Source organism: Spelaeicoccus albus (genome assembly GCF_013409065.1).
GTDB lineage: Bacteria > Actinomycetota > Actinomycetes > Actinomycetales > Brevibacteriaceae > Spelaeicoccus > Spelaeicoccus albus.
The window spans coordinates 1,666,252-1,780,354 of record NZ_JACBZP010000001.1 but is presented as its reverse complement, the minus strand read 5'-3'; the positions used below and the strand labels follow the sequence as shown (position 1 = coordinate 1,780,354).

The following is a 114,103-nucleotide window of genomic DNA, read 5'->3' as shown; positions in this document are numbered from 1 at the left end:
GGTCGACGAAGAGATTCTGGGCGGCGTCGTCATCGGGCAAACGATTCTCGAATGCGAGGCCGGCGAAATTGTCGGACGCGTCGCGGTGAATGACCGCCTCAGCGTCGTCGGCGTCTTGCTCGTGCCGACGGACCACGGCCCTCTGCCCTTTTAAAGCGCCGGCGATTGAACCACGCGTAGCGCCACCGCGAGCGCCGGGGCGCAGTTGTGCGCCGGGCCGGGCAGCGAGCTACGCCGCAAGCTGCTCACGTAGCCGAGCTACGTGACCATTGGCATCGACGCGGTATTCCGCCCGGGCCACCCTGCCGTCCGAGCCGATGACGAACGTCGAGCGAAGGACGCCATTGAACGTCTTGTCGCCGAACGTCATCTCGCCGTACGCACCATAGGCCTTGGCCACCGATGCATCGGGATCGGCGAGCAGCGGGAACGTCAGGTGCTCGTTCCGGGCGAATTCGGCGATCGACGCCCGGTCGTCCGGTGAGATGCCGACGACGTCGTAGCCGATCGCGGACAGCGAGGCCAGATTGTCACGGAAGTCACAGGCTTCGGTCGTACATCCGGGAGTACCGGCTTTTGGATAAAAGTAGACGACGACGTTCCGTCCGGCATAGTCGGCCGGCGATACCGTCTCGCCGTCCGCATTCTCCAGCGAAAATGCCGGCGCCTTGTCCCCAACTGCCAACTGCTGTGTCATCCGTTTCTCCTTCATCGAGCTGTCGTCGTACTCTTACGGGAATCACCCGCGTGCCCGGAACGGCATCCCGGTGGCGGTGATCGTCAATTCGTGGATTGTCGCCGCGCGCGGCAGCGAGGCCATCATGGCCACGGTGCGAGCCGCGTCGGCCACGTCGAACGTCGGCTCAAGCCGCCGCCCTCCATCCGGCTGCAACGCCCCGGCCCCGGATCCGATTCCCGCCATCATGTCGGTTGCCGCATTGCCGATATCGATTTGGCCCGCTTGGATCCCCAAGGCCCGCCCGTCCAGATCGATCGATTTGGTCAGCCCCGTGACGGCGTGCTTGGTGGCGGTGTACGCGGCCGAGAGCGGTCTGGGCGCATGTGCCGAGACCGAGCCGTTGTTGATGATCCGTCCCCCGGAAGGATCCTGGGCGGCCATCGCGGCGAAGGCGTATTTCGAGCACAACATCGTGCCGGTGAGGTTCACTTCGACGGTTCGACGCCAGTCCGTCGCATCGATTCCGTCGATGCGGGCGGCCTCGCCGAATCCGCCGGCGTTGTTGAACAGCAGGCCGAGCACGCCCCACGCGTCCGCGACGGCTCCGAACAGCGCGGCAACAGATGCCTCGTCGGTGATGTCCGTCGGCACCGTGATGGCATCGCGGTTCGAGGCGGCCGCCTCGTCCAGCGGCTCGGCCCTGCGCCCGGCCAACGCCACTTTCCAGCCACCGGCCAAGAGTTCCCGGGCGACGGCTCGGCCTATTCCCGTACCGGCCCCCGTGACGACTGCGACTTTCGGATAGTAGGCGTCCGGTGACGCGTCGGGCTGGCTCATGGGACTCCTCTTCGTGCGGACTGCTCATTCCAACCCTAGCCGGAGGGGCACGCTGAATTCGATTGCCTCATCGGGGCGAGGTGAAAGCCCGCAGGACGCGTCGCCAGGTTCGCGACTCTTCTCGAACCGGCACACTTAAATCCGGATCGGCATTGACCGAGCCATAAATCTCGGAGACAAAGATTTCGGATTCCTCCAGCTCCGGCGAGTCTTCGTTGCAACCGGTTACCGTCATGTCGGACCTCCTTGCCGTTCAGCCGATCTCCAGCTTGATATTTCGTATTGTGATAATTAATTTTCTTCGGTTGAAATTAGGTTAAACGCGACACTCGCTGCGGTCAACCACCGGTCGACGGAAAAATTTTTTGCAATGTGACGTGCGCCACGGAGAAATGTGGGCTAGTGTGATCACCACGTTCGCGGTTCGCCGCGACCCTGGGAGCAGCGGGCAGGGAAAAAATGAGCTGACATCACACCGATGTCGGCTCTTTTTTATTGGGCCGGCACGGGTCCATCCACAAACGTCCCGGGTTGGAGGCTTCATGCAAGTCGACGAGTTCAACGCGATGCCCCGCAGCGAGGTGATTTCACTTTTATTGCCGTGCGTCGACATCGAACGCTGGGCGGCCGAGGTCGCCGACCGGCGACCCTATACCGGTCCGGACGACGTCTCCCGGGCCGGCCGCACGGCCGCCCAACCGTGGACCGACGCCGAACTCGACAAGGCGCTCACCCACCACCCTCCGATCGGACGGCGCGCCGACGGCGACAGTGCCGAAGCAGCACTCTCCCGGGCCGAACAGGGGTCTCTCGGCGATACCGATGCCGACCTGGCTGCCCGACTCGACGCGGGTAACGCCGCCTACGAGGACAAATTCGGGCACGTGTTCTTGATTCGCGCTGCCGGCCGGACGCGGGCGGAGATTCTCGCCAATCTGAGTGAACGCATGACCAACGATCCGGCAACCGAGCGCGAGGTCATGGCCGAGCAACTCCGCCAGATCGCCGTGCTCCGACTGGGAGGACTGTTTCAATGAGTCAGATCACCACCCATGTGCTCGACACGGCGTCCGGCACGCCTGCCCGAGGAGTACCCGTCACGCTGCTGACGACGGACGGCAGGGTCCTGGCCGAGGCGATCACGAACGACGATGGCCGCGTGCCGGATCTCGGTCCGGACGCGGTGCCGCCCGGCACCTACCGGATCGCCTTCGACACCGCCTCCTATTTTCGCGCATGCGGTGTCGATTCCTTCTTTCCCAGCGTCACCATCGATTTCCTGCTCACGGATTCGAGCCAGCACTACCACGTGCCGTTGCTGCTGAGTCCATTTGCCTATTCCACCTACCGAGGGAGCTGAATCACCATGAATTCCAAGATCGTTCTGGGCCCGAACCAGTACGGAAAAGCCGAGGTCCGCCTCGTCAAAGTCACCCGCGATACCGCTCGCCACACGATCGAGGACCTGTCCGTCACCTCCGAGTTACGCGGCGACTTCGAAGCTGCGCATTTGGACGGCGACAACGCCCACGTGATTGCCACGGACACGCAAAAGAACACCATCTACTCGTTTGCACGCGACGGCGTGGGCTCTCCCGAGGAGTTTTTGCGCCGGCTTGCCGATCACTTCACCGGAGATTTCGACTGGGTACGCGGCGGTCGCTGGTCGGCCGAGTCGTACGCCTGGGACCGGATCGACGCCCACGGCGCATCGCACGACCACTCGTTCGTGCGGAATGGTCGCTGCGTGCGTACCGCCACTCTGACCCGGGACGGCGACAGGGACTGGCTGCTCGGCGGGGTGAAGGGTCTCACGGTGCTGAAATCCACCGAATCCGGATTCGTCGGGTACCCGAAGGACAAATACACGACGCTTCCGGAAACGACGGACCGGATCCTTGCCACCGATGTGGCAGCAAAATGGCGGTACCGCAACGCCGGCGCGGACGTCGACTTCAACAAGACGTTCGACAGCGTGACGGCCCTCTTGCTCGAAGGCTTCTCGGACGGCTACTCGTCGGCGTTGCAGAACACCCTGTATCAAATGGGCAGCAAGGTGCTCGAAGCGCACGATTCGATCGACGAGATCAAGTTCTCGATGCCGAACAAGCACCATTTCCTCGTGGATCTGTCGCCGTTCGGCCAGGACAACCCGAATGAGGTGTTCTTTGCCGCCGACCGACCCTACGGGCTGATTGAAGGCACAGTGCAACGCGAAGGTATGCCACCCCAGCCCGAGGCCTGGGAAGGCATTGCCGGATTCTGCTGAGTCGATCGCCACAGCAAAGCGAGGACACTGATGAAACTGTCAAATGCACACGGCCGTCCGCCACCGCACCGCCCCGAGGATGAGCGATTGGGGATCGGCGCGAGTTTCGCCTACGGCTTCCAACACGTCCTGACCATGTACGGCGGCATCATTGCGGTGCCGCTCATCATCGGTCAGGCGGCCGGGCTGAGCGGCGCCGACACCGGCATTCTGATTGCGGCAGCACTGTTCATGTGCGGTCTGGCCACGCTGCTGCAATCGCTGGGCGTGCCGTTCCTCGGTGCCAAGCTGCCGCTGGTGCAGGGAGTCACGTTCGCATCGGTGGCGACGATGCTGGCGATCGTGACGAAGGGCGGCGGCCTGCCGTCGGTCTTCGGCGCCATCCTCGTCTCGGCCGCGTTCGGCTTCGTGATCGCCCCATACTTTTCCAAGGTCGTCCGATTCTTCCCTCCCGTGGTCACGGGCAGCGTCATCGCCACTATCGGACTGTCGCTGCTGCCGACGGCCGGAAACTGGGCGATGGGCGGCGACGCGGACGCCACGGGTTACGGCAGCATGGGCAACATCGGCTTGGCCGGGCTGACACTCGCCATCGTGTTGGCGCTCAGCAAGGTCAAGAGCGCCGCCATCTCGCGCCTGTCGATCTTGCTGGCGATGGTGCTGGGCACGCTCATTGCCGTGGCGTTCGGGATGACGGATTTCTCGGACGTCGGGGAAGGCGCGATCTTTGCGTTCCCGACGCCGTTCCACTTCGGGGCGCCGACATTCCACGTCTCGGCCATCATCTCCATGGTCATAGTGGTCATCGTCACGCTGACGGAGACCACTGCCGATCTTCTCGCTATCGGCGAGATCGTCGGCACCAAGGTCGACTCGCGCCGCATTGCCAACGGCCTGCGCGCCGATATGCTCTCCAGCACGATCTCCCCGATCTTCGGCTCGTTCACGCAGACGGCGTTTGCGCAAAACGTCGGACTCGTGGCCGTCACCAAGATCAAGAGCCGCTTCGTCGTAGCGGCCGGCGGCCTCATCATGATCGCCATCGGTCTCTTCCCGGTTCTCGGGCGTGTGGTGGCCGACGTGCCGATGCCGGTTCTTGGTGGGGCGGGGCTCGTGTTGTTCGGTACCGTCGCAGCAAGCGGCATCCGCACGCTGAGCACCGTGAAGTACGACAACACCATGAACTTGATAATCGTGGCGTCGTCGATCGGATTCGGCATGATCCCGATCGCCAACCCCGATTTCTACGACAAGTTCCCCGACTGGTTCGCCACCATCTTCGACTCGGGAATCAGTTCGGCAGCGATCATGGCAATCGTGCTCAATCTGCTGTTCAACCACCTCAGGGCCGGCAACACCGACGACCAATCGGTATTCGTGGCGGCCGGAAGCGCACGCACAGTCTGCCCGGCCGACGTCGCAAACCTGGTCGACGGCGACCACGTCAAGGACGGCAAGCTCATCGATGCGGACGGCGAAGAGGTACCGGTGGTCGATGACGTTTGAGCGCCGAATGGTCGGCAAGCACGGTGGGGCTCAGATGGGCTGAGCCCTACCGTGCTTGCCGCGGCCGGTAGACGGCGAGGCCGAGCCCCGCAAGCGCCGCCAGGAGACCGGTCGCCACTATCACCGTGAAGAAGCCGGCCCGTGCGTCGTAGGTTTGGACGATGGTCCCGGTCACGGTCGAGGCAATGGCCTGCCCGATGACGACTCCGGTGGAGAGCATTGTCATCACCGTCGTCGACTTGCCGACCGGCGCGACCTTGGAGCCGATCGAGAACAGGGTGACGAGGCTGGGGCCGATGCCGACCCCGGCCAACACGAGCGCCGGAATCATCGCTCCGATCGATCCGATCCACGGGTAGATCAACGAAGCAACGAACGGCAGTGCTGCTGCGGCGATCCAGCGCTGACGCAATTCGAAGCGTTCCGGAAGAGCAGCGACCGCCAGGGCGCATATCGCAGAGCCGACGCCCATGGCGCCGTACAGGATTCCGGTCTTCGGCTCTTGCCCGAAATCCCCCATGAAGGCCGTCAATGCGGTCAGCGTCGACCCGAAGAACAACCCGATCGCCGTCATGCCGAACGCAGGAAGCAGCACCCGGATCGTCAAGAGTTTGCCGCTCCTGGCGGGGCCGGCCGCACGATGGTTTTCGATGTGCGCTTCGTTGGCGGTGCGGTGCAGCGCCAACCAGCCAACGAAGACGAACACGACGCCGGCCGCCACAATGACGGGGGTGCCCGGCGACACCGCCCATGCGAGCACCCCGACCAGGACCGGACCCAATACGAAGACGAGCTCATCGGCCATCGATTCATAGCTCATGGCGGCACTGAGCGGTTTAGCGGCCCGATGACCCGGCAGATGCTTCGGGATCAGGGCCAGCCATCGGGCTCTCGCCAGCGGTCCGACCTGCGGGGCGCTGGCACCGGTCAGGAATGCCGCAACCAGCAACATGATCACGCCGTCACCCGCATAAGCCAACCACACGATCGCCAACAGAAAAGCGGTGTTGGCAATCGCGCATGCGCTCATCACGATCCGCTGTCCCCATTTGTCGGCTGCGGCGCCGACGAATGGTCCGAATACCGCCGATCCAAAACCGACGACTCCGGACGTCAGACCGGCAAGCGAATACGATTCACGCACGCCGGCCACGAGCGTCAACACGCCGACGACGGTCATGGCCAGCGGCAGCCTGCCGAGGAATGCGACGGGGAAAAAGAGCGCGCCGGAAATGTCGACGAGCGATTTGAAGGGGTTGCGCGGCGGGGATTTCAGGTCGGTTTCGGGCACGTCTGCTCACTTGCTCTGCGCCCGTCCCACCCCCGAAGCGCCGACCCTGGATGACTGCGTCCCAGTGTACCGGCTCGAAGGCGCCGTGCCCGCGACCGGTTAGTCTTCACACATGCAGTCCCTGGTGCAGAAGTATCTCGAGCAGATCTATTCCTCGGTGCTTCCCGATTCGTCCGGCTGGCTCGCCGATTACATTCCGGAACTCGCAGTGGTCAACCCGGAGAAATTCGGCATTTGCATCGCCACCATCGACGGCACCGTGTACGAGGTCGGCGACGCGGAATGGCCGTTCACCATCCAGTCGGTGTCGAAACCGTTCACTTACGGAATGGCGCTTGCCGACAACGGGGAACAGGCCGTGGACGCCAAGATCGACGTCGAACCGTCGGGGGACGCGTACAACGAGATCAGTCTGGAGCGCGGCACCGGCCGTCCGCTCAATCCCATGATCAACGCCGGTGCCATCCTGGCGGCGTCGCTGGTGAACGGTGCCGAGCCGGAAGAGCAGTTCGAACGGCTGCGGGATTTCTACTCCCGGTTCGCCGGCCGCGAGCTGCCGCTGGATTACAACGTATTCACCTCCGAGCACGACGCCGGCGACCGCAACCGTGCCATCGCGTACATGCTGCGCACGGTCGGCGTCCTCGACCAGCTGCCGGAGGACGCGCTCGACGTGTACTTCCGGCAATGCTCGGTGCAGGTCACGGCGCGGGATCTCGCACTGATGGCCGCAACGCTCGCCAATACCGGAATGCAGCCGCTCACCGGCGAGCAAGTGCTTTCTCCGCAGCTGGTGCGGCGCGTGCTGTCCGTCATGACGACGTGCGGCATGTACGACGCCGCCGGCGACTGGGTGAGCGCCGTCGGTCTTCCGGCGAAGAGCGGCGTGGGCGGCGGCATCCTGGCCGTGTTGCCCGGCCAGATCGGCATTGCGGCGTACTCGCCGCGGATCGACAGACACAGCCACAGCGTCCGCGGCGTGAAGGCGTGCCGCGCGCTCTCGGACACTTTCGACCTTCACTTCCTCAACGTCACGCGCGGATCGCGGTCGATAGTGCGCGCCCGCTACGACTTGAAACGCCGGACGTCGACTGCTGCCCGTACGCCGGCCCAGCGCGGCATCTTGGCAGCACACGGCGATCGCGTCCAATTTTTCGAGCTGCACGGCGACCTGCTCTTTGGCGGCGCCGAGGCGGTCGCGCGCGGCCTTGCCGACGAGGCCGGCTCCTTCGATATCGTCGTCATCGAGATCGGCGGCGTCGACCAAATCTCGGACGTCGCGCGGCGGCTCCTGCTCGACGCCCGAGGCGCCCTTGCCGTCGAAGGAAAGACCGGCATCCTCGTCGACCCGGAAAACCGGCTCGTCGATGAGGAGGACATCGACGATTCCAATGCCTTCACCGAACTCGCCGACGCCGTCACGTGGTGCGAAGAAGAACTACTCAAGCGCTACGGCACCTAAGAAGAGTTGAGACATCCACGAGGAGAAGCTCATGTCCCGCTACCCCAGCCCGTCCATCGACGAGGTCCCCGCCGATATCCGGGATCGCATCCTGCACGTGCAGGAAAAGACCGGGTTCATTCCGAACGTCTTCCTGGCACTGGCGCGTCGTCCTGCCGAATGGCGTGCGTTCTTCGCTTATTACGACGCGTTGATGGAGTCCGAGACCGGATCGCTGACGAAGGCCGATCGCGAAATGATCGTGACGGCCACGTCGGCCCGCAACAAATGCCTGTACTGCGTGGTCGCCCACGGCGCGGTGTTGCGAATCCGAGAAAAGAACCCGCTGGTGGCCGACCAGGTCGCCGTCAATTACCGCACGGCCGATATCACGGGTCGCCAGCGCGCCATGCTGGATTTCGCCTTCAAGGTGCAGGCCGAATCGGACGCCGTGACGGATGACGACTTCGCGCAGCTCGCCCAGCACGGCTTTGACGACGAGGACGCTTGGGACATCGCCTCGATCACCGCATTCTTCGGATTGTCGAACCGTATCTCCAGCGTCTTCGGCATCGCACCGAACCCAGAGTTCTACCTGATGGGCCGCGTTCCGCGGGAGAAGAAATGATCGAACGGCTCACCGTCGCACACGTCGGCCGGTACAAGGCGATCCGGCTGCGCGCGCTCACCAGCGACCCGGACCCGTTTTGGCGCACCGCCGCCGAAGAAGAAGCATTCTCGCCGGAGCAGTGGACGTCGCGCCTGGCCAATGAGGGGCGTGCAACTTTCGTGGCGACGTCCGGCGGTGGCGCGGACGTGGGGCTGGTCAGCATCGGCCCGCCGTCCTGGAACGTCTCTGCGGACCCACTCGACTACGACCTGTCGAGCATGTGGGTGGCGGCCGAGGCAAGGGGATCCGCGGCCGCCCGCGAGCTTGTGACTGCGGCTGTCGACTTCGCCCGTGGAGCGGGCGCCCGGCGGGTCACGTTGTGGGTCCTCGACGGCAACGCACGGGCAAACGCCTTTTACGACAAGTGCGGCTTCACGCCGACCGGCCGCACCGGCATGTTTCCCCCGCCCCGAAACCTTGCCGAACACGAACGGGAACTCTCGCTGTAAACAAAAGATTCTTTAAATAACTCTTGTTTTATATAACTCAATGTGTAAATAATGAGTCATGGACGCGCTCGAAGCCATTGGAGACCCGGTTCGCCGGCGTATCGTCGAACTGCTGACCGACGGTGAACGAACCGCCGGCGATCTGGCCCGCGCCGTCGGCGACGAATACGGCATCAGCCAGCCGGCAACGTCCCGGCATCTTCGCATCTTGCGCGAAAGCGGAGTTGTCGCCAGCGCGGTCAACGGCCAGCAACGGCAGTATTCGCTGCAGCGCGAGCCGCTCGACGAGATCGCCGATTGGCTGAGCGACGTCCGCGCGTTTTGGAATCAACGTCTCGATGCCCTGGACACCGAGCTTCGCCGCGGCCGCAGAAACTCGGCAGCGCGCGACCATCACAACCCGGAATCCACCCCGGGTTCCACTCCCGCTCTCCCGGAGATTCGATCATGACCAACACCCTTTACGGCGTCGTCACCCGCAAGACCACGAGCGCCGACGTCCGTATTGAACGCATTTACAACTATTCGGCCGCCGAGCTCTGGTCGGCGTTGACGGACCCGCGCCGATTGGCCGGATGGCTCGGCGACCTCTCCGGCGATCTTCGCGTCGGCGGTACGTATCGCGCCGAGCTCGGCACCGAGGTAGGCACATCGACCGGGCGGATTCTCATTTGCGAGCCGGAATCGCGCCTGCTCGCGTCATGGCAGTTCGTCGGCGGCCAGGAGACCGAACTCGAAGCGCTGCTGGAAGATGCCGGCCCCGGCAAGACACGGCTCACGCTGGAAAACCGGGGAATCGCCATGGCCGACGCTCCAGCCGGCTACTCGGCCGGCTGGCACGTGTTCTTCGACAGGCTGGGCGAGATGCTCGACACCGGTTCGGCAGTGTCGTTCCTCGACGCGTATTCGGCCGCTTACTGCGTGTACGACGATCAGCTGAACGCACTCGGCGTCCTTGACGCCGGTCTGGATGACGACCCGAGCGGCGGGCAGCACGGATCGGTCCGATTCGAGCGCACATACGAAGCCCCGCCCGAGGACGTCTGGTCGGCCCTGACCGAGTCGAACCGGCTCGCCCGGTGGCTCGGTACCGTGACCGGCGACCTCCGGACGGGCGGACGCTACCGGCTCGATTTCGGCGACGGCGACGAGGCGGCCGGGCGGGTTGTCGCCTGCGAAAAACCCTCGCGACTCGAAGTCACATGGGAATTCCCGGGCGAAGGCACGACGAGACTCGAAGCGACACTGACTGCCATGGACGACGGCACGCTCGTGACGCTCAGCCACACGCGACTGCGCCGGGCGGATTTGTCGCAGTACGGTGCCGGGTGGCACACATTTCTCGACCACCTGGATGTCGTGCTCGCGGGTCGGGAGCCCTCCGGGTGGCAAACCCGGTACGAAGAGCTTCATCCTCGGTATCTGGCACAAATCCCCGAGCCGCACTAGCCCATTCCCTGTTGCCCCCGCGCCGAGTGGTGGGACGGAAGCGGGACGGAAACAGGGACGGGAGCGGGACGGGAACAGGAACGCGGCGGGGCGCGAAACGAGAAGAGCCCGGCGACGACGCGGGAATTCATTGCACTTTCATCTCAACTATTGACCGGGCGGTCAATCAAGAGTAAACCGGGACTTGTCAGCAAAAGGAACCTTCACGAGGAGGTTGGGAAAGATGAAGAAATGGGCACGCTGGCAAGACTGGGTAGCCGTAGTCGTCGGGCTCTATGCGGCGCTATCGCCGATCTGGACGGCTACTGACACAACAGCGACAACCGTACTGATAGTGCTGGGCGTCCTGACCATACTCGCGGCGCTGTCGAATCTGTCGCAGCCGGGAGTTCGTACTACCGAATGGGTCGAAGTGGCCTTCGGCATCTTGATGTTCATCTCGCCGTGGGTGATGGGATTCTCCGGGATGACGGGCGTCGCCACCACCGCATGGGTCGTCGGAGCGATTACGATCATTGTGGGTGCTTGGGCGGTACCGAGCGCGATGAAATTGCACGGAAGCCATCACCGTCCGGTTTCGGCCTGACGGTGATCGGACGCATCATGGAGGCGGGGCGTCGTTCGGCGCCCCGCTAGGAGGCCGACATGAGACATTCGCATCGCCGATCGGCAAAGGCCGACGGCGAGGCTCGCGAATTGATTTTGGACGCCGCCGAGGATTTGATTGCTCGAGGCGGCTTCGACGCCACGTCGACGTCGGCCATCGCCAAATCAGCCGATGTGCCCAAGGGCCTGCTTTTCTACTATTTCCCCAGCAAGCCGGAGATCCTCACGGCTCTCATCACCGAGAGACTTCCGGCAGAACGCCTTGACGCCAATGAACTCGCGGTCCCGGGAGATCCGGCCGCCAGCCTGCTTGCCACGTACACGCGTCTCAACCTCAGCGATCACGACTCCGGGGTGTTGCGCGTCATTCTGTGGCGCGAGGCCGAGACCCACCCGCACGTGCGTAGCCGATTGCGCAAAGTTCAAGCCAACGTGGAGCACGATATCGCCGCCGTCCTGACCGCATGCCTGGGCGGCAAAGCGAACCGCAAGGCCATTGCAGCGTGCGCATCCGCGTGGGCCGCCGCCGTATACGCCTTCGCCAGCGCAGACCGGCTGGCCGATCTGGACGGTCTTCCCAGGCAGAGTTCGGCGCGTCTGCGTGATGTCGCCCGCATGCTCGCTGCCGGACTCGGCACTCCCCTCGCGTTCGCTTAAACGAAGTCGTTCGAATACGCGTCCGACGCTTTCACGGGATGCTTGACGAGACCGGCTTTGTGCATGAACGCGGCCATGTCACGCCACTCCGACGGATCGTTGTGCCCGGTGGTGCCGCGCACTAGCGGGATCGTCGCTCTCAGTGTGGCCAGCGCGTCGGACTTCGCCTTCTCGTCCGTCATGGTCGGGACGAACTTGGCGCTCAAGTCCACGGTTTTGGTCGGATGACGCGTCATGAAGTCGACACCCTTCAGCGTCGCCAGGACGAACCGGCGTGCTTGCCGCGGCCGCTGCTTCAACGTTTTTTCCATGGCGCCGATGCCGAGTCCGACCAGTGGCAACTGCCCCGAGCCGTCCGGACCTATCGAACGCGTCCGGATTCCGGCCAGTTTGAATTGGACGGCGTCATTGTTGACAAATCCCATCACGCCGTCGACCTTGTGCCCGGCCAGCGCAGCTTGCTGCGTGAATCCGATGTATTTGACGGTGACGTCTTTTTTTGACAACCCGGCCTGACGCAGCATCGCCAGCAGCGCAAAATACGTCTCCCCATACGGGCCGGGCGTGCCAATCGTGCGTCCTTTCATATCGGCGGCCTTCTTGATGGGCGAATCGGCCGGCACGATCAGGGCGACGGGATATTTGGCGTACAGAGTGGCGATGTCCACCACCGGGGTGCCGGCGGCTCGGGCTTGCATGATTTCGTCGCCGCCCGCGTTGATGAAGTCCTCGGCGCCCGAACTCAATGCCCCGAATTCGCTTTCCGAGGCACCATGGTGGCGTAGCGTCACGTCGAGGCCCGCGTCGGAATAGTAGCCGAGAGATTTGGCTGCGTAGAACGGCGCGAATTGGATGTTGGGCGTGTAGGTCAGCCCGACCGTGACGGAGGAGTGCCCGCCCGTTGTGCCGCCGGTCGGCGAGTTCTCCTTCCGTCCTGCCGGAGAATTCGAGCATGCGGCTAATGTGAACGGCCCTGTCGCAGCGGCCAGCAGCATCAGGCGCCTGGATATCGTGTTCATCTCGTCCTATTCCTCGGTCAGTCCCACAAGTGCCCGCACACGCCGTTCGAACAGTCGCACGAGCAGATACATCGCTATCGCCAGCGCCGAGAGCATCACGAGCGTGGCGAACAAGCCCACCGTGTCGACGCTGTCCCGCTGTGCGTTGAGCAGTAAGCCGAGCCCATCGCCGCCCATCACGAATTCGCCGACGACCGCGCCCGTGACCGACAACGTCAGGCCGTTACGGACGCCGGCAAGCACACTGGGCATGGCCAGCGGGAACTCGATGTACCACAACATCGAGGCGGCGCTCACGCCGTCCATACGGGCGGCGTCGAGCACTTCCCGGTCAAGTGTTTGCAGACCGAGCACGGTCGTGACATAGATCGGGAAGAAGACGAGCAGCGCACACAAGATCGCAATCGGGAAGAGGCCGTATCCGAGCCACAACACGAGCAACGGCGCCAGCGCGACCGCCGGGATCGCCTGGGAAGCGGCGAAATACGGTTCGACGGCTGCGGAGAACAACGGCTTGCGCGCCACGAGATATCCCAGCGGCAAGGCGACGATTATTCCCAGTGCGCTGCCGGCCAAGCTTTCGACCAGTGTGCGGCCGGTGAACGTCAAGAGCGAGCTGTGCGCCACTTGCCCGACGAATTCCCCCGCGATGGCCACCGGCGACGGGAGGAAATAAGCCGAGACGACGCCGCTGCCGGTCACTGCTTGCCAGACCGCAAGCACGACGATTCCCAGGACGACCGGTGCCAGGACCCTGGCTGCCCGGGTCGTCCGGGTGGTCTTGCCCGAGGCTCGAATGGTGGCCACCTCGTCCTTCCCCTTCACAATTTCCGGGGCGACGGCAGCCAATGCGAGGCGGCGCGTCAATGGACGAGCCGTACTCGCCGTGCTTCCTCCCATCCGGACTATTACCGTCGGTCCCGGAATTCCACCGAGTCAACCGCCATGGGGCGGGTCGCGGACTATCACCGCCGGTTCGGATTCTCACCGACCCCGGAGCACGTATTTGCGTCCCTATTCTACCCCCACCCGTGCCACCGCTCCGCGCCGAGTGGCGGCGAATGGTGCCCGCCCAGCGCCGAGTGACGGGAGGACGGGCAGGGCGTCAGCCGGCCGCAGGGAGGCATTCCACCCGGCCATCGGGCACGAACGACGTCATGACCCGGCTGGTGACGGCCTGACGGAAGAACGGCGGCGACGTACGCACCCGGTACGTGTATCTGGTGCCGGTGGGGTACAAGATCTCCGTGATGCCGTTCCCGGACGAGCCGCACACCGCGGAGACGTCGACCTGTCCGGGCAGCTCGATGCCGAGTTTTGCGGCAACCACGTCTTCGGGCACGTCGTCCGGCGTCTCGATCTGCGGCAGCAAGCGCACGAACACCCCCGGGCAGCCGCCGTCCGCCGTTGACGGCCTGCAGGTGCCCACACCCGAGTGATAGTTGACGACATGCCTGGTCTGCACATTGTCCAGGCGCACCCGAACGGTGGTGGCAGCGCGGACGAACGTGATGGCACCGACCGCTGCCGCGACGATCAGGCACGCCACGACGACCTGGCGGGCAGTGCTCTGCCGGGCAGTATCGGACCGCAACGGTGCGGCAGCGTGGTTCTGCGCTTCCACGGTGTCAAGATTACGCGTTTTCCGGGTTGTCCGCGCCTTCCCTCTGTCGCGGTCCGAGGTGCCCCGGGCAGAATGGTCGTATGCCTAATACCGATGCGCCCAATACCGATGCCATGCCGACTTTCAGCCCCAACGACTCCCCTGCTCACGCCCACGCCATCGACTTGGGCGACTTCGTTTCATCGTCGCCTTCGTCGTTCCATGCCGCGGCCGAAGCGGCCCGGCGGCTTTCGGCTGCCGGGTTCGTACGGGTGTCCGAGACGGACGAGTGGCCGCGATCCGGGCGCTTTTATTGTGTGCGGGACGGCGCGATCATCGCCTGGGCAGTGCCGGACGCCGCGAGCGCGCGGACCGGGTTCCGCGTGCTGGGCTCGCACACCGATTCCCCCACGTTCAAGCTCAAACCGCGACCGACCACCGGCAAATACGGGTGGCTGCAAGCAGGCGTCGAGGTCTACGGCGGCCCGCTGCTCAATTCATGGCTGGATCGCGAGCTGGCGTTGGCCGGCAGCATCGTCACGCGCGCCGGCGTACGGCATTTGACCCGCACCGGGCCGCTGCTGCGTTTCCCGCAGCTGGCGATCCATTTGGATCGCGGCGCGAACGATGGTCTGAAACTCGACAAACAACAGCATATGAACCCGGTGTGGGGGCTCGGCGATCCGTCCGAGGCCGACCTGGTCGGGGTGCTTGCCGAGCACGCCGACGTCGACCCGAGCGATGTGGCCGGCTACGACGTGGTTCTCGCGGATACGCAGGCTCCCAGGCTGTTCGGCGGCGAGAACGAATTCCTGGCCTCCAGCCGGTTGGACAATCTTTCATCGGTGCATGCCGGCGTGCGGGCCCTGGAAGCGCTGGACGTCGAGAGCGCCGACCGGATCGCCGTGCTCGCCGCATTCGATCACGAGGAAGTCGGAAGCTCGTCCCGGTCGGGCGCGTGCGGGCCGTTCCTCGACGACGTCCTGAGCCGCATCTCCGGCGGGCTCGGCGCCACCGACGCGCAGTACCGGCAAGCGCTGGCGTCGTCGGTCTGCGTATCGGCAGACGCCGGGCATTCGGTGCACCCGAACTACCCGGGGCATCATGATCCGGCAAACCTGCCGATAGCCGGCGGCGGCCCCCTGCTGAAGATCAACGCCAATCAGCGTTACGCCACCGATGGGCCCGGCGCCGCCATCTGGCAGCGGGTGTGTGCGGCAGCCGGCGTTCCGACTCAAGAGTTCGTGTCGAACAACCAGGTTCCGTGCGGGTCGACCATCGGACCGTTGACGGCCACCCGCATCGGCATCCGCACCATCGATGTCGGGGTGCCGCTATTGTCCATGCATTCGGCGCGCGAACTCACGGCCGTCACGGATCCCTACTTCCTCGGGCTTGCCGCGGCCGAGTTCTTGAGGTCGGCTAACACTCCACCACGTTGACGGCGAGGCCGCCCATCGCGGTTTCCTTGTATTTCGACGACATATCGGCGCCGGTCTGCCGCATCGTCTCGATCACCTGATCAAGCGACACGCGGTGCACGCCGTCGCCCCGCAGCGCCATTGTCGCCGCGTTGATCGCCTTGCCGGCGCCTATCGCATTGCGTTCGATGCACGGGATCTGCACGAGTCCCCCAATGGGGTCGCACGTCAGTCCGAGGTTGTGCTCCATGGCGATCTCGGCCGCGTTCTCGACTTGCGCCGGGTTGCCGCCCAGCAGTTCGGCAAGTCCGGCGGCGGCCATGCTGGACGCCGATCCGACCTCGCCCTGGCAGCCGACTTCGGCTCCCGAAATGGACGCCTGCTCGCGGTAGAGCACGCCGATGGCACCCGCCGTCAGCAGAAACCGGACGACGCCGTCCATCCGGGTGTCCATATCGCTGCCGCGCAGGCCGCGCACGTACCGGGTGGCGTAGAACAGCACTGCCGGCACGATACCTGCCGCGCCGTTCGTCGGGGCCGTGACGACCCTGCCGCCCGAGGCGTTCTCTTCGTTGACGGCCAGCGCGGCAAGGTTGACCCAGTCCAGGTAAAGGCTCGGATCGCGGTCGGGGTCTTCGGCTTTCAGCTTGTCGTACCAGCCCTTGGCCCGCCGCCGCACCGTCAGGCCGCCGGGCAGATCGCCGGTGCGCGTGACGGAGATGTTCATGCATTCCTCCATCACGTGCCAGATCTCGATCAAACCCGCCCGGACGTCGTCCTCGGACCGGGCGGCCAACTCGTTCGCCAACATGATCTGCGAGATCGGCAGGCCCGTGTCGGCGCAGTGGCCGAGCAGTTCGGACGCCGTGCGGAACGGGTACGGAGGTTCGGGCAGCGACCCGACGCCGACGCTTTCCTGCGGCCCCGGCGCGGAAGTGAATTCGCCGTCGCGTTCGACGAAGCCGCCGCCGACCGAGAAGTAGGTTGCCGCATGCAGCTCGGTACCCGCGGCGTCCGCCACGGTGAAGGTGACCCCGTTGGTGTGCCGTTCGAGCACAGTGCGCGGGTGCAGCTCAATGGCGTCTTCGCCGGCTGCGATCGTGCGGGAACCGGCGAATTCGATCTTTCCGGTGTCGCGGATTGCAGCCAGCCGCGACTCGACCTGGTCCGGGAGGATCGTCTCCGGGTGCCGCCCCTCCAGGCCCAGCAACACCGCGGTCAACGTACCGTGGCCGCGACCGGTCGCCGCCAATGAGCCGTACAGGTCGATGCGGATCGATGCCGCGTCGCCGACGACGCCGAGGCTCGTGACCTCATCGGCAAATGTCGCGGCCGCGCGCATGGGACCGACCGTGTGTGAACTCGACGGTCCGATCCCGATGGAGAACAGGTCGAAGACGCCTACTGCCATGGTTATTGGGCCTCGCTCAATGGTTCGATAGTGGAATACAGCGGGTGGTCGGCGGCCAGCTTCGCCACGCGACCGGACAGCGCTTCGATGTCGTCGCCCAGCAAGCACTGCGCAATGATGTCGGCGACTTCTTTGAACGCGTCGGTGTCGAATCCGCGGGTGGCCAGTGCCGGCGTGCCAATCCGCAGGCCCGACGTGACCATGGGCGGGCGCGGGTCGAACGGGACGGCGTTGCGGTTGACGGTGATGCCGATCCGGGCAAGCCGATCCTCGGCCTGTTGCCCGTCCAGTTCGGAGTCGCGCAAGTCCACCAGCACGAGGTGCACGTCGGTGCCGCCCGTCAGCACGGTGATGCCGGCGTCCGTCACATCATCGGCCGTCAAACGCTCGGCAAGGATGCCGGCGCCGTCCAGACACCGGCGTTGCCGGTCGGCGAAACCGGGCTCGGAAGCGATCTTGAACGCCGTGGCCTTCGCAGCGATCACATGTTCGAGGGGCCCGCCCTGCTGGCCCGGGAACACCGCCGAGTTGATCTTCTTGGCCAGATCCGCCTCGTTCGTCAGGATGAACCCGCCGCGCGGCCCGCCAAGCGTCTTATGCGTCGTCGACGTCGTCACATGCGCATGCGGCACCGGGTTCGGATGCAGCCCGGCCGCCACCAGCCCGGCGAAATGGGCCATGTCCACCATCAGATAAGCCCCGACCTTGTCGGCGATCCGCCGGAACTCGGCAAAGTCCAACTGCCGCGGATACGCCGACCAGCCCGCGATGATCAACTTCGGCTCATTCTCCACCGCCAGCCGCTCGACCTCGGCCATGTCCACCCGGTAGTCCGAATCAGCCACGTGATACGCCACCACGTTGTAGAGCTTGCCGGAGAAATTGATCCGCATGCCGTGCGTCAAATGCCCGCCATGAGCCAAATCAAGGCCCAGGATCGTATCCCCCGGCTTCAGCAATGCGGCCATGGCCGCAGCATTGGCCTGCGCACCCGAATGCGGCTGCACATTAGCGAACCCCGCTCCGAACAGGTCCTTGATCCGCTGAATGGCCAACCGTTCAATCACGTCAACGTGCTCGCACCCGCCGTAATACCGGCGACCCGGATATCCTTCCGCGTACTTATTCGTCAGTACCGACCCCTGCGCCGCCATCACGGCGGCCGCCGCATGGTTTTCCGAGGCGATCATCTCCAGGCCGTCTCGTTGACGTGCAAGCTCGGCATCGATCTCGCGGGCAACTTCGGGATCGATCTCCGACAACGGCGAATTCAGATCGGTCATGCTCAGTCCTTCTTTCTGGAATAGAACGGCAGTGCTGTGACTTCGAACGGTTGGGGTTTGCCGCGCAAGTCGACGTTGACGGCCGTGCCGGGCTCGCTGTGCGCAACGTCGACGTACGCAAGTGCTATCGGGTACCCCAGAGTCGGCGACGGCGCACCGGACGTGACTTCGCCGATCCTGTTGCCGTCGGTGGCCGACTGTACCGCGTACCCTGCGCGTCCGGCCCGTCGCCCCGCGCTTTTCAGGCCGACGAGCACCCGGGCCGGCACGTCGTCCTTGAGCTTTTCAAGCGCGGATCGTCCGACGAAGTCGCTGGGCTTGGCCATACTGACGACCTTGCCGAGTCCGGCGGCGAACGGCGTCAGGTCGACTGTCAGTTCATGGCCGTAGAGCGGCATCCCGGCCTCGAGGCGCAGCGAGTCGCGACTGGCCAGACCGGCGGGGGCGGCCCCGACGTCCGCGCCGGCTTCCAACGCCTTCCGCCATAGATCGCCGGCGTCCGCATTCGGCACGTAGATCTCGAAGCCGTCCTCGCCGGTGTATCCGGTGCGCGCCAGCAATGCGTCATGGCCGGCGACCTGCAGGCGGATGCCCGCGTAATAGCGAAGCCCGGTCACGGCGTCGGCGTCGGTGTCATTGGTGAGACGCAGCAGGATCTTTTCGGCCTCGGGGCCTTGGATCGCCACCAGCGCGGTGTCTTCGGATTCGTTGACGACTTGCACATCGAAGTTCGCGGCACGCTCGGTCAAAGCCGCCGTGACGGCGTCGACGTTCGACGCGTTCGGCACTATCAGGAACTCGTCGTCGGCCAGCCGGTACGTGATGAGGTCGTCGACGATGCCGCCGCCCGGCGTCAGGACGAACGAATATTTGGCACGGCCGACCTTCATCGCCGACATCTTGCCGGCAAGCGCGTAGTCCAGGTATTCGGCTGCGGCCGGTCCACTCACGCGCACTTCGCCCATGTGGCTGAGGTCGAAGACGCCGGCGGCCGTGCGGACGGCACGGTGCTCGGCAAGTTCGCTGTCGTATTTCAGCGGCATCTCCCAGCCGCCGAAATCGGTGAACGATGCGCCGAGCTTTTCGTGCTCGGCATGCAGCGGCGTGTGCTTACTCATTTCGGCTCTCAAACTGTCGGGGCTATCGGATCAGACTAACGCGCGTGACTGATTCCTCCCCCCTCTGTATCGAACCTGAGAGATTTGCGTCATATTGCACTGGCGCTTGCACCGTCGGTGAGCCGGCGAAGCCGGCTGCTCTTCAGAGTTGCCTGGTCGAAACGGTACGTGTGCCTGAGAGATTCCCGGGGAGGAGTTGCTCCTACGGCGTCCGTCACCTGGCTGGCACGGACTCTCCCGCTTCGATTTGTCGGCTATGAAATTGGATTCTTCAAGTGAACCACATCACGGCAGACAAACGATAGTCGTACGGGCGGTCGCCGGCAGAAAGCCACCGTCAGGTCAGCACGATGCTCGCCATCGCCACGAGCGCGGCCCCGACCACCATGAGCGATATTGCGGCATGCGGCAGCGGGTTTCCGGCCGCCCGGCTCTCGGAATGTTCGGACGGCGCTTCCCGGAAGTGGTTGCGTCGGTGCGAGGAGTATAAGGTGACGCCGGCCGCCAGAAGTCCGAGCGCCAGGGCTGCCGTCGTGATGAACCCGTTGTGGCCGGTGATGCCGCTGCGCAGCAACAGCGCACTGTTCACGCCGATGGCCAATGCCGTCCGATTCCAGGCAAGCGCAGTCCGTTCGGGTTGCAGGCCCGGATCACGGTTTTTGCTCATTGCCGCATTACCCCTGCATCAGCACGGGCCGTAACAAGATGACCGCCACAAACACGACGCCGATGGCAAGTGCGGCACCGGCCAGGATGGACAGGACGGGACTGTGCGGCATCGCCCGCCGCCGGCGCATGGCGATCTCGTTGGCCTTCCATCGGACGTAGGCAACGGCGCTGAGCAAGATGGCCAGCAGCCCGAGGCCCACGGCCAGCGCGACGATGATCCATCGGGGAGCGAGCCCGCCGGCGAACTGGTCGATGGCGACGGCGCCGGCCAACAGCGCCAGGGCCGTGCGGATCCACGACAGAAAGGTGCGCTCGTTGGCCAAGGTGAACCGGTAGTCCGGATCGTCTCCTTGCTCACGCCACCGCGGGGTCACCTGCTGATTCCACATCCTTCTTCAGTCGCTGCCGGTTCAAGATTACCGGCCGATCGACTTCCGGCCACCGGCCGCCCGGCCCGGTACTGTTGTCCGGTGGAGTTTCTTCGCACGCCCGTTGCGCTCGCCGAGGCCGAGATCGAGGTCAAACGATCCCGGTTCATCGCGGTGGTCGGCCCGGCGCAGGACGAGGACGCCGCCGGGCGCCGGATCGCCGAGCAACGGCTGGCGCATCCGCGGGCCCGTCATCATTGTTCGGCTTTCCGAGTCGCGGACGGAAGCGTCGAACGTTCGGACGACGACGGCGAACCCGCCGGCACTGCCGGCGGCCCGATGCTCGGCGCGCTGGACGGCGCACACGTCGTCAATGCCGTAGCGGTCGTGACGCGGTATTTCGGCGGTGTCCTGCTGGGAACCGGCGGGCTGGTCCGGGCGTACAGCGGCGCCGTGCGGGAGGCGCTGGCAGCGGCGTCCCTCCGTGACTTGACTCGCTTGCAGACGCTCACCGTGGTCGTGGACTACGCGATAGCGGCACGGGTGGAAGCCGCCGGGAATCCGTGGCGCGTTCTCGGCGCACAGTACGGCGCGAGTGTGACGATGCGCCTCGGCGTGCCCGGAGATCCGGACGCCGCACGCGCCCGGTTGCGCGATCTGTCTGCCGGAACCGCGTCGATCGAGCTCGGCGGCGTCACGTACGCCTGACGCGCGCGCCGATGACCTGCCGAAATGGGCCGGTCCGATCTCTACCCTTTCCCGGGCGATTGTGGTTGAGTTTGGGAATGGGAGAGGAAATCGCCGCCGAATCGTTCAGCCGCGAAGACCGGCGGCGCTACCGTGAGCGGTTGTTGCAAAACCTCGACACGTTCGACGAATACCTGTCGAACGCGCATTTCGCCGATGACCGGTCAATAGGGCTGGAAGTCGAACTGAACCTCACCGACGAGCACTTCGACCCGGCGCTGCGCAATGCCGACGTGTTGGCCAGCGTGGCCGATCCGTCATTCCAAACCGAGATCGGCGCCTACAATATCGAGCTGAACTACCCGGCGTTGGCGATCGAATGCGATGGGTTGCGCCGGCTGGAAGACGGCCTGCGGAGCAGGCTCGATGCCGCCGACGAGCGGGCCCGTGCCGTCGGCGCCCATCTCCTGATGACCGGAATCCTGCCGACCATCGACGAGAACCTGCTCGCCGACGACGCGTGGATGAGCCCGGAGACCCGGTATGCCGCGCTGAACGAATCGGTATTGCAGGCCCGCGGCGAAGACGTACTGCTCGACATCGAAGGACACGAGTCGTTGCACCTGTACGTGCAGAGCCTGGCACCGGAAGCCGCCTGCACAAGCGTCCAGCTGCACGTGCAGGTCTCCCCGGGCGGGTTCGCTTCGGCGTGGAACGCGGCGCAGATCATTGCGGGGCCGCAAATCGCGCTTGCCGCGAATTCGCCCACATTCATCGGCAAGAAACTGTGGCACGAGACGCGCATTGAATTGTTCGGTCAAGCCGTCGACTCCCGTCCGCCCGAAATGCGCAATCAGGGCGTCCGGCCGCGAGCGTGGTTCGGCGAGCGCTGGATCACGTCCATCTTCGATCTGTTCGAAGAAAACGTACGATACTTCCCGGCGCTGATTCCGGAAATGGCCGAGGCCGGCAAACACCAGCCCGGCCGGCTGGACGGCCCGCCGAGCCTGTACGAGTTGCGGTTGCACAACGGCACGGTGTGGCGATGGAACCGACCGATCTACGACCCGCACGGCAAACTTCCGCATTTGCGCGTGGAGAATCGCCTACTGCCGGCCGGCCCGACGGTCATCGACACGGTGGCGAACGCCGCCTTCTACTACGGACTGGTCGAAATCCTGCAGGCGGCCGACCGTCCGTTGTGGTCGCGCATGGCGTTCTCCACCGCCGCCGACAACTTCTATGCATGCGCCAAGCACGGCTTGGAGGCGCAAGTATATTGGCCGGGCGCCGGCGACGTGCCCGTCGACGAGTTGATAGTGCGCCGGCTACTGCCGTTGGCGGCCGAGGGGCTCGACAGGCTACACGTCGACAGCGGTACCCGCGACAGGTACATGGATGTACTGCGCGAACGCGCCACCAGCAACCAGAACGGCGCGGGATGGCAGCTGGAAACCATAGCCGCGTATGAACGCGAGGGCCACAACCGCGACAGCGCCGTGCACTCGATGGTCGCCGATTACGCGCGCGGCATGCATTCGAACGAGCCCGTCCACGCCTGGAAGATTCCGGGAACACATTCGGTCTCCCACACGTTGTAAGGGCATGTCCACACGCCAGCAGTCAACAAAGTCTCAGACACAGGCGCCTGCAGCCCGACCGGCCGAGGCGGAGCAATCGCGCACGCGGCTCAAATCGGCCCGCGCCGATGTCGAGGCACGGATCACCGCGTTGCAGCGCAGCCACGACGACCTGGTCGCCTCGGCAGCCGATGCCCCGAATGACGATGAGCACGACCCCGAGGGAGTGACCGTCGCTTTCGAACGCGCGCAAATCGATTCGCTGTTGCACGAATCCCAGCGCGAACTGTTGGAAATCGACGACGCGTTGACTGCTTTGGATGCCGGCGGCTACGGCATATGCCGCGAATGCGGCGACACGATCCCGCAGGCGCGTCTCGAAGCGCTCCCCGGCGTTGCGCTGTGCATGACGTGTGCGGCAAAGCGGTACCGCGAGGCGTCTTAGGCGACGCGCACGCCGTCCTGATACACGCCGTCGATGTGCTCCCGTAACGTGGCCAGCTGATCGTTGCCGATCAGCTTCGTGTCGACAACTACCACGTCGCCGCGGAAGCCCTCGGCCAGGCGGCCGACCCGCAGCTGCTCGCCGAGGAGTTCTCCGGCCACCGACGTGGTCGCGGCAAGCACCTGTTCGAGGTCCATGCCCCCGTCGGCCATCAGCTGCAGCTCTTCGAGGTTTTGTCCGTGCGGTCCGACGCCGGAGTCGGTGCCCATCGCGATCTTGACGCCGGACGCCGCGGCCTTGGCGAACGAGTTCTTGTGATCGCCCGCTACGCGCACGGCCTTTTCCAGCATGGCCGGCGGAATCGAGTTGCCGGCTTCGGCAGCCCGCATGACGGCGAGCGGCGCGACAAGAGTGGGCACCAGATACGAGTCGTTTTGGATCATCATCTCGATCGCTTCGTCGTCAAGGTAGATCCCGTGCTCAATGGACCGCACCCCCGATACGAGGGCATTTTTAATTCCCGCATTCCCTTGTGCGTGCGCCATCACGTACGTGCCCTGCGTGGCGGCCTCTTCGACTATCACTTCGATCTCCGCCCGCGTGAACTGCGAATGCCGTGGATCGTCGGACGGCGAGAGCACACCACCGGTCGAACAGATCTTGATCTGATCGGCGCCGGCCCGCAACAGGGTTCGCGCCGTGCGGCGGGCCTCGTCCGGGCCGTCGGCAATGCCGGACGGCCGACCCGGATGTGAAGGTAGCAGCGGCACTTCGGTGCCCGACGGCAGGTGCCCGTCGCCGTGCCCGCCGGTCTGACTCATGATGGTGACGGCGATCTGCAGCCGCGGCCCGGCGATGAGCCCCTGCTCAAGAGCCGTTTTCACACCCAGATCGGCGCCGCCGGCGTCCCGCGCGGTCGTGATGCCGCAGGCCAGCGTGTCCTTCAAACGACCGATGGCGTCGTAGTACGGCAGCGAAAACGGCTTGACGGCGTTTTCGAACGGACCGGCGATGCCGACGAGGCTGTGAATATGGCAGTCGATGAATCCCGGCAGTACCGTCTTCCCGGTGCAATCGACTACCTCGTCGGATTCGCCCGCGTCGGCGGTGCCGCCGGGGTACACCCCCGTCACGGTTCCGTCCGTGACGACCACATCGCATGGGTCGAGGCGGAAGACCTCACCATCGAACACGGTGCCGTTCCGGAAGATCACTGTTTGGGCTGCTGCTTCATGGTCGACGCTCATGACGGCACGCTATCACCGCGGCACCGGTAGCGCTCCGGTCACCAGCCGGCCGGCTTGATGACGTTCGGCGGTGTACCGGCGAACAGCGGAGCGACTTCCTCTTCGGTGTACCCGGCGATGCCGCAGCCGACCTTCGTCAGGTAGAACGTCAGTTCCGGGTGCCGACCGGCGAAGTCGACGAACGCCGCCGCTTCTCGCTGGAGCTCGCTCCGCCCGCCCATCGTCGGCAACGCGTAGGTCCGCCCCGTCAGCCCGGCGCCCACTCCCCATTCGGCGCCGAACTTCTCGTACGCCACGAGCGCCGCCCCGGCCCCGTGCGTGCCTGCCGCATTCGAGCCGAAAACGAAGATCTCGCCCGGCGCCAGTTCGCTGATCCGGTCCGGCGTGACCCGGGGACGGTCGGGAGTCATACTGCGCGCTTTTCCAATCGGCCGGCCAGGCCGTCGAGGACGATGTCGAATCGTTCGTGCATCCAGGTGCGTGCCTTGGCATGCAGCAGTTGCTGCATGTCCTCGCGCAGTTCGTGGTTCGCTTGGCTTTCCCATTTCCGCTGTTGCGCGGCGATCATTTTGCCTTGGCCATCCGGCATGGGCTGCTCGTTCTTGTCGAGCCTGTCGACGGTATCGAGACAGATCACGGAAATCAGGTTGACCGCGACGTTTGCCTCGCGCGGCGACAAGCCCTGCTTGACGACGTATTCGGCGGTGATCGTGGCGATGTTCACCAGCGCGGTCGGCGACGGGTTCAGTTCGAGCAGCGCCCGGCACGATCCCGGGTACTGGGTGAGGAAATCCAAGAACGCATCGGCGGTGCGCTCCAGAAAGTCCCGCCACGCGCCTTCCTTCGCCGGCCATTGATGGGCGTCGAGCGCCTTGTCCACTGCCAGTCGCGCAAGATCGTCGCTGCGGGTGATGTGCCGGTACAGGGAGCTTTGGCCGACTCCGAGCCGTTCAGCCACCTTCGTCGACGTGATGCCGTCCAGCTCGAGTATCGCCGCATCGGCGATCTGATCAAGCGTGATCATCGCCGGCCGGCCGACCTTGCGCTTTTCGTGCACAGGCCCACCCTGGTTTCCGAAAGTCATAGTGCCATTCTGCCCATCGAACCTGAGAACTTTGCGAACGCTTTACGCCTGCCGTCTGAATGTCGTGACGTACGGCGCATGCTCGACCGGATCGTCCGGCCGTTCCGCGGACCGCTCGGCAAGTGCCGCGGCGCCATCGAGTGCCGATCCCGCCGCGTCGACGACGTCGGCGTCCGGGCGTCGTTCGGAGAGTTCCCCGGCCAGCGCGTCGGCGTACAAGTCGCTCGAGCCGGTGATGCCGCCGGTGAACGCGACGATGGGAGCGACGCCGCCGTTCAATGCCGCCGCCGCGCACCGGGCCAGCCGGACCCCGGCCTCCGCCCAGATCCGCCGAGCCGCGTCGTCGCCGGCCCGGGCGGCATCCGCCGTGTCGGTGGCAAACGCGGCAAGCATGCCGGCCCGGTCCGTCGCCGAGTACAAGGCGGACGTGAGTGCGTCCGGCGGGCCGAACCGTTCAAGCATGCAACGGCGCAACTCGGGCGATCCGTCCGGCCGGCCGTCGTGAGCGCGAAGTGCTGCTTGCAGGCCCTTTTTGCCGATCCAGCTACCGCCGCCTTCGTCACCCAGCACATGGCCCCATCCGTCGACGCGGTTCCATACGCTTGCCAGGTCGGTGCCGAAGCCGATACATCCGGTACCGGCCGCCACGACGGCGCCGGGCCGGTAGCCGACGGCCCCCACCAGCGAAGTCAGCGCGTCCGAGGCCACGACCGTCACCCGGGCTCCCGTGATCCGGGCCAGCCCGGCATGCACGTCCGGGCTGCGCCGGCCCAACATGAGCAGGCCGCTTTGTCCGACCGCCGCAGCGTCGACGGCGCGCAGCGCCAGTCGATCCAGAGCGTCGCGGACAGGCTGCCGCAACGCGGCAACCAGGCCGGCTATATCGGGGCCGCCGGCAGCGACGTGAATGCCCGGCCCGGCGAATTCGATCCGACGACCCGCACCGCCGTCGATGCGGATGCGGCTGCCGGTGCCGCCGACGTCGATGGCACAAATGCTCATGTGATTCCTTTCCCGTGGCCACGACTCTATCGGCAGGCCGGATTGACTGCCCCGGTGCTCGGTGATGTTCTTTGACCGTGACTCCAGCCGATAACGACGCCCTCCGTTCCCAACTCTTCAGCTTCTCGACCGAACGCATTGATGCCGACCTGGCCGACGTGGACACGTGGCCGACAATCGACATGGTGCGGGCCATGAACGAACGGGACTCCGCTGTGCCGGCGGCCGTCGCGGTCGCGGCCGACCGGATTGCGGACGCCGTCGACGGCATCACCGCGCGAATGCGACGCGGTGGCCGGCTCATCTATGTGGGCGCCGGAACTCCCGGGCGTCTTGGGATCCTCGACGCCAGCGAGTGCCCGCCGACTTTCGGCACCGATCCGGAGCTGGTGGTCGGCGTCATTGCGGGCGGCGATCGGGCCGTCCGAACCGCCGTCGAGAATTCCGAAGACGACACGGCTGCCGGCGCCGACGATCTACGTGCTTTGGGGCTGACCGAGCGTGACGCCGTTGTCGGTCTGTCGGCGTCCGGTCGCACCCCGTACGTGACGGCGGCGCTCGAATTCGCCCGGTCGGTCGGTGCGTTGACGGTCGGCGTGGCATCGAATCCGGGCGCCGTGCTGTCGGCGAACGCCGATATCGGCATCGAAGTCGTCGTGGGACCCGAGTTCGTGGCAGGCTCGACGAGGCTCAAGGCCGGCACCGCGCAAAAACTCGTGTTGAACATGCTCAGCACCCTCACCATGGTCAAGCTGGGAAAAACGTACGGCACCGTCATGGTCGACTTGCAGGCGACGAACGCCAAGTTGCGCGCCCGGTCGGAACGCACCGTCATGGAGGTCACGGGGGTGGACGCCGCTTCGGCGTCCGAGGTGCTCGGACGGGCCGGCGGTTCGGTCAAGCTCGCTATTGCCATGACGCTGGGCGGGCTCGATGCTCCCGCTGCCCGGGCCGCTCTCGACAGGGCCGGCGGGAATCTCCGAACGGCTCTTGAACGCGGTTGACGGCAAGAGCCCGGGTACCGCGACGATTCAGCCCTCGAACAGCCCGCGCACGTCGTCCGCAGTTAGCTTGTTCGACAGGAACTCGCCGTCGTCGAGCACGCCGGCGAACAGCTTGGCCTTGCGTTCCTTGAGCTCCATCACCTTGTCTTCGATGGTGTCGGAGGCGACGAGACGGTAGACCATGACGTTCTTGGTCTGGCCGATCCGGTGCGTGCGGTCGACGGCTTGCGCTTCGGTGGCCGGATTCCACCAGGGATCCATGATGAAGCAGTAATCGGCTTCGGTGAGGTTGAGGCCGACGCCGCCGGCCTTGAGGCTGATGAGGAAGACGGGGTTATCGCCGTTCTTGAACCCGTCGATGACGGTCTTTCGGTTCCGGGTGCTGCCGGACAGGTAGCTGTACGCAATGCCTTCGGCTTCGAGACGAGACTTGATGAGCCCGAGAAACCCGGTGAACTGGCTGAACACGAGGGCGCGATGCCCTTCGGCGGCGAGATCGCCCAATTGCTCGAGCAGGGCGTCGATCTTGGCGGACGGCACCCCGGCGTGGTCGTCGTCGATCAGGACGGGCGCCAGGCTCAGCTGCCGCAGTAACGTCAGCGACCGGAAGATGGCTACCCGGTTCTTGTCCATATCGGCGATCAGGCCGAGCACCTTTTTGCGTTCGCGCTGCAGGTGCGTTTGATAAAGGCGCCGATGGGCCGTGTCGAGGTCGAGTTCAATGACCTGTTCTTGCTTTTCGGGAAGGTCCGTGACGACTTGCTGCTTCCGGCGGCGCATGATGAACGGCCGGATCCGCCTGCGCAACCGGGCCAGCCGCTCGGCGTCGCCGTTCTTCTCGATTGCCCTGCGGTAGTAGTGGGCGAAGTCCTTGTTTCCCGGGAGTAGGCCGGGGGCGACGATGGAAAAGATCGACCACAACTCCATCAAGTTGTTCTCCATGGGGGTGCCGGTGATCGCAATTTTGAACCGGGTATCGAGGCGGCGCGCGCATTGATAAAGACGCGCTTGATGATTCTTGGCCGCTTGCGCTTCATCGAGGATGAGGCCCGCCCAGTCTTCGGCACGGTATTCATCGAAGTCGAGCCGAAAGAGCGTGTACGACGTGACGACTACATCGGCGCCGCGAATCAGGTCCGCCAGAGACGAGCCACGCTTCGTCGACGTCTCCCCGATTGCGACGACGCGAAGGCCGGGGGTGAATTTCTCCGCTTCCGATGCCCAGCCGGACACCACCGAAGTGGGTGCGGCCACGAGGAACGGTCGGGCTTCGGCGGACGTGGATTTGGCATGTTGGATAAGCGCGAGCGCTTGGAGCGTTTTACCGAGACCCATATCATCGGCCAGCACGCCTCCGAGCCGGTAGCGCCACAGCATGGCAAGCCAACGGAATCCCTCGAGCTGATAGGGACGCAGCGTGGCGTCCAGACCGTCCGGAACCGCCGCCTCGGGCATGTCCGTCATGCCGGCCAGCTGTTTCAGCGAATCACGCCATACGGAAGTCTGCTGTTCGATGATGCCCAGTTTTTCAAATTCTTCCCAGAGCCCGGCCTGGAATTTGCTGATCCGCATGCCGTCCGGTGGTTGGTCTTCCAACGTGGCGGCTTCGTCGATTAGTTCGCGCAGCCGCGCAAGTTCGGGGACGTTCAGCGGGAAGTATTTACCGCTGGGCAAGATGAAATTATGGCGTCTGGCCGACAGGGCTTCGAAGAGCGAGGCGAAGGCAACGATCTCGCCGTCAATGGACACCGTGACGGTCAGATCGAGCCAGTCTCCGTCTTCCGCTTCGGTCTTTTGCTCGACGTGCACGAGCGGGGCACTTTCGGCCGGGTGGTAGTCGGGCCGCTCGCCGGTGATCTCGACGCGCACGTGCTCGAGGTCGATGAGCTTGTCCAGGACGTCGCGGGTGAAGTCGATGGCGTGGGTGCCGGTGAGCGTTTGTTCGGGGACGAGCTTCTCGGACGGGATCGGCAGCGATCCGAGGACGGATTGTTCGAAGTCGGTCATCCGGAATTCGCCCGGCCTCGGCCGCAGTGATTTCTTCACGTCGCCCGAGTAGATCCAGCTCCAGTTCAGCTCGAGTTTCCGGCTGTCGACGTAAGCCGCTTCAAGCAGGAGCACCGGAAGGACGACGTCCGGAGCCTGATACGAATCGTCGCTGCTGATGACGTCGAGCCGCTGCGACAAGACGGGGTAATAACGGGTCGCGAAATCCGGCTCATCGTCGGGCGGGACGCGGAGTGCTGCCCCGGTGAGCAAGAGCGACATGACGTCGGACGAGATGGGATTGCTCAGCGGAGCAACTTCGATTTGCGCGGCGTTGTCCGGCTGCCACGTATAGATTCCGTGCGCCGTACCGCCGATGAATCCGAGCCGGTCGGGCGCCACCGGCGCACCGGCCATCATGACTGTCGGCGACACCGTCAGCTCGGCGCCGCGTCTGATATCGAAGGTCGGGGCGGTGGGCTCGTGGACCGTCACGGACCCCCTGGACTTTGTGCTGATGAGTTCGACGCCGATCTCGGCTGCTTCGGCGAGCATCTGCCACAGTTTGGGGTTGGCGAAGTCGTCAAGGAACAAGCGTTGTTCGTTGGGGTAGTAGACGCTGGCTTGCGATTTGAACAAGGCGTAGAACTCGGTGAACCAGCGGAAGTGGTCCGGCCGGTAATTCGCCGAGCCTCCGTAATAGTTCAGCTCGCGCCACGACACTCCGCCGACGACCCACCGGCCGGCGTCGCCCTTCCGGGCCGGACGCACACCGAGCCGCCACCGCGGCACCGGTTCGCTGCTGCGCCGCCACCGGTTGCCCGGACGTTCGACAAGCTCGAACTGCAGTGCCAACGGCACGGTGGTGGCCGTGCTCGGGGCGAGCAGGCTGTCGAGCGCCTGCCGCCACGAGATTGCCTTTTCGGGCTGGGCCGACTCGGGCTGGGCTGCTTCGTGTCGGGCTGCTTCGCGCCGGGCGGCTTCGGGACGGCGTTCCCACGGGGCGGGGTCGGCCGAGGCCGGCGAGGATTGCGCATGCAACTCCGCAGGCATGCCGTTGTACCCGGCTTCGTAGTAGTCACTCGTGTCGAAGAGCATGGCTGCCACGTGCTTGCAGTTGATAGTGACGGGACAGCTGCAATGACCGAAGTTGTATTCGAGCGGGCCGCCGGCGCGAGCGTTGAATTTGGCCATGGCCCGATACGGCTTTGCCTCCGTACCCTTCACCAGCGAGCGCAACACGAGACGGTCGTCGTCCCATTTCACTTCGGTCACGCGATTTTGTTCCGCATACCGCAGACCGCGCTCGGCCGTCTCGCGGCCCAGCAGCCGAGCGATCATTCCGAAGTCCATTGCACCCCCACCCACGATCGCCGTTTCCTCGGGCAACGATATCGCCGCGGACCGACAGCCGCCGAAATCAGTGCACGGGAATAGCACCGACAGCCCCGTGGTTACAACTGGCATCAGATTACTTGAGTGTGTTAAACTCAAGATTATTCAGCAGTACGAACTCTAAGGAGTGAACGACATGACTTTTGATCCGTTCCGCGAACTGGACCGTTTGGCCGGCACAGTGCTGGATACCCGTAGCGGGCCACGGCAAATGCCGATGGACCTCTACCGGGACGGCGACCACTACGTCCTGAACGCCGAACTTCCCGGAATCGATCCGGGTTCGGTGGACATCGACGTCGATGGTCAGTTGCTGAGCATCCGCGCCGAGCGAACCGTCGGCAATCCGGAAGGCGCCAAGTGGATAGTGCGCGAGCGCCAGAACCGGTCGTTCCTGCGCCAGCTCAATCTCGGACAGGGAGTCGACACCGAGAAGATCACCGCGCACTATGAAAACGGTGTGCTGGGCGTCATCATCCCGGTCAGCGAGAAGGCCAAGCCGCGCAAGATCGCCGTCTCGGAGGGTTCGGCACGCGGCATCGAGACGCCGGTCGCGAGCGTCGAGCACGCCGACGCCGACGCGTAAAGTTCAATTCCTCCAGCGGGAGGTCCGCCCACCAGGCGGGCCTCCCGCTTTTTTCCTATTACGCACTTCACAGATAGCTTTCAGCCGTCAATAATGAACACGGCTGCCTACCCCAAGCAGTCACCCGAACCGGCCGGGCAGCATCGCTCTGTCGGCATCAACGATGAATTGAGGGCAATCATGGGAGTGAAGGCTAAACTCGCCGCCGCGGTCGTCGGCGCGTTCGTCGTCTCGACAATGGGGCCCACGATGGCAGCTGCCGCATCTGACGACGGATACGTTCCGCTCGCCGGCACCGCGCCATCGTGGGCTGCACCGAGTCAAAACGGCACTGTGTCCCCGCGTGATTTACGCGCCGGCCAGCAGACGAAAGCCACAATGCGTGTTCAAGTGTGGTTGCCGCAGCGTCACCGGGCAAAGTTAGCGAAGCTCGCTTCAGCGTTCGCCGATCCGGACAGTCCGCAATACGGCCGTTCAGTGTCGCTGTCGACGTACCAAAAGGAGTTCGCCCCCACAAAGTCCAGTGTCGCCAAGGTCGAGAAGTACCTGGCCAAACAGGGGCTCAAGAACGCCACGGTGTTGCCGCACCGCGCCGCTATCCAAGTCACGGCACCGAGCACGCGCGTGGCCAAGGCGTTCCGCACACCCATCAAGCGCGTATCGAACCACGGCAAGAAGATCGTGACCGCCACGAAGAACGCACGCGTGAAGTCGTCGATTGCGCCGTTGATCTCCACCATCACCGGCTTGACTCAGAATCCGGTGCACACCATGCGCGTCTCGAAGCATGTTGACCGCAACGGCAAGTCGCAGCCGTCGGCCGCCAAGCCCCCCAAGCAGGGTACGCAGTATTGGAAGCAGGCCAAGCCGAAGGGCAAAAAGGCCAAATTCGACCATCAGAGCCGGATCTTGTCGGGCTACCGTCCGGCCGACATCAAGAAGATCTACGGCATTCCGACGAAGCTGCAAAAGAAGTCGCCAACCCTGGGCATCGTCGATGCCTATGACGGCATCAACACCGTTCCCCAGACGAAGGACGGCGTAAAGGGCGACAAGAAGCAGACCATGAAGGACACGCGCAAGTACTTCAAGGGCCTGGGTCTCAAACCGCCGAAGTGGGATCAGTACGTCGATCACACGCCTGCCAAGGTCAAGGCGAACAGTGGCTGGTACGGCGAGCAGATTCTTGACGTGCAGTCGTCGTTCGCCGTCGCACCGAACGCGACGATTCACTACTGGGGCGCACCTGCCGCATACAACGCCGATCTGGACACGGCCTTGTACCAGGCCATCGTGTCCGGCGAAGTCACGACCGTCAGCAATTCCTACGGCGATATCGAAGCCAACGAGAGCAAAGCCGAAAATCGCACGTTCAACATGATCGGTCAGACCGCGTCGGTGCTCGGCGTCAGCATTTTCGCCTCCTCCGGCGATGACGGCGATTACTCGGCATTGGGCTACAAGCCGATGGCGTCGTCGGCCCCGGCAAACAGCCCGTGGGTCACCTCGGTCGGCGGTACGTCGGTCGGCTTGAACAAGCACGGCAAGACCGTTGTGCGGACCGGTTGGGAAGACGATCAGAGCTCGAACGGCAAGAAGAAGAACGCAACGTTCGTCTTCGGCGCCGGCGGCGGCTTGTCGACGCTGAACAAGGCGCCGGGCTACCAGTACATGGTCACCGACGTAAAGCAGCTCGCCATCCCGACTGCCGCCGCCTTGGCCGATCCGTACACGGGCTTCTTGGACTACCAAACCGGGAACTACAAGAAGCAGACCGGCAAATACGAAAGTTGGGGCGGCACCAGCCTCGCCTCGCCGTTGCTGGCCGCCATGGTCGGCCTGGCAAAGGTCAAGCACCATTCGCACTGGGGCCTGGCCAATCCGCGCCTGTTCCAGCTGTACAAGACGAAGGCTCTGAGCGATCCGCGTCAGTACAACGCCGCCGAATGGGGCCACGCGGCCGATGGCAGTCTCGCATACATCGCCTTTGACCGCGGACTGCAAACGCTGCAATCAACTGTCGGCTTCGACAACGTGACGGGGGTCGGCGCTCCGCACGGCAGGAAGTTCTTCAAGTTGATGAGCTGAACCGCCGGTTTCAATTGACAGGGGCCGGGCCCGCTCCAGCGGACCCGGCCCCTGCGCGTGTTTTCAGCGCGGCATGTGCACAATCAGATCCGCTCGACGGGCAGCGGCCTCGATCAGCACGGCATTTGCCTCGTCGCTGCCATTTGTCCATTCGCGAGCTGCCGCCGGAGATTTACCGAACCGGATGTGACGTGCCTCGAGCCGGCGACGCCGCTCCACGCCGTCCAGCTCCAAATGCCAGACGGTATCGATTGCGGACCTGGCCGCCCGCCACTCCCCCTCGCCCTCGCCCTCGAGCAAGAGGTAATTTCCCTCCGTGACGACGAGCGGGATTTCGGCGGGCACGTAGCGGGCGGCCGCGAGAGGTTCATCGATGTCGCGCCGAAACTCCGGAACGACGACCGGATCGCCGCGGCGAATGCGGCCGAGCATCACTGCATATCCGGCCGCGTCGAACGTGTCGGGTGCCCCTTTCCGCTCGGCCCGGCCGAACTCGGCAAGCAGGCTGTCGGCCAGGTGAAATCCGTCCATGGCCACCAGTCGGGCCGAGTCCGGCCCAAGTCGCCCCACTAGGTCGGCAGCAAGTGTCGACTTGCCCGATCCCGGCGCCCCGGTGATTCCCAGGATGTTCCGGGCGCCCGGAACGATCATGGCCTTTGCGCGCCGCACGAGCTCGTCGATGTCGTAGTTCAATTGCTCGGGCTCGGCCATGCTGCCCGCCTTCCTGATCGGCGCTCGACGCTACAGTTTCCTTCAAGGAGACTATCTGTGGACACCAACTGGGGCGGCACCGTGAAGTACGCAGCCGCCCGGCGCGACTATCCGGAAACGCCCGATGCGCTGCGTGAACTGGTGCGCGGCGCCCGACACGTCAAGGCGCTGGGGTCGCGGCATTCGTTCAATGGAATCGCGGACACGTCCGGAGTGCAGATTTCGTTGGAGCGGATGCGCACCAAGATCGAGATCGACGAGGTCGGCCGGGCCGTGAGCGTCTCGGGCGGGGTGCGCTACGGCGAACTGGCGGCAGCGCTGCACGAGCGCGGACTCGCGCTTGCCAACTTGGCGTCACTGCCGCACGTCACCGTGGCGGGAGCCTGCGCAACCGGCACGCACGGGTCCGGGAGCACGCAGCCACCGTTGTCGGACGCCGTCCGCAGCATCGACTTGGTGACGGCGGACGGCGATCTGGTGCGCATTGGCGCGGATGATCCGGAGTTGGCTGGAGCGGTGGTGAATCTGGGCTTGCTCGGCGTTGTCACACGGTTGACGCTGGACGTCGTGCCGGCGTTCGACGTGTGCCAGCATGTTTTCCTGGATTTGCCCCGGAAAATTGCCTGCGAGTCGTTCGACGGCGTGATGGCATCGGGGTACAGCGTGAGCCTCATGACCGATTGGTCCGGCGACGCATTCAGCCGGCTCTGGGTGAAATCAGTGAGTTCTACCGCCGTGGAATCGTTCGGTGCCCGCGCGGCCTCCATCCCGGTGCATCCGGTGGCCGGTGCGCCCGCAGAAGGGTGTACCGAACAGCTCGGCGTGCCCGGCGCGTGGCATTACCGACTTCCGCATTTCCGGCCGGACTTCACTCCCAGCAGTGGCCGGGAGATCCAGACCGAATACCTGCTGCCCCGGCGATACGCGCCGGACGCGATATCGGCACTTGAACGGCTCGGCCCTCGCCTGGCGAACGTGCTCTTCGTCAGCGAGGTGCGCACGGTAGCGGCCGACCGGCAATGGATGAGCCCGGCGCATGGCCGCGACAGCGCTGCATTTCACTTCACGTGGAGACCGGACGCCGACGCGGTAGCCGCCGTCCTTCCGGCGCTGGACGACGTGCTTCGGCCATTCGGTGCGCGGCCGCACCTGGGCAAGGCCTTTCACGTCCGCCCAGGGCAAATCGCCGATCTCTACCCCCGATTCGCGGACTTCCTGGCACTGCGAGAACAGCTCGACCCCAGGGGCAAGTTCGACAACCAGTTCGCGCGGGCGCTGTTCGGCTAAGCCACGGCGACCGGCTGGCCGGATTGCACGGAGAGATAGGCGGCCTCAACGATTTGAGTCGTACGAATGCCGGACCCGAAGCCCGGTTCGGCGACACGGCCTTCTCGGACGGCACTCACGAATTCGGCGAGCATCAAAGAATTGACGTCGGTGCCGAACGGAAGCCAGACCGGCCGGCGTCCGGATTCGGTGAATCCTTCGACGCGCGCGGCGAACGCGTCAAGTGCGGCGAGACCGCCGGTTCCCGTGACGTGCATGGTCAAGCCGCCCCACGTTGGGTAGTGGCGGGGCCGCGACCAGCTGCAATCGATGGTGGCGATCAGCCCGTCCTCGTAGTCAATAGTGACCACACCGCCGGTCTCGACTTCGTGCTCGCCGAACAGGTGATTGGCAACAGCGTGCACGCGTACCGGGGCCAGTCCGAACAGCGCATCGACCAGATCGGCGATATGCACGGTGTGGTCGATGATCGCTCCCCCGCCGGCGAGTTCTTTGTCGATGAACCAACGCCGCGTGTCGATGGGGATCCGGCCGTTGTTGGTGCCCGACACGGCAACAATGTCCCCCAACCGGCCGGCGTCGACAGCAGAGCGCAGGTCGCTGAAGTCCGGATTGAAACGCACCGGAAACGCGACCATCAGGTTGACGCCTGCCCCGTTGCAGATTTCCCGGGCGGCTCTCGCATCATGCACCGTCGTGGCAAGTGGTTTTTCGCACAAGATCTGAGCGCCCGCTCCGGCCGCCAAGCGGATCGCGTCGAGGTGCCTGGAGTTTTCGGTTGCGATGATGACGCCGTCCGGCTTCCATGCCAGCAGCTCGCCGTACGTCTCCGCGTAGTCGATGCCCAGGTCGGCTGCGAGTTCGCGGCCGCGCTTCTCGCCCCCGGCCGCGTCGGCTTCGTCAGTGGACGGGTCCGCCGCACGCACTTCGACGCCGGTCATCTCGCGCAGCACCGCCGCGTACCCGGCCGCATGGTGATGGGCGAACGACATGATGCCGATCTTGGTGTTGGGAATGCCGGTCATGTCGCTACCTCCTGCTCTGCGAGCTCGATGCGTTGCCCGGTTTCCAGCGACTTCATTCCGGCGAGAGCCAAATCGACGGCCGCGATTCCATCGGCGGCAGTGACCGACACCGCCGCCCCCGTCGTGATCGCCGTAGCGAATTCCCTGATCTCGGCCGCGTACGGAGTCTCGGCACTCGTCATCGGCGGCAGATATGCCGTCTCCGGCCGCTCGGAGGATCGCGCGCCGTCGAACTCCAGTCCGGGATGGGCCGTCGAATCGTACGACAGAATCCCGTCCGAGCCCGCGAGGTCGAACGTCGTCCTGAACGTCGTGCCCGGCGGCGACCACACGCTTGCACAATGACTGATGGCACCGGAGGCGTGAGTGACAACGGCATGCGCGGCGCCGACTATCCGATCGCCGGCCCCGCGCTGACGGCGAACGGCATAGATCGAGGCGGCGGGCCCCGCAAGACGGCGCGCCTGATCAAGGTCGTGGATCATCAGGTCCATGAGGATGCCTCCGGACTGTGCCTCGTCGGCGTACCAGCCCGAGCGGCCCGGAAACTCCGCAATGCGGCTGAAACGTAGAACTCCCGGAGCACCGATATCGCCGCGCTGAACTGCCTCGTTCGCTGCGCGGTAAGCGGGAAAGAACCGGACGACGTGGGCGGGGAATAGCAGGACGCCGGCCTCGGCACACGCTGCTACCGCGGCCCGGGCATCCGCCGACGTCCGAGCCAGCGGCTTTTCACACATGACGTGTACGCCGGCCGCCGCCGCTTGTTCGACTATCGCGCGATGGGTGGGCGTCGGCGTGCAGACATCGGCGGCGTCGCACCACGCCAGCACGTCATCGAACGAGTCTGCGACGGTTCCGCCAAAACGCCCGACGAGGTCGGCGGCTTTACCATCCGCCGTGTAGACCCGCACGTCGTGCCCTTGCTCCACCCACGCGGGCAGGTGGGCAGTCGCGATTCCGCCGGCACCAATCAGGCCAATCTTCATGTGCTTTCTTCTCTCAGGTAGCCGGCGCCTCGACTTTTGGCTCGTAGTTTGTTGCGGCGACGTAGTTCATTGCGGCGTTTGGCGTGGTGGCGGCGGGCGTGGTCTTGTTTGGCGATGGTTTTGTCGGCTTGGGTTGCGACGAAGTCGAGGTAGGCGAGTTCTTCGGCGGTGGCGTCGGGGTCGGTGTCTTCGTAGGTGTCGTATTGGTGTCCGGTGGGCAGGGTCCAGCGGATGATTCGTGGTCCGCCGGGGGTGTCCGGCGGGAGGGGTATCGAGTGGAATCGGCGTGTTGTTTTGGCTTGGTGATGTGATTTGCAGACCGGTTGAAGGTTGTCCGGGTCCGAGTCGCCTTCGGGCCAGGGTTTCAGATGGTCGAGTTCGCATTGTTCGGCGGGTTTGCTGCAGGCCGGGAGGGTGCAGGTGGTGTTGCGGGCGCGGATGTATTGTTGCGCGCCGGTCGTGAGTCGGTAGTGGCCGCGTTCGGCGTCGATGGGCCTGCTGGTGATCGGGTCGGTGAGGATGCGTTCGATCCATCCGGCTCCGGCGGCCAGGCGGCGGGCCATGGCCGCGGGGATCGGCCCGTACCCGTTCATGTGCCCGGGTAGCGTGCCGCCGAGGAGCGTGGTGACCGGGATGGTCACGCCGATCCGCCACCGCGACCCGTCCGCGACCGAGTTATCGTCGCTCGTACTCTCGTCGGCGCCGGTATCCTCGTCGGCGCTGGGGCGGGTGCCGGCGAGGAGGTCGAAGCGTTTTTGCGGGCTCGTGCGCGTGTCGGCGCCGTCGGTGGCGTGCGCGGCCTTGTCGAGGCGCCGGTAGAGCAGGGCGAGACGGTCGGCCGGCCCGTACGCCATCAACCAGGCCGCGCCGGCAGCGTCGGGCATGAACTCCACGCGCCGGTCGGTGATTACGCGCGCGTGATCCTCTTCAGTCCGGTCGGGCTGGTGGGCCATGATCCACCGTTTGAGCCGCCGAGAAAACGCGTCGAAACTAATTCCGTCATCCCACCCGTCGACCGTGTCGTCCAGCTGCCGGGCCAAGGCCGCGGGAAGGTGCCCGGCCTGGTCGAGGATCTTCCGGTACCGGCGCGCCGAGATCCGCCCGGCCTTGAACGCTGCCAGCGTGCGCGGCAGACACATCACGGCCAATTCCGACTCGATGAGCCGAGACGCTCCGGTCCGCCCGGCAATATCGAGCTCACACCCGACCTCGTCCCCAGCCCACCGGACCAGACTCTCGGCAAAAATGTCACGAGCAGTGATTCCCGCACAGTCGGCCGGGCCGACAGCGTTCGCCGCAGCGATCGGATCAGCCACGCCGGCATTCGCCACGCCGGCGTTCGCCGCACGGGCCCTGGAAGTGTCGGCGTCTGCCGCGCCGGCGTTCGTCGTTTCGGGACTGCTCGCAGCGGGTTTGTCATCGTCCGTGCCTGGGACGCCCGACGCCTCAGTGAACGCCCCGTCCGCGTCAAACGCCTTATCCGGATCCGTACGATACGAGCCGAACGCGGCAAGAAACTCCGTCTGCCGCGCCTGGACGAACGCCGCCAACTGTGCACACCGACCCGCATATTCCAGGCACTCCCCGGCATCCAGGGTTGCAACGTTGACATCCGCAACCCCGGCGAACATGCTCGCATCGGGCATATCGGCCGAGTGCTCGGGGCCGGGAACACCGCCTGCCTTCTTCATACTGCACACGATACGGGCCCGCACTGACAGTCACCCCGACGAAAACAGCCGATTTACCCAACCCAACATCACAAAACAATAACGGTTCCAATTTTCGGAAAAACCGCGGAAAAATATCGGATATATCCCCACGACCGAGCCGGGCGTGGCAGGATGGGATCCGGAATCCCCGAATCCCAACTGCACGTCATGATCGACAGCACGGCTGCTCGACGGCAAAAAACTCATACCAGCCCAAAGCCCGCACGCATCCATAGAAGGAGAACCTTTTGGGTACTCTCGGCCGCGTCAACGCGGCGGCGTCCTACCTGGCCGCCGACGACAACACAGTCAAGCAACTGCACCAGCCTTGGGCTTCGCACGACACCCAAGTCCTGATCATCGCAGCCCTTGGCATCGCCATCGTCGTCTTGCTGATCGTGTGGCTGAAGATGCACGCATTCTTGGCGCTGACTATCGGCTCGCTGTTCGTCGGCATCGGGTCTGGCATCGGATTGACGGACGTCGCAACCTCCTATGAAACGGGAGTCGGGGCGGTACTCGGCAATGTTGGCGTCCTGATCGTGCTGGGAGCAATTCTCGGCAAGCTCCTTGCCGATTCCGGCGGCGCCGACGAGATAGTCGACACGCTGCTCAAGGGCGGCGGGAGATCCCTACCGTGGAAGATGGCGCTTGTCGCGTTCATCATCGGCATTCCCATGTTCTTCGAGATCGGCTTGGTTCTGCTGATTCCCGTCATCATGCTGGCCGTCAAGCGTGCCAAGCGCCCGGCCATGCTGCTGGCCATTCCGGCGCTGGCCGGCCTATCCGTGCTGCACGGGTTCATCCCGCCACACCCGGGGCCCCTCGCCGCGATCGCCAATTTGCACGCGGATCTCGGCATCACCCTTGCCATCGGACTGGCCATCGCAGTTCCCACCGTCATCATCGCGGGACCGCTGTTTTCACTCGTGGCAGCGAAATGGGTGCCCATCGGCGCCGCGGGAGCCGGCGGAGCCCTGGTCGGCGCGACAGCCGGCAACGGCGGCGGAACCGGCAGCCAACGCGACGATACCGACACCACAGAAGTTCAATCCACCCGCGGCAGCCGCGACCCGGAGGCCAAGCGCAGCCCCACGTTCACGTGGACGCTGATCACTATCCTCTCCCCCGTCTTCTTGATGCTCGTGCGTGCGGCCGCTGAAGTCTGGATGAGCGACAAGGCATGGATCTATCCGCTGATCGAGTTCGTCGGCGAGCCGGTCGTTGCGCTTCTCATCGCCGTCCTCCTTGCCATGATCACGTTCGGCACGTCGGTCGGCTTCAGTGGATCGTCGATTGCCGACAGGATGAGCAAAAGCCTGATGCCGATCGTGTCGGCCACATTCATCGTCGGCGCCGGCGGCGGCTTCAAACAGGTGCTGGTGGACGGCGGCACCGGCGTGGCCATCGGCAAGATCGCCATCGCCGCGAGCCTTTCGGTAATCCTGTTGGGCTGGCTGGTTGCCGTCATGATCCGCTTGGCGACCGGTTCGGCCACCGTGGCAACCGTCACGGCATCCGGAATCGTTGCCCCGCTCGCCTCGACGCTGCCGCCCACGCACTTGGCTCTCGTCGTCCTCGCGGTCGGCGCCGGATCGCTGTTCTTCTCGCACGTGAACGACGCGGGCTTCTGGCTGGTGAAGGAGTACTTCGGCATGACTGTCGGCCAGACCATCAAGACCTGGTCGGTCATGGAAACGCTGATCTCGGTGGTCGGGCTCGGGCTCGTCTCGCTGATCGCGCTCTTCTTGTAGCGGGACCGTCAGCAGACAGGACAGTAGTCCCTCAGTCCCCGGACACCGCACTAGTTCGATTCCGTGCCTCGTCGAGGTACGCGTACGCGGTAACGCGTGAGATTCCAAGCCGGGCGCCGATGCGCTCAACCGATTTCTTCATCTGCAGCGCGCCTTGCTTATCGAGTCGCATCAGCACGTTCATGCGGTCGTCCCGGTTCATCTGCTCGACGGGCTTGCCGACGAGACGGATCGCCTCGGCGATCATGGCGTCCATGACGGATACCAAATCGCTCTCGATGAACTCATGCGGCCGGTCACCCGCACCGGGCGGATCCGACGGGGCCAGGCCGTCGAGCAGCGCCTTCGCCTGTTGTATCGGGCTGAGATCGACATTGATGCACAGCGCCGCAATGACGGCGCCCGACGTGTTGCGGAAGTAGATCGACGAACAGCGCAGCTCCCGCCCGTCCCGGGCAACTCCACGGTAACCGAAAGCGTCGTGATCGGCCGATTGATCGTGAAGTACTCCTACGCCGAGGTTTGTGGAGGGCCCGCCCACGTCACGACCGGTGACCTGCCCGTTCTCGATCGCGATGATCGTATGCCCCAGGTCGACATCTGCACCTGACAAATCATGCAACACGACCTCGCAAGACGGCCCGCCGGCCGCCGCGATGGCGCGCATAACCGGACGGAACACCTCGATCACCTCGTCCGTGGACTCGTAGGTGCGGGCATACGGCGAATGAGCGGACGGCGTCACTTCGGATCCGGTGGACATGCAACCTTCCTTTAACGCACGACTCGAACTTTTTGTATTAGACATAGACATTATGTCTATAGAACGTCTAGTCTAACAGTGCTCCACCCCGAACATCCTGGGCCGCCGACGCCGTCCAGCGAATGCACTGCAGCATTCCGCAGATACGCACCAAGAGTAAGGAGGCTCTGATGGGCCAGGTAGAAAAATCGGCTTCATTGAGGTCGGCAATACCGCCACGACGGCGCCGCGCGGTTGTCGGCGGCGCGATCGGCACACTGATGGAGTACTACGACTATTACCTCTACGGGCTCGCCTCGGCCACAGTATTCCCCGCCGTGTTTTTCCCGAGCGAGAGCGCCGTGACCGGAACTCTTGAATCATTCGCCAGTTTTGCCTTCGGCTTTCTACTACGACCAATCGGCGGCCTCGTCTTCGGCGATATCGGCGACCGGCTGGGACGTAAGGCCTCTCTGATGATCACCGTCATCGGCATGGGATTGTCGACGGCAGCCATCGGGTTGATTCCGTCCGCGTCGTCCATCGGGATTGCCGCGCCGATACTTCTTTTAACGTTCCGAATGCTGCAGGGATTGTTCGTGGGCGGTGAGATGGGCAGCGCGGCGGCTCTCGTCGTCGAACACGCACCCGTCGGACGGCGCGGCCTGTTCGGCGCACTGCTGATCAGCGGCGCCGGCATCGCCAACGTCGCATCCGCCGGATTCATGGCCGCGCTCGGCACAGGCTCACACTCCTTCTTCATGACCTGGGGATGGCGCATACCGTTTGTCTTTGCGCTGGTGCTTGCCGTGATCGCCGTTATCCTGCGATCGAAGCTGGAAGAATCCGACGAGTTCAAGGAGTTCTCGGCCAAGAGCAAAACCAAGCAGACACGCCGCAAGTTCCCGTTGCGGGAAGTATTCCGGCACCCGAAGAACACGATCCTCGGCATTCTGATCGGCCTGCCGCAAAGCATCGCCGGCTACGTCGTTCTGACGTTCGGGCTGGCATACATGGTCTCCAAGGGCACCGAGGCGCAAGTCGGATTCATCGGCACGATGATTGTCGGCGTCTTGCAAATCTTCGCGGCGCCGCTCTGGGGCAGCCTGTCCGACAAGATCGGGCGACGAAAGCTCTACATCGGCGCCTGTGCGACATTCGCGCTCTTGATATATCCGGTGCTTGCGCTCTACAGCACGGAAGTCGCTGTACTCATCTGGCTCGGCATGGTCATCGGTTTCGTCATCCCGGGCGTCTGCATGCAAGGAACGCTGCAAACGATGCTCAGCGAGATGTTCGACGTCGAAGCCCGCACCACCGGCGTCAACATCGGCTACCAGATCTCCAATACGCTTGGCGGCGGCTTCGCTCCGCTGATCTGCGTTGCGCTGGCCACCGCGGCAGGCAGCATCTGGCCGGTAGTGGTCTACGTGGCGGTGATCGCCCTCATCGGCGTGGTTGCCACAGCTTATGCCTCGTTCCGACCGGACATCGCCGGCGCGGCTCGGTTGCACGAGGTCGCCTGACTCACCGGGCGAGTGCTCCGGCTTCCGTCAGCCTCTTAAGAAGCCGACGGAAGCCGGGGCACCATGATGAACGGAAGTCTCGACGTCGGGTAATTACCGTCCGTCGGGGATTGCGGCAACCGCGTCGATTTCCACGAGGATGTTCGCCAATTGCGACCCCACGGTCGTGCGAACCGGATACGGCTCGGAAAAGAACTCCTTGTACGCTTCGTTGAACTCCGCGAAGTTCGCCAGGTCCGACAAGTGCACCGTCATTTTGACGCAGTCGTCCAGGCTGAGTCCGCGCTCGACCAGGACTGCTTTCACGTTGTTCAATACCTGCCGCGTCTGGTCGCCGACCGAATCGGCGACCTCACCGGTGCTCGGCACCTGGGGCCCGAATCCGGCAGTATAGAAGAATCCGTTCGCCTCGATGCCCTGGCTGTACGGGCCGGCCGGCTGCGGGGCGTTTGCTGTGTGCGTTGCTGATTTAGCCATGGGTTTTCCTTTCCTGGTGGCTTGTCATTTTCTCCGGGTCTCGATGCCGCTGGGGGCGGCGAGCGAGTTTATCCCAACTCACGCGAGATGCGCGCGGCGGTTTGTTGCATCAGCGGGATGCGGGTTTTGAGTTGGTCGAGGTCTTCGCGCATCCGGATCGCGGTCAACGACAGCGCGCCGACGACGCCGACCGAGCTGTGAATCGGGACGGCGACGCAATTGACGAAGTCTTCGAACTCGCCGTCGTCGGCCGCCCACCCTTGACGCGCCACGTCGACGAGCGCGGCGTCCAGTTCCGCACGCGTCGTGATCGTCGAGTCCGTGTATTTCGTCCATGTCGCCGTTTGCAGGACGGCGTCGCGCTGCCGGTCGTCGAGGCCGGCCAAGATGGCCTTGCCGGCGCCGCTGCAATTCGGGTGGACCCGGGCGCCCACGCTCGAATACATGCGGGTGCCGCCGGCGTCCTCGATCTTGACGGCGTAAATGATGGCGCTCTCCATCAGCGCGGCAATATGCACTGTGTTGCCGACGGCCTGTTGCAGTCGACGCGCGTGTTCCGTACCGGCCTCGCGCAGATCGATGCTGTCGAGGGAGGCCTGCGCCAGGGCGGCAAGGTGCAGGCCGAGGCTGTACGTGCCGTCGTGGCGGCGTCGAACGTAGCCGACCTCTTCGAGCGACTGCAGTTCACGGAACATCGTCGACCGGTGCAGGTCGAATTCAGTGGCGAGTTGCACGACCGTTTTCGGCTCGGCCGCGATTGAATCGACGATTCGGGCCGCTCGCCGCACGCTTTGGGACATCAGCGGCCCTTTCCCGGCGCCCGGGCGTCGTCCCGCCTCAGCCCGGCTCCCGGCGTGCAGTCGGTCATCACACCGGAGCGCAGCACGGGGCGGCCGGCGACGAGCACGTCGTCGATTCCGACCGCTTCGCCGAGCGGAGCGTCGTACGTGGCGGTATCGGCGACGGATGCCGGATCGACGACTATCAAGTCGGCGACCCACCCTTGCCGAACTTTGCCGCGTCGTCCGAGTCCGAACCGTTCGGCCGGCGCCGTCGCCAAGTGCGCGGCGGCTTGTCCCCAGGTCCACGTCGATCGCTCGCGCACGAATTCGCGCAAGTAGCGGGCAAAAGTGCCGCGAGCACGCGGGTGTGGATGATCGCCGATGAAGATGCCGTCGGATCCGCCCATATGGCCGGGGTGGGCGAAAATGCGCGCCAAGTCGTCGGCCGATCGGTCGTGCCGAACGGCCATGACGGCGTTGACCTCCAGCCGGGACGCGGCCAGCACGTCGAGGACGAAGTCGATCGCATCGAGCCCGGCCCGGTCCGCAGCTTGCTCGACGCTCAGGCCGCAAGCCCAGGTGAACTCGACGGCCGCGATATGGGAGAGCGTGACCATGGCGGGCCATTCCGGCCCGAGGCTGGCATTGCGTTCGACGGCCGGGAACCAATCGCGTCGCAGCGTTGCCCGTTCGATCGGATCGCTGAGCGTGTCAACGACCGTGTCGACCGGCTGTGCGGACAGCCCCGGCGGCAGGAGCGGCATGCCGAGGAGCGTGCACCCGCGCATATAGGGATAGGCATCGAACGTCGCGTCGACGCCGGCCCGGTCGAGCGTGCTCATCCCGGCCAGGACGACGTCCGGATCGGCATGGAAGTGCGAGACGTGGGCGCGGACGCCGGCGGCCTGCGCAATGGACCTGATCTCGTCGATGCCGGAGTCCGAGTTGGCTTCGTATCCGCCGCGCATATGGGAGACGTATACGCCGCCGGCTGCGGCGACCGGGGCGCACAATGCGGCGATCTCGGACGACGGGGCAAAGATGCCGGGAACGTAGTCGAGTCCCGTCGACAAGCCGACAGCGCCGTCTTGCATGCCGGCGTCGACAAGTGCGGCCATCGCCTCGACTTGGGAGCCGTCTGCCGGCGCGGTGGAGCGGCCGCACACTTCCCACCGCACGGTGCCGGCCGGCACGAGATAGGCGACATTGAGCCGCGACTCACGGTCCGCCGCGGCGAGATAGCCGGCCACGCCGCCGCCGGAATAGGTCCGATGCGGGCCGTTGATGGCGGCAAAGTATTCGCCGGCGTATTGTCCGTCACCCGGGGCGTAGGACACGCCGTCCTGCCCGGCGATCACACTGGTGACTCCCTGTGTGAGCAAAGCGCGTTGAACGCCACCGTCGCGCAGCAGTCCGTCGGCATGCGAATGGACATCGATGAAGCCGGGCAACACCATCCGGCCGCGGCAGTCGATGATCGCATCGGCCTCGTTGACGACGCCCCGGTCGCTCTCCGAGTCCGCGACGATTTCCGCAATGATCCCGTCATCCACCACGACGTTCGCGTAGCGCGCGGCGTCGCCGTCGACGACGGTTCCGCCCTGCAACACGATTCGCATGCGGCGTCCTTTCCGTGCGGGGAGCGCTCCTTCTATGCATTATATGCACACATTGTTGCACGAACGGCACAGATTCGACATAGTTGACTCATGACGCCCGCACGCATGCCCCGGCTGATCTCCATCGGTGAGACGATGGCGCTCGTCACGCCGGCGACCACGATGCCGCTGGCCGCCGCCGTCGATTTCCACCTCGATGCGGGAGGTGCCGAATCCAATGTCGCCGCTCACGCCGCGCAGCTCGGAGTGCCGTCGGCTTGGGTGAGCGCGCTCGGCGATGACGCGCTCGGGCAGCGCATCCGCTCGACGCTCGAACGCCGGGGCGTGGACGTCCGCTGGGTCGCGATCGACCCCGACGCCCCAACCGGCGTGTATTTCAAAGACCCCGGTCACGGCGTCCTTTATTACCGCCGCGGCTCCGCAGCCTCGAAGATGAGCCCGGCCGGCATCGCCGACATTCGGCTCGAGGATGCCGACGTCGTGTACATTTCCGGCATCACGCCGGCGCTGTCCGCGTCGTGCCGCGCACTCACCGATTCGGTGTTCGAACGCGCTGCGGCAGCCGGTACTACGCTCAGCTTCGACATCAACCATCGTCCCGCCTTGTGGAAGAACGGCGACGCAGGTACCACGCTGCTCGAATTCGCCCGCCGCGCCGATATCGTCTTCGTCGGGCTCGATGAGGCGGCCGCCCTGTGGGAGTGCGTCACTCCGGACGACGTCCACGCCCTGCTACCCGAGCCCGGGCACTTGATCGTGAAGGACGGCGACGTTGGTGCCACCGAGTTCCGCCGGACCGGGGGAAATTCCATTTTCGTCCCGGCCATTCCGACTCGCGTTGTCGAAGCGGTGGGCGCCGGTGACGCATTTGCCGCCGGATATCTGGCCGCCGCGCTCGAAGGACTGCCGCCGGCGGAAAGGCTTCAGGCCGGCCACGAACGAGCTCGACAGGTCTTGACGTCCACCAGCGACTTCATTGTCGAACCGCCGGCGCCGATCGCCGAACCAAGCGAACCAGTCTCCGAACCAACACCGTGAAAGGGCCGTCCATGGTCGACAACTCTGCATTTGAAACGATCTTCGGCGCGGTACCGCTGATGGCAATCATGCGCGGCATGGGAGCGGATCGCAGCCTTGCCCTCGCAACATCCGCATGGGATCTCGGCATCGATGTCGTCGAACTGCCGATCCAGTCGCCCGAAGATATCGAGGCGCTGCGCATCGTTGCCACCGAAGGGCGCAGCCGCGGCAAACACGTCGGTGCCGGCACCGTCGTCACCACCGACCATGTGGAGCAGGCCGCCGAAGCCGGTGCGACGTTCACGGTGAGCCCGGGCCTCGATTTGGACGTTGTCCGGGCCTCGGCGGACGCCGGGTTGCCGCCGATGCCCGGCGTCGCCACCGCCTCGGAAGTGCAGCTGGCCATGCGCGAAGGTCTCACGTGGCTCAAGGCGTTCCCGGCGTCCCTGTTGGGCCGCTCCTGGTTCGGCGCAATGCACGGACCGTTCCCGACTGCCACGTTCGTGGCGACCGGCGGCATGAATGCGGCAAATGCCGGCGAATTTCTCGACGCCGGCGTAGCGGTCGTCGCAGTCGGATCGGCGCTCGAGGACGAGACGCAGCTGCCCAAACTCGCCGCCTTGTTGGAAAGGAAAGCGTGAACGTGGCCTACGCCGGGCCGAAACGACAACCACCAACCCACGAGGAGTCAACCGTGAGCGCACAGCAAGAAAATTCCTATGACGCCGGCCGGATCGCGGCCTTGGGCGATGAAGTCCTCGCCGCGGACGAGAAGTCGATCCCGGTGGCGGCGGACGGGGTGAGCGTGCGCGATTTCCTGGCCTCCGGCCCGCATCTGTCGGACTTCTCGACTCCGCTGCTGACACTCGACAGGCAAACACTCACCGACAACACCGAGCATTTGGCCCGTTGGTGCGCAGCGGCCGGCGTCGAACTCGAACCGCACGGCAAGACGACAATGGCACCGGCACTGTGGGCCGAACAAGCGGACGCCGGGGCACGCGGCATCACGCTCGCCAACTTCCCGCAGCTGCGGGTCGGCCGCGAATTCGGGTTCCGGCGGCTCCAGCTGGCCAACGAACTGACCGATCCGCATGCCATCGAATGGGTGGTCGCGGCGCGAACAGTCGACCCGGAATTCGAGTTCGCCTGCTGGGTTGACTCCGATCAAGGCGTGAACCTGTTACAGGCCGCCCTCGACCGCCTCGACACCGATCAGACGATCGATCTCATCATCGACTTCGGCAGGACCGGCGGACGATCGGGTGCCCGCACGCCGGACGAAGCACTTGCCGTGGCCCGTGCCGTGCGTGCCGCCCCGAGCCTGCGACTTGTCGGAATCGGCGGATACGAAGGCGCGTTGGCGCATCACGCCGACGATGCCGGGCTCTCGGCCGTCACCGACTATCTCCGCGTCATGCGCGGCGTACACGAGCAGATCGAGTCGGAAGATCTCTATGCCGAGGGCGCGGAGCGGATCCTCACTGCCGGCGGCAGCGCCTTCTTCGACCTGGTGGTGGCCGAGTTGGGCCCGTGCATCAAACCGGCGACCGGCAGCGATCCCGGCACCGCCGTCGTCCTGCGTTCGGGAGCGTACATCGTGCACGACGACGGTTTCTACCGCGGTATCTCGCCGTTCTCGCGCGGCGTTGACAATCCGTTCCGGTCGGCCATGCACGCATGGGTGCGTGTCGTGTCGCAGCCGGAAGAAGGACTTGCTCTGCTCGACGCCGGCAAACGCGACGTGCCCTACGACGAAGGACTGCCGGAGCCGCACGCCATCGCGTCCGGTTTGGGCCGTCCGGCCACCGCTTTGCACGATACGAGCATTTCGGCGGTCAACGACCAGCACGCGTTCTTCCGGTTCGATCCGGCCACGACGAACGTGCGCGTCGGCGACGTCGTGAAGCTCGGCCTGTCTCATCCGTGCACGGCCATGCAGACGTGGCGGTACATTCCGGTACTCGACGGCAGCGGGGACGATCCGCGCGTGACGGACCTGGTCCGCACGTTCTTCTAGGACTATCAAGTAGACGGAACACACAATCAAATGTTCCGAGATTGTCGAAATCTATAATCCCGCCATGGGTGAATCCAGCTATCTTTACAAGTAAAGAGATAGTCACCGGAACCTAAGGGATGGGGCCAATGACGGCGTCAACAATCGATACCGAACTGGGCGAGAAGGCAGTCGCACTTGTCGAGAAATGGCTGGCGGCCGGCGACGGCGCCGAGGCCACCGGATCGGCTGCCCTGTTGGCCGAGGTCCTCAAGGACAAGGACGGGCTCGACTTCACGCTGGGCTTCGTCGATCGCGTCATCAGGCCCGAAGACGACAAGGTCGCTGCCGACAGTTTGAAGCACCTGGCACGCCACACGCCCGGGTTCCTGCCCTGGTACATGCGCTCGGCCGTCAAGCTCGGCGGGGCCATGGGCCAAGTGCTGCCGTCGGTCGTGATCCCCATCGCCCGGCGGGCAATGCGCGATATGGTCGGCCACCTCATCATCGACTCCCGGCCGGGCAAACTCGGCAAGGCGATCGCAAAGTTGAAGACGCCCGGAATCAGGCTCAATTTGAACCTCTTGGGCGAAGCGGTGCTGGGAAATGACGAATCGGATAGCCGGCTCGAGGGCACCCGGAAGATGTTGGCCCGCGACGACGTCGACTACGTCTCGATCAAGGTCTCCTCCATCGTCAACGAGGTGTCGTTGTGGGGATTTGACGAAACCGTCGAGCGGGTGACCCGGCGCCTGACTCCGCTGTACGAACTCGCCGCGAACTCGCCGCTGCCCAAATTCATCAATTTGGACATGGAGGAATACCACGATCTCGATCTGACGATCGCCGTGTTCGAACGGATCCTCGATCAGCCGCAGTTGCTTCATCTCGAGGCCGGCATCGTGCTGCAGGCGTATCTGCCCGATGCGCTGGGCGCCCTGCAGGGCCTCACCGAATGGTCGAAGGCGCGCCGGGCCCGCGGCGGCGCCGCGATCAAGGTCCGCCTGGTCAAGGGCGCCAATCTGGCCATGGAACACGTCGAAGCAGCAGTGCGCGGTTGGCCGCTGGCGCCGTACGGCCGCAAGCAGGACACCGACACCAACTACAAGCGCGTGCTGCAGTGGGCGCTGACCCCCGAGGTCGCGGACGCCGTCCGGCTCGGCGTGGCGGGGCACAATTTGTTCGACATTGCGTATGCCCGGCTGCTCTCGGTCGAACGGGGCGTCACCGACCAAATCGAGTTCGAGATGCTGCTCGGCATGGCCGAAGGACAGGCGGCCGCGATCTCGGACGAAGTCGGCGGACTGCTGCTCTACACGCCCGTCGTCCACCCGGATCACTTCGATGCGGCAATCAGCTATCTGGTTCGCCGGCTCGAAGAAAACTCCAGCACCGAGAACTTCATGTCGGCAGTCTTCGAGCTGACGACGCACCGCGAGCTGTTCGAACGTGAACGCGACAGATTCCTTGCGTCGCTGGCGGAGGTCGATACCGAAGCTCCGGCCCGCAACCGGCAGCAAAACCGACTCGAGACGCCGAACGAGCCGCCGGCGACCACGTTCGCCAACGAACCGGACACCGACCCGTCGCTACCCGACAACCGCGCGTGGGGCCGGCAGATCTTGTCTCGAGCCAAGTCGTCAACACTCGGCAATGCCACTATCGAGGCTGCCGCCGTCACCGATGCGAAGACGCTGGACGACATACTGGCCGGCCTCGTGGCCGCCCAGCCCAAGTGGGCCGCACTGGGCGGATCCGGGCGCGCCGACGTGCTGCACCGGGCTGCCCGGGGGCTTGCCGCCGCCCGCGGCGACCTCATTGAAGTGGCGGCCGTCGAAACCGGCAAGACCATCGACCAGTCCGATCCGGAAGTGTCCGAAGCCACCGACTTCGCAAGCTTCTACGCCGAATGCGCACGCGAGCTGGACAGCGTCGACGGCGCCGAGTTCGTGCCGTCGAAGCTGACGGTCGTCACGCCGCCGTGGAATTTTCCCATCGCCATCCCGACCGGGTCGATGCTCTCGGCACTGGCGGCCGGCAGCGCCGTCGTCGTCAAACCGGCGCCGCAGGCCCGCCGGTGCGCCGCAGTCATCGTCGACACGCTACACGCCGCCGGCATCCCCCGCGACGTCCTGCGCCTTGTCGACGTCGACGAGGGCGAACTCGGCAAACAACTCGTTTCCGACAGCCGTGTCGACCGAGTCATCCTGACGGGCGGCTACGAGACGGCCAAACTGTTCCGATCCTGGCGGCCCGACCTGCCGCTGCTTGCCGAGACGAGCGGGAAGAACTCGATAATCGTCACGCCGAGCGCCGACCTCGACCTGGCCGTCGCCGACGTCGTCCATTCGGCGTTCGGGCATGCCGGCCAGAAGTGCTCGGCGGCCAGCACCGTGATCCTGGTCGGCTCGGTCGCGACATCGACGCGGTTCCGCAATCAGCTGGTGGACGCCGTGTCGAGCCTGCGCGTGGACTATCCGACGAACCCGGTCAGCCAAATGGGCCCGGTGGTCGAGCCGGTCTCCGGCAAATTGAAGGAGGTGCTGACCACACTGGACGACGGTGAGACGTGGGCAGTGGAGCCCCGGCAGCTCGACGACACCGGACGGCTGTGGTCCCCCGGCGTCAAGGCCGGTGTGAAACCGGGCAGCGCCTACCACTTGACCGAGTACTTCGGTCCGGTGCTCGGCGTGATGACTGCCGAGACGCTGAAGGAGGCTATCGAGCTGCAAAATGCGCCGGTCTACGGGCTCACCGCCGGCCTGCACACTCTCGACCCGGACGACCTGGCCTATTGGCTGCCGCGGGTCCAGGCCGGCAACCTGTACGTCAATCGCGGCATCACCGGCGCGATAGTACGGCGGCAGCCGTTCGGCGGCTGGAAGAGGTCGTCCGTGGGCGCCGGCGCCAAGGCGGGCGGGCCGAATTACGTGGTCCACCTCGGTTCGTGGCACCCGGCCGAGCGGCGGTCGACGCCCGCGGCGCGGCCGGAGGGGCGAGCGGCGGCCTTGCTCGCGGCGTCCGGCACTCCCCAATCGGACGGCTATCTGGCGGTCTCGGCGGCCGACGATCAAGCCGAATGGGAACGCGAATTCGGCGTGGCTTCGGATGTGTCGGCACTCGGGCTGGAGCGAAACGTGTTCCGGTACCTGCCGATGGAGATCACCGTGCGTCTTGGCGAGAACGGGTCGCCGACCGAGTTGACTCGCGTCCTGCTGGCCGGCGCCCGCGCCGGAAGCACGGTGCACGTGAGTACCGGCGTGCCGCTGCCGGACGGATTCGTCAAGACCTTGACCGCGTCCGGCGCGTCCTACGTCGAAATGTCCGACCGAAAATGGTTGGACTCGCTGGCCGCGACGGGTCCGGGCACCGGGCGCATCCGCCTGATCGGCATGTCGGCCGCGGACGTGGCCGATGCACTGGGCGGCGATCCCGACGTCGCGGTATTCGCCGACCCCGTGACGACTGCCGGGCGGCTCGAACTGTTGCCGTTCATGCACGAACAAGCAGTGACCATCGCGGCGCACCGATTCGGTAACCCCGATGCCTGGTCGGATGGCATCATCTGACGTATGCCTACTTCGCCAACCCCAGCAATTACCGCCAGGATCGATGCGGCCCGCGCCGACATGGCCCGCGCCGGCCTGGACGCCATGCTCATCACGCCGGGCAGCGACCTGTTCTATCTGACCGGATATGCGGCATTGCCGCTCGAACGGTTGACGTGCCTGGTGCTGACGGACGGCGCCGCCGCCCTTGTGGTCCCGACCCTCGAGCGTCCGGCGGCCGAAGAAGCCGTCGACGACGCGTTGGGGCTCGACATCGTCGACCTGGGTGAGACCGACGACGTGGCGTCCCGGATCCGTTCACTGCTCGACGGCCGGATGAGCCGGGTCGCCGTCGACGACCACATGTGGGCGTCGCGCGTGTTGTGGCTGCAAGACGACGTCGGCGTCGGGCGGGTCCGTTTGGCCGGCGAGGTGCTTGCTCCGCTGCGCGAGATCAAGGACGATTACGAACTCGGCGAATTGCGCCGGGCCGGCGAGGCCATCGACCGCGTGCACGCGCGGGTGCCGGAAATGCTCACAGCCGGGCGCACCGAGGTCGAGGTGTCGGCGGCCATCAGCGCGGCGATCGTGGACGCCGGGCACGCGCGCACCGACTTCGCAATTGTGGCGGCAGGACCGAACGGCGCCAGCCCGCACCATGAACCCGGTAGCCGGGTCCTCCGGGACGGGGACGCGGTAGTCGTCGACATCGGCGGCACCCTGCCCTCCGGATATGCCTCGGATTGCACCCGCACCTATGTGGTCGGCCATGCCGATCCGGAACTTCAACGCATGTACGACGTGCTGTACCGGTCGCAGGCCGCAGCACGCGATCATGCCCGGCCCGGCGTCACGTGCGCGTCGGTGGACGCAGCGGCGCGGGACGTCATCGAACAGGCGGGATACGGCGAGTTCTTCACCCATCGCACCGGCCACGGCATCGGCTTGGAAACGCACGAGGACCCGTACATCGTGGACGGTAACGAACGCCGGGTCGAGCCCGGCATGGCGTTTTCGATCGAGCCGGGGATTTACCTGCCCGGCCTGTTCGGGGCCCGGATCGAAGACATCATGATCACGCTGCCAAGCGGTTGTCAGCCGGTGAACAATCAGCCGCGCACGCTTCGCTAACCCGCAAAACGCCCCGCGGCGTACAGAGCGCGTGGTTATGACGGGGCGGGCTATACGCGCCGGGGCGTTTTGCGGAGGACGGGTGGGTCAGCCCCGCAGGTCGGCGAGCACGGCATCGGTGAACGGCGGCCATACGTCGGCCGCCCACGGCCCGAAATCCCTGTCCGTCAATGCAACTGCTGCGGCGCCGGTATCCGGATCGACCCACAGGAAAGTGCCCGACTGGCCGAAGTGGCCGAATGTGGACGGCGAACTGTTCGCTCCGGTCCAGTGGGGATCCTTGTGATCGCGCAATTCGAATCCGAGTCCCCAATCGTTGGGCCGCTGCCTGCCGAAACCGGGTAGGACGCCGTCCAGTCCTTCGAAGGCCACGCGGGTGGCGGATGCGACAATGCCGGGGTCCAACAGCGTCGGCGCCTGCAGCTCGGCCGCGAACAGCGAGAGGTCTCGTGCCGACGAGACGGCCCCGGCGGCCGGCGATCCGGTGAACTCGGTGTCGGTCATGCCGAGCGGCTCCAACACGCCCTCGGCGACGTAATCGGCAAATGCGATGTCGGTGCTGTCGGCCACGAAGTCGGCGAGCACTTCGATACCGGCGTTCGAGTAGATCCGCCGGGTGCCGGCCGGCGCCCGCACCTTCCGTTCGGTCATGTCGAGGCCGGAGGCGTGAGAAAGCAGGTGGCGCACCGTCGACCCTTCCGGTCCCGCCGCATCGTCGAGCTCGAACGCTCCCTCCCGGCACGCCATCAGCGTTGCGTATGCCGACAGCAGCTTGGTCACCGACGCCAGCGGGTACGCTCGTCGTTGGTCCCCGGCCGTGCCGAGAACCTCGCCGCCGGCCGATACGACGGCCGCGCTGACGTGTTCGACGGGCCATTCGGATACCAGGGTCAAGGATTGCATGCCACGATACTAGGGCACCTGTTCGGACTCCGGATGCATGCCGCCGGCCGTCCGGCGCATGCGATGATGAACTCGAGAAGTGAATTTCCGTCAAGGGAGTACGTAATGTCCAATGACGAGTCCATTGAAATCAATGAGACCGCTTTGCCCGGGATCGGGCTACGGCACGATTTCATGACCGCGAAGGGCCAGCGCATCGGTGTCGTGTCGCATCGGAGCGGACGTCGCGACATCCTTGTCTATGACCGGGACGACCCCGATGCGTGCTCCAATACGATGACGCTGTCGCCCGAGGAGGCCGACACGGTGGCGGAATTCCTCGGCACCCACCGAGTGACCGAGCGATTGGCAACCTTGTCCGACCAGGTCTCGAGCCTGCGCACGCACAAGGTCAAGGTGGCGCACGGATCACCCTATGACGGTCACCCGCTGGGAGACGCCAAGGTACGCACCCGCACCGGCGCGTCGATTGTGGCTGTGCTGCGCGAGCAAGAGGCGATTGCCTCACCCACCCCGGATTTCTCCCTTGAAGGCGGCGACGTGCTGATTGTGGTCGGAACCGACGACGCCTTGTCCAGCGTTGACCAGATCATTGCCGGTTAGGGCCGCGTATGGGCTCCCCCATTCTCATTCTCGAGCTGGGCGCGATAATCCTCGGACTCGGTATCCTCGGCAGGCTCGCCGCACTGATCCAACTGTCGCCGATCCCGCTGTATCTGCTTGCCGGGCTGATGTTCGGCGTCGGCGGTGCCGCCCCGCTCGAAACAAGCGAGGAGTTCATCTCGGTCGGCGCCGAGATCGGCGTCATCCTGCTGCTGCTCCTTCTCGGACTTGAATATTCCGCCGACGAGCTGATCACGAATCTCCGCCGCAACTATCCGGGCGGCATCGTCGACTTCGTCGTCAACGCCGCCCCCGGAGCCATCGTCGGCATCATCCTGGGCTGGCCGATCCCCGGAATCCTGGCCATGGCCGGCGTCACGTACGCGACGTCGTCCGGCATCGCCGCAAAGCTGCTGACCGACTTGGGTCGTCTCGGTAACCGCGAAACGCCCATCGTGCTGTCCTTACTGGTCTTCGAAGACCTCACGATGGCAATTTATCTGCCGATCCTGACGGCGCTGCTGGCCGGCGTCGGCTTCTTGGGCGGATCGCTGACCGTGTTGATCGCCGTGGCAGCCGTCTCGGTCGCGCTCATCGTCGCGTTGAAGTTCGGCCGCGCAATCAACAAGATCATCTTCACCAACAGCGACGAACTGTTGCTCTTGGGCGTCTTCGGCATCGTCTTGATCATTGCCGGTATCGCGCAGCAGTTGCAGGTGTCGGACGCCGTCGGCGCGTTCCTCGTCGGCATCGCCCTGTCCGGCAAGGTCGCCGAAAGCGCGCGTGCCGTGCTGACGCCGCTGCGTGACCTGTTCGCCGCCGTTTTCTTCGTCTTCTTCGGCCTGCGGACCGATCCGCGCGACATCCCGTCGGTTCTGCTGATTGCCTTGGTACTCGTCCTCGTCACGGCCGCCACCAAGATCGGCGTCGGTGCCTGGTCGGCAGGGCGAGCCGGCATTGCTTTGCCCGGCCGTGTTCGTGCCGGCATGATGCTTGTACCGCGCGGTGAATTCAATATCGTCATCGCGGGTCTGGCCACCACTGCCGGACTGAACCAAATCGGCCCCCTGGCAGCCACCTACGTCATGATGATGGCAGTCCTGGGGCCGTTGCTGGCCCGATTCGCCGCCCCCTTGTTCCGGGCATTCGGCAAGATCCGAGATAGCGTGCGCGGCCCGGCAGGCAGTCCCGACTGACCGCTTCCTTGTCCAATAGCACAACACTTTGCTACCGGGATCGTGCGGGCGCACCATGGCTGCGGATGTCGCCGACCGTAAAGTGGCAGTCATGGCCTTGGATGTATTGCTGACCGGCGGACGTGTCATCGACCCCGAATCGGGGTTGGACGGCGTCCGGAACGTTGGAATCCGCGGCGGCACCGTCGCGTACATCGGCGACGACCGCGCGGACGCCGCACGCACCATCGACGTCTCCGGCCACGTCGTCGCCCCGGGGTTCATCGATATGCACAGTCACGCTCAAACCATTTCGGGGCATCGGTTACAAGCGCTGGACGGCGTCACCACCTCCCTCGAACTCGAAGGCGGCGCGCTGCCGGTGGCCGACCATTACGAATGGGCCGAAAGCGAGGGCCGCCCACTCAATTTCGGCTTTTCGGCCGGATGGGTCTACTCCAGGATGCACGTGCTGGACGGCGCGCCGGCGGTGCGGCCGCAGGACGACCGCGAATTCCGCATCCCCCTGGGCATGTTCGAACAGTTCCAGGACGGCGCCCGCTGGCGCGGACCGGCGGACGGCCGGGATATCGGGCGAATCCTCGACCTCGTCGAGAGGCAACTGCGCCACGGCGCCATCGGCATCGGCATGCTCGCCGGATACGCTCCCGACTTCACCGCGGAGGAATTCGGACGGTTGGCCGATTTGGCCGCCGAGACGACCCAGCCGATGTTCATCCATGCCCGATCCATGTCGGCGGAGCCGCCCGGCAGCGCTCTCGATGCCGCGCAGGAGATCATTGCCGAGGCCGAAGCCCATTCCGCGCCAATGCACCTGTGTCATATGAACTCGACCTCGGGGCACTTGGCGGACTCCGTCGCCGAGTCGCTGGCGGCCGCCAGGGCGCGCGGCGTACCGGTGACCACCGAGGCGTATCCCTATGCGGCAGGATCGACGGTGATCGGCGCGTCGTTCCTCGCCCCCGACGAGTTGCGCCGCAACCGGATGACCCCGTCGTCGATCACGTACCTGCCGACCGGCGAACGCGTGGCCAGCGAAGAACGTCTCGTCGAAATCCGTGCCAATGATCCGGGCGGTCTGTGCGTCTTGGAGTCGTTCGACCTGTGCGACCCTGCCGATAAAGCGATGCTGCTGCGTGCTCAAACGGTCCCGGACGCCGCTATCGCATCGGATGCGATGCCGCTGACGTTCTTCGGCACCGAATCACAGCGCCACGCCGCCGAGTGCGCCGCCACCGGCGACGTATGGCCGCTGCCGCCCGGACTCATCGCCCATCCGCGCAGCACCGGGTGCTTTGCTCGTGCGCTGAGCTGGCTGGTGCGCGACACCGGCGTGCTGACGCTCCCCGAGGCAATCCGTCGCTGCACGCTCATTCCCGCGCAGATCCTCGAAGAGGCGGCGCCGGCCATGCGCGCCAAGGGCCGTCTCCGAGTGGGAGCGGACGCCGATCTCACGGTATTCGACCCGGCGACCGTGGCAGCGCGCGGGGACTACACCTCCTTGCGCCCATCAACCGGGTTCCGGCACGTGTTCGTGGGCGGGACGCCGGTCGTGGCGGACGGCGAATTGGACGCCGCCGCGTTCCCCGGCAAGGCCGTTCGCGGGGCCGGAGCGCGGGCGGCATAGGACCATGGCCGGATCGGCGACTCTCGGCAGCCTGCTCGACCGAATCGGGCTGACCCTGCTGACGCCCGTTGCCGGCCCCGGCGACATGTCGACGGCCGTGTCATCGGTCACCGTCTACGATCCGCTCGATCCGGCCCCGCCCGGCGATGATTCCCTGGTGCTGGGCGTCGGAGTCGCCGACTCGGCCACCGCCGTCAAGCTGATCGACACGGTCGCCGGCACGCGGGCCGCCGGCATCGTCTTACGCGACCGGCTGACCGATGACGCCGATGTCGCTGCGGCAGCAGACAGGGCCGGCGTGGCATTGCTGGAATTGATTCGCGGCGCCTCCTGGATGCAGGTCACCTCGATCCTGTCGTCGATGTTGGACGTCGCCGACGTCTCGCCGACGGCGCCCGAGTCGCCCGAGGACCTGTTCGCCCTTGCCAATTCGGTCGCGGCGATAGTGGGAGGGCCCGTCACGATCGAAGACACGTCGTCGCACATCGTGGCCTTCTCGCCCGACCAGGGCCAATCCGATCCGGCACGCAAGGCGAGCGTGTTGAGCCACGAAGTGCCCGACGACCTCAAGGCGCGAATGCGCGACGACGGCACATTCCGGCGCGTGTACGCCTCCCCCGAGCCGGTCTTCGTCGACGCCATCGGGAACAACATCCGTGCCCGGGTGGTCATGCGATTGCAGGCGGGCGGCGAAATCCTCGGATCGATCTGGGTGGTCGCCGATGCGCCGCTGCCGTCCGTGCGCGCCAGGGCGCTGGCCGAGGCGGCCGGCGTCGTGGCCATGACCATGCTGCGGGCCCGCGTCACCCGTGATTCGGCGGCGCGTCTGCAAACGTCGCTGGTCTCGGGGTTGTTGGCGGGAGGCGCCGATGCTCGCGCCGCTGCCGCACAGGCCGGCGTCACCGGCGGACCGGTGTGCGTCATGGCCGTCGGCCAGGGCGATACGGATCCGGACGACACGGCGTCCGAGCAGAACTTGCAACACTTGTTCGGCGTCTTCACCATGCACTTGAAAACGGCGCACGCCCGCGCGCAGGCAGCATTGCTCGGCCGGACCATCTATGCGGTGCTGCCGGCCGCGGACGTCGGCCAGGTACGGGACGGCGCTCGGGATTTCGTCCGGCGCATCCGCTCCTCGCCGCGAGTATTCATCGGTATCGGCAGGCCCGTCGACGACGTCGCCCGGCTGCAAGCGTCGCGGCGCGAGGCCGATTGGACGCTCCGGGTATTGCGCGGCCGGCCGGGCGGCTCGGCCGTCGCGGCGTCCGACGACGTCCAGGTCGACATGCTGCTGCTGAAGATGTCGGATTTCCTTGGCGAATTCGGCCAGGAGCTCACCGGCCCGCTCGTGACATTAAACGGATACGACGGCGCCCACGGGACCGAATTGGTCGCCACGCTGCGCGCGTGGCTCGATTACTTCGGCGACGTCGGCTGTGCGGCCGATTCGATGCACATTCACAAGAACACGTTCCGCTACCGCATGCGCCGAATCGAGGAGGTCGCCGCGATCGACCTCGGCGACGTCGACCAGCGGTTCGCGTTGATGCTGCAACTCCGATTGTTCCCGGCCAGTAAGGATTCCCCATGACGTATGAAACCGACGGCTCGCTACTCGACAAGGCCCGCGCGGCCCTGCCGGACATGCTGGCCGATCTTCGGCAATTGGTTCTCTGCGAGTCGCCGACGTCCGATTTCGAGGCCGGACGCCGCAGCGCGGACCTGGTGGCGCAAGTCGGCTCGGAGCATCTCGGCACGGTTCCGGAGCGCGTCGAGAACGGCGGACGCGTCCACCTGCGCTGGCGGCTGGGCACGGGGCCGCGGCGCGTCGTCATCCTGACTCATCACGACACGGTGTGGCCGATCGGCTCGCTTGAAACGCATCCGTGGGTCTGCGCCGACGGCATTGTCCGCGGCCCCGGCTGCTTCGATATGAAGACCGGGCTCGTGCAAGCGTTCTACGCGCTGGGCGGGCTCATGGCCGATGGGGCCCCGCTGGACGGCGTCACGCTGCTGGTCACGGGCGACGAGGAGATCGGCTCGCCGACGTCGCGCGAGTTGATCGAAGCCGAGGCGGCCGACGCGGACGCCGTCTTCGTCCTCGAAGCCTCGGGGCCGGGCGGGGCCATCAAGACCCAGCGCAAGGGCACCTCCAATTACACAGTCACCGCGACGGGCCTTGCTGCGCATGCCGGTCTCGAGCCGGAGAACGGGGTGAACGCCGGCCTCGAGCTGGCCGCGCACATGCTCGCGATCGCCGAGTTCGGCGATGCGGACGCCGGAACGACGGTGACCCCGACAATGCTGGGTGGCGGCACGACGTCCAACACGGTTCCGGATTCCGCCTGGGTCGCCGTCGACGTGCGGGCCGCAACCATCGCCGAGCAAGACCGCGTGGATGAGCAAATGCACGGACTCGTCGCGCAGCTTCCCGGCGCCCGGGTGAGCGTGGACGGCGGGCCGAATCGTCCGCCGCTGGAAGCGGCCAGCTCCGGCGACTTGTTCACGCGGGCGTGCGGCCTTGCCGACCGGATCGGCGCCGGCCCGCTGTCCCGGGTGGCTGTCGGCGGCGCTTCCGACGGCAACTTCACCGCCGGGATGGGGGTGCCGACGCTTGACGGGCTCGGTGCCGTCGGCGGCGGCGCGCACGCCGATGACGAGCACGTCGTCATCGATCCGATCCCGGGGCGCACGGCACTGCTGGCCGCGCTCGTCGCCGATGTCCTGGATGGGGCGGGTGCCCGATGATGCACGCGCCCGGGGACGATGCTGCAGCGGAAGCGCGCGAGGCTGCCGACTCCGCAGGCGTCGTCGTCCGCGCGCTCGACACTGCGACGCCGATGGCGCCGGTGTCCCGCATGTTGTCGGCCGTGTGGAATCTCGGCCCGAACGAGACCCATGTGCCGGCCGAGCTGATGACCGCGATGGCGCACACCGGCAATTATCTGTCCGCCGCCTATCGCGACGGCGAGCCGGTCGGCGGGTGTATCGGTTTCTTTGCCGAGCCGCTCGGACGTCGCCTGCATTCGCATATTGCCGGCGTCGTGCCGCGTCTGGCCGGTCGCGGCATCGGGCGCGCGCTCAAGCTGCATCAGCGGGCCTGGTGTCTGGCGCGCGGCATCGACGAAGTCTCCTGGACGTTTGACCCGCTCGTTGCCCGCAACGCCTATTTCGACATTGCCCGTCTCGGAGCCCGGCCGGCCGAGTATTTGACCGATTTCTACGGGTCGCTGGACGACGTGTTCAATGCCGGGCAGCCGACCGACAGGCTGTTGCTGGTGTGGGATCTGCATGCGGCGTCCGCCACTGCCGCGGCGGCTCGCCCCGCCCCCGCCGACGCGCCCGCCGTCCTGAGAATTTCCGACGGCGAACCGGACGTGCGGCTCGAGTGCGGCGAGGGGGCCGACGTCGTGACCGCGGCAATCCCGCCGGATATCGATGCAGTGCGCGCGGCGGACCCGGCGCGGGCGGGCCGGTGGCGGCTGGCGCTGCGCCACGTGCTCACGTCGTTGCTCGAGTCGGGGCGGCACGTGCAGGGATTCGACAAATCCGGGTTTTATCTAGTGGGAGAGGGCTGACCATGCACATCGAGGAAATACGTCTGCACACGGTTCGGCTGCCGCTGGTGGCGCCGTTCACGACGTCGTTCAGCACGCAGACCGAGCGCAATGCGCTGCTTGTCGAGGTGCGCGGGACGTTCCGCACGGCCGACGGCGTGCGCGACGTCCTGGGCTGGGGTGAGTGCGTGTCCGGCTCCGATCCGTTCTACTCCAGCGAGTACGTCGACGGGTCGCGGCACGTCATCGAACACTATTTGGCGCCGGCGTTGCTGGAGCGGCAATCGCACACCGAAGTCACTGCCGAGACGGTCTCGGAGATCCTCGGGCACGTCGTGGGACACCCGATGGCCAAGGCGGCGTTGGAAATCGCGATTTTGGACGCGGAGCTGCACGGACGGGGTGAATCATTGGCGCGGTATCTGGGCGCGACTCGTACGTCCGTCCCGTCGGCCGTCTCCGTCGGCATCCAAGATTCGATTCCCGAACTGCTCGACCGGGTCGGCGGCTATCTCGACGAGGGTTATGCGCGTATCAAGATCAAGATCAAGCCGGGCTGGGACATCGAGCCGGTGCGCGCCATCCGTGAGCGATTCGGCTACCGGTTGCCGCTGCAGGTGGATGCGAATGCCGCGTTCACGCTGGTGGATGCGCCGCTGCTCCGCAGGCTCGACGAGTTCAACCTGCTCTTGATCGAGCAGCCCCTCGGCGAAGCGGATATTCGCCAGCACGCCAAGCTGGCCGCGGAAATGTCGACGCCCATGTGTTTGGACGAGTCGATAGTGTCGGCCGAGTCGGCGGCGGATGCCATCAGCCTCGGCGCAGCAGCGGTCATCAACATCAAGGCCGGGCGAGTCGGCGGCTACCTGGAAGCACGCAAGATCCACGATCTGGCCCGTGCGCTCGGAGTGGCCGTGTGGTGCGGCGGCATGCTCGAGACGGGCATCGGGCGCGCCGCCAATATCGCTCTGGCCGCATTGCCCGGTTTCACCTTGCCCGGCGACATCTCGTCGTCGTCCAGGTTTTATGCCACGGACATCACCGAGCCGTTCGTCGCCTCGGGCGGGCGGATGCAGGTGCCGACAGGTCCGGGCATCGGCGCCGAGCCGTTGCCGGAGGTGATGCGCGAGGTCACGACCGACGTCCGCGTCCTCTGAGGATCGGCACTCCGACCGCGATGATCGCTATCAGAAACAGCAGCCCGATAGCGGTCCCGGCCACTGCGGGAGCGCGATACCGTCCGCCGCGGCCGGACTGCGCATCGGACGAGTGCGTGGCCGCGGCGGGTTTCACCGTCGGCTCGGACGTGTCGACGTAGCGGGGACCCCGTTCGACATGCCCCACGGCGTCACCCGGGCGCAAGAGGCGCTGTACGGCGAGCCGCTCAGCGAACGCTTCGGCAGGGTCAAGGCCGGTCTGTCGTTGACTCAGGCACGGCTTGCAGAAATTCTCGGGCTCTCGGCTCCGATGCTCAGCCAACTGACCGGCGCCAGGCGGGTGAAGATCGGAAACCCGGCCGTCTACGAACGACTCGTCATGCTCGAAGAGCTCCTCGACGGGGCCGAGGGTCGATCGCCGGATGCCGCCGAAGAATTGCTGGCCCGGATTCAAGCGAGCCGCCCGGTCATGCGGCAAAGCCAACTGCACGCCGTCCGCCCGTCACCGTCCGATCTGCGGGCCGCCGCCCGTTCGATCGATGACGATTATCCGGCGGTGGCCGAGTTTTTACGTGCTCAGGCCGCGATGTGAACGGGCGGACTCATGCCTGCGCGAACCAACTGCGACCGGCGCTGCGACAATCGAAACGTGATACCAGCGAATTCCGGCCCGGCCGAGCTTGACGCAGAGCTCGCCCGACTGCTCGGCGATGCCGCCGCACTGGCTCCGGCCGCCGCCGTCCAGTACGCGGTGCGCGGGGAGTTGTCGGACGTCGTCACTGCCGGTTCGCTGCAGACCGTCGACGCGGCCGGCGCGCACATCCCCGCCGGCGACCGCGACCCCGTCCCCCCGGAATCCCTCTTCGACCTGGCCTCGGTGACGAAGGTCGTCTCGGCCATGACGCTGCTGACGCTCGTCGACGACGGTCTTGTCGACCTGGACGAGCCGATCGGCGCGTACCTCGACCAGTTCGCGGGCGGCGACAAGATGGCCGTCACGCTCCGTCATCTGCTCACCCACACGTCGGGACTCCCCGCGACCTGGTCGGGCTGGCAGGGCGTCCTCGGCACACGCTTCAGCCCCGCGGACTTCACCGCCGGAACGGCCCGGCGCGAGCTGCTCGCGGACTTGCTGGCCACTCCCTTGGCGCATCGGCCGGGCACGTATTGGGAGTATTCGTGCGTCGGATTCATCACTGCGATGGCGGCGGCCGAGCAGGCGGCGAACGCTCCGTGGCCGCTCCTCGTCCGCTCCCGCGTGCTGGAACCGCTCGAGCTGTCCGGCATCACCTTCTCGCCGGACCCCGCCCGAACAGCCGCGACCGAGCTGCAGCCCGACGCGGGCCGCGGCGTCGTCCGAGGAATCGTGCACGACGAGACGGCGTGGTCGCTGGGCGGCGCGTGCGCCAACGCGGGCCTGTTCGCCGCCGTGACCGACGTCGTCCGACTCGGCGAAGTCATCCGCGTACCGGGCGAGGGCAGGGTCGGCCGCGCCGCGACCCGGATGTGGCCCGAAGAGGTGCCCGCGACGTTCCGTCCTGCCGACGGGCCGGGGCAAGATCTCGCGCACGGGCACACGTTGGGCCTGCGCATCGGGCAGACGGAATGGATGACCGACGCCGGCGCCCGGGCGCGCGGACACAGCGGATTCACCGGGACGAGCTTGCACGTCGACCGGGAAAAGGGGTTGACTGTCGCAATACTGACCAATCGGGTCCACCCGCTGCGAACAACGGCCGACCCGGCTTCGGGCATTCACGCACTACGCCGTGCCATTACGTCGGCGATTTACGAGAGGACCTAGCTCGTGTCTGTGACATCGGAGTACAGCGACGGCAAACCGGCAGTCAGCTTTTGTTTGCTGGACGGCGGCGGCCGCGTCGTGGCCGAACGCGATTCGGGGACGCGATACTACCCCGCATCGACAATCAAACTCGCCGTCCTGCTGGCCGTGATGCGCGATATCGACGCCGGTCTTCGCAGTCTGGACGACACGGTCGTGGTTCGGCGCACGTTCACCAGCGCTCAACCCGGCGCCGACCCTTTCACTCTCGAAACCGATGACGCGGATGAGCGCTTCCCCGACGACGGCACGGCCATGCAGTTGCGCGACGTGCTCGACCGGATGATTTACCGGTCGTCGAACGAAGCCACCAACTTGGCACTCGAGCTCATCGGCTTGGACGCGGTGAACGACACGATCACCGATGCCGGACTGGTGTCGACAAAGATGAAACGCCTCATTGGCGATATCGCAGCACGCGACGGCGGCCTGACCAATCAGACGACGGCGTCCGATCTTGCCCGGCTGATGCGCGTCATCGTGTCCGGCATGCTCACGTCGGCCGGCAGCACCCGGTTCATGATCACCGCCCTCGAACACCAGGATTTCGCCTATATTGCGCCGGGCCTGCCGGCCGGAGTCCGGTGGGGCTCGAAATCGGGCTGGGTCGAGGGCATCACGCACGATGTGGCGTTCATCGGCACGCCCGGGACTGCTGCCACCCTGTATTTGGCAGTGTGCACGCGAGGGTACGACGAACGGCAGGGCATTGAAGCGGTCGGCGCCATGGCGGCCGGGATCACCACCCCGCTGTTGATCGCTGCCCCCGAAGACTTCGACGCCTGACTTCCTCCGGGGCAACCAGAGGCCCCACGCGGAACCTCCGTCGGCTTGTGCGATCGTTACCGATTCGTTGCCGCCAAGCAGTGGTGTGACGCACGTTACCCTGTAACATGAAATTGATTTTCGCCAGAATCCAATCAAGGACGAATGAATTCTCTATGACGGCTCAGACCCCTGACACGACGGCACCGACCATCGGTGTCGCGAACCGGGTGCGGGCAAAACTGCCCGAGATGTCGACGGTCATGACGAAAATCGCCCAGTTCCTGTTGGACAATCCGCAAGCGCCGCTGAAAATGAGTATCGGCGAACTGGCCGGTCGGGCCGGCACCTCCCCGGCCACCGTGACGAGGTTCTGCCGGCTGCTCGGCTTTGCCGGGTACTCGCCGCTTCGCGTGAGCATTGCCACCGACCTGGGCCGCGCAGCGGGCCGGGAGACCTGGACCATCGACATCGGCCGGGCATTCGGACCCGACGATTCACCGCGAGCCGTACTCAGCACCCTCGTCAACGCGCACACCAGATCGCTGCAAGAGACCGCCGCCATCATGGACCTGCCGCTGTTGAAGCGCGTGGCACACAAGATCGCCGTCAGCACGCACGTCGACATCTACGGCGTCGGCGGCAGTTCGATGCTTGCCGCCGAAATGCAGGCCCGGCTCTACCGGATCGGCATCAACACGCACTATTGGGCCGAGGTCCATGCCGGGCTCACGAGCGCGGCCGTCCAGGGTCGGACATGCGTGGCGATCGGGATCTCCAACACCGGTCACACCGACGAGACAATCCAAATGCTGCGGCAGGCCGGTCACGCGGGTGCGCTGACCGTCGCGATCAGCAACAACCCGACGTCCCCGCTTGCCGAAGAAGCGGACGTGCGCATCATCACCTCGGTGTACGAGCAATACCTCCAACCCGACGACTTGTCGGCCAAGCACGTACAACTGCTCGTGCTCGACTTGTTGTACCTGTTGGTCGCACAGGAGGACTTCCAGCAATCGACGACGAATCTGGCATTGACGGCAGAAGCGGTGTCCACGCACCGGGTGGCCTCCGAAGGAGCGATGCCGGCCAGGCCGCGGCATTCGCAGCAATGAGTAACAACCCCTCTAGGAGAAGGCAAACGAAATGAAGATACAAGATCAGCCCTTAGCGCGGCGCAACGTCATGCGCGCCGCCCTGGCTTCGGCCGTGGCGGTGCCGATTGGCGCCTCGATGGCGTCGTGCGCCACCGGCGGCGGAAGCGATAAGAGCGACAAGAAGGGGTCTTCCGGCAAGAAGTCGGAAAAGAACCCCTTCGGCATGGCTGCCGATTCGACAATCGACGCGGTCATCTTCAAGGGCGGCTATGGCATCGAATACGCCAAATTCGCCGGGAAAATCGTCAAGAAGGACTTCCCCAAGGCGACGGTCAAGGTGTCTCCGCAGACGAACATCGCACAAACGCTGCAACCGCGCTTCGTCAGCGGCAATCCGCCGGACCTGATCGACAACTCCGGCGCCAATCTGATCAGCTTCCAGGCGATCCTCGACCAGCTCGAGGACCTGACCGACGTCACCGAGGCCAAGAACCTCGAGGGCAAGGTCATCAAGGACACGCTGTACGGCGGCGCGCTCGCACCGGGCATGTTCGGCGACAAGCTCGCCTCCATCAACTACGTGCTCACCGTTTACGGCATCTGGTATTCCAAGACGCTGTTCGACAAGCACGGGTGGAAGACGCCAAAGACCTGGGACGAGATGTTCGAACTGGGCAAGAAGGCCAAAAAGGCGAACAAGTACCTGTTCTGCTGGGGCAAGGAAGCCGCCACCTACTATCTGACCATGTGCATCGCGTCGGCCATCAAAGAAGGCGGCGACCCGGTCCGGCTGAAGCTCGGCAATCTCAAACCGAACTGCTGGTCGGATGACTCGGTGCAGGGCGTGCTGAAGGCGATGAAGAAGATCATCGACGCCGATATGGTCAAACCGGGCGGCGCCGGCACGCAGTTCACCGCCGCGCAGGCGCAGTGGAGCAATGCCGAAGATGCGATCCTCTACCCCTCGGGCGGCTGGATCGAAAACGAGATGAAGGATCAGACCAAGAAGAACTTCAAGATGACGGGGTTCACCGAGCCGACCCTGACCTCGGATTCGAAGTTTCCGTACGATTCACTGCACAGCGCCGGCGGCGAAGGCTATATCGTCCCGTCGCAGGGCAAGAACGTTCCGGGCGGCAAGGAATTCCTGCGCACCATGTTGTCGAAGCAGGCAGCGACAAACTTCTCGAAGACCGTCCTGTCTCCCACCATCGTCAAGGATTTGGTGCCGCCGGACGGATTCGGCTCGACCGCGCTCGTGTCGCAGACGAAGATGCTCGATGCTGCCGGCGACAACGTGTTCACGTGGAAGTTCGTCGACAATTACGGCATGAACGACGACCTGCTGACATTGTGGAACGCGTTCCTGGCCGGCAAGTCGTCGGTCGCCAAGCTGACTGCGGGCATGCAAAAGATCACCGACAAGGTCCGCAATGACAAGTCGGTCAAGAAGATCAAGGTCACATGAGCGCATTACGCACACAGCCGAAGGCGGGGAAGGCGGCACCGGCCGCCCCCCGCCGCCGGCGCTTGAAGAAGTGGCTGACTTTCGACCGGATCAGCTTTCTCGTGGTGTTTTTGGGTATCCCGGTCGCCATCTACGCGATCTTCGTGGTGTCTCCGTTCGTCCAGGCTTTCAACTATTCGCTGACGAATTGGTCGGGATTCTCTCCCGATATGGACTACATCGGTCTGTCGAACTACACGACGATCTTCGCCGACGACAAGTTCACTACGTCGCTGCGCAACAGCATCGTGCTGTTGATTGTGCTGCCGCTCGTGACGGTCGTCCTGGCACTCATCCTTGCGTCGTTCGTGACGGTGGGCGGCAGCAGCAAGGGGCAGATCCGCGGTTTGCGGAACTCGAGTTTCTACCGCGTCATCTCATTCTTCCCCTATGTTGTGCCGGCCATCGTCATCGGACTCATTTGGGGCCAGGTGTACGACCCGAGCGCCGGGTTGATCAACGGGATCCTCACGAACCTCGGCTTCGATGGTTTCAAGTCCTTTGCGTGGCTGGGTACTCAGCTCACTGCGCTTCCGGCCACGATGTTCGTGATCGTGTGGGGGCTCGTCGGCTTTTACATGGTGCTGTTCGTGGCGGCCATCAAGGGAATTCCTTCGGAATTGTACGAAGCCGCCCGTATTGACGGAGCCGGACGATTCCGCACGCTTGTCACTATCACGATTCCGCTCATCCGCGACAATATTCAAACCGCGTACATCTACATGGGCATCTTGGCCCTTGACGCGTTCGTGTACATGCAAGCGCTCGAACCCGGAGGCGGGCCGAACAACTCGACGCTCGTCATCTCGCAAGAGCTGTTCCAAACCGCATTCACGAAGGGGAAGTTCGGCGAGGCGTGCGCCATGGGCGTCGTGCTGGCCATCATCACCCTGATCTTCTCGGCGGTGGTCTTCATGGTCAACCGTTTCTCCGGCGGAACGAATGAGGCGGCGGAATGAGCACACCGACTACCGACATACTCCGCGAAACGCCCGTGGCGCCGCCCGAGAAATCGTCGCGCAGCGACAAAGTCGTCGCCGGGCTGTCCCATACGGCGCTCACCATCTGGTCCATCTTGATCATCGTGCCGCTGGCGTGGACCCTGATGTCGTCGTTCAAGACGTCCAAGGAGATCTTCGCGTCTCCGTTCGCACTGCCCAAGCACTGGAACTTCGACAACTACGCGCACGCGTGGACGACTGCCGGCATCGGCAGCTTCTTCCTCAATACCGTGATAGTCGTCGGATGCGCGCTGATCTTGACCATGTTGCTCGGCTCGATGTGCGCATACGTGCTGGCTCGGTTCCAGTTCCCCGGCCGGATGTGGATCTACTACGCCATGCTTGCCGGGCTGACGTTCCCGATCTTCCTCGCCATCGTGCCGCTGTTCTTCATCTTGAAGAACTTCGGCATCTTGAACAGCCTGCCCGGTCTGATCATCACGTACACGGCGTTCGCCTTGCCGTTCACGGTGTTCTTCCTGTTCGCGTTCTTCAAGTCGCTCCCCGGGTCGATCGGCGAGGCGGCCGAGCTTGACGGCGCCGGCGACTGGCGGACGTTTTTCCAAGTCATGCTGCCGATGGCGAAGCCCGGGCTCGCCACTGTCACGATTCTCAACTTCGTGGGCCTGTGGAACCAGTTCCTGCTGCCGATCGCGCTCAATACGAACGTGGACGACTACGTGTTGACGCAAGGCATGGCCAGGTTCGCCTCGCAAGCCGGCTACTCGGTCGATTACGGCGCGTTGAACGCCGCCGCCATCATCGTGATAGTCCCCGTGCTCATCGTGTATCTGATCTTCCAGCGGCAGCTGCAGGGGTCGGTCACGCAGGGGGCGATGAAGTAGCGGCTCACCCCATCACGAAGAACATGCTCGCCATGCCGGCCGCCATCAGGACCTCGTAAATGCGTTCGACCACGCAGTGTCTTTCGCGCGGCCGGCGGACGGCAGCCGCGATCCACCGGATCGCGGCAAATGCGAAGATCGCGGCCACCGCGACGGCAGTCGGCGCGATCCATTCGCCGGCCCTGCCCATCATGACGACCATGAGCACCATGGCGCCCATCATGAAAGCGTGATACCAGAGGGCGATGGGGTGCTGGTGGGTGCCGTGTGCGCCCTTCATCCACGGGCGCCGGGCCAATAGCGCTTGAACCACCAGCCACACGGCGGCCAGTCCGAAGACGACGACCTGCGGGCCGGCCGGCACCCCCATCCCGGACGGCCACGCCATCGCGATCATGGCGATGGCCATCAACAGGTGCGCGAACAAGTTGAACTGTTCGATGCGGCCGCCGCGGATGACCAAGCGCGACGTGCAGTACCCGCTGCACGCCACGAAGACGCCCGTGACGACCCAGCGCAGGACGACGTCGGCAATCACGAGTCGTCCTCGTCCGGCACGCTGCCGGCGACGTTCTTCAGCCGCAGGCTGTTCGTCACCACCAGCAATGACGACAGCGACATGGCGGCCCCGGCGATCAGCGGGTTCAGCAGTCCGAACGCGGCCAGCGGAATCGCCGCCACGTTGTACCCGAATGCCCACAACAAGTTCAGGCGGATGGTGCGCAGCGTGCGCCCGGCAAGCCGGACGGCGTCCGGCACCACGCTGAGGTCTTCGCGCACCAAGATCATGTCGGCGCTTTTCAAGGCGATGTCGGTGGCTTTGCCGACGGCCAGGCCGAGGTTTGCCGTGGCCAGAGCGGCCGCATCGTTGATCCCGTCGCCCACCATTGCCACCCGGCGTCCGTCGTCCTGCAGGGAGCGGATTGCGTCGACCTTGCCGGCAGGCAGCACGCCGGCAATCACCTCGTCGACGCCGATCCGGTCGGCCACGGCGCGCGCCGTCCGTTCGCTGTCGCCCGTGAGCAGCACGGTGCGCAGCTTCATCGATGCCAGCTGCTCCATGGCGTGCACTGCGGACGGGCGCACCTTGTCGCCGAGCCCGAGCACCCCGGCCAGGCGTCCGTCGATTCCGACAAGGACGGCGATGGTGCCGGACTTTTCGTACCCGTCGATCAGCTCGGCCGCATCGTTCGGAACGTCGATGCTCTCGCCGGCCAGGAACGTGCGGCTGCCGACCAGCACCCGGCGGCCGTCGACAGTGCCGGAGACGCCCAATCCCGGATGCACGGCGAAATCGGCTGCCGCCGGCACGGCATCCAGATTACGATCGGCGTACCGGGTCACTGCCGCCCCGAGCGGATGCTCGGAGAGGCGTTCCAGGGCCGCGGCCGAGCGGATGACCTCAGTTTTGTCCCGGCCGGGCGCCCACACGCGGGTGAGCAGCACCGAGCCGCTCGTCACGGTGCCGGTCTTGTCGAACACGACTGTGTCGATGCTGCCGCTGGCCTCGAGCGCCTCGTGGCTCTTGATGAGGATGCCCAGTTGTGAGCCGCGGCCGACGCCCACCATGAGCGCGGTCGGCGTGGCGAGTCCGAGTGCGCACGGGCAGGCGATGATGAGCACTGCCAGGCCGGTGCCGAACGCGGTGCGAAGTTCGGCGCCGCTCAGCAGCCAGGCCCCGAACGTGATGAGCGCGATGGCCATCACGACCGGCACGAACACCGACGCGATCCGATCGGCCAGGCGTTGGATCCGGGCCTTGCCTTCTTGCGCGCGACCGGCCAGGGCGGCCATTTGCGCGAGTTCGGTCTGTCGTCCGACGCGGGTGGCCGTGACGACCAGTCGCCCGTTTGTGCTGATGGTGCCGGCAAGGACTTCGTCGCCGGGACCGAGTTCGCGCGGCGCCGGCTCGCCGGTCATCATCGAGGTGTCGATATCGGCACTCCCCTCGTCGATGGTGCCGTCGGCAGGGACCGTTTCGCCCGCTTTGACAACTATGTGCTCGCCGGGCATCAGCATGTCGATGGGCCGCACCGTTTCAACCCCGTCGGCGATGATGCGTGCCGTGTCGGCACCCAATGCGTTCAGCGCGTTCAGCACGTCGGACGCCGCACGGCGCGAGCGCGCTTCGAAGTAGCGACCGGCCAGCAGGAACGTCGTCACGCCTGCCGCGACGTCCAGATAGATCGAGTCGGCGCCGGCCGGGGTGACGCCGAAGCCCAGCCAGTAGCCCGCCTCGGTGGACGGTGAGATCAGCAAGGTCCAGGTCGACCAGACGAAGGAGGCCATGACGCCTATCGACACGAGAGCGTCCATGCCGAACGACATCTGCCTGATATCGCGCAGTGTTGCCTTGTGGAACGGCCAGGCCGACCAGAACACCACCGGCACGGCCATCAAGACGGACACCCACGTCCAGCCGGTGAACCGCAGCGACGGCACCAACGCCAGGGTGATTGTCAGGTCGCCGAGCGGCAGCGCCAGCAGTGCCGCAACGATCAGCCGCCACAGCAGCATGCGCGAGCGGGCTTGCGACTCGGCGGCCCCGGCTTCTTCGGATTCATGCAGGGACGCCGTATAGCCGGTCCGCTCGACACAGGCCACGATGTCGGCGGCTGACAATTCGGGCAGCCCCGTCACCGCTGCGCGCTCGGTGGCGAAGTTGACGCGAGCTTCGCTCACGCCCTCCAGCTTGCTCACCTTGCGCTCGATCCGGCTGGCGCAGGCCGCACAGCTCATCCCGCCGATGTCGAACACGAGCGGTGCCGATGCGGCAGCCCCCGGGTCGGGTGCGCCGTCAGTGCGTGGGTTGTCGGTTGCGGTGGTCATCGGCGTCCTTCGAGCACGGAGACGGTGTCGGGTGAGAATTCGGTCCGCTGCCGGTCTTGCCGCATCCACACGAGGAGCAGGCCGGCGATCACGAAGACCAGCGGCGCTTCGCCGCCGATCCAGTCGATGATCCCGCCGGCGAATTGATCGGCCTTCAGGCCGCCCCTCCACTTCGCGTCCAGATACGTGAAGTAGGTGTATCCGATGATGGTGCGCATCGACATGATCACGATGGCGAAGACGGCGTGGAAGGGCATCATGGCGAACACGAACGCCAGCTTGCCGAGCGCCGGCAGCGACTTCGGCGGTTTGTCGGCGCCGACGACAAGCCAAAAGAACAAGTAGCCGATCACCAAAAAGAACAGTCTGACGACTTGGTGTCCCCAGTGGAAGATCATCAGGTGAGTGAAGGCCGGCGTCATGTAGAAGCCGAAGTAGCCGACGATGTAGATGACGAACACGACTGCCGGGTTGGCAAGTACCCGCATCATTGGTGAGTTGACGCATCCGGTGATCCACTCCCGGGGGCCGGCGAACGGCCCGGCACGACCGGATGTCGAAGCAAGAGTCAACGTGATCGGCGCACCAAGCACCAGCAGCAGCGGTGAGATCATTCCCAGCACCATGTGCGTGGCCATGTGCATGCTGAAGGTCGCCGGCGAATACACGCCGGGTCCGGCAGTGGTGACTGCCACGACCGACGCCCAGCCGGCGATCCAGGAGACTGTGCGGTGAAGCGGCCACGCGTGCGTCGTCCGGATGCGAAGGCGCCGCACGCCCCACAGATAGACGGCGACCCCGGCCACGGCGATCGTCAGGAACAAGATGTTGACCCGCCACGTGAGCAGCAGGTTCAGCGAAGTCGGCGGATCGGGCAGGGTGTAGCCGAGCAGGGTCTTTTGGATCGTGACGTCGGAAGCGAAATAACGCGGCGGCGGGATCCTGTCCATTGCGGCGGTGAGTCCGAAGTAGCCGAGCCCCAGCATGATCCAGACGGCCGGCATGAATGCGGCCGGTCCGGCCGTTCGGCGCCCGGCGCTGCGCGTATCAGCGCGACGTCCGATCGCGCCGGGCGCCGCCGTCAGCACGCCGAGCGCCACCAGCACCAGCATGCGGGCAATCATGATCCGGCCGGACACGCTGGCCAGAGGATTGGTGCCCGCCAGTTCGAACACGTCGACGATGAGGTCGGTCAGGCCCACAATGCCGAACGCCCACCACGACAGCCTGCGGAACCTCAGCGCCGCCGGGTCCGCCAGCGGGCGGGTCGAGCGCCTGGTGCTGAGCACCATTGCCGAACCGATCCATACGGCCACGGCGATGGAGCCGAACATGGCGGCGTCCGTTTCCCAGTCGTGATTGGCGGCAACTGCCACATGGCCCGTCACGACGGGCGGAAGCACGCTCAGACCCGCGACGACCAGGAGCAGGACCGCCGCGCGCCACGTGCGCACGGCGCCGGCCGTGAACCCGACCACCCCGGCGCCGATGGTCACGAGAATCCACGCCTTGGGCAGGTTGGCCGCGCCGATCATCGTCATGAGCGCTTCGGGGCTGATCCCGCGCGCCACGGACAGTCCGTTGGTGTCTGCCGCATCGACCACGATGAGGATGCAGGCCGTCAGCGCCCAGAGCAAGCCGAAGGAACCGGCAGTGCCGAAGGCCCGCGCCGCAGGCGGGGTGATCCGCCCGCTCCTCCGGGCCGGGATCATGGCCAGGCCGACGACGAGCGCGCCAATTGTCACGGCACCGGTGAGATAGGAAATCAGTCGCAGCACGCTCGACGTCACAGCCGTGGGCAAGCCCGGAAAGTTCTCGTTCACACTCGAGTAATTGGCCTCACCCGGCACCGTGACCGCAGCGACTGCGAGCACGACTGCGGCCGCCGCCCCCACGAGCACGGGCAGCCACGAAAACTTGCCTCTGGAATCGATACGCATATCCACGGCAATTCTACAGCGCGTGGAAAGACGCGAACCACCGCGGATTCACCCCGCCGCGCCAGGTCGGCGGACAATGAGAACCTCCTACAACATTAGTCATAGACCATGACTACATCGGGAATCATCGTGCGTACGGGTCGGTTATCTCGCGAAGCTGGTCCAGGATCTGCCGCAGCAGCGTGAAGTTACGGGTGCCCAGGTAGGTCTTCCACTCCGAGAGAATTTCGTCGAGTGTCGACTGAGCCGTTTCCGACGCCCGTAAGCCACGTCCCTCGATGACGATTAATCGCGCGCGGCCATCCGCGGGATCAGGAACCCGGCGAACATAGCCGAGGCGTTCCAATTGATCGACCATTACCCCGGCGCTCTGCTTGCTCATCTGCGCCTGGTCAGCGAGATCCGTGAGCCGCGAGCCATCCGGGGCGACGCGTTGAAACACGCGGCACTGAGCAAGGGTCCAATCGTCGAACCCGGCATTCTGAAGAGCCCGGAACATTCGGTCCTCGCTGTACCGCCACGGGATGAACAACAACACGCCGAGGTTGATCTGCTCATCGTCGTCCATGCCGCTCTCGACTCCCTTCATCCCGTCCGGTCCCACGGGTTCACACTCTACGTCAATCCTGTCGCACCGAGTCGTCACTGCGTATCCGCAGCGTTTGTTTTCTGTAGCGCTGATGATTATAGTAAAGATTATTGACTATTTCAGCAACATCTATCGAAAGGAAACATCATGTCCATAGTCGTCACCGGAGCATCAGGTCACCTCGGCCGGCTAGTCGTCGATCAGCTCCTCGCCACGGGAACACCACCGACGCAGATCGTGGCCACGGGTCGACGCACTGACAAACTCGCCGATCTCGCCCAGCGCGACGTCACGGTCCGGCGGGCAGACTTCGCCGATCCGGCCACGCTCGACGACGCTCTCGTGGGCACCGACGCGATGCTGCTGGTCTCCACGAGCACGGTCGGTGAACGATTCGACAATGCCCGCACCGCCATCGACGCGGCCGTTCGAGCGGGGGTGTCCAAGATCGTGTACACCAGCATGGTCAACGCCTCGACCGCACGGATGACGCTCGCCGACGCACATCGTCGTACCGAGGAGTACCTGCGTAACAGCGGTGCGGCCTTCGTCATCCTGCGCAATGGGTGGTACTTGGAGAACTACACCGACCAACTCCCGGTGATCGCGCAATATCACGCATTGATGGGCAGCGCGCGCGATGGCCGCGTCAGCGCCGTCAGCCGACGCGATCTCGCAGCAGCCGCCGCCGCAGTACTCACGCAGGACGGGCACCTCGGAGCGACCTACGAACTCGGCGGAACGGCGTTGACCCTGGCCGAACTCGCCGCCACATTCAGCGACGTCCTCGGCTCCCCCATCGCCTATCAAGACATGTCGGTTGCGGATTTCACCGGCACTCTGACTGCTGCGGGGCTGCCCGCAGAGATGGCTGCCTCCGTCGCCGACGCCGACGCCGGCCTGGCTCGCGGAGAGTTGTTCACCGCTAGCGACGACCTGGCGAAGCTCATTGGCCGGCCGGCGATCACGGCGCACGAAGCCGTCCGGGAAGCCGTGACGGCGGCGAAGTCGCGATGACCGCCGGCGGACCGCGCGTCACTATCGTTCACTCGGCCTCAGGAACCTCATGATTCACGTTGCGCTGTTCGTACACCTGTTGGGCGTCGCTCTTCTTGTCGGTTCCGTGACCGCCACCGTGCTGACGATGCTGCGCATACAGACTGCCGGGACCGTACGCGAGCTGCGATCACTGATCGCGGGGACGACGCGCGTCGAAGTCGTGATCATCCCGGCCATGCTCGTGATCATCGGGTCCGGTCTCTACCTGGTCGCGCAGAATGGATACGGCATCCCCTGGACCGCCGGCTGGGTCGTCACTTCCTTGGTCGTCACTGCGATATTGGCGGCAATGGGGCCCACCGTGGAGGCAAGTGACGACAGGCGCCTCCGGACGGCGATTGCCGGCGCATCGGGCGAGATACCGCAAGCCGATCTCCGCGCAATCCAGCTGGCTGCCAGACCGACCTATGTGGTCTTTTTCGGCACGTCACAGGTTGTGGCGTTGCTGTACCTGATGACGAACAGGCCGGACCTCGCCGCCGCGATTGCGGCTTGTGCCGTCGCGGCTGCCGCGTCGGCCATTGCCGCGTTCTTCAGACTCCGAACAGTGCGTCGAGCCTCGACGACCGCCGCGAACCACGCGTAGCGTGGTCGGCATGACGGGCACACGCGGCGATGCCGGCCGGATGACTTTAGCGTTCACCGGCCCGTTGTGGTTTTGGCGCGGGCCGGCCCCGTTCTACTTCGTCACGGTGCCGGACGCCGAAAGCGCGGAACTCCACGACATCTCCGCGCTCGTGTGCCGATCAAAGCCGCAGTGCGCCGGGCGGAGGCATTGGACGAAGGCGACTTCGCCCACATGACCCTTACGCCGATTTCCCCGCATTAGACCCCGCTTCGCCGGGAAGCTGGGAGCCCGTGAACGCGACTTGCGGGTCGACGTCCGCAAAATGACAGGCCACCGGGTGCCCTTGTCCGCGTTCGACGAGTTCGGGCACCTTCTCGGCGCAAATCGATTGCGCCTTGGGGCACCGCGTGCGGAACCGGCATCCGGACGGCGGATCGACGGCGCTCGGCACGTCGCCCTGCAGCACTATCCGCTTTCGCGACGAACGGGCCGCCGGGTCCGGCATCGGCGCTGCCGAGAGCAGTGCCTGCGTGTACGGGTGGCTCGGCGAGCCGTACACCTGATCACGGGTGCCGGTCTCCATCACCTTGCCCAGGTACATGACCGACACGCGGTCCGAGATATGCCGGACGACGGTGAGATCGTGCGCAATGAACAAATAGGTCAACTGGAATTCGTCTTGAATCTTCTTCAGCAAGTTGATCACTTGCGCTTGAATCGACACGTCCAGCGCCGACACGGGCTCATCGAGCACCAGCAGCCGAGGATTCAACGCCAATGCCCGGGCGATGCCGATGCGTTGGCGCTGCCCGCCGGAAAATTCATGCGGATACCGTTTGGAATGGTCCGGACTGAGACCGACGACCTCCATCAGTTCGGCGATCTTCTTGTATCCGCCGCTTTTGGCGTACAGGCCGTGGACGCGCAGCGGCTCGGCGATCAAATTAAGGACCGTCATGCGCGGGTCCAAGGAGGCAAAGGGATCTTGGAAGACGATCTGGATGTCCCGGCGCAGCTCGCGCATACGCCCGCGGCCGAGCGTGGTGATGTCTTCGCCGTTGAACTCGATGGACCCGCTTGTCGGCTCGGTCAGTCGGATGCTCGTGCGCCCAAGACTCGTCTTGCCGCAGCCGGACTCGCCGACAACGCCGTGCGTCTGCCCGGTGACGAGGTCGAGGTCGACGCCGTCGACCGCGTGGACGGCGCCGGTCTGCCGTTTGATCAGTCCGCTCGTGATCGGAAAATGCTTCACGAGCCCTCGGATGCGCATGATCGATTCGTCGGCTGCCGGCGCCCGGTCGGTGCTCGGCGGATTCTGGGTGCTCATTGGATGTTCTCGGCCTCCTCAAGCAAATGCGATGATTCGGCGGCCAGCTCGTCTTTGAAATGGCACGCCGACGAGTGTCCGGCGATACCGGCCGGTTCGAGAACGGGTGGCGTCGTCCGGCAGACCTCACGGTCCTTGGCGAGCAGACAGCGCGGATGGAACGGGCAGCCGGGCGGCACGTGGGCCAGATCGGGCGGATTGCCGGGAATCGGTTTGAGCCATTCCTCGTCGCCGCCGGCCGTGGGCAGGCTGCCCAGCAAGCCGAGAGTGTAGGGATGGCGCGGGTTCGTGAAAATCGTCTCCACGTCGCCGGTCTCGACGACGTGGCCGGCGTACATGACGACGACGCGGTCGGCCATTTCGGCGATGAGGCCCAGGTCGTGGGTGATCATCAACAAACCGGCGTCGGTTTCGGCTTGCGCGGCCTTCAACACGTCCATGATCTGCGCTTGGATCGTCACGTCGAGGGCGGTCGTGGGCTCATCGGCGATCAGCAACGCCGGATCGTTGGCGATTCCCATGGCGATCATGGCGCGCTGGCGCATGCCGCCGGAGTACTCGTGCGGGTACTGCGAATATTGCTGCTCGGGTTGCGGCAGTCCGACCAGCCGGAGCAGGTCGACCGCCTTGGCCCGCAGAGTGGCTCGGCCGGCCGGGTGATGGGCTTTGATGGCCTCGACGATTTGCGGACCGACGCGCAGCACCGGATCGAGACACGTCATCGGGTCCTGCGGGATCAATGCGACATCCCTGCCGCGGATCCGCCGCAATTCCTTGTTGGACAGTTGCAGCAGATCCTGGCCGCGGAACATCGCCTGGCCCGAGGTACGTACCCGGGCCGATGCCGGGATGAGTTTGAGCAGCGACAGCATCGTCACGCTCTTGCCCGAACCCGATTCGCCCACGACGCCGAGCGTCTCTCCCGGATACACGTCAAAGCTCACGTGATCGACTGCCCGCACGACGTCCGTCCGAGTATGGAAGCTCACCGACAGATCTTTGATCGACAGTACCGGTTCAGCCACTGTGGCTCCTTTCAGGCAAGTCCGTCACTCGCGAAGGTTGGGGTCGAGGGCGTCGCGGAGACCGTCGCCGGCAAGGTTGAAGCCGAGAACGACAAGAAAGATCGCCAGCCCGGGGAAGGTCGACGTGTAGGAAGCGTGAAAGATGTACGACCGGCCTTCGCCGAGCATGGTGCCCCATTCCGGCAGCGGCGGCTGCACGCCGAGCCCGAGGAATCCCAGGCCAGCGGCCACCAGGATCGTGAGTCCGACGTTCAGCGTGGCGAACACGACGATGGGCGTCAGCGAGTTGCGCAGCAGGTGCCTGCGCAAAATCGTCATTCGCATCGACCCGAATGCTTCGGCGGCCTCGACATAGACCGACTCGCGCAGGGAGAGCGCCTGGCCGCGGGCCAGTCGGATGAATTGCGGAATGACGCCGATCCCCGCCGCAATGATGACGCTCTTCATTCCAACGCCCATGACGGCCACCAGTACCAACGCCAACAGGAATGCGTTGAACGAGAGCATGATGTCGGCGACGCGTTGGATTCCCATGTCGAACCAGCTGCCGAAATAGCCCGAGATGAGTCCGAGCGGCACGCCGATGGCGACGGCCAGCAGCGTGGCGACCACGCCGATCATGAGCGTGTAGCGGCCGCCGTACATGATGCGCGCCAGGATGTCGCGTCCGAGGTCGTCGGTGCCGAGCGGATGGACCAGCGACGGCGTCTGGAACGACTGGGACAGCACCTGGTGCGTCGGATCGTACGGCGTCAGCAGCGGTGCGAATATTGCCGCGAGAATGAAGACCGCGAGAATGCCGACACCCGTGACTGCCGCCTTGTTCCGAAAGAAGACGCGCAGGTTCTTGTTCACCGGGCGCTCGCCTTTTTGCACGCGCTGCGCGCCCGCGTTGTCCCCGGCTGCCGTATCAGTCATAAATCCTCACTCGTGGGTCGACGACGCCGTAGAGCAGGTCGGTGATGATGTTCACGACGATGAACATCGCCGCGAAGACGAAGACGATGCCCTGCACCATTGGGAAGTCCCGGGCCTGGATCGACGTCACAAGCAGTTGGCCGATCCCGGGCCAGGAGAACACCGTCTCGGTCAGCACGGCGCCGCCCAAGAGCGTGCCGAACTGCAAGCCGATCACGGTGAGAATCGGGACGAACGAATTGCGCAGCGCGTGCTTGTACACCACGAGCCATTCGACGACGCCCTTGGCACGCACCGTGCGGACGAAGTCCTGACCCAAGGTGTCCAGCATCGTCGACCGGGTCATTCGGGAGACTATCGCCATGGAGAACACGCCCAGCGTGACGACTGGAAGTATCAGGCTCGACAAGGTCTGCGCCCCTCCGGTGGGCAGCAGCTTCAAGTTCACCGAGAAGAGAACGATGAGCAGGATGCCGAGCCAGTACACGGGCATCGAGATGCCCATGACTCCGATCATCGAGCCGATGGTGTCGGCGAGCTTGTTCTTGTGAGTTGCCGACATCACGCCGAGCAAGATGCCCGCGATGACTCCGACGAGCGTGCCCAAGATCGCCAGCTCCAGCGTGAACGGAAGCCGGTTCCCGATCTCGGCGAGCACCGGCGTGCCCATCCGGGCCGAGAAGCCCATGTTTCCTTGCACCAGGTGCCCGAGGAACGTCAAGTACTGCACGATCACCGGCTGATCGAGACCCATCGAATGCCTGATCTGATCGACCTCGGCCTGCGAGGCCTGCATTCCCGCGATCACCCGTGCCGGGTCGCCCGGAAGGAACTGGATGAGTATCACCAGCACCAAGGCGACGCCGAGCAACGTGATGATCGAGGCAATGATCCGCCGAACCAGGTATGCCCAGAATCCGCTCACTCGTGCCTCTTCTTCAAGTCAGTGGTCGCTTGCATGGCCGCCCGTGGGTCAGCTCGCCGGATGCGCGTAGATCGTGTTGAACTTCTCGTTCGGGATATACGACACTCCGGCGACCTTCGTCGAGTAGGCGAGGATCAGCGTCTGGCTCCACAGGAACAGCCACGGCGCATCGCCCCAGATGAGCTTTTGCGCCTGGCAGTAGTCATCGTTGCGCTTGGACGTGTTCAGTTCCTTGTTGCCCGACGCGATCAGCTTCTCGACCTTCGGGTTGGTGTAGAACGCGGTAGCCAATCCGTTCGGCGGCCAATCCGATTTCTGGAACATCTCGAACTGCGTCGGTGCGTCCAACGCGCCGGGGGCCCAGCCGAGAATGTGCATGTCGAAGCCGCCCTTTTTCAGGTTCGTCTTGGCTTGGTACGACGGCCAGTCCATGGTTTGCACCTTGACCTTGACACCGACGTCCCGCAGATTCGACGCAATGGCTTCGGCCGCTTGCTTGTCTTGCAGGTACCTGCCGGTCGGCGTGCCGAACTTGATGGACAAATTCGTGGCGCCGGCTTCCTTCAGGAGCTTCTTGGCCTTTTTCGGGTTGTACGGATAGGAACCGACCGAACAATAGCCGGTCAGGCTCTTGGCCAACGGCGAATCCATCAAATCGACGGCACCAAAGAGCACATGCTTGATGATGCTTTTCTTGTTGACCGCGTAGTTGAACGCCTTCCGGACCTTTGCGTTGTTGAACGGCGGCTTCGAGTTGTTGAACGCAATGAACACGGACCTGTCGCTCGGAGCCTTGAGCACCTTGAGGTCGGAGCCCGAATCGAGCGATTTCAAATCGCTGACCGGCGGGTTCATGATCATTTGCAGTTGTCCCGAGCGAAGCCCGGCTTCGCGGGAGTTCGCTTCGGGCATGATGTGGAAGTCGACCTCGCCGTAATACGGCTTCTTGCCCCAGTAGTCCTTTGCCTTCTTATAGACGACAAGGCTTCCCTTGTCGAACTTCTGGAACGCGTACGGCCCGGTACCGACCGGTTTGACGACGTTCTTGTAGCTGTTGCCGTCCTTCTTCACCGATGTGGGCGAGAGCATCGACGACGTCGTGATACCGAGATTATTGATCAACAGCGGATCGGCATATTTCAATTCGAGCTTGACCGTCGAATCGTCGACGACGTCGACCTTCGTGATCACCTCGAAGGCGCTGCGCAGCGGCACCTTGACCTTCGGGTCGAGAATGCGGTCGAGGTTGAATTTCACGGCTTTGGCATTGAACGGCGTTCCGTCATGGAACTTCACGCCCTTGCGCAAGTGGAAAGTGATGGCCTTGCCGTCCTTGGACGTGTCCCACGACTTGGCCAGGCCGGGCGCCGTCTTACCCTGCTTGGTCAGCTTGACCAGAGGTTCCAGCCCGTAGTCGATCACGTTCTGCACAGTGGTCGTCGTCTGCTGTGCCGGATCGACGGAGTCCAGATCAACGCCGATGCCGATATTGAACGTCTCACTCGACCCGCCGCCGGAGCCGGATTTATCGGGGCCGCCGCCACCGGTCGTGCAGCCGGCCAGAGCCATTGCCGCTGTGACGACTATCGCCGTGACGGTGGTGCGGGCTTTGCCCCTCGATCGCGCCGAACTGCGGCGCGTGGAGGCGGGAACCGATAGCGAACGCATCTACTTCTCCCTTGAAAAAGATCACGAAGCGATTGTGAAGTTTGTCGGCTGCGTCTCTGACGAGCGGTCGGCACACGAGTGACAGCCTGATAGGCAAGAAACGCCGGCGACTGGTGATCGCCGGCGTGGCTTGACTCGAAGTGTTCCATGTCACATTGAGCAAGTCAATAGATTTGTTCAACAATCCAAACCGCGGCTTGCGGTTTCGGTTTCCCCCTCCCCGTTCGCCGTCAGCGGCTCGCGTCGGCGAGGGCGCGGTCGATCGGCGTGTCGCCACCCGTGAACTGCAGGAATTTGCCTGCCGACTCCGGCATCCGCAGCACCGTTGCGGCCACGCCTGCCACGTCGTCGCGGGTCACTTCGCCGGAGTCGGCCCCGATCTCGATCAACCCGGTGGCCGGTCCGTCGGTGAGTTTGCCGGGCCCCAGAATGGTCCACGCCAACGAGGTTGCCGCAAGGTGCGCATCGGCCGCCGCCTTGGACTCGGCGTAGGCATAAAACGGATTGTCCGGGTCGACACCGTGCTGCGGCGAGGCACCGAAATACGACACCATGACGTACCGCGGAACTCCTGCCTGCTCGGCCGCGTCCATCGATCGGATCGCCGCGTCCCTGTCGACCGCGTAGGTTCGTTCGGGGTCGCCGCCGCCGGCCCCCGCCGACCACACGACCGCGTCCTGCCCGGCCATTGCAGCAGCCATGGCGCCCACGTCCATGCGCTCGACATCCGCCATGACCGGCGACGCGCCGGTCCGCTCGACGTCCGCGGTGTGGTCCGGATTGCGAATCAATGAGCTGACGGAATGTCCGTCGCCGGTCAAGATGCGCGCCAGCTGCAAAGCGATCTTGCCGTGTCCTCCGATAATGGCGATCTTCGACACCTGATGTCTCACTTTCTTCACGTTGCGGTGCATTGTCTTGTGGTGTCGGCAACGCCGCGGCGCCGGGGAGTATTTCTCGGCAGGCCTGAGTCCTCGGCGCGTTTATGACGGAATGCGACAGCGTCCCGGCAGCCGTTCCCCATCTTTCACTTCGCACTCACCGAGGATCTTCTATGCTCATTTCCGGACTGATTGTCGGCGCGATACTCGGCTTCGCGGTACGCAGCGTGGCCATCGACTCCAGCACCATTTACGGCGCTTTGGGCGTCTCTCCGTGGATAGTCGTCGGCGTTCTGGTCATCGGCGTCGGCCTCGGCGGCGGCGCCCTGATGGGCATCGGCGCCTCGCTGGCCGGCGGGTGCACTGTCGGCAACGGGCTGGCCGCCAAGCTCACCATCACCCCGCACCGGAATCGTCCCGTGGCGCCGGGCGATCCCGCATCCGTTCCGGCACCCCGGACTGCCGCGCACCGCTGACACCATTAAGGAGTTCCCCTGATGCAAAAGACACTGGAAACCGACGGCCAAGTCTGCCCGTTCCCGCTCGAAGAAGCGAAAGCGGCAATTGGCGACCTTGCGGCCGGCGACGAGTTGATCATCAACTTCGACTGCACGCAGGCCACCGACGCGCTCCCCCGCTGGGCCGCCGAGAACGGGTACCCGGTGACCAATTTCGCCAAGGTGACGAACGCGTCGTGGACGATCACGGTGCAAAAACCCTGATATCCCGGGCCCCGCGGGGCCTCACGCCGAGAGCGAAAATCCAGTTTGACTGTTGCGTACCGCCCCGTGGTTACGAAACGGTGGAGACTGCCGCATTTTCAATCGGATTGGAGCTCTTCATGCTCACCCTGACCCCGAACGCCAGCACGATCGTCAAGACCATCGCCGATCAGTCGGCGCAGGAAAGCGAAACGGCCCAGGCCGATCAAGTCGGTCTGCGGATCAGCAGCGAAGAAAGCACGCCCGAAGAATTCACTGTCGCCACGGCCGACGCGCCGGCTGAGGGCGACGAGGTAGTGGAAAGCGAAGGCGCTCGCGTCTTCTTGTCCGAGACCGCATCAACGGTTTTGGCCGACAAGGTGCTCGATGCCCAGGTCGACGAGGCCGGAGCGGTCACGTTCCAGCTCGGCGAACTTGCCGAATAGCTCAACCGGCTCCGCGGGGTAGTTCGTCCCCGACGAGCACACAAGTTTCAGCCCCGTGCCGGACAGATCACCCCGGCGCGGGGCTGAACTTGTGACCGGCTCGCGTCATTTTTCTGCAAGCAGTTCGACCAGACAGTCGACGGCAAGACCGTATCCGGCCACTCCGGCCCCGGCAATGACTGCTTCGGCCGCCGCCGAGAGATAGGAATGATGCCGGAATTCCTCACGCCGGTACACGTTCGTCACGTGCACTTCGATCGTCGGAAGTGCCACCGAACGGATCGCGTCGGCCAAGGCGACCGAGGTGTGCGCCAGACCGCCCGGGTTGATCACGATTCCGGCGTGAGTGGTCCTCGCCTGGTGAATCCGGTCGATCAGCGCGCCTTCGTGATTGCTTTGCAACGCGTCGAGACCGAAACCGGCGGACGCGGCACGCCCCTGCGCCAGCTGCTCCGCGTCGTCCAGCGTGTGCCGCCCGTACAGCTCGGGCTCGCGCAGGCCCAGGGCGTTCAAGTTCGGGCCGTTGAGCAGCAGGATTCGCGGTAGTGCGTCGGTCATCGGGGCCCTTTCATCGTCGTGCGCGGGGTCGTCTCGCCGGTGCTCACACGATACCGCGCAGCACGAATTGTCACCGAATGCTCTCGAATCAATGACGTTTTGGCAGGCGGCGTCATCGGGGGCCGAGCCGTCGGTATTATCGATACGCCGCAGTGCTTTCGCCGTATTCGTCCTCGACACGTCGATTCGGCGGCGCTGGAGGTTATGTGAATACGCGACGTGCGCGCTGGTACCGGTATGTCCGCCACTTCTCGCTGCCGGCATTCCTAGCCGCCGTGGTCGTGGCGGTCCTTGTCATGACCACTACCGGCCCCCTGGACTCCGGGGCTCGGGCGGCCCGGGCCACGACACACAGCGACGCGGAGCCGCAGCTCGCCCGCGTTTCTCTCTCCTCGAACATCCGCTACGGCACTGCCTCGCCCAATCAGTCGCTCACCGTGTGCTCACCGGCCGCTTCGGCGGATTCCGCAGCCGGCAACCGGCCGGCCGTCCTCGAGATCCATGGTGGCGGCTGGGCACACGGCGACAAGTCCGGCGCAGGCTGGACGGACGTCTGCCGCTGGCTCGCAACACAGGGATACGTCGCCTTTTCCCTCAACTACCGGCTCGTGCCCGCCGCCCGCTTCCCCGCGCAACTCGACGACGTGACTGCAGCGCTGCGCTGGATCCGCACGCCGAAAAACGCCAAACGGTTCGCCGTCGATCCGCACCGCTTGGGGGTCTTCGGCGGGTCCGCCGGCGGGAATCTCGCCGCGCTCCTCGGCATGCGCGGGACCGGCGATCTCCATTCGGGCACGCGCGTCGCCGCCGTCGTCGACTTGTCGGGGCCGATCGATCTGACGGCAGCGGGGCAGCGCCGCGGCCGCCCCGGCGCTTACCTGCAGCGCCTCGAGCTTGCATACCTGCACTGCCGCACGTTCGCGCGGTGCGCCCAGAGCAAGGCCGCTTCGCCGCTCTACGCCGTCGACCCGTCCGACCCGCCGGTCTTCATCGGCGGGTCCGAGAACGAACTCGTGCCGTCCGCGCAAGGCAAGGCGTTCGCATCGGCGCTGCGCGCCGCGCGGGTGCCTCACACGCTCGACCTCGTCCCCGGTCATCGGCACTCGATCAAGGCGTTCGATCGACGAATGCGCGCCAAGGTCGCCGCGTTCTTGAACCGTTGGCTCGGCTGACGAAGCACCGACGGCCTGGCGGCCCCATCCAGTGCACCACCGGATAAACTACTCGTGAGTAACATAGCGGGGGTACCCGGCAAAGGAGCACATCGGCCATGACGCACGACGCATTCATTTACGAGGCGATCAGAACGCCTCGCGGCAAGGGAAAGAACGGGGCGCTGCACGCCACCAGGCCCATCGATCTGGTCGTCGGACTGATCGGGGAAATCCGGGACAGGTTCCCCGACCTGGACCCCGCCGTCATCGACGACATAATCCTCGGGGTCGTCTCCCCCGTCGCCGAACAAGGCGCCGATATCGCCCGGACCGCCGCCATTGCGGCGGGGCTTCCCGACACCGTGGCCGGCGTCCAGCTCAACCGGTTCTGCGCGTCGGGCCTGGAAGCGGTGAACCAGGCAGCCCAGCGCATCGTCTCCGGATGGGATTCGTTGATAATGGCCGGCGGCGTCGAATCGATGTCGCGCGTACCGATCGGTTCGGACGGCGGCGCGTGGCCGAGCGATGCCGGCACGAACTACGACACCTACTTCGTGCCGCAAGGCATCAGTGCCGACTTGATCGCCACGGTGCAGGGGTTCACCCGCGAGCAGGTCGACCAGTACGCCGTCACCAGCCAGCAACGCGCCGACCACGCGTGGAAATCCGGCTACTTCGCACGATCCGTCGTGCCCGTGAAGGACATCAACGGCGTGACGGTTCTCGATCACGACGAGCACCGCCGTCCGGAATCAACGCTCGAGTCGCTCGCCGGGCTGAAGCCGTCGTTTGCAAAGCTCGGTCGGATCGGCGGGTTCGACGCCGTCGCGTTGCAAAAGTACTACTCCGTCGAAGCCATCAACCACGTGCACCATCCGGGCAACTCGTCGGGCATAGTGGACGGGTCGGCGCTCGTGCTGGTCGGCAGCGAAGAGGCCGGCGCGGCACAGGGCCTGACGCCGCGCGCCCGCGTCGTCGCCACCGCGGTCACCGGTTCCGATCCGACGATCATGCTGACCGGCCCGACCCCCGCCACCGAGAAGGTGCTGAAGACCGCCGGCCTGACGACTGGCGACATCGACCTGTTCGAGATCAACGAAGCGTTCGCTTCGGTCGTCATGAAGTGGGTGCGTGATTTCGACCTGCCCGCCGACAAGGTGAACGTCAACGGCGGCGCAATCGCCATGGGCCATCCGCTCGGGGCGACGGGCGCCATGCTGGTGGGCACCATGGTCGACGAACACGAACGCCGGAATCTCCGCCGCGCACTCATCACCTTGTGCATTGGCGGCGGCATGGGCGTGGCAACGATCATCGAACGCGTGTGAACGACGAAATGGGAAACGAGAACATGGACAACATCATCCGGTGGTCGGGCCCCGACTCCGACGGCATCGTCACGCTGACGATCGACGACCCGACCCAAAAGGTCAACACCATGAACGACTCGTACCGCGCCTCGATGCATGCGAGCGTCGAACGACTGGAATCGGAGCGTGACTCGATCTCGGGTGTCGTGCTGACGTCGGCGAAGTCGAGTTTCTTTGCCGGCGGCGATCTGAAGCAGCTCTCCGCGGTCGGGCCGGCGGACGCCGCCGCTCTCACCGAGACTGTCCAATCCACCAAAGCGGATCTGCGCCGGTTGGAAACTCTCGGCGTACCTGTCGTGGCCGCGCTGAACGGCGCGGCACTGGGCGGCGGCCTCGAGATCGCGCTTGCTGCGCACCACCGGATCGCCGCGGACGTGCCCGGCGCCAAGTTCGGCTTCCCCGAGGTCGGACTTGGTCTGTTGCCGGGCGGCGGGGGCATCGTGCGTACCGTGCGCATGATCGGCATCGTGGAGGCCGTGTCCAAGATTTTGGCCACCGGTAAACAATTCGGGCCGGCAGCGGCCAAGGATGCCGGACTGATCGACGACGTCGTGCCGGCCGACCGGCTCATCGATGCGGCGCGCGACTGGATCGCGGCCAACCCGGGCGCCGTACAACCATGGGACGTGCCCGGCTTCCGCATTCCCGGCGGGACGGCGTTCAGCGGACGGCTGGCCGCCGACTTTCCCGGGGTGGTCGGCAACGTGCGCAAGCAGGTCAAGGGCGCGAACATGCCGGCGCCGAAGGCGATCCTGGCAGCCGCCGGCGAAGGCGCGCTCGTCGATTTCGACACGGCCGCGCTGATCGAGACCCGGTACTTCGTGCACTTGTTGACCGGGCAGGTCGCACACAACATGATCCGCGCGTTCTTCTTCGACGCGCAGGCCATCAAGGCCGGCAAATCGCGCCCCGACGGCTTCGAGAAGTACACGGCCCGCAAGGTCGGCGTGATCGGCGCCGGCATGATGGGCGCGGCGATCGCGTACGTCAGCGCAAAGGCCGGCATCGACGTCGTCCTGAAGGACGTCTCGGACGAAGCCGCCGCCAAGGGCAAGGCCTACGCCGAATCGCTGGAGCAGAAGGCGCTCGCCGCCGGCAAGACCACGGAAGAGAAGTCCGCGGCGCTGCTCGGGCGCATCACGCCGTCCGGCGATCCGTCCGCGCTGGCCGGCGTCGACTTCGTGATCGAGGCCGTGTTCGAAAGTGTCGAGGTCAAGCACGCGGTGTTTGCGGAGCTCGAACCGATTGTCCAGCCGGACGCCGTGCTGGGCTCGAACACGTCGTCGTTGCCGATCACGACGCTGGCCGAGGGCGTGAGCCGGCAAGAGGACTTCATCGGGATTCATTTCTTCTCGCCGGTCGACAAAATGCCGCTCGTCGAGATCATTCGCGGCGCAAACACGTCGGACGCCGTACTCGCCAAGACAATCGACTTCGCCATGCAGATTCACAAGACGCCGATAGTCGTGAACGATTCGCGCGGGTTCTTCACCTCGCGCGTGATCGGCGGTTTCGTGAACGAGGCGATGGCCGCCCTTGCCGCGGGGGTCGAACCGGCAGCCATCGAGCAGGCCGGCCTGCAGGCCGGATACCCGGCTCCCCCGCTGCAGTTGATGGACGAGCTCACGCTCACGCTGCCGCGCAAGATCCGCGACGAGGGCAGACAAGCCGAACGCGCCGCCGGGCGGGAACCGGAGTCGCACGCCTCGGACGTCGTGATCGACCGAATGCTTGATGAATTCGGGCGCACCGGCAGGTCCGGCGGCGCCGGCTTTTACGAGTACTTCGACGGCAAGAGGGTGCGGCTGTGGCCGGGCCTGCGCCAAGCGTTCGGTTCGGGAAGCGTCACCCTGACCGATGACGATTTCGTCGAATTGCAAGAGCGCATGCTGTTCGCCGAATCTCTCGACACCGTGCGGTGCTTTGACGAAGGCGTGCTCATGTCGTATCCGGATGCGAACCTCGGGTCGATCCTTGGAATCGGGTTCCCGGCGTGGACCGGCGGCGTGCTGCAATACATCAACCAGTACAAGGGCGGCCTTGCCGGATTTGTCGCGCGCGCCGACGACCTGGCCGGCAAATACGGCCCGCAGTTCGACGTGCCGCAGTCGCTGCGGGACAAGGCGGCCGCCGGCGAGGTGTACGAGTGAACGCCGGACCGGCGACGATCGAAACGTCGACGGCCGGCGGCGTCCGCACTTTGCGTATTGCGCGTCCGGAGCGGCTCTGCGCGGTCGACGTACCAACGATGTGCGATCTCATCGACGGCCTCCAGGGGGCAGTTGACGATCCGGAAGTGCGCTGCGTCGTCCTGACCGGAACGGGCCGTGCCTTTTCGGCGGGCGCGGACCTGCGCGAACTTGCTCAGCCGTCGCCTGCGCCGCGGGCCGCCGAGCTGCTGGCGACACACGACGGGCTGGGCGGGCAGGCGCCGGGCACGCGCGGCAAGGCCGTGATCATCGATGTGTGCAACAGGTTCGTGTTGGCGATCACCGAGGCGCCCGTCCCGGTGATCGCCGCCGTCAACGGTCTCGTGGTCGGCGTCGGCAATGCGTTTGCCCTGGCCGGCGATCTGGTGCTGGCATCGTCGTGCGCAACGATGTCCTTCGGTTTTTCCAAGATCGGGCTGATGCCGGACGGCGGCGCGACGGCGTTGGCACCGGCGCGCATGGGCCGCGGCGCGGTGGCCAGGATGCTGTACGCGCACGAAACTTTGGACGCCGCCGAAGCGATGCGGGTCGGCTGGGCCGACGAGGTGGTGCCGGCCGAAGAGTTCGACGCCGTGGTCGCCGAGCGCGCAGCGGAGTTGGCGTCCGGGCCCACGCGTGCGTGGGCCGCGTCGAAGGCGTCATTGGCGGCGGGGCTGCGCCCGGAGCTGCTGCGCGCCATGCAGGCCGAGGCCGACGGACAGGTTGCGCTGGCCGAAACCGACGATCACCGCGGGGCTGCCCGGGCATTTGCCGCCGGCGAGGCCCCGACGTTTCGGGGCCGTTGATTTCAGTGCCGTTGAATTCAGTGCCGTTGATTTCAGGGCCGTAACACCTACTCCCAAGTAAGGAGCAGCATGTCGATTCACGTGACCGGAACCGCACAAAAGAGGGCATGGGCCGATAAGGTCATGCCGCCGGTCGAGCGGGTCCGCGAACACGTCTGGTCGGTGCCGGTGGATTTCCACGGCTCCCCGGTGCGGTACACGTCGTGTTATCTCGTGACGAACGATGCCGGCCACTGCGTCGTCATCGACCCCGGGTGGGACAGTCGGCACGGCTGGGGCCAGTTCACCGACGGCTTGGCCACCGCCGGGATCGCCTTGTCCTCGGTGGTCGGGGTCGTATCGACCCATTTGCACCCCGATCATCTGGGCATGGTCAAACGCCTCGTCGACGAGACCGGGGCCTGGTTCGGCATGCACCCGGCGGATGCCGAAGTGCTGGACGGCGGGTTCGATGCGGTCGATGAGGCACGCGCCACCGACCGTGCGTGGCTTGATAGCTTCGGCGTTCCGGACAGCTGGTTGGATGCGCTCACCGCTCAGTCCGCAATTGTCGAGTTATTGAGCAATCTGGCTCGGCCGACGGTGCTGTTGAATGACGGCGACGAGCTGCAACTGCCCGGACGACGGCTGCGGGTCATCGCAACGCCCGGGCACACGGCCGGACACATCTGCCTGGTCGACGACGACAGCGAAGTGATCTTCACGGGCGACCACGTGTTGCCGCGCATCACGCCGAACGTCGGCCTGTCGTCGCTGGACACCGGGCGCAATCCGTTACGCGAATACTTCTCGTCACTCGAGCCGATGCCGCTGTGGGACGGGTTCGAGGTGTGCCCGGCGCACGAGTACCGGTTCACCGGGCTTGCCGAACGGGCCGAACAGCTGGCCCTCCATCATGAGGAGCGCGCCGGCGAGATCCTAGCCGTCTTGGCGGGCCGCGATGCGACGGTGTGGCAAATCGCCGAGAATATTTCCTGGTCGCGCGGCTGGTCGAGCCTCGACGGGCTGAACTTGCGGTCGGCGCTCGCCGAGACAGGTGCCCATGTGGAATACCTCGCGGGCACGGGCAAGGTCGACTGGACGGCTGCCAACGGTTCGCCCCGGGTGGCTCGGCTGCTCTGACTCGCCGAGTGGTGGATGCGCCCGAGACCCGGCCACCGGTTAACCCCCGCCCAAGTCGGATGGCAACCGCATGGCGGCTGCAATTGATCGCGGCGAGGCTGGAGAGTGTCACAAACTCTCGGGGCCCGACGTTGCCGAACGGCACTCGATCGGACCGCCCTTTTGGAAGGAACCCTCATCGCGATGAACACTCGTACCCGTTTTCGGCGCGCGACCGGCGCCGTAGCTGCCGTTGCAATGGCCGCCGGCGTTCTTGCAGCATGTGCCCCCACGTCCTCGGCTTCGGCTCCCGCCAGTCACGCAGCGGACGCCGGGCTGCACATGATTTCGAACGACGGCCACCGGCTTGCTTTCCACGTCACTCCCGGACATCGACCCGCAGTCGTCTTGGATGCCGGGGGTGGAAACGATTCGACGTACTGGAAGAAGTTGGTGCCTGTCCTTTCACAGCGTACGGGCGCTGAAATCATCACCTACGACCGTGCAGGTATGGGCAAGAGCGACCGCGTCCCAGGGCCGTACGGCAATAAAGACGCCGCGTCGGATCTGGAAGCCGGGTTGAAAGCGCTCGAGGTTTCGCACGACGCCGTCTTGGTCTCACATTCCCAGGCCGGGGAGGTCGCAACGAACCTGGTCAACGAATATCCCGGCTCGGTCTCCGGCGCGGTTCTCGTGGACGCCAGTTTGCCGCAGTTCTACTCGACTGATGAAATAGCGCGAATCGTGTCCGCAAACGCTCCGAAGATTGCGGCCCTGAAGAAGCACAAGCCGACAAAGGCAAGCCGCCAGCTCATCGCGATGGCGAAAAACTACGCTCCGGCACACCGCAGGTACGCTCAGTTGTCCTGGCCGGCAAGTGTTCCGGCGATCGCCGTCGTATCGGCCTCCACCCCGTACCCGGCGGGGCTCGACGCCAGACGCTGGCGCGACGCGCAGGCGAAATTCGTCAACGCCGCCTCCAATCGGCGACTGGTCACGGCCGCGCATAGTTCGCACGACGTCCCGATCGACCGGCCGGGGCTTGTCGTTCGGCAGACACGGGAGATGCTGGGGCGAGTCGGTCGCCCAAACGGCTCGTGAGAAGTCGATCGATTAATGGTGTGTTGGTCGCGATAGGTGTCGGTGGCGGCTGCCTACACTTGCCTCATGTACGGCGATGAGCTCTGGTACGTCTCATTCGGTTCCAATACGTCGGAATCGCGATTCCGGAAGTATCTTCCCGACTGGCCGGCGGCCAAATGCGGTGCGCACGACTACCGGCGATTCCGCCGTGACCTGACCATCCCGCACCAGTTGTATTTTGCCGGTGCGTCGGCAGTGTGGGAGGACAGTTCCGTCGCCTTCGTCTCGTTGCGTCCCGATCCCGGCAGCGTGGCCTATTGCCGCGCCTACCGGGTGACGCCCGGCGAGTTCTGTCGCGTCATCACCGGTGAGAACGGTGCCCCGGCAGTGCCGTGGTCCGACGACATGATCCCGCCGGATCACGGCGGCTATACGGAGCTGCCGCTGCACCCGGACGGCGATCCGCGGCGCGGAAAATACAACGCGATCGTGCGGGTCGGGACCGTGGACGGTCTGCCGGCGGTCACTCTGACCACCGCGCGGCAGTTGGCGCGCAATGCACCCTCGGCACGTTATCTGGCAACCGTCGCCGCGGGGTTGGGCGGCTTGGCACCGGACGGCTATTTGGCCGGTGCCGTCCAACGGTCCACCCCGATCGCGGTCTGACGACCGTTCACCGCTGCCGGAGCAACCTAAGCGAGTCCTTAGGTTGCTCTTGACATCCCCGGGGGTCCGGCCGACTCTGAGCCTAAGAGGATAGACGTCCAACGAGGGGATCTTTCCGATGCAGGTTCCGGCACCTTTCGAATACGAACGAGCGACAAGCGTCGACCAGGCGGTCGATCTGCTTGAACGACTGGGCGACGAGGCCCGACTGGTGGCCGGCGGACACAGCCTGCTGCCGATGATGAAGCTTCGCCTTGCCAATCTCGAATATCTGATCGACATCGGCGACCTGCGCGACGAACTGGGGTATATCCGGATCGGCGTCGACGAGGTGCGCATTGGGGCACTGACCCGGCACCGCGAACTGCTCGAATCCGACGACCTTGCCGAATTCTTCCCGATCGTCCGTGACGCAGAACGAGTCATCGCGGACCCAACCGTGAGAAATCGCGGCACGATCGGCGGATCTCTGTGCCAGGCCGACCCGTCCGAAGACCTCTCGGCCGTCTGCACGACAGTGGACGCGCGCTGCGTCATCCGCGGCACCGGCGGCGAACGCGTCGTGACGATGGAGGAATTTCACCGCGGTCCGTACGAGACGGCCGTCGAACACGGGGAGATGCTCACCGAGATCCGGATTCCCATTCGCCCGGGCGGCTCCAGCGCCTACGAAAAGGTGGAACGCCGCGCCGGCGATTGGGCGGTCGTGTCCGCCGGCGCCGCCGTCTGGCTCGAGCACGGCAAGATCGTCGACGCCCGGGTGGGGCTTGCCGCAGTCGGGCCGAATACGACTGGCATCCCGGCGATTTCGCAGCGGCTGCGCGGCGCCGAGCCGTCCGATGCCGCGTACGCGGAAGCGGGCGAGATCGCCGCGGACAGTTGTTCGCCGACCGAGGACGGACGCGGCTCCGTTCTCTATAAGAAGCATTTGGCCGCCGAGCTGACCGCCAGGGCGCTACGACGCGCCGTCGCCCGGGCGCAGGACGCGGCATCCGGGGAATGAGGCCGGCGGGGACGAGGGCCGGGAACACGTAATCGGCGCAGGGACCAGGGACAAGTACACAGGCCGGGGCAGCAGCTGGGAGGCACACGCCATGCAGGTATCGATGACCGTCAACGGCGACGAGGTCACGGAGGAAGTGGAGCCGCGACTCCTACTCGTGCATTTCTTACGGGACACGCTGGGACTGACCGGCACGCACTGGGGCTGCGATACGTCCAATTGCGGGACATGCGTGGTCTGGCTCGACGGCGAACCGGTCAAATCGTGTACCGTGCTGGCCGCTATGGCCGACGGGCACGACGTCCGCACCGTCGAGAGTCTCGAACAAGACGGCGTGCTCGACCCTATTCAACAAGGGTTCATGGAGTGCCACGGTCTGCAGTGCGGATTTTGCACGCCCGGCATGATGATGACCGGGCGCGCGCTCTTGGACCGCGACCCGCATCCGAGCGAGGACACGATCCGCGAAGCCATTTCCGGGCAGATCTGCCGCTGTACCGGCTACACGACAATCGTCCGTTCGATCGAATGGGCGGCCGACCATCCGGCCGGCGACGGCGCGGACAATACGGAAGGCCGGCCGGACGCCGCGGACGCCAAGCAAGTGGAGGAAGTGTCATGACGGTCACGGAAAACGCGGCCCCGGATCTGGTCAATAACGACGAGCACCCGCTCGGCCACGGCCGGATGCTGCGCAAAGAAGACCCCCGGTTCATTCGCGGACTGGGAAAGTACTGCGACGACGTGCAATTGCGCGGCATGCTGCATTTGGCAATTCTGCGGTCTCCGATGGCGCACGCCCGCATCGTGAATATCGATACCAGCGCCGCCGAGGCCCATCCCAAGGTCAAGGCGGTGGTGACGGGCGCGGCGTTGGCGGACAAGGGACTTGCCTGGATGCCGACCCTCTCGAACGACGTCCAAGCGGTGCTGGCCACCGATAAGGTCCGATTCCAAGGGCAAGAGGTCGCCTTCGTCGTGGCCGAAGACAGGTACGCCGCACGCGACGCCCTCGAACTGATCGACGTGGACTACGAGCCGCTGGAGGCCGTGGCCGACGTCCGCACGGCTTTGGCGCCGGACGCGCCGGTCATTCGCGACGATCTGGAAGGCAAGGAGAACAACCACTGCTTTGATTGGGAGACCGGCGACGCCGCCGCGACACAGGCGGTCTTCGATCGCGCCGATGTCGTCGTCAAGCAGGAAATGGTGTACCCGCGCGTGCATCCGGCGCCCATGGAAACGTGCGGCTGCGTAGCCGATTTCGACCGTGTCGACGGCGGGCTCACCCTGTGGTCGACAAGCCAGGCACCGCACGCACACCGCACGCTGTATGCGCTCGTCGCCGGCCTGCCCGAGCACAAGATCCGCGTGATATCGCCGGACATCGGCGGCGGGTTCGGCAACAAGGTGCCGATTTATCCGGGCTACGTATGCTCCATCGTCGGATCGATGCTGACCGGCAAACCGGTGAAGTGGATGGAAGACAGGTCGGAAAACCTCATCAGCACCGGCTTCGCTCGCGACTACGTGATGCAAGGCGAGATCGCCGCGACCAAGGACGGCAAGATTCTGGCAATCCGCACCGACGTGCTCGCCGATCACGGAGCGTTCAACGGCACTGCGGCACCGGTGAAATATCCGGCCGGGTTCTTCGGCGTATTCACCGGCAGTTACGACCTCGAAGCCGCCTACTGCCATATGACGGCCGTCTACACCAACAAGGCGCCCGGCGGCGTCGCCTATGCGTGTTCGTTCCGAATCACGGAGGCCGTCTACCTCGTCGAACGCCTCGTCGATTGCCTGGCCTATGAACTGGACGTCGATCCGGCTGACCTGCGGTTGAACAACTTCATCAAACCCGAGCAATTCCCGTACGCCACGAAGACCGGATGGGTGTACGACTCGGGAAATTACGAACCCGCAATGCGTCAGTCGATGGAGCTTGTCGGCTACGCCGACTTGCGCCGGGAACAGGCCGACAAGCGTACGCGCGGCGAGCTGATGGGGATCGGCTGCTCGTTCTTCACCGAAGCGGTGGGAGCCGGGCCGCGCAAGGACATGGACATCCTCGGCCTCGGCATGGCCGACGGCTGCGAGCTGCGAGTGCATCCGACCGGAAAGGCGGTCGTCCGGCTATCGGTGCAATCGCAAGGACAGGGGCACGAAACAACTTTCGCGCAAATAGTCGCCGAAGAAATAGGCATCCCTCCCGGCGACATCGAGGTCGTCCACGGCGACACCGACAATACGCCGTTCGGCCTTGGCACGTACGGCAGCAGGTCGACGCCGGTGTCGGGCGCGGCTGCCGCCCTGGTGGCCCGAAAGGTGCGCGACAAGGCAAAGATCATCGCCTCGGGGATGCTTGAGGTATCGGTGGCCGATCTCGACTGGGACAAGGGGTCCTTCCGCGTCAAAGGCGACCCCACGTCGTCCGTGACGATCCAGGACATCGCAATGCGCGCCCACGGCGCCGGCGACCTGCCGGAAGGCCTCGAGGGCGGCCTGGAGGCCCAGATCTGTTACAACCCGTCAAACCTGACGTATCCGTTCGGCGCGTACATCTGCGTGGTCGACATCGACCCGGGGACCGGCGCCGTGAAGGTCCGCCGGTTCGTCGCGGTGGACGATTGCGGCACCCGGATCAATCCCATGATCATCGAGGGCCAAGTGCATGGCGGACTCACGGACGGCGTCGGCATGGCCTTGATGGAAATGATCTCGTTCGACCCCGACGGCAACTGTTTGAGCAGCAGCTTCATGGACTATCTGATTCCGACGGCGCTCGAAGTGCCGCACTGGGAGACCGGGTTCACGGTCACGCCGTCACCGCATCATCCGATCGGGGCAAAGGGCGTCGGCGAATCGGCGACTGTCGGCTCGCCCCCGGCCGTCGTCAATGCGGTGATCGACGCCCTGCGGCCGTACGGGGTGCGGCACGCCGACATGCCGCTCACGCCGTCCCGCGTTTGGGAAGCCATGCAGGGCACGTTGAAGCCGTCGTTCTAACGCCCGCCCGCCACACCAACGACGAAAACCTACGATGAAAGGAGTCATCAAGTGACCGGCCGGCGAATACCCGCGCGGATCGCCGAGCTGACGGCGCGGCGCGTTCCGTTCGTCCATGTCACAGTCGTCCGCTCCCAGCCGCCCAGCTCGGCCAAGACCGGCGACGAGGCAATAGTGCTGCCCGGCGGCGACATCGAAGGCTTCGTCGGCGGCCAATGCACCATCGAGTCGGTGCGCCGGACGGCGCTCGGTGTCATCCGCGACGGCGAAGGCGTCCTGCTGCGGGTGCTGCCGGGCGGCCAAGAGCGGTTCCCGGACGCGCCCGGCGCCGTGACAGTCGTCAACCCGTGCCTGTCGGGAGGCGCTATGGAACTCTTCCTCCGTCCGGAGCTGCCCGCGCCGACGCTGCACGTCGCCGGGGCCACGCCCATCGCGGACGCCGTGACGGACATGGCGGAAATGCTCGGGTTCGCCGTCACGCGCGGCACGGACGATTTGCCGCCGGACTCCATCGCCGGCGTCATTTCAACGCACGGCGACGAAGAGCTCCTCGTGCGCGCCGCCCTCGACGCGCACATCCCGTTCATCGCGCTCGTCGCAAGCCCGAAACGCGGCACCGAGCTTGTGACGGCCATGGGCTTGAACGACAGCGAGCGCGCAGCCATCCACACGCCGGCCGGCCTCTGGATCGGGGCACGCACCGCCCCGGAAATCGCCCTGTCGATCATGACCGAGATCGTGAAGGCCATCCGCTTGGACGGCTTGGTCGGCGCCGAGACCGCCGGCGCCGTGCGCGCGCCGGACGTGCAGGTGCCCGCCGATGCGACCGACCCGGTATGCGGCATGAGCGTGACGATCCGGGCGGACACGCCACACCTGACCGCCGGCGGGACCGACTACTGGTTCTGCTCGGCCGGCTGCCGCGACACGTACGCGAAAGCGGCGTCGTGACGGGGCGGTTCACCGGCACTGCCGACGTCCGGCGCAGGCTTGCCGATCGCGACTACCTGGTCGACGAGGGGATGGCCACGGCGATTTTCCTCGCCGGCGAATTGGAAATGCCGCTGCTGCTCGAGGGCGAGCCCGGCGTCGGCAAGACGACCGCGGCCAAGGCCATGGCGGACGCGCTCGGCACCGAGCTGATCCGGCTGCAGTGCTACGAGGGCCTGTCCGTGAGCGAATCGCTCTACGAATGGAACTACCAGCGCCAGCTGCTCGCCATCCGGCTTGCCGAATCACGCAACGACACGCTGACCGATGCCGACCTGTTCACTGCCGAATTTCTTCAAGACAGGCCAATCCTGCAGTGCGTGCGTTACGGAGGCCCGCAGCCGCCCGTCCTGTTGATTGACGAAGTCGATCGCGCCGACGACGAGTTCGAGGCGCTGCTGCTGGAATTCCTCGGCGAATGGTCGGTGAGCGTCCCCGAACTCGGCACGATCGTCGCCGCGCGCACCCCGACAGTGGTGCTGACCTCCAACCGCAGCCGAGAGCTGCACGATGCGTTGCGCCGGCGCTGCCTGTACCACTGGATCGAGTTCCCGCCGCCGGAGCGAGCGGTGGCCATCCTGCGCTGCCGCGTACCCGAGGCCAACGAATCGCTGATCGCGCGCGCCGCCGAATTCACTGGCCGGGCTCGCGGACTCGATCTTGACAAGACGCCGGGCATGGCCGAAACGATCGACTGGGTATCGGCCATGTCCGTGCTCGGCGTGACCGAACTCGGCAAAGACCAAATCCTGCCGACGCTCGGCACACTGGTCAAGACGCCGGACGACCGCGAGACGATCGCCGGCCGTCTCGACGAGCTACTCGACCCCCTGAGCGAAACTCGGACGTGACCGGCCAGAGCCGGCGCGGCGGCGAATGCGCTCAGACGACCGTCGGACTGTTCCGCGCCATCGACGTGGCGGCGTTCGTCACCGCGCTCGTCGCCCGGTTACGCGCGGCAGGCGTGCGTGTCGACGTGACCGGATCCGAGGCGTTCGCACGCGGATGGCACGCGTCGGAGACCGGCACGTCGCCCGGCGGGTCGCCGCGTTCGCGCTTGTACTGGGTCGCTCGAATCACCCTGGTGCGCGATTCGGCCGATCTGCCGACGTTCGACGCGGTGTTCGCCGCGATATTCGACTTGAGCTCGACGGCCGAAGGGCACACTCACGCTCAGCCGGCCGGCCGGTCCGGAAGCACGAACGACGTGTACGTTCCGGTGCGGCCGGACACTCGCCGGGCCGATCAGCGGGACGAACCCCGCGAGGAAACCGGAGCCGGGCTGCCGTGGGCGACCCTGCCGGCCGTCACCGGCCCCGCCGATCACGGCACGGCGCGGCTCACGATCCGCAGCCCGAGTGGGGCCGAAGCGACGTCCGGCGCACCGTTCGGCGGAGTGAACGACGAGGAACTCGCCCGTCTGATCGGGGCGCTGGCCAGGTCGCGTTGGCCGGTGCGGCGCTCGCGGCGACGCAGGACGTCGTCCGGCGGCACCCGCATCGCGCTGCGGGAGACGCTTGCTCGCGCACGACGGTACGGATGGGAGCCGATGGAGCTCGCGCGCGACAGGCCGGTACACCGGCCGCGGCCGGTCGTGTTTTTGTGCGACGTCAGCCAGTCGATGCAACCGCACGCCGCCATGTACCTGCAATTCATGCGGGCGCTGGCACTCACCACGGACTGCGAAGTGTTCGCGTTCGCCACGTCGTTGACCCGGCTGACGCCGGCCATGCGGCGCCGCTCGGCAGCGGAGGCGGTCGCGGAGGCCGCCGACGAGGTCGTCGACAGGTTCGGCGGCACTCGGATCGCGACAAACATCACGGCGATGCTGCGATCGGTACACGGCTGCCGGACGCGCGGCGGCGTGGTCATCATCGCGTCCGACGGCTGGGATCACGACGACCCCGACGAGCTCGGAGCAGCGATGGTGCGGCTGCATCGTCGCGCCCACACGGTCGTTTGGATGAATCCGCGGGCCGACGCGCCCGGGTTCGCTCCCCTGGTCGGCTCGATGCGGGCCGCATTGCCCTATTGCGACAGCTTTCTCCCGGCCGGAGATCTGGGCGGTCTTGCCGACGTCATTGACGCCGTCGCCGCTACTGCGTGACCGGTACTGTTCCCCATCGGGCAGCTGACGGCTTCTCGGGGACGGCCCGGATCTGTCGTCTTGCGATAGTTCGCACCTGCCGAGTACGTTGAAAACCATGACGTCGACGAAACCGCAGGAACCCGAATCGACGTCGCAGGCAATACCGCGCAAAAGACTCATCACGATCTTCATCGGGTTGATCCTCGGCATCTTGATGGCCGCGCTCGACCAGACGATCGTGGCAACCGCGCTGCCGACGATTGCCGGGCAACTCGACGGACTCGAGTTGATTTCCTGGATCATCACGGCGTATCTCCTCGGCCAAGCCGTCGCCATGCCGCTCTACGGCAAGGTCGGCGATTACATCGGACGACGCAACTCGTTTCACCTGGCGATCTTGATCTTCCTGGGCGGTTCGATCGTGGCGGGGCTCTCCCAGTCGATGGAAATGCTCATCGTGTTCCGAGCCGTGCAAGGCATCGGGGCCGGCGGGCTGATGATCGGCGCGCAAACGATCATGGCCGCCATCGTCAACCCGCGCGAACGCGCCAAATACATGTCGGTGATGGGGCCCATGATCGGCGTCGCCACGGTCCTGGGCCCCTTGTTGGGCGGATACTTGACGCAACACGTGAACTGGCGCTGGATCTTCTACATCAACGTGCCGATCGGCGCTGCGGCGCTGATCGTCACGGCGATCACGTTGAAGCTGCCGCGTGAAGCAACGTCCAAGAAGGTCGACTACTGGGGTTCGCTGTTCATGGCCGCTGCGATCACGTGCCTGATGCTCATGCTCACCTGGGGCGGACGCCGCTACGACTGGACGTCGCCGACCATCCTCTGGCTGATCGCCGGCGCCGTCGTGTTCACCCCGGTGTGGCTGTGGATCGAGCACAAGACAAGCGAACCGATCCTGCCGCTGCACTTGTTCCGCGATCCGGTGTTCAAGATCAACGCGCCGCTGGCGTTCATTCTCGGCGTCGCCATGTTCGGCGCCGTCAGCTACTTGCCCACCTACTTGCAGCTGTCCCGCGGCGCCTCGGCGACGACGTCGGGACTGCTGATGCTTCCGCTGATGGGCGGCCTGATGGCCGCGGCAGTGACAACCGGCCAATTGATCAGCCGTACCGGGCGGTACAAGGTCTTCCCCATCGTCGGCACCGCGCTGGCGGCGGTCGGCATGTACTTGCTGTCGCTGATGGATGCCTCGACCGGCGAATGGGTGTCCGGCTTTTACATGGCGATCCTCGGGTTCGGAATCGGACTGATCATGCCGACCCTGGTGTTGACGGTGCAGAATTCCGTCGCGCACCACGACGTCGGCCCGGCCACTGCCGGCGTGAACTTCTTCCGGCAAGTCGGGGCATCGTTCGGCACTGCGCTGATCGGCTCGCTGTTCGTCGGACGTCTGACCGACGAACTGGCAAAAAACATGCCCGCCGGTGCGGCGTCCAAAATCGGGCAGCACGCCACCGGCATCACGCCCGACGAGCTGGCCAAATTGCCGGTGTCCCTGGCGCACGACGTCGTCATTTCGTACGCGGACGCGCTGATTCCGCTGTACCGGTACTTGGTGCCGCTCTTGGTGGTCGGCTTCATCCTTGTCTGGTTCATCAAAGAAATACCGCTGACGTTGACTCGGGGCGGCCCGCCGCGCCCCGGCGACGACGCGCCGTCCTCGGCCCACGAGTCGGCGCACGCCGCGGACCGCGTGCATCACGGCGCGCATGCCGCGGACGTGCCGCCCGATTTGAAGCCGCACGGCAACCATTCCGCCGGCGCGACCAACACGGACCCGGCCGGCTAACGATTCGATTCAGCTGTCTTGCCGCCCCGAGAACGCCCGGGTACGTTGACGACTATGACACCCACCCAGTTGACCGCCTACGCGGCCGTGGTGCGGCTGGGATCGGTCAAGGAAGCGGCACGCGAGCTCGAAGTGACCGAGGCGGCCGTGTCGATGCACGTGGCGAGATTGCGCAAAGAACTCGATGACCAACTGTTCACCAGGACGTATTCCGGTTTGGCATTCACGCCGGGAGGGTTGCGACTTGCCAGCCGGGCCACCGAGATCCTTGGCCTGCAGAACCGTACGGTGCTCGAAGTGGGGCAGGCCGGCCGAGGGCGCCGGCTGCTGCGGATGGCGTCCACCGCCTTATTTGCCGAACACGCCGCCCCCGGACTCATCGAGCTGTTCGCCAATAGGGCCAAGGACCTGGACGTCGAACTGAGCGTACGGCCCGCCGACCAGTTCGAGCCGGCCCTTGCCTCGCGCGAGGTCGACGTGGCAATCGGGCCCCGGCCGCCGACGTCCGGGCTCGATTGCCGCACATTCTTGAATTTCAAGATCCATGTGGTCGCCGGGCCGGAACATCCGCTGGCGAACATCCCCGTCGTCCCCGGCCAACTCGCCGATCAGCCCTGGCTGCTCGGCCCGTCCGCAGTGGGCTCCGCCGGAGGGTTCGGGGCGATGCTCGACCGTTTGAACATCGCCGAAAGCAGGCAACGCATCTTTCAAAGCGATGCGGCAGCCATCGAAGAGACAAAACGGGCAAACGGCATTTCGCTGGGCGTCGGTTTCGTCGTGGCCGACGACCTTGCCGCGGGCCGCTTGGTGAAGATCACCGGGCCGGGGATGGAGGAGATCGGCAGTTGGACGGCGATGGCGCTCGGCCAACAATCGGACCCGGCAGCGCCGGCCGCCGAATTGCTGCGGTTCATCACCACGCCTCGGGCGACCCAGGCGATGCTTCGCGGTTCGGGCGTGAACATCGGCAGATTCCGCCCCTCGGTGTACGTCACCTTGTGGAGTTGAGCGTCGGCCGGCGCGGTATCGTTCGACAATGAGTTCACCATCATCCGACTCCGGAACGATCGCGCACGTCCACTACTTCGGCGGAACGGCCCTGAGCGGCCCGGCCACCGTGACGTTCGACGGTGGACGGATCGTCCGCGTCACACCGGACGACTCCGGCGACGTGCCGCCCGGCGCCGTCGACGGAAGCGGTCTCACACTCCTGCCGGGGCTCATCGACGCCCACGTCCACCTCGACGGCCGAAAGAACCTCGAGGACGCCGCGCATTGGGGCATCACGACGATGCTCGGGATGGGCACGCCGTCGCCGGACCTGGTCGCGAAGCTGCGCGGCCTGCCGGGCCTGACGGACATTCGCAGCTCGGAAAGCCCGGCATCGGCGCCGGGCGGCATGCAAACGACCGCGATGGGGTTCGATCCCGCAACCGCCGTCGCAACGTCGGACGACGCCGAACCGTTCGTGGCCGCGCGTGTGGCCGAGGGCGCCGACTATCTCAAGATCATTGTGGAAGACCCCGATGTGATGGGGGCGGCGGCGTTGGACGTCGAACGGGCGACCGCTCTGGTGGAGGCCGCCCATGCCCGAGACCTACTCGTGTATGCGCATGTGACGACGGTTCCGGCGGTCCGGATCGCCGTCGATGCCGGTGTCGACGTGCTCACGCACGTTCCGCTCGATGCCGTGTTGGACGACGGGCTCGTCGAGTCGATTGTGGCGGATGGCCAAGTGTCGGTTCCCACACTCGTGATGATGCGCGGCGCCGTCCGGTTCGCCCGGTCGCGCACCCACGGAGCCGAGGTGGACTTCCGTAATGCCGAGCTTTCCGTCGCGGCCATGGATCGCGCAAACGTGCCGATCCTCGTCGGCACGGACTCGAACGCGGCCCCGGGAGCACCGCTCCAGGTCGCGCACGGTGAGTCCTTGCACGATGAACTCGAACTGCTCGTCGCGGCCGGGATGGCGCCGCTGGATGCCCTGCGCGGAGCGACAGTCATGCCGGCCCGGCATCTGGGGCTCGGCGACCGCGGCAGCATCGAGGCCGGACGGCGCGCCGATCTCGTCCTCATCGACGGCGATCCGCTCGCCGACATCTCCGCGACCAAAAACATTCGCGGCGTTTGGATCGCCGGCGAGCGCGTCCGTTAGTCGACGGCGAGTTCGCCCATCCGCGACCATTCTTCGCCGTCGACATTTGTGTTGATGATGTGCGGCGTCTCGGCCAGAGCCGGCAGCATGTCCTTCATCGCCTGCTGGAAGTGAGCGCTCGTCACATGCGACTCGGCCGCATCGTCCTTGAACGCTTCGACAAGCACGAACTCGTCCGCATTCTCCACGCTGCGCGACCAGTCAAACCACAGATTGCCCGGCTCGGACCGGGTCGCTTTCGTGAACCCGTCGACAAGGTCCAACCACTTCTCCGTCCACTCGGGCTTCGTGTGGAATTTGACGACTATGAGAATCACGCCGCCACCGCCTTTCTGATTCCGTGGCCGATGCCGACCTTGTCTCCCACAATAGTTCGCTTCCGCCGCCGACGTACTCCCCCGGCTCGGCGGGTATGCTGCGGCTTGACACCCCCGTCTCCTCGACAGGGTTTTATATTTCCTATACGATCTGGGGAAAGTTGGCTAGCGCCGCGTGCGCACTCGAAGAAGGACCCGATTTTCAATGGCTTACACCTCACAAACTTGGCCGATGGGCGCGGCAATGTTGCAGTACGGCGCCACGCTTCCCGATGGCACGTCCGTCCAAGATGCCGACCGCTCGGTCTGGGACAAGGTGTTCGCCGAACTCGTGCACGAAGGGTTCGACCACGTCGACTTCACCGACAGTTGGCTCCGCCCCGGCGATCTGTCCCCCGACCGGCTTGCCGAATTGAAGTCGTCGCTCGACGACGCGGGCCTCGGCGTGACGGCGATCTCCGTCGTCCGGCGCAGCGTCATCGCACCCGATCCACAGGTCGCGCAGGACAACTTCGATTACGCGCTGCGCACTATCGACGCCGTGAAATACCTCGGCTCGTCGGTCCTGTCCATCGGCCTGCACATGCCGCTGACCGACGAGCAAAAGCAGGCCCATTGGTTCTGGCTCGTTGACGGCCACAAGGACCCCGCCGACGACCCGGACACCTGGGCCCTGGCGGTCGAACGGTTGCAGAAGATCAGCGACGCCGCTGCCATTCAGGGAATCAACGTGTCCCTCGAGATGTACGAGGACACGTACGTCGGCACGGCGGACTCCGCCGTCCAGCTGGTCAAGGACATCGACCGCAGCAACTGCGGACTGAATCCCGATATCGGCAATATCGTGCGGCTGCATCGAGAAATCGAGAGCCCCGAGTCCATGCTGGCCAAAATGCTGCCGTACACGAACTATTGGCACATCAAGAATTACCTGCGCGACTACGACCCGGCCACCGGTGCTTATTTCTCGGCGCCCGCACCGCTGTCGTCCGGGTTCATCTCGTACCGGCGCGCCATCGAGATGGCGCTCGAGGTCGGGTTCGACGGCCCCATCTGCTTGGAGAACTACGGCGGCGACGGCCTGTCCGTGTGCGCGCAGAATCGCGAATATCTGCGCGGAATTCTGAAGTTCAACCTCGGCGCGTAGCGCCCGCACATTCCGGGGATGACTGACTGGGGGAACGCGCCATGACCGCTATGCCGGACGACACGCCGGTGCTGACGATTCCGGACGCCGCGCAGCTCATCCGTGCGGCCAACAAGAGCTCCGGACGTCGGATTGCGTTGCTGGACGACGATCCGACCGGCTCACAGACCGTCCACGACGTTGACGTGGTGATGGCGTTGGATGCTGTCGAATACCGCCGCGCCCTGGCCGAGCCCGGTTCGGAATGTTTCATTTTGACGAATACGCGCGCTCTCGACGAGTCGGACGCCGTCGCTTTGAGCACGGCTGTCGCGGACGACGTGTATTCCGTGGCACTGGAGCTGAACGTGCCGCTATCACTCGTCTCCCGCAGCGATTCGACGCTCCGCGGGCACGTGATCGCCGAGATGGACGCTCTGACGCGTTCGGCGACGCGGGCCGGGCGGCCGCTGGACGCCGTCCTCTTTGCCCCGGCATTTTTTGAAGCCGGCAGGTTCACGGCGGGCAATGTGCATTACGCACGTGTCGGCGACGACGTTTTGCCGGTTGGCGAGACCGAGTTCGCCCGCGATGCGACGTTCGGCTATACGGCGTCCGATCTGCGTGAATTCCTTGCCGAGAAGTCGGCGGGCCGGATCGCCGTGGACGATGTGGCGAGCCTGTCGCTGGACGATATCCGCGTGGGCGGGCCGGACCGCGTCGCCGAGGTACTTGCCGGCACCCGGGATGCGCAGCCGGTCGTTGTCAACGCGGCGTGCTACCAGGATCTCGAAGTCGTCGTCCTCGGCGTCATCGAAGCGGAGCAGCGCGGCAAGAGGGTTGGGTACCGTGCCGGCCCGTCGTTGGCGCGGCCGCTGGCGGGTCTGGATGCCAAGGCGCCTCTGACGGCGTCCGATATCCGCACTAATTCACCGGCCGGAAACGGTCTCGTGGTCGTCGGCTCGCACGTCGGCCTGACGAGCCGTCAGGTCGAGGCGGCCCGGCGCCGACTCGGGCTGACCGAGCACGAGCTCGACGCCGAACGCCTGCTCAGCGATGACGCGGCAACGTACATCGACGACGCGGCCTCGGCGGTCCGGGAGTCGCTTGCCGCAGGACACACTCTGATCTACACGAGCCGCACGCTGATTCGCGGCATCGATGAGCAGGATTCGCTGCGGATCGCCCGCACCGTGTCGGCGGGCGTCAACGCGGTCGTGCGCGCGGCCATGGTTGCCCGTCCCGGCTGGGTGATCGCCAAGGGCGGCATCACGAGTCATGAGGTGGCCGTCTCCGGTCTCGGCATCCGGCGCGCCCGCGTGCTTGGCCAGCTCTTCGAAGGCATCGTGTCCGTGTTGAATCCGACGGCTGCCGGCGACGACGCAGTGGGCGTTCCCTACGTGGTCTTCGCCGGCAACGTGGGCAACGAGGAAACGCTGGCCGACGCGATAGAGATCATGAGCGGCAGCTGAGACGACAGTCCTCGTCGCTCCTAGCCGTCAACTCGTCGGAGCGTCTCGGCCTCGCCGGACTCGACGGTGTTCGCCTTCCTGAACACGCCGGTCAATGCGAACAGGATGGCCGCCAGGATCGCGCCGGCCGCAAGCGAATATGTGCCCGCATTCGGGCCGATGGAGGACTTGAACGCATTGCGCATGATCGGTGCCAGAAAGCCGCCGAGGTTGCCGAGCGAATTGATCAGCGCGATACCGGCTGCCGCGGCGTAGCCCGTCATGTATTCGGTCGGCAGCGTCCAGAATATGGGCTGTGCCGCCACGAACCCGATGGCCGCCAGCGACAATCCGCCAATGGCGAGCACCGGATGAGCGCTCAGTGCGCCGGAGGCGATCAGACCGACCGCCGTCGCCGCCAGCAACACCGTGAAGAGCAGGCGGTGCTTGCGCGTCCTGTCTGCCAGCTTCGGGAAAATCGCCACGGCGATCAACGAGAACACCCAGGGAATGGCTGTGACGAGTGCGGCGGCGAAACCGAGCTTCTGGCCCGTGATGCCCGTGACTTGCGTGGGCAGGAAGAACGTGAATCCGTACACGGCGATCTGGATGCAGAAGTAGATGAGCGAGAAGTACCAGACCCGCCAGTTACCGAGGGCCCGCAACGCCTTCTTCGGCCCGTGCCCCTCGGACTTTGCGGTGTCTTCCTCGGCTATCGTCTCGGACAGTGCCCGGCGTTCGTCCTCGGGCAGCCACTTGGCGTCCGACGGCTTGTCGGTCAGGAAGAAGAACGACCAGATTCCAACGATGATCGCAATGACGCCCTCGATCAGGAACATCCACTGCGTCCCGTGCATGCCGAGCAGCCCGTCCAGCTCGAGCAAACTTCCCGACAGTGGATTGCCGATGATGCCGGCGATCGCGATTCCGGCGTAGAAGTAGCCGCGCGCACGGCTGAGGTCACGCGCCGGCACCCAGTAGGTCAGATAGAGGATGACGCCCGGAAAGAAGCCGGCTTCCGTGATACCGAGCAGCAGTCGCAGCACGTAAAAGCTGACCGGCCCCTGCACGAACATGAAGAGGGTGGCGACGATGCCCCAACTGACCATGATCCGGGCCAGCCACCAGCGAGCGCCCACACGGTGCATCAGCAGGTTGCTCGGTACCTCGAAGACCGCGTAGCCGACGAAGAACAGGCCGGCGCCGAGCGCGTACGCGGCAGTGCTCATGCCCAGATTCGCGTTCCACTCCTGCTCGGCGAATGCGACGTTGCTGCGGTCCAAGAACGCAACGACATACATGAGCAGCAGGAATGGAATGAGCCTGCGGAAGACCTTCTTGGTCGCCAGCTGGCTGAGCTCGGCGCGCCTGATATTCGGTGCCATGATTTCCTCTCGAAAAACTACTGGGTTTCTGGTGTGACGCGGGCCTTGGGCCGGTTACGTGCGCGTGTACGGTCGATGCAACGGAACATCCGGATTCAACTCGACGCCGAAGCCCGGGCGGTCGGGTACCGTCAGGCGGCCCGATTCCGGCACCGGCTCGCCCAGCAGCAACGGGGAGAACATGGGGACGACTTCGCCCGCATCCGGCGCCATCATGAGGAATTCGGTGAACTGACTTCCGGGCCGCGTGACCACGAAATGGTACGAATACACCGACGAGCCGTGCGGAACGACCGGAGTGCCGTGCGCGTCCGCCAGCGCGCTGATCTTGAGCAGCTCGGTCAGACCGCCGCACCAGCCGACGTCCGGCTGGATGATGTCGACCCCCGTTTCGAGAAGCTGGCGGAAACCCCACCGCGTCGCCTCGTGTTCCCCCGAGGTGAGCAGGACGGTGGACGGCATCCGGCGGCGGAGCTCCGCGTGCCCCCAGTAGTCGTCGGGCGGGAGCGGCTCTTCGATCCATTTGAGGCCGAGCTCGGCCGCGGCATGCGCCAGCCGGGTGGCGTAGTCCACGTCGAGCGACATCCAGCAGTCGTACATCAGCCAGAAGTCGTCCCCCGTCGCATCGCGCATCCGGCCCAGCAGATCGAGGTTCGCCGCCATCCCCTGCTGTCCTTCGGCCGGGCCGTGGTGCAGCGGCATCTTGCCGCCGACGAAGCCGAGGGACTTCGCAACGTCCGGACGCGCACCGGTGGCGTAAAACGTGAGCTCGTCGCGCACGGTGCCGCCGAGCGTCGCGTAGACCGGTTCGCCGCGCACCTTGCCAAGCAGGTCGTACAACGCCAGGTCGACGCCGCTGATTGCGTTGAGCACGAGGCCCCGGCGCCCGTAGAACAACGTCGAGCGGTACATCTGATCCCAGATCCGTTCGATGTTCGTCACGGCGGCGCCTTCGACAAAGCGGGACAAATGATTCTCGACGATGAAGGCGGCCGGCTCACCGCCCGTGGTGACGGCGAAACCGGTGGTGCCGTCGCTGGCCTCGAGGACGACCACGAGCGTCCCGAGCACGTTCAAACCGAAGCTCTGGCGTGATTTCCGATATTCGGGGTAGATCGACATGGGCGTGGCGATGTGATCGTCGATCCAATGTCCCGTGCCTTGATCGTGATAGTCCGCGCCGCCGCCGGAAACCGTGTACGCGCGAACGGACGTGATTGTCGGTGTCATGAGTCTTCCGAGAAATCGACGAGGATCTTGCCCGCCGGCGGGGCGCCGTGGGCGAGGGTGTCGAACGCCGCCATGGCCCGATCGGGCGTGACGACTTCGCTGATCAGGTGCGCGAGAAGCTCGGGGGCCCCGCCCACGTACCGGGCGGCATCGCGGAAATCGGCCATCGAATACGTAAAGCTCCCGGTGAGCGTGCGTTCGGCCGTGCTGACGCGGAAGGCGTCGAGATCCAGTCGGGGCGACCCCATTCCGACTAACGCGACCCTGCCGCCGAGTTCGGTCGCGCCGAGCGCATCATCGACCGTGCGGGTGACCCCGACGGCGTCCACGGCCACCGGCACGGGGCCGCCGTGTCCGGCGAGGTGCTCGGCGGGAGTCGCGGACGTCGGATCGAACGCGGTCCCGCCGAGCTGCCGGCACAACTCGCGGCGTCCGGCGTCGACTTCACTGACGTAGATCGAGCGGACGCCCATGCTCGTCAACGCGACGACTGCGGATTGCCCGATCGGGCCGCCGCCGACCACGAGCACGCGGTCGTCCGCCGGCGTGAGGGCCCGGCGGACGGCGTGCAAGGCCACGGCGATCGGCTCGATCAATGCGCCGTAATGCGGTGGCATCGTTTCCGGTAGCGGCACGATGTTCCGGGCAGGCACCAGTACGCAGTCGGCAAATGCGGCGGGCACTTCCGGTGCAACGCCGATCACCGTCTTGTCCGGGCAATGCTGTTCGCGCCCCTCGAAGACGCTCGCCTGCGAGACCGGCACGACGACGGGATTGAAGGTGGCAAGTACGCCGATCTCCGGCTCCGTGACGTCCGGCCCTCGTGCGGCAACGCGTCCGACGGATTCGTGGCCCATGATCTGGCCCGGGGACCGGCGCCCGTTCTCACCGGTGTAGCCGTGCACGTCGGACCCGCAGATCCCGGTGGCGAGCACGCGCAGGAGTACCTCGCCGTCCCCGGGTTCGGGAGTCGGGCGAGTCTCGACGCTCAAGGCGTCGAAGTCCGTCAGGACGAGAGATCGCATTGTGTTCCTTATGTGTGGGCGGGTGGACGATGGGTCCGCACGGGGGACCGCGCCGTTAGCTTGCCGACCCGGCGACGGTATTGCGCTTCAGCGCCTTCTTCCAGTCCTCGGACGAGATCGGCTTGCGCAAAATGAGCAGATAGCACAGGGCCGCGCACGCCGCGATGATTCCGCCGCTGATGAACGCCAGCGAGTAGGAACCGGTTGAGTCGACGATAAATCCGGCGAGGATCGGCGAGAAAGTCCCGCCGAAGTAGCCCCCGAAATTCTGCAAACCGCCGAGCGAGGCGACCTTGGAGGCAGGCGCGACGTCGCCGGCCAGACCCCAGGCGTTTCCGGTGATGCTCGCGATGAAGGCGAGTGAGATCGTGAGTAGCCCGATCGCCACCGGAAGCGAGTGGTTGAACGGGACGATGACGACGCAAACGCCCGCGGCTACCGCGCAGATCGCAATGACGATGCGCTTGGAATGGAACGACGAGGTAATACCTCGCGCGGCAATAGTCTTGGTGATGTAGCCGCTGATCAGCTCGCCGACGGCACCGCCGATCCATGGGATGCCGGCGAGCACGCCCATCTGGGCCAACGTGATGTCGAAGGCGTGGAGCAGATACAACGGCAGAAAGACGAGGTAGATGTTCCAGATCCAGATCGTACAGAAGTACCCGAGCATCATGCCCCACGTGGCACGGAACCGGAACAGCGCCAGATATTCCTTCGTCGTGGTCTTGGTGTCGGCGGTGTGCTCGACGCCTCCGCCGCCCGCGATGATGTAGTCGCGTTCGGGCTTTTTCAACGCGCGAGATTTATCCGGGTTCTTGTAGAAGAAGTAGAAGATCACGGCGAAAATGATGCCCGCGACACCGGTGACGGCGAACATCTCGCGCCAGCCGAACATCAGCATGATCGCGGTCAGCAGGGCCGGGGCAAAGGCGGGTGCCCATTTCGACGCCGAATCCCAGATGCTTGAGGCGAATCCGCGTTCGCGAGCCGGGAACCAAAAGGACGTCGCTTTGGCCGACGACGGCATGCAGGGCGACTCGCCGACGCCGAGCAGCAGCCGGAGCAGGATGAACACCCAGAGCATTGAGGCAAATCCGGTGAAGAATTCGGCAACGCTCCACACCAGCAGGCCCGCACTGAAGACGATCTTGACGCCGTAGCGGTCGATCAGCCATCCGGCCGGCAACTGCATGATGGCGTACGCCCATGAGAATGCGGATCCGAGAATGCCGATATCGACATTGGAGAACGAGAGTTCGTCGATCATCTTCGGCGCCGCAATGGATAGTGCCGAGCGATCAACGTAGTTGATGATGCCGCCGATGAGGAACCAAGCAAGGATTGCGTACCGCACTTTTTGCCGGGGCGCGGCCACGTCCGCTCCACGGCCCAATTTATCCGTCATTCTCTCCCCCTTGAGTTACACGTGCCTGGCGTCGCCCGGCTTGTGCGCGCATGCGTCGCCGACGGTATTCCCGTCGTTTGCGGTGAGGCGGCTCACATCAAGCCGAGACTGATAATACAGAAAATAGGATCCACGATCAAGGAACGGACTGCAGGCTGCGGCAGCGTTTGCTATATCCTATAGTGACAGCGTGACAGCTATCGATTGGGGAGCCAGTATGTTTCGTACCGCACTCACCGCCGATTCGGCACGTCCGGACGGCGGGACGATCTTCGGAAATTTAGGCCTCGGCCGACTCGACGACGCAGGCATCCCCTGGCATGTGCTGGCCAGGTATCTCGACCCGATTCCGCCGGAGGATTTGAACGGCGTCGCGGCGGTCCTGTCGCTGGGCCACATCACGTTCGACGCCGAGACCGTCGCTGCCGCCGACGACCTCGAGCTCATCGCGCGATTCGGTGCCGGCTACGAGACAATCGACGTGGAAGCGTGCACCCATGCGGGCGTTGCCGTCACAAACACTTCCGGAGCAATCCGCCGTCCGCTCGCGCTTGCCTCGCTGACCATGCTGCTGGCCGTCGGCCACAAGCTGCGGATGAAGGATCACATCACCCGCACCGGCCGGTGGGACGAGCGCGAAGATTTCCGCGGCGCCGCTTTCGACGGCAAGACGGTCGGCATCGTCGGATTCGGGTCGGTCGGGTCCGAATTGGCAAAACTCCTCGCCCCGCTCGGAATGACGGTACTTGGCACCAATCGCAGCGGGCACAGCCGCGCCGCGGACGCACTCGGCGTGCGAATGGTCGAGCTGGACGATCTGCTGCGCCAATCGGACTACGTGGTCGTCACCGCCTCGCTGAACGCATCCAGCCGGCACCTCGTCGATGCCGGCAAGCTGGCGCTGATGAAGCAGTCCGCATTCATCGTCAATATGGGTCGCGGTGCACTGATCGATCAGGAAGCACTGCGCACGGCCTTGCGCGACGGGAAAATCAGCGGCGCCGGTCTCGATGTCTTCGATCCCGAACCGAT

The 114,103-nt window shown here is 65.2% G+C and carries 109 protein-coding genes and 3 riboswitches (2 of these 112 running past the window's edge); of the genes, 66 read left to right on the top strand and 43 right to left on the bottom strand.

Annotation, left to right across the window (positions count from 1 at the left end; genetic code table 11):
• Positions 1 to 154, top strand: the 3' end of a protein-coding gene (locus BJY26_RS08225; RefSeq protein WP_237249117.1) for a DUF3887 domain-containing protein. Its footprint begins 290 nt before the window's first position; the window shows 154 of its 444 coding nt (coding positions 291–444); its start codon lies beyond the left edge, outside the window; its stop codon occupies positions 152 to 154.
• 75 nt (positions 155 to 229) lie between these two features.
• Here BJY26_RS08225 and bcp read toward each other — a convergent pair whose 3' ends face one another.
• The 3 genes from bcp to BJY26_RS08210 all read right to left on the bottom strand — a co-directional run bounded on the left by bcp (position 230) and on the right by BJY26_RS08210 (position 1,751).
• Positions 230 to 697: a thioredoxin-dependent thiol peroxidase gene (gene bcp / locus BJY26_RS08220; RefSeq protein WP_179427262.1), complete on the bottom strand. Its 468-nt coding sequence runs from the start codon at positions 695 to 697 to the stop codon at positions 230 to 232.
• A gap of 42 nt (positions 698 to 739) precedes the next feature.
• A complete protein-coding gene (locus tag BJY26_RS08215) occupies positions 740 to 1,516 on the bottom strand; it encodes an SDR family oxidoreductase (RefSeq protein WP_179427260.1) in 777 nt (258 codons plus the stop codon).
• A gap of 67 nt (positions 1,517 to 1,583) precedes the next feature.
• Complete coding sequence (locus BJY26_RS08210) at positions 1,584 to 1,751, bottom strand: hypothetical protein (RefSeq protein ID WP_179427258.1); 168 nt, start codon at positions 1,749 to 1,751, stop codon at positions 1,584 to 1,586.
• A gap of 307 nt (positions 1,752 to 2,058) precedes the next feature.
• Between BJY26_RS08210 and uraD the strand changes: the two genes are divergently transcribed.
• Genes uraD through BJY26_RS08190 form a run of 4 tightly spaced genes read left to right on the top strand, consistent with a single transcriptional unit; the run spans position 2,059 to position 5,291 of the window.
• Complete coding sequence (gene uraD, locus BJY26_RS08205; protein WP_179427256.1) at positions 2,059 to 2,553, top strand: 2-oxo-4-hydroxy-4-carboxy-5-ureidoimidazoline decarboxylase; 495 nt, start codon at positions 2,059 to 2,061, stop codon at positions 2,551 to 2,553.
• Positions 2,550 to 2,876 (top strand): hydroxyisourate hydrolase, encoded by a 327-nt coding sequence (gene uraH, locus BJY26_RS08200; protein WP_179427254.1) that lies wholly within the window; start codon positions 2,550 to 2,552, stop codon positions 2,874 to 2,876. The genes uraD and uraH overlap by 4 nt, the downstream gene beginning before the upstream one ends.
• A 6-nt stretch (positions 2,877 to 2,882) precedes the next feature.
• Positions 2,883 to 3,785, top strand: coding sequence for a factor-independent urate hydroxylase (gene pucL / locus BJY26_RS08195; RefSeq protein WP_179427252.1), 903 nt, complete (start codon positions 2,883 to 2,885; stop codon positions 3,783 to 3,785).
• A 30-nt stretch (positions 3,786 to 3,815) separates the two neighbouring features.
• On the top strand, positions 3,816 to 5,291 hold the full coding sequence (locus BJY26_RS08190) for a nucleobase:cation symporter-2 family protein (protein WP_179427250.1): 1,476 nt from the start codon (positions 3,816 to 3,818) through the stop codon (positions 5,289 to 5,291).
• A 46-nt stretch (positions 5,292 to 5,337) separates the two neighbouring features.
• Here BJY26_RS08190 and BJY26_RS08185 read toward each other — a convergent pair whose 3' ends face one another.
• Positions 5,338 to 6,582 carry an MFS transporter gene (locus BJY26_RS08185; protein WP_179427248.1) on the bottom strand — a complete coding sequence of 415 codons (1,245 nt, stop codon included), beginning with the start codon at positions 6,580 to 6,582 and terminating at the stop codon, positions 5,338 to 5,340.
• Between the two features lie 112 nt (positions 6,583 to 6,694).
• Between BJY26_RS08185 and glsA the strand changes: the two genes are divergently transcribed.
• From glsA to BJY26_RS08150, 7 genes are all read left to right on the top strand, one after another.
• A complete protein-coding gene (gene glsA, locus BJY26_RS08180; protein ID WP_179427246.1) occupies positions 6,695 to 8,044 on the top strand; it encodes a glutaminase A in 1,350 nt (449 codons plus the stop codon).
• A gap of 31 nt (positions 8,045 to 8,075) precedes the next feature.
• Positions 8,076 to 8,651, top strand: coding sequence for a peroxidase-related enzyme (locus BJY26_RS08175; protein WP_179427244.1), 576 nt, complete (start codon positions 8,076 to 8,078; stop codon positions 8,649 to 8,651).
• Positions 8,648 to 9,142 carry a GNAT family N-acetyltransferase gene (locus BJY26_RS08170; RefSeq protein WP_179427242.1) on the top strand — a complete coding sequence of 165 codons (495 nt, stop codon included), beginning with the start codon at positions 8,648 to 8,650 and terminating at the stop codon, positions 9,140 to 9,142. The genes BJY26_RS08175 and BJY26_RS08170 overlap by 4 nt, the downstream gene beginning before the upstream one ends.
• Positions 9,143 to 9,200: 58 nt before the next feature.
• Positions 9,201 to 9,593, top strand: coding sequence for an ArsR/SmtB family transcription factor (locus tag BJY26_RS08165; RefSeq protein ID WP_179427240.1), 393 nt, complete (start codon positions 9,201 to 9,203; stop codon positions 9,591 to 9,593).
• Positions 9,590 to 10,591: an SRPBCC family protein gene (locus tag BJY26_RS08160; RefSeq protein ID WP_179427238.1), complete on the top strand. Its 1,002-nt coding sequence runs from the start codon at positions 9,590 to 9,592 to the stop codon at positions 10,589 to 10,591. The genes BJY26_RS08165 and BJY26_RS08160 overlap by 4 nt, the downstream gene beginning before the upstream one ends.
• A 223-nt stretch (positions 10,592 to 10,814) precedes the next feature.
• Entirely contained in the window at positions 10,815 to 11,177 is a 363-nt protein-coding gene (locus BJY26_RS08155) for an SPW repeat protein (protein WP_179427236.1), read from the top strand.
• Between the two features lie 59 nt (positions 11,178 to 11,236).
• Positions 11,237 to 11,854: a TetR/AcrR family transcriptional regulator gene (locus BJY26_RS08150; protein ID WP_179427234.1), complete on the top strand. Its 618-nt coding sequence runs from the start codon at positions 11,237 to 11,239 to the stop codon at positions 11,852 to 11,854.
• Here the strand turns inward: BJY26_RS08150 and BJY26_RS08145 are convergent.
• The 3 genes from BJY26_RS08145 to BJY26_RS08135 all read right to left on the bottom strand — a co-directional run bounded on the left by BJY26_RS08145 (position 11,851) and on the right by BJY26_RS08135 (position 14,497).
• The gene (locus BJY26_RS08145) at positions 11,851 to 12,873 is read right to left on the bottom strand and encodes an ABC transporter substrate-binding protein (RefSeq protein ID WP_218852326.1); all 1,023 of its coding nucleotides are present in this window, start codon (positions 12,871 to 12,873) and stop codon (positions 11,851 to 11,853) included. The two genes, BJY26_RS08150 and BJY26_RS08145, sit on opposite strands and share 4 nt — an antisense overlap.
• 6 nt (positions 12,874 to 12,879) lie before the next feature.
• Complete coding sequence (locus BJY26_RS08140) at positions 12,880 to 13,773, bottom strand: ABC transporter permease (protein WP_179427232.1); 894 nt, start codon at positions 13,771 to 13,773, stop codon at positions 12,880 to 12,882.
• Positions 13,757 to 13,878, bottom strand: a riboswitch (FMN riboswitch). Its footprint overlaps the gene before it by 17 nt.
• 100 nt (positions 13,879 to 13,978) lie before the next feature.
• A complete protein-coding gene (locus BJY26_RS08135; protein ID WP_179427231.1) occupies positions 13,979 to 14,497 on the bottom strand; it encodes a hypothetical protein in 519 nt (172 codons plus the stop codon).
• An 80-nt stretch (positions 14,498 to 14,577) separates the two neighbouring features.
• Between BJY26_RS08135 and BJY26_RS08130 the strand changes: the two genes are divergently transcribed.
• Positions 14,578 to 15,918: a M18 family aminopeptidase gene (locus tag BJY26_RS08130; RefSeq protein ID WP_372465388.1), complete on the top strand. Its 1,341-nt coding sequence runs from the start codon at positions 14,578 to 14,580 to the stop codon at positions 15,916 to 15,918.
• Here BJY26_RS08130 and BJY26_RS08125 read toward each other — a convergent pair.
• The 5 genes from BJY26_RS08125 to BJY26_RS08105 form a co-directional block, all read right to left on the bottom strand.
• The gene (locus tag BJY26_RS08125) at positions 15,899 to 17,308 is read right to left on the bottom strand and encodes an L-serine ammonia-lyase (RefSeq protein ID WP_179427229.1); all 1,410 of its coding nucleotides are present in this window, start codon (positions 17,306 to 17,308) and stop codon (positions 15,899 to 15,901) included. The genes BJY26_RS08130 and BJY26_RS08125 overlap by 20 nt on opposite strands.
• A gap of 2 nt (positions 17,309 to 17,310) precedes the next feature.
• A complete protein-coding gene (gene glyA, locus BJY26_RS08120) occupies positions 17,311 to 18,591 on the bottom strand; it encodes a serine hydroxymethyltransferase (RefSeq protein ID WP_218852325.1) in 1,281 nt (426 codons plus the stop codon).
• Positions 18,592 to 18,593: 2 nt separating this feature from the next.
• Positions 18,594 to 19,709: a glycine cleavage system aminomethyltransferase GcvT gene (gcvT, locus tag BJY26_RS08115; RefSeq protein ID WP_179427227.1), complete on the bottom strand. Its 1,116-nt coding sequence runs from the start codon at positions 19,707 to 19,709 to the stop codon at positions 18,594 to 18,596.
• A 54-nt stretch (positions 19,710 to 19,763) separates the two neighbouring features.
• Positions 19,764 to 19,861, bottom strand: a riboswitch (glycine riboswitch).
• Positions 19,862 to 19,959, bottom strand: a riboswitch (glycine riboswitch).
• A gap of 87 nt (positions 19,960 to 20,046) precedes the next feature.
• Positions 20,047 to 20,376, bottom strand: a complete 330-nt coding sequence (locus tag BJY26_RS08110) for a DUF202 domain-containing protein (protein ID WP_179427225.1) — start codon at positions 20,374 to 20,376, stop codon at positions 20,047 to 20,049.
• Between the two features lie 7 nt (positions 20,377 to 20,383).
• Positions 20,384 to 20,767 carry a YidH family protein gene (locus BJY26_RS08105; RefSeq protein WP_179427223.1) on the bottom strand — a complete coding sequence of 128 codons (384 nt, stop codon included), beginning with the start codon at positions 20,765 to 20,767 and terminating at the stop codon, positions 20,384 to 20,386.
• Positions 20,768 to 20,848: 81 nt separating this feature from the next.
• On the opposite strand from BJY26_RS08105, the gene BJY26_RS08100 reads away from it, so the two are divergent.
• The 3 genes from BJY26_RS08100 to BJY26_RS08090 all read left to right on the top strand — a co-directional run bounded on the left by BJY26_RS08100 (position 20,849) and on the right by BJY26_RS08090 (position 23,458).
• On the top strand, positions 20,849 to 21,454 hold the full coding sequence (locus BJY26_RS08100) for an IMPACT family protein (protein WP_179427221.1): 606 nt from the start codon (positions 20,849 to 20,851) through the stop codon (positions 21,452 to 21,454).
• A gap of 77 nt (positions 21,455 to 21,531) precedes the next feature.
• Positions 21,532 to 23,034, top strand: a complete 1,503-nt coding sequence (locus tag BJY26_RS08095; RefSeq protein ID WP_179427219.1) for a glutamate-cysteine ligase family protein — start codon at positions 21,532 to 21,534, stop codon at positions 23,032 to 23,034.
• A gap of 4 nt (positions 23,035 to 23,038) precedes the next feature.
• A complete protein-coding gene (locus tag BJY26_RS08090; protein ID WP_179427217.1) occupies positions 23,039 to 23,458 on the top strand; it encodes a TraR/DksA family transcriptional regulator in 420 nt (139 codons plus the stop codon).
• Here BJY26_RS08090 and BJY26_RS08085 read toward each other — a convergent pair.
• From BJY26_RS08085 to BJY26_RS08070, 4 genes are all read right to left on the bottom strand, one after another.
• Positions 23,455 to 24,705: a metal-dependent hydrolase family protein gene (locus tag BJY26_RS08085; RefSeq protein WP_179427215.1), complete on the bottom strand. Its 1,251-nt coding sequence runs from the start codon at positions 24,703 to 24,705 to the stop codon at positions 23,455 to 23,457. The two genes, BJY26_RS08090 and BJY26_RS08085, sit on opposite strands and share 4 nt — an antisense overlap.
• 38 nt (positions 24,706 to 24,743) lie before the next feature.
• Complete coding sequence (locus BJY26_RS08080; RefSeq protein WP_179427213.1) at positions 24,744 to 25,115, bottom strand: A1S_2505 family phage non-structural protein; 372 nt, start codon at positions 25,113 to 25,115, stop codon at positions 24,744 to 24,746.
• Positions 25,112 to 25,762, bottom strand: coding sequence for a TetR family transcriptional regulator (locus BJY26_RS08075; RefSeq protein ID WP_179427211.1), 651 nt, complete (start codon positions 25,760 to 25,762; stop codon positions 25,112 to 25,114). Before BJY26_RS08075 ends, BJY26_RS08080 begins: the two co-directional genes overlap by 4 nt.
• A 69-nt stretch (positions 25,763 to 25,831) precedes the next feature.
• Positions 25,832 to 26,791: an N-acetylglucosamine kinase gene (locus BJY26_RS08070; protein WP_179427209.1), complete on the bottom strand. Its 960-nt coding sequence runs from the start codon at positions 26,789 to 26,791 to the stop codon at positions 25,832 to 25,834.
• Positions 26,792 to 26,868: 77 nt separating this feature from the next.
• On the opposite strand from BJY26_RS08070, the gene murQ reads away from it, so the two are divergent.
• The gene (gene murQ, locus BJY26_RS08065) at positions 26,869 to 27,795 is read left to right on the top strand and encodes an N-acetylmuramic acid 6-phosphate etherase (protein ID WP_237249119.1); all 927 of its coding nucleotides are present in this window, start codon (positions 26,869 to 26,871) and stop codon (positions 27,793 to 27,795) included.
• 27 nt (positions 27,796 to 27,822) lie between these two features.
• On the opposite strand, the gene BJY26_RS08060 is transcribed toward murQ, so the two are convergent.
• Positions 27,823 to 31,134 carry a DEAD/DEAH box helicase gene (locus BJY26_RS08060; protein WP_179427205.1) on the bottom strand — a complete coding sequence of 1,104 codons (3,312 nt, stop codon included), beginning with the start codon at positions 31,132 to 31,134 and terminating at the stop codon, positions 27,823 to 27,825.
• Between the two features lie 178 nt (positions 31,135 to 31,312).
• Here BJY26_RS08060 and BJY26_RS08055 point away from each other — a divergent pair, with 178 nt between their 5' ends.
• Both BJY26_RS08055 and BJY26_RS08050 read left to right on the top strand, forming a co-directional pair.
• Positions 31,313 to 31,762, top strand: coding sequence for an Hsp20/alpha crystallin family protein (locus tag BJY26_RS08055; RefSeq protein WP_179427203.1), 450 nt, complete (start codon positions 31,313 to 31,315; stop codon positions 31,760 to 31,762).
• Between the two features lie 93 nt (positions 31,763 to 31,855).
• Positions 31,856 to 33,850, top strand: a complete 1,995-nt coding sequence (locus tag BJY26_RS08050) for a S53 family peptidase (protein ID WP_179427201.1) — start codon at positions 31,856 to 31,858, stop codon at positions 33,848 to 33,850.
• A gap of 63 nt (positions 33,851 to 33,913) precedes the next feature.
• On the opposite strand, the gene BJY26_RS08045 is transcribed toward BJY26_RS08050, so the two are convergent.
• On the bottom strand, positions 33,914 to 34,561 hold the full coding sequence (locus tag BJY26_RS08045; protein WP_179427199.1) for a nucleoside/nucleotide kinase family protein: 648 nt from the start codon (positions 34,559 to 34,561) through the stop codon (positions 33,914 to 33,916).
• Positions 34,562 to 34,618: 57 nt separating this feature from the next.
• On the opposite strand from BJY26_RS08045, the gene BJY26_RS08040 reads away from it, so the two are divergent.
• A complete protein-coding gene (locus BJY26_RS08040) occupies positions 34,619 to 35,848 on the top strand; it encodes an FAD-binding protein (protein WP_237249120.1) in 1,230 nt (409 codons plus the stop codon).
• Here the strand turns inward: BJY26_RS08040 and BJY26_RS08035 are convergent.
• From BJY26_RS08035 to BJY26_RS08025, 3 genes are read right to left on the bottom strand one after another with little or no spacing between them, the layout of a single operon-like run.
• Positions 35,845 to 36,873, bottom strand: coding sequence for a Gfo/Idh/MocA family protein (locus BJY26_RS08035; RefSeq protein WP_179427195.1), 1,029 nt, complete (start codon positions 36,871 to 36,873; stop codon positions 35,845 to 35,847). The two genes, BJY26_RS08040 and BJY26_RS08035, sit on opposite strands and share 4 nt — an antisense overlap.
• Positions 36,870 to 37,862 carry a Gfo/Idh/MocA family protein gene (locus tag BJY26_RS08030; RefSeq protein WP_179427193.1) on the bottom strand — a complete coding sequence of 331 codons (993 nt, stop codon included), beginning with the start codon at positions 37,860 to 37,862 and terminating at the stop codon, positions 36,870 to 36,872. Before BJY26_RS08030 ends, BJY26_RS08035 begins: the two co-directional genes overlap by 4 nt.
• Positions 37,859 to 39,553, bottom strand: coding sequence for an HNH endonuclease signature motif containing protein (locus BJY26_RS08025; protein WP_179427191.1), 1,695 nt, complete (start codon positions 39,551 to 39,553; stop codon positions 37,859 to 37,861). Before BJY26_RS08025 ends, BJY26_RS08030 begins: the two co-directional genes overlap by 4 nt.
• Before the next feature lie 338 nt (positions 39,554 to 39,891).
• On the opposite strand from BJY26_RS08025, the gene BJY26_RS08020 reads away from it, so the two are divergent.
• A complete protein-coding gene (locus BJY26_RS08020; RefSeq protein WP_308191263.1) occupies positions 39,892 to 41,328 on the top strand; it encodes a GntT/GntP/DsdX family permease in 1,437 nt (478 codons plus the stop codon).
• Positions 41,329 to 41,359: 31 nt separating this feature from the next.
• On the opposite strand, the gene BJY26_RS08015 is transcribed toward BJY26_RS08020, so the two are convergent.
• The gene (locus tag BJY26_RS08015; protein ID WP_179427189.1) at positions 41,360 to 42,091 is read right to left on the bottom strand and encodes a helix-turn-helix transcriptional regulator; all 732 of its coding nucleotides are present in this window, start codon (positions 42,089 to 42,091) and stop codon (positions 41,360 to 41,362) included.
• Between the two features lie 170 nt (positions 42,092 to 42,261).
• Between BJY26_RS08015 and BJY26_RS08010 the strand changes: the two genes are divergently transcribed.
• The gene (locus BJY26_RS08010; protein WP_179427187.1) at positions 42,262 to 43,596 is read left to right on the top strand and encodes an MFS transporter; all 1,335 of its coding nucleotides are present in this window, start codon (positions 42,262 to 42,264) and stop codon (positions 43,594 to 43,596) included.
• A 93-nt stretch (positions 43,597 to 43,689) separates the two neighbouring features.
• Here BJY26_RS08010 and BJY26_RS08005 read toward each other — a convergent pair whose 3' ends face one another.
• From BJY26_RS08005 to BJY26_RS07995, 3 genes are all read right to left on the bottom strand, one after another.
• Entirely contained in the window at positions 43,690 to 44,073 is a 384-nt protein-coding gene (locus BJY26_RS08005; RefSeq protein ID WP_179427185.1) for a RidA family protein, read from the bottom strand.
• 68 nt (positions 44,074 to 44,141) lie between these two features.
• On the bottom strand, positions 44,142 to 44,873 hold the full coding sequence (locus BJY26_RS08000) for an IclR family transcriptional regulator (protein ID WP_179427183.1): 732 nt from the start codon (positions 44,871 to 44,873) through the stop codon (positions 44,142 to 44,144).
• On the bottom strand, positions 44,873 to 46,474 hold the full coding sequence (locus BJY26_RS07995; RefSeq protein WP_179427181.1) for an N-acyl-D-amino-acid deacylase family protein: 1,602 nt from the start codon (positions 46,472 to 46,474) through the stop codon (positions 44,873 to 44,875). The genes BJY26_RS08000 and BJY26_RS07995 overlap by 1 nt, the downstream gene beginning before the upstream one ends.
• Positions 46,475 to 46,564: 90 nt before the next feature.
• On the opposite strand from BJY26_RS07995, the gene BJY26_RS07990 reads away from it, so the two are divergent.
• From BJY26_RS07990 to BJY26_RS07970, 5 genes are all read left to right on the top strand, one after another.
• Positions 46,565 to 47,512, top strand: a complete 948-nt coding sequence (locus BJY26_RS07990; RefSeq protein ID WP_237249047.1) for a sugar kinase — start codon at positions 46,565 to 46,567, stop codon at positions 47,510 to 47,512.
• Positions 47,513 to 47,523: 11 nt separating this feature from the next.
• Positions 47,524 to 48,135, top strand: coding sequence for a bifunctional 4-hydroxy-2-oxoglutarate aldolase/2-dehydro-3-deoxy-phosphogluconate aldolase (locus BJY26_RS07985; RefSeq protein WP_179427179.1), 612 nt, complete (start codon positions 47,524 to 47,526; stop codon positions 48,133 to 48,135).
• A 53-nt stretch (positions 48,136 to 48,188) separates the two neighbouring features.
• Entirely contained in the window at positions 48,189 to 49,514 is a 1,326-nt protein-coding gene (locus BJY26_RS07980) for an alanine racemase (protein WP_179427177.1), read from the top strand.
• A gap of 128 nt (positions 49,515 to 49,642) precedes the next feature.
• Entirely contained in the window at positions 49,643 to 53,062 is a 3,420-nt protein-coding gene (locus BJY26_RS07975; RefSeq protein WP_237249048.1) for a bifunctional proline dehydrogenase/L-glutamate gamma-semialdehyde dehydrogenase, read from the top strand.
• Positions 53,063 to 53,065: 3 nt separating this feature from the next.
• A complete protein-coding gene (locus BJY26_RS07970; protein WP_179427173.1) occupies positions 53,066 to 54,172 on the top strand; it encodes a M24 family metallopeptidase in 1,107 nt (368 codons plus the stop codon).
• An 87-nt stretch (positions 54,173 to 54,259) separates the two neighbouring features.
• On the opposite strand, the gene BJY26_RS07965 is transcribed toward BJY26_RS07970, so the two are convergent.
• The gene (locus BJY26_RS07965; RefSeq protein ID WP_179427171.1) at positions 54,260 to 55,075 is read right to left on the bottom strand and encodes a serine hydrolase domain-containing protein; all 816 of its coding nucleotides are present in this window, start codon (positions 55,073 to 55,075) and stop codon (positions 54,260 to 54,262) included.
• A 105-nt stretch (positions 55,076 to 55,180) separates the two neighbouring features.
• On the opposite strand from BJY26_RS07965, the gene BJY26_RS07960 reads away from it, so the two are divergent.
• From BJY26_RS07960 to menC, 7 genes are read left to right on the top strand one after another with little or no spacing between them, the layout of a single operon-like run.
• A complete protein-coding gene (locus BJY26_RS07960; protein WP_218852324.1) occupies positions 55,181 to 55,678 on the top strand; it encodes a cation:proton antiporter regulatory subunit in 498 nt (165 codons plus the stop codon).
• 8 nt (positions 55,679 to 55,686) lie between these two features.
• On the top strand, positions 55,687 to 56,874 hold the full coding sequence (locus BJY26_RS07955; protein ID WP_179427169.1) for a cation:proton antiporter: 1,188 nt from the start codon (positions 55,687 to 55,689) through the stop codon (positions 56,872 to 56,874).
• Positions 56,875 to 56,929: 55 nt separating this feature from the next.
• Positions 56,930 to 58,501, top strand: a complete 1,572-nt coding sequence (locus BJY26_RS07950; protein ID WP_269151192.1) for an amidohydrolase family protein — start codon at positions 56,930 to 56,932, stop codon at positions 58,499 to 58,501.
• Between the two features lie 4 nt (positions 58,502 to 58,505).
• Positions 58,506 to 60,092, top strand: coding sequence for a PucR family transcriptional regulator (locus BJY26_RS07945; protein ID WP_179427166.1), 1,587 nt, complete (start codon positions 58,506 to 58,508; stop codon positions 60,090 to 60,092).
• The gene (locus tag BJY26_RS07940) at positions 60,089 to 61,249 is read left to right on the top strand and encodes a M20 family metallopeptidase (protein WP_179427164.1); all 1,161 of its coding nucleotides are present in this window, start codon (positions 60,089 to 60,091) and stop codon (positions 61,247 to 61,249) included. Before BJY26_RS07945 ends, BJY26_RS07940 begins: the two co-directional genes overlap by 4 nt.
• Entirely contained in the window at positions 61,246 to 62,079 is an 834-nt protein-coding gene (locus tag BJY26_RS07935; protein WP_179427162.1) for a GNAT family N-acetyltransferase, read from the top strand. Before BJY26_RS07940 ends, BJY26_RS07935 begins: the two co-directional genes overlap by 4 nt.
• 2 nt (positions 62,080 to 62,081) lie before the next feature.
• Entirely contained in the window at positions 62,082 to 63,215 is a 1,134-nt protein-coding gene (gene menC / locus BJY26_RS07930; protein WP_179427160.1) for an o-succinylbenzoate synthase, read from the top strand.
• Here menC and BJY26_RS07925 read toward each other — a convergent pair.
• Positions 63,190 to 63,402 (bottom strand): hypothetical protein, encoded by a 213-nt coding sequence (locus tag BJY26_RS07925; RefSeq protein ID WP_179427158.1) that lies wholly within the window; start codon positions 63,400 to 63,402, stop codon positions 63,190 to 63,192. The two genes, menC and BJY26_RS07925, sit on opposite strands and share 26 nt — an antisense overlap.
• Here BJY26_RS07925 and BJY26_RS07920 point away from each other — a divergent pair.
• The 7 genes from BJY26_RS07920 (at position 63,394) to BJY26_RS07890 (ending at position 70,273) form a co-directional block, all read left to right on the top strand.
• Positions 63,394 to 63,807: an XRE family transcriptional regulator gene (locus BJY26_RS07920; RefSeq protein WP_179427156.1), complete on the top strand. Its 414-nt coding sequence runs from the start codon at positions 63,394 to 63,396 to the stop codon at positions 63,805 to 63,807. The two genes, BJY26_RS07925 and BJY26_RS07920, sit on opposite strands and share 9 nt — an antisense overlap.
• Before the next feature lie 57 nt (positions 63,808 to 63,864).
• Positions 63,865 to 65,019 carry a serine hydrolase domain-containing protein gene (locus tag BJY26_RS07915; RefSeq protein WP_179427155.1) on the top strand — a complete coding sequence of 385 codons (1,155 nt, stop codon included), beginning with the start codon at positions 63,865 to 63,867 and terminating at the stop codon, positions 65,017 to 65,019.
• 3 nt (positions 65,020 to 65,022) lie between these two features.
• On the top strand, positions 65,023 to 65,844 hold the full coding sequence (locus BJY26_RS07910) for a serine hydrolase (RefSeq protein WP_179427153.1): 822 nt from the start codon (positions 65,023 to 65,025) through the stop codon (positions 65,842 to 65,844).
• 155 nt (positions 65,845 to 65,999) lie between these two features.
• On the top strand, positions 66,000 to 66,938 hold the full coding sequence (locus BJY26_RS07905; RefSeq protein WP_179427151.1) for a MurR/RpiR family transcriptional regulator: 939 nt from the start codon (positions 66,000 to 66,002) through the stop codon (positions 66,936 to 66,938).
• Positions 66,939 to 66,969: 31 nt separating this feature from the next.
• Positions 66,970 to 68,388: an N-acetylglucosamine/diacetylchitobiose ABC transporter substrate-binding protein gene (gene ngcE, locus BJY26_RS07900; RefSeq protein WP_179427149.1), complete on the top strand. Its 1,419-nt coding sequence runs from the start codon at positions 66,970 to 66,972 to the stop codon at positions 68,386 to 68,388.
• A complete protein-coding gene (locus BJY26_RS07895; RefSeq protein WP_179427147.1) occupies positions 68,385 to 69,386 on the top strand; it encodes a carbohydrate ABC transporter permease in 1,002 nt (333 codons plus the stop codon). The genes ngcE and BJY26_RS07895 overlap by 4 nt, the downstream gene beginning before the upstream one ends.
• Positions 69,383 to 70,273, top strand: a complete 891-nt coding sequence (locus BJY26_RS07890; RefSeq protein ID WP_179427145.1) for a carbohydrate ABC transporter permease — start codon at positions 69,383 to 69,385, stop codon at positions 70,271 to 70,273. The genes BJY26_RS07895 and BJY26_RS07890 overlap by 4 nt, the downstream gene beginning before the upstream one ends.
• 4 nt (positions 70,274 to 70,277) lie before the next feature.
• Here BJY26_RS07890 and BJY26_RS07885 read toward each other — a convergent pair whose 3' ends face one another.
• The 4 genes from BJY26_RS07885 to BJY26_RS07870 all read right to left on the bottom strand — a co-directional run bounded on the left by BJY26_RS07885 (position 70,278) and on the right by BJY26_RS07870 (position 75,610).
• Positions 70,278 to 70,811 carry a DUF5134 domain-containing protein gene (locus tag BJY26_RS07885; protein ID WP_179427144.1) on the bottom strand — a complete coding sequence of 178 codons (534 nt, stop codon included), beginning with the start codon at positions 70,809 to 70,811 and terminating at the stop codon, positions 70,278 to 70,280.
• Positions 70,808 to 73,102 carry a heavy metal translocating P-type ATPase gene (locus tag BJY26_RS07880; protein WP_179427143.1) on the bottom strand — a complete coding sequence of 765 codons (2,295 nt, stop codon included), beginning with the start codon at positions 73,100 to 73,102 and terminating at the stop codon, positions 70,808 to 70,810. Before BJY26_RS07880 ends, BJY26_RS07885 begins: the two co-directional genes overlap by 4 nt.
• Positions 73,099 to 75,042: a cytochrome c oxidase assembly protein gene (locus tag BJY26_RS07875; protein WP_179427142.1), complete on the bottom strand. Its 1,944-nt coding sequence runs from the start codon at positions 75,040 to 75,042 to the stop codon at positions 73,099 to 73,101. Before BJY26_RS07875 ends, BJY26_RS07880 begins: the two co-directional genes overlap by 4 nt.
• A 124-nt stretch (positions 75,043 to 75,166) precedes the next feature.
• Positions 75,167 to 75,610, bottom strand: coding sequence for a MarR family winged helix-turn-helix transcriptional regulator (locus BJY26_RS07870; RefSeq protein WP_179427141.1), 444 nt, complete (start codon positions 75,608 to 75,610; stop codon positions 75,167 to 75,169).
• 168 nt (positions 75,611 to 75,778) lie between these two features.
• Between BJY26_RS07870 and BJY26_RS07865 the strand changes: the two genes are divergently transcribed.
• From BJY26_RS07865 to BJY26_RS07855, 3 genes are read left to right on the top strand one after another with little or no spacing between them, the layout of a single operon-like run.
• Positions 75,779 to 76,648: an SDR family oxidoreductase gene (locus BJY26_RS07865; protein ID WP_179427140.1), complete on the top strand. Its 870-nt coding sequence runs from the start codon at positions 75,779 to 75,781 to the stop codon at positions 76,646 to 76,648.
• 49 nt (positions 76,649 to 76,697) lie between these two features.
• Entirely contained in the window at positions 76,698 to 77,276 is a 579-nt protein-coding gene (locus BJY26_RS07860; protein ID WP_179427139.1) for a DUF2269 family protein, read from the top strand.
• Between the two features lie 10 nt (positions 77,277 to 77,286).
• Positions 77,287 to 77,493, top strand: a complete 207-nt coding sequence (locus BJY26_RS07855) for a DUF1905 domain-containing protein (protein ID WP_237249049.1) — start codon at positions 77,287 to 77,289, stop codon at positions 77,491 to 77,493.
• Between the two features lie 3 nt (positions 77,494 to 77,496).
• Here the strand turns inward: BJY26_RS07855 and BJY26_RS07850 are convergent, their stop codons facing one another.
• From BJY26_RS07850 to BJY26_RS07825, 6 genes are all read right to left on the bottom strand, one after another.
• A complete protein-coding gene (locus BJY26_RS07850) occupies positions 77,497 to 78,585 on the bottom strand; it encodes an ABC transporter ATP-binding protein (protein WP_179427138.1) in 1,089 nt (362 codons plus the stop codon).
• Complete coding sequence (locus BJY26_RS07845) at positions 78,582 to 79,610, bottom strand: ABC transporter ATP-binding protein (RefSeq protein WP_179427137.1); 1,029 nt, start codon at positions 79,608 to 79,610, stop codon at positions 78,582 to 78,584. Before BJY26_RS07845 ends, BJY26_RS07850 begins: the two co-directional genes overlap by 4 nt.
• A gap of 24 nt (positions 79,611 to 79,634) precedes the next feature.
• Positions 79,635 to 80,528 carry an ABC transporter permease gene (locus BJY26_RS07840; RefSeq protein WP_179427136.1) on the bottom strand — a complete coding sequence of 298 codons (894 nt, stop codon included), beginning with the start codon at positions 80,526 to 80,528 and terminating at the stop codon, positions 79,635 to 79,637.
• Positions 80,521 to 81,453: an ABC transporter permease gene (locus BJY26_RS07835; RefSeq protein WP_179427135.1), complete on the bottom strand. Its 933-nt coding sequence runs from the start codon at positions 81,451 to 81,453 to the stop codon at positions 80,521 to 80,523. Before BJY26_RS07835 ends, BJY26_RS07840 begins: the two co-directional genes overlap by 8 nt.
• A gap of 48 nt (positions 81,454 to 81,501) precedes the next feature.
• Positions 81,502 to 83,121: an ABC transporter substrate-binding protein gene (locus BJY26_RS07830; RefSeq protein ID WP_179427134.1), complete on the bottom strand. Its 1,620-nt coding sequence runs from the start codon at positions 83,119 to 83,121 to the stop codon at positions 81,502 to 81,504.
• 230 nt (positions 83,122 to 83,351) lie between these two features.
• Positions 83,352 to 84,002: an SDR family oxidoreductase gene (locus tag BJY26_RS07825; RefSeq protein ID WP_179429855.1), complete on the bottom strand. Its 651-nt coding sequence runs from the start codon at positions 84,000 to 84,002 to the stop codon at positions 83,352 to 83,354.
• Between the two features lie 173 nt (positions 84,003 to 84,175).
• Between BJY26_RS07825 and BJY26_RS07820 the strand changes: the two genes are divergently transcribed.
• The 3 genes from BJY26_RS07820 (at position 84,176) to BJY26_RS07810 (ending at position 85,149) form a co-directional block, all read left to right on the top strand.
• Positions 84,176 to 84,478, top strand: coding sequence for a hypothetical protein (locus BJY26_RS07820; protein WP_179427133.1), 303 nt, complete (start codon positions 84,176 to 84,178; stop codon positions 84,476 to 84,478).
• Positions 84,479 to 84,499: 21 nt separating this feature from the next.
• Positions 84,500 to 84,724 carry a sulfurtransferase TusA family protein gene (locus BJY26_RS07815; protein WP_179427132.1) on the top strand — a complete coding sequence of 75 codons (225 nt, stop codon included), beginning with the start codon at positions 84,500 to 84,502 and terminating at the stop codon, positions 84,722 to 84,724.
• Positions 84,725 to 84,843: 119 nt separating this feature from the next.
• Positions 84,844 to 85,149 (top strand): Fe-S cluster assembly protein HesB, encoded by a 306-nt coding sequence (locus BJY26_RS07810; protein WP_179427131.1) that lies wholly within the window; start codon positions 84,844 to 84,846, stop codon positions 85,147 to 85,149.
• A 105-nt stretch (positions 85,150 to 85,254) separates the two neighbouring features.
• On the opposite strand, the gene aroQ is transcribed toward BJY26_RS07810, so the two are convergent.
• Positions 85,255 to 85,707 carry a type II 3-dehydroquinate dehydratase gene (aroQ, locus tag BJY26_RS07805; protein ID WP_179427130.1) on the bottom strand — a complete coding sequence of 151 codons (453 nt, stop codon included), beginning with the start codon at positions 85,705 to 85,707 and terminating at the stop codon, positions 85,255 to 85,257.
• A 206-nt stretch (positions 85,708 to 85,913) separates the two neighbouring features.
• On the opposite strand from aroQ, the gene BJY26_RS07800 reads away from it, so the two are divergent.
• The 16 genes from BJY26_RS07800 (at position 85,914) to BJY26_RS07725 (ending at position 105,129) form a co-directional block, all read left to right on the top strand.
• Positions 85,914 to 86,879, top strand: a complete 966-nt coding sequence (locus tag BJY26_RS07800) for an alpha/beta hydrolase (RefSeq protein ID WP_179427129.1) — start codon at positions 85,914 to 85,916, stop codon at positions 86,877 to 86,879.
• Positions 86,880 to 86,977: 98 nt separating this feature from the next.
• Complete coding sequence (locus BJY26_RS07795) at positions 86,978 to 88,189, top strand: acetyl-CoA C-acetyltransferase (protein WP_179427128.1); 1,212 nt, start codon at positions 86,978 to 86,980, stop codon at positions 88,187 to 88,189.
• The gene (locus BJY26_RS07790) at positions 88,186 to 90,381 is read left to right on the top strand and encodes a 3-hydroxyacyl-CoA dehydrogenase NAD-binding domain-containing protein (RefSeq protein WP_308191260.1); all 2,196 of its coding nucleotides are present in this window, start codon (positions 88,186 to 88,188) and stop codon (positions 90,379 to 90,381) included. The genes BJY26_RS07795 and BJY26_RS07790 overlap by 4 nt, the downstream gene beginning before the upstream one ends.
• A complete protein-coding gene (locus BJY26_RS07785; RefSeq protein ID WP_179427127.1) occupies positions 90,378 to 91,226 on the top strand; it encodes an enoyl-CoA hydratase-related protein in 849 nt (282 codons plus the stop codon). The genes BJY26_RS07790 and BJY26_RS07785 overlap by 4 nt, the downstream gene beginning before the upstream one ends.
• Before the next feature lie 69 nt (positions 91,227 to 91,295).
• Entirely contained in the window at positions 91,296 to 92,348 is a 1,053-nt protein-coding gene (locus BJY26_RS07780; RefSeq protein ID WP_179427125.1) for an MBL fold metallo-hydrolase, read from the top strand.
• Between the two features lie 183 nt (positions 92,349 to 92,531).
• Positions 92,532 to 93,428: an alpha/beta fold hydrolase gene (locus BJY26_RS07775; RefSeq protein ID WP_179427123.1), complete on the top strand. Its 897-nt coding sequence runs from the start codon at positions 92,532 to 92,534 to the stop codon at positions 93,426 to 93,428.
• 66 nt (positions 93,429 to 93,494) lie between these two features.
• Positions 93,495 to 94,076, top strand: coding sequence for a hypothetical protein (locus BJY26_RS07770; protein ID WP_179427121.1), 582 nt, complete (start codon positions 93,495 to 93,497; stop codon positions 94,074 to 94,076).
• A 118-nt stretch (positions 94,077 to 94,194) separates the two neighbouring features.
• The gene (locus BJY26_RS07765) at positions 94,195 to 95,079 is read left to right on the top strand and encodes an FAD binding domain-containing protein (protein WP_179427119.1); all 885 of its coding nucleotides are present in this window, start codon (positions 94,195 to 94,197) and stop codon (positions 95,077 to 95,079) included.
• 91 nt (positions 95,080 to 95,170) lie between these two features.
• The gene (locus BJY26_RS07760) at positions 95,171 to 95,701 is read left to right on the top strand and encodes a (2Fe-2S)-binding protein (protein WP_179427117.1); all 531 of its coding nucleotides are present in this window, start codon (positions 95,171 to 95,173) and stop codon (positions 95,699 to 95,701) included.
• Positions 95,698 to 98,088, top strand: a complete 2,391-nt coding sequence (locus BJY26_RS07755) for an aerobic carbon-monoxide dehydrogenase large subunit (RefSeq protein WP_179427115.1) — start codon at positions 95,698 to 95,700, stop codon at positions 98,086 to 98,088. The genes BJY26_RS07760 and BJY26_RS07755 overlap by 4 nt, the downstream gene beginning before the upstream one ends.
• 51 nt (positions 98,089 to 98,139) lie before the next feature.
• Positions 98,140 to 99,039, top strand: a complete 900-nt coding sequence (locus tag BJY26_RS07750) for an XdhC family protein (RefSeq protein ID WP_179427113.1) — start codon at positions 98,140 to 98,142, stop codon at positions 99,037 to 99,039.
• Positions 99,036 to 99,929, top strand: coding sequence for an AAA family ATPase (locus BJY26_RS07745; RefSeq protein WP_237249050.1), 894 nt, complete (start codon positions 99,036 to 99,038; stop codon positions 99,927 to 99,929). The genes BJY26_RS07750 and BJY26_RS07745 overlap by 4 nt, the downstream gene beginning before the upstream one ends.
• Entirely contained in the window at positions 99,926 to 101,185 is a 1,260-nt protein-coding gene (locus BJY26_RS07740; protein WP_179427109.1) for a vWA domain-containing protein, read from the top strand. Before BJY26_RS07745 ends, BJY26_RS07740 begins: the two co-directional genes overlap by 4 nt.
• 97 nt (positions 101,186 to 101,282) lie before the next feature.
• Positions 101,283 to 102,974 (top strand): MDR family MFS transporter, encoded by a 1,692-nt coding sequence (locus BJY26_RS07735; protein ID WP_179427107.1) that lies wholly within the window; start codon positions 101,283 to 101,285, stop codon positions 102,972 to 102,974.
• 54 nt (positions 102,975 to 103,028) lie between these two features.
• Positions 103,029 to 103,982 (top strand): LysR family transcriptional regulator, encoded by a 954-nt coding sequence (locus BJY26_RS07730; RefSeq protein ID WP_179427105.1) that lies wholly within the window; start codon positions 103,029 to 103,031, stop codon positions 103,980 to 103,982.
• 28 nt (positions 103,983 to 104,010) lie between these two features.
• On the top strand, positions 104,011 to 105,129 hold the full coding sequence (locus tag BJY26_RS07725; RefSeq protein WP_179427103.1) for an amidohydrolase family protein: 1,119 nt from the start codon (positions 104,011 to 104,013) through the stop codon (positions 105,127 to 105,129).
• Here the strand turns inward: BJY26_RS07725 and BJY26_RS19055 are convergent.
• On the bottom strand, positions 105,126 to 105,446 hold the full coding sequence (locus tag BJY26_RS19055; protein WP_179427101.1) for a putative quinol monooxygenase: 321 nt from the start codon (positions 105,444 to 105,446) through the stop codon (positions 105,126 to 105,128). The genes BJY26_RS07725 and BJY26_RS19055 overlap by 4 nt on opposite strands.
• A gap of 232 nt (positions 105,447 to 105,678) precedes the next feature.
• On the opposite strand from BJY26_RS19055, the gene BJY26_RS07715 reads away from it, so the two are divergent.
• Together BJY26_RS07715 and BJY26_RS07710 are read left to right on the top strand one after the other, a co-directional pair.
• Positions 105,679 to 106,593 carry a sugar phosphate isomerase/epimerase family protein gene (locus BJY26_RS07715; RefSeq protein WP_237249051.1) on the top strand — a complete coding sequence of 305 codons (915 nt, stop codon included), beginning with the start codon at positions 105,679 to 105,681 and terminating at the stop codon, positions 106,591 to 106,593.
• 41 nt (positions 106,594 to 106,634) lie between these two features.
• Positions 106,635 to 108,044: a four-carbon acid sugar kinase family protein gene (locus BJY26_RS07710; protein ID WP_237249052.1), complete on the top strand. Its 1,410-nt coding sequence runs from the start codon at positions 106,635 to 106,637 to the stop codon at positions 108,042 to 108,044.
• 20 nt (positions 108,045 to 108,064) lie between these two features.
• Here the strand turns inward: BJY26_RS07710 and BJY26_RS07705 are convergent, their stop codons facing one another.
• From BJY26_RS07705 to BJY26_RS07690, 4 genes are read right to left on the bottom strand one after another with little or no spacing between them, the layout of a single operon-like run.
• Complete coding sequence (locus tag BJY26_RS07705) at positions 108,065 to 109,408, bottom strand: MFS transporter (protein WP_179427097.1); 1,344 nt, start codon at positions 109,406 to 109,408, stop codon at positions 108,065 to 108,067.
• Positions 109,409 to 109,462: 54 nt separating this feature from the next.
• Entirely contained in the window at positions 109,463 to 110,638 is a 1,176-nt protein-coding gene (gene rhmD / locus BJY26_RS07700) for an L-rhamnonate dehydratase (protein WP_179427095.1), read from the bottom strand.
• The gene (locus BJY26_RS07695; RefSeq protein ID WP_179427093.1) at positions 110,635 to 111,663 is read right to left on the bottom strand and encodes a zinc-dependent alcohol dehydrogenase; all 1,029 of its coding nucleotides are present in this window, start codon (positions 111,661 to 111,663) and stop codon (positions 110,635 to 110,637) included. Before BJY26_RS07695 ends, rhmD begins: the two co-directional genes overlap by 4 nt.
• A 55-nt stretch (positions 111,664 to 111,718) precedes the next feature.
• Complete coding sequence (locus BJY26_RS07690) at positions 111,719 to 113,071, bottom strand: MFS transporter (RefSeq protein WP_179427091.1); 1,353 nt, start codon at positions 113,069 to 113,071, stop codon at positions 111,719 to 111,721.
• A 190-nt stretch (positions 113,072 to 113,261) separates the two neighbouring features.
• On the opposite strand from BJY26_RS07690, the gene BJY26_RS07685 reads away from it, so the two are divergent.
• Positions 113,262 to 114,103, top strand: the 5' portion of a protein-coding gene (locus BJY26_RS07685; RefSeq protein ID WP_179427089.1) for a 2-hydroxyacid dehydrogenase. It continues 211 nt past the right edge of the window; only the first 842 of its 1,053 coding nucleotides appear in the window; the start codon lies at positions 113,262 to 113,264; its stop codon lies beyond the right edge, outside the window.

Bases quoted from the DNA above. Each gene is read 5' to 3' on its own strand.
- uraD (WP_179427256.1), top strand. From the start codon at position 2,059: ATGCAAGTCGACGAGTTCAACGCGATGCCCCGCAGCGAGGTGATTTCA.
- BJY26_RS07865 (WP_179427140.1), top strand. From the start codon at position 75,779: ATGTCCATAGTCGTCACCGGAGCATCAGGTCACCTCGGCCGGCTAGTC.
- BJY26_RS07725 (WP_179427103.1), top strand. From the start codon at position 104,011: ATGAGTTCACCATCATCCGACTCCGGAACGATCGCGCACGTCCACTAC.
- BJY26_RS07755 (WP_179427115.1), top strand. From the start codon at position 95,698: ATGACGGTCACGGAAAACGCGGCCCCGGATCTGGTCAATAACGACGAG.
- BJY26_RS07695 (WP_179427093.1), bottom strand. From the start codon at position 111,663: ATGCGATCTCTCGTCCTGACGGACTTCGACGCCTTGAGCGTCGAGACT.
- BJY26_RS07775 (WP_179427123.1), top strand. From the start codon at position 92,532: ATGAACACTCGTACCCGTTTTCGGCGCGCGACCGGCGCCGTAGCTGCC.
- BJY26_RS07895 (WP_179427147.1), top strand. From the start codon at position 68,385: ATGAGCGCATTACGCACACAGCCGAAGGCGGGGAAGGCGGCACCGGCC.
- BJY26_RS08025 (WP_179427191.1), bottom strand. From the start codon at position 39,553: ATGAAGAAGGCAGGCGGTGTTCCCGGCCCCGAGCACTCGGCCGATATG.
- BJY26_RS08090 (WP_179427217.1), top strand. From the start codon at position 23,039: ATGTCCACACGCCAGCAGTCAACAAAGTCTCAGACACAGGCGCCTGCA.
- BJY26_RS07870 (WP_179427141.1), bottom strand. From the start codon at position 75,610: ATGGACGACGATGAGCAGATCAACCTCGGCGTGTTGTTGTTCATCCCG.
- BJY26_RS08215 (WP_179427260.1), bottom strand. From the start codon at position 1,516: ATGAGCCAGCCCGACGCGTCACCGGACGCCTACTATCCGAAAGTCGCA.
- BJY26_RS07975 (WP_237249048.1), top strand. From the start codon at position 49,643: ATGACGGCGTCAACAATCGATACCGAACTGGGCGAGAAGGCAGTCGCA.
- BJY26_RS07955 (WP_179427169.1), top strand. From the start codon at position 55,687: ATGGGCTCCCCCATTCTCATTCTCGAGCTGGGCGCGATAATCCTCGGA.
- BJY26_RS07905 (WP_179427151.1), top strand. From the start codon at position 66,000: ATGACGGCTCAGACCCCTGACACGACGGCACCGACCATCGGTGTCGCG.
- BJY26_RS07760 (WP_179427117.1), top strand. From the start codon at position 95,171: ATGCAGGTATCGATGACCGTCAACGGCGACGAGGTCACGGAGGAAGTG.
- BJY26_RS07715 (WP_237249051.1), top strand. From the start codon at position 105,679: ATGGGCGCGGCAATGTTGCAGTACGGCGCCACGCTTCCCGATGGCACG.
- BJY26_RS08110 (WP_179427225.1), bottom strand. From the start codon at position 20,376: ATGAGCAAAAACCGTGATCCGGGCCTGCAACCCGAACGGACTGCGCTT.
- BJY26_RS08125 (WP_179427229.1), bottom strand. From the start codon at position 17,308: ATGGCAGTAGGCGTCTTCGACCTGTTCTCCATCGGGATCGGACCGTCG.
- BJY26_RS07765 (WP_179427119.1), top strand. From the start codon at position 94,195: ATGCAGGTTCCGGCACCTTTCGAATACGAACGAGCGACAAGCGTCGAC.
- BJY26_RS08080 (WP_179427213.1), bottom strand. From the start codon at position 25,115: ATGACTCCCGACCGTCCCCGGGTCACGCCGGACCGGATCAGCGAACTG.
- BJY26_RS07815 (WP_179427132.1), top strand. From the start codon at position 84,500: ATGCAAAAGACACTGGAAACCGACGGCCAAGTCTGCCCGTTCCCGCTC.
- BJY26_RS08010 (WP_179427187.1), top strand. From the start codon at position 42,262: ATGGGCCAGGTAGAAAAATCGGCTTCATTGAGGTCGGCAATACCGCCA.
- BJY26_RS08150 (WP_179427234.1), top strand. From the start codon at position 11,237: ATGAGACATTCGCATCGCCGATCGGCAAAGGCCGACGGCGAGGCTCGC.
- BJY26_RS07945 (WP_179427166.1), top strand. From the start codon at position 58,506: ATGGCCGGATCGGCGACTCTCGGCAGCCTGCTCGACCGAATCGGGCTG.
- pucL (WP_179427252.1), top strand. From the start codon at position 2,883: ATGAATTCCAAGATCGTTCTGGGCCCGAACCAGTACGGAAAAGCCGAG.
- BJY26_RS08095 (WP_179427219.1), top strand. From the start codon at position 21,532: ATGGGAGAGGAAATCGCCGCCGAATCGTTCAGCCGCGAAGACCGGCGG.
- BJY26_RS08000 (WP_179427183.1), bottom strand. From the start codon at position 44,873: ATGTCCCAAAGCGTGCGGCGAGCGGCCCGAATCGTCGATTCAATCGCG.
- BJY26_RS07780 (WP_179427125.1), top strand. From the start codon at position 91,296: ATGTCGATTCACGTGACCGGAACCGCACAAAAGAGGGCATGGGCCGAT.
- BJY26_RS08050 (WP_179427201.1), top strand. From the start codon at position 31,856: ATGAACACGGCTGCCTACCCCAAGCAGTCACCCGAACCGGCCGGGCAG.
- BJY26_RS08170 (WP_179427242.1), top strand. From the start codon at position 8,648: ATGATCGAACGGCTCACCGTCGCACACGTCGGCCGGTACAAGGCGATC.
- uraH (WP_179427254.1), top strand. From the start codon at position 2,550: ATGAGTCAGATCACCACCCATGTGCTCGACACGGCGTCCGGCACGCCT.
- BJY26_RS08155 (WP_179427236.1), top strand. From the start codon at position 10,815: ATGAAGAAATGGGCACGCTGGCAAGACTGGGTAGCCGTAGTCGTCGGG.
- BJY26_RS08070 (WP_179427209.1), bottom strand. From the start codon at position 26,791: ATGAGCATTTGTGCCATCGACGTCGGCGGCACCGGCAGCCGCATCCGC.
- BJY26_RS08085 (WP_179427215.1), bottom strand. From the start codon at position 24,705: ATGAGCGTCGACCATGAAGCAGCAGCCCAAACAGTGATCTTCCGGAAC.
- BJY26_RS07990 (WP_237249047.1), top strand. From the start codon at position 46,565: ATGACGCCCGCACGCATGCCCCGGCTGATCTCCATCGGTGAGACGATG.
- BJY26_RS07985 (WP_179427179.1), top strand. From the start codon at position 47,524: ATGGTCGACAACTCTGCATTTGAAACGATCTTCGGCGCGGTACCGCTG.
- gcvT (WP_179427227.1), bottom strand. From the start codon at position 19,709: ATGAGTAAGCACACGCCGCTGCATGCCGAGCACGAAAAGCTCGGCGCA.
- BJY26_RS08035 (WP_179427195.1), bottom strand. From the start codon at position 36,873: ATGACCGGCATTCCCAACACCAAGATCGGCATCATGTCGTTCGCCCAT.
- BJY26_RS08140 (WP_179427232.1), bottom strand. From the start codon at position 13,773: ATGGGAGGAAGCACGGCGAGTACGGCTCGTCCATTGACGCGCCGCCTC.
- bcp (WP_179427262.1), bottom strand. From the start codon at position 697: ATGACACAGCAGTTGGCAGTTGGGGACAAGGCGCCGGCATTTTCGCTG.
- BJY26_RS08005 (WP_179427185.1), bottom strand. From the start codon at position 44,073: ATGGCTAAATCAGCAACGCACACAGCAAACGCCCCGCAGCCGGCCGGC.
- BJY26_RS08015 (WP_179427189.1), bottom strand. From the start codon at position 42,091: ATGTCCACCGGATCCGAAGTGACGCCGTCCGCTCATTCGCCGTATGCC.
- BJY26_RS08145 (WP_218852326.1), bottom strand. From the start codon at position 12,873: ATGAACACGATATCCAGGCGCCTGATGCTGCTGGCCGCTGCGACAGGG.
- BJY26_RS07970 (WP_179427173.1), top strand. From the start codon at position 53,066: ATGCCTACTTCGCCAACCCCAGCAATTACCGCCAGGATCGATGCGGCC.
- aroQ (WP_179427130.1), bottom strand. From the start codon at position 85,707: ATGACCGACGCACTACCGCGAATCCTGCTGCTCAACGGCCCGAACTTG.
- BJY26_RS08165 (WP_179427240.1), top strand. From the start codon at position 9,201: ATGGACGCGCTCGAAGCCATTGGAGACCCGGTTCGCCGGCGTATCGTC.
- BJY26_RS07770 (WP_179427121.1), top strand. From the start codon at position 93,495: ATGTACGGCGATGAGCTCTGGTACGTCTCATTCGGTTCCAATACGTCG.
- BJY26_RS07705 (WP_179427097.1), bottom strand. From the start codon at position 109,408: ATGGCACCGAATATCAGGCGCGCCGAGCTCAGCCAGCTGGCGACCAAG.
- BJY26_RS07710 (WP_237249052.1), top strand. From the start codon at position 106,635: ATGACCGCTATGCCGGACGACACGCCGGTGCTGACGATTCCGGACGCC.
- BJY26_RS07880 (WP_179427143.1), bottom strand. From the start codon at position 73,102: ATGACCACCGCAACCGACAACCCACGCACTGACGGCGCACCCGACCCG.
- BJY26_RS07940 (WP_179427164.1), top strand. From the start codon at position 60,089: ATGACGTATGAAACCGACGGCTCGCTACTCGACAAGGCCCGCGCGGCC.
- BJY26_RS08045 (WP_179427199.1), bottom strand. From the start codon at position 34,561: ATGGCCGAGCCCGAGCAATTGAACTACGACATCGACGAGCTCGTGCGG.
- BJY26_RS07860 (WP_179427139.1), top strand. From the start codon at position 76,698: ATGATTCACGTTGCGCTGTTCGTACACCTGTTGGGCGTCGCTCTTCTT.
- BJY26_RS07960 (WP_218852324.1), top strand. From the start codon at position 55,181: ATGTCCAATGACGAGTCCATTGAAATCAATGAGACCGCTTTGCCCGGG.
- BJY26_RS07850 (WP_179427138.1), bottom strand. From the start codon at position 78,585: ATGAGCACCCAGAATCCGCCGAGCACCGACCGGGCGCCGGCAGCCGAC.
- BJY26_RS08175 (WP_179427244.1), top strand. From the start codon at position 8,076: ATGTCCCGCTACCCCAGCCCGTCCATCGACGAGGTCCCCGCCGATATC.
- BJY26_RS08130 (WP_372465388.1), top strand. From the start codon at position 14,578: ATGCCTAATACCGATGCGCCCAATACCGATGCCATGCCGACTTTCAGC.
- BJY26_RS08060 (WP_179427205.1), bottom strand. From the start codon at position 31,134: ATGGACTTCGGAATGATCGCTCGGCTGCTGGGCCGCGAGACGGCCGAG.
- rhmD (WP_179427095.1), bottom strand. From the start codon at position 110,638: ATGACACCGACAATCACGTCCGTTCGCGCGTACACGGTTTCCGGCGGC.
- glyA (WP_218852325.1), bottom strand. From the start codon at position 18,591: ATGACCGATCTGAATTCGCCGTTGTCGGAGATCGATCCCGAAGTTGCC.
- ngcE (WP_179427149.1), top strand. From the start codon at position 66,970: ATGAAGATACAAGATCAGCCCTTAGCGCGGCGCAACGTCATGCGCGCC.
- BJY26_RS08160 (WP_179427238.1), top strand. From the start codon at position 9,590: ATGACCAACACCCTTTACGGCGTCGTCACCCGCAAGACCACGAGCGCC.
- BJY26_RS08190 (WP_179427250.1), top strand. From the start codon at position 3,816: ATGAAACTGTCAAATGCACACGGCCGTCCGCCACCGCACCGCCCCGAG.
- BJY26_RS07820 (WP_179427133.1), top strand. From the start codon at position 84,176: ATGCTCATTTCCGGACTGATTGTCGGCGCGATACTCGGCTTCGCGGTA.
- glsA (WP_179427246.1), top strand. From the start codon at position 6,695: ATGCAGTCCCTGGTGCAGAAGTATCTCGAGCAGATCTATTCCTCGGTG.
- BJY26_RS07965 (WP_179427171.1), bottom strand. From the start codon at position 55,075: ATGCAATCCTTGACCCTGGTATCCGAATGGCCCGTCGAACACGTCAGC.
- BJY26_RS08105 (WP_179427223.1), bottom strand. From the start codon at position 20,767: ATGTGGAATCAGCAGGTGACCCCGCGGTGGCGTGAGCAAGGAGACGAT.
- BJY26_RS07730 (WP_179427105.1), top strand. From the start codon at position 103,029: ATGACACCCACCCAGTTGACCGCCTACGCGGCCGTGGTGCGGCTGGGA.
- BJY26_RS07950 (WP_269151192.1), top strand. From the start codon at position 56,930: ATGGCTGCGGATGTCGCCGACCGTAAAGTGGCAGTCATGGCCTTGGAT.
- BJY26_RS07875 (WP_179427142.1), bottom strand. From the start codon at position 75,042: ATGCGTATCGATTCCAGAGGCAAGTTTTCGTGGCTGCCCGTGCTCGTG.
- BJY26_RS07830 (WP_179427134.1), bottom strand. From the start codon at position 83,121: ATGCGTTCGCTATCGGTTCCCGCCTCCACGCGCCGCAGTTCGGCGCGA.
- BJY26_RS07920 (WP_179427156.1), top strand. From the start codon at position 63,394: ATGCCCCACGGCGTCACCCGGGCGCAAGAGGCGCTGTACGGCGAGCCG.
- BJY26_RS08055 (WP_179427203.1), top strand. From the start codon at position 31,313: ATGACTTTTGATCCGTTCCGCGAACTGGACCGTTTGGCCGGCACAGTG.
- BJY26_RS08210 (WP_179427258.1), bottom strand. From the start codon at position 1,751: ATGACGGTAACCGGTTGCAACGAAGACTCGCCGGAGCTGGAGGAATCC.
- BJY26_RS07735 (WP_179427107.1), top strand. From the start codon at position 101,283: ATGACGTCGACGAAACCGCAGGAACCCGAATCGACGTCGCAGGCAATA.
- BJY26_RS07995 (WP_179427181.1), bottom strand. From the start codon at position 46,474: ATGCGAATCGTGTTGCAGGGCGGAACCGTCGTCGACGGCGACGCCGCG.
- BJY26_RS07855 (WP_237249049.1), top strand. From the start codon at position 77,287: ATGACGGGCACACGCGGCGATGCCGGCCGGATGACTTTAGCGTTCACC.
- BJY26_RS07690 (WP_179427091.1), bottom strand. From the start codon at position 113,071: ATGACGGATAAATTGGGCCGTGGAGCGGACGTGGCCGCGCCCCGGCAA.
- BJY26_RS07810 (WP_179427131.1), top strand. From the start codon at position 84,844: ATGCTCACCCTGACCCCGAACGCCAGCACGATCGTCAAGACCATCGCC.
- BJY26_RS07795 (WP_179427128.1), top strand. From the start codon at position 86,978: ATGACGCACGACGCATTCATTTACGAGGCGATCAGAACGCCTCGCGGC.
- menC (WP_179427160.1), top strand. From the start codon at position 62,082: ATGCACATCGAGGAAATACGTCTGCACACGGTTCGGCTGCCGCTGGTG.
- BJY26_RS08030 (WP_179427193.1), bottom strand. From the start codon at position 37,862: ATGAAGATTGGCCTGATTGGTGCCGGCGGAATCGCGACTGCCCACCTG.
- BJY26_RS07890 (WP_179427145.1), top strand. From the start codon at position 69,383: ATGAGCACACCGACTACCGACATACTCCGCGAAACGCCCGTGGCGCCG.
- BJY26_RS07840 (WP_179427136.1), bottom strand. From the start codon at position 80,528: ATGACTGATACGGCAGCCGGGGACAACGCGGGCGCGCAGCGCGTGCAA.
- BJY26_RS07935 (WP_179427162.1), top strand. From the start codon at position 61,246: ATGATGCACGCGCCCGGGGACGATGCTGCAGCGGAAGCGCGCGAGGCT.